Below are 115343 nucleotides of genomic sequence, written 5' to 3' on the forward strand. Positions count from 1 at the left end.
TTTATTCCCAACACCCGATCCGGGATGAATTCCAGTATCAGAAATTTGTATCGTGCTATTTACTCGTTCAATAGAACGGGCAGCTAATGCGTCAATCGCAACTACAAAGTCCGGGTTCGTCTTCTCAATAATCCCATAAATAACATCGCTCGTTTCGATCCCTGTAATCCCCATTACCCCCGGCCGAATTGCACTAACAGGCCTAAACCCTTCTTCTACACTTTCAGGCTGTAATTGAAACAAATGTCTCGTTACTAATACATTTTCTACAACTATCGGTCCAAGAGCATCTGGTGTTACATTCCAATTCCCAAGACCTACAATTAAACAGCTTGCTTCTTTTGTAACGCCAATCTCTTCTAAGAAATAAGAAAATTCTTTTGCAAAAATACGCTCCACTTTTTGTTGAAGTTCTGTATCTTGCTGACGTATACCTTGAACTTCAAGCGTTAAATAATTTCCAGGCTTTTTACCCATCGCTTCAGAGGCAGCCTCATCAATTGTTACTTTTGTAATTATAGTACCTTCTTCTTCCCTCTCTTTTACAATAACTCCCTGTATCCCTTTTTGTTCTTCTTGGCTTTCTTGCAACATTTGATGAGCTTCTACAGCTAGGTCAGTTCTAATGCTATATTTACTTAAATCTAATGGTTCTTTCATCGTATCTCCTCCGTAATTCATAGTAAATATCGTTAGATTTCCCAAAGTTATATAAGGTCATTCTTTCCTTTACGTGAAATTTCATGGATATACTATTGCAATTCTCTTCACCGTTTGATAGAATATCACTTGTTCTATGTAAGAATCGAGTCATTCGATTGCACCAGGGAGGTGAAAAGTATGGCAAACATCAAATCTGCTATCAAACGCGCTAAACTTAGCGAAGAGCGTCGTGCACATAACGCTTCTATCAAGTCTGACATGCGTTCTGCTGTTAAAACTGTAGAAGCTTTAGTTACTAATAACGATCTTGAAAATGCTAAAGAAGCTTTCAAAACTGCTTCTAAAAAACTTGACAAAGCAGCTCGCAAAGGTCTTATCCACCAAAACGCTGCAGCTCGTCAAAAATCTCGCTTAGCGAAACAAGTAAACGCGTAAGGCGTTTAAAAAACGATCCATTTGGATCGTTTTTTTATATACAAAAAAGTTCATATACTTAGTACATGAACTTTTTTGTGTCATCACATATGATTTAATCGCATTAAGAAAAACTCGAGCACAAGCTTCTTATCCATCTTTCCCGTCTTCATACTATAATCAGCTTCCGCTAATTCTATAATCACTTTTTTTAATTCTTCAAAAGAGAAAAACTTCGTTTGATTCATTGCCAACTTTACACGATACGGATGTACACCAATATGAGATGCAATTTGATTTTGGCCATAACCACGTTGCTGTAGCTCTTTCACTTGATACAACAAGCGGAATTGACTCACTAATAACGCAAGCAATTTAATCGGTTCTTCCTGCTGCGTAAATAATCCATCCAAAATTTGCATTGCACCTGCAATATCTTTTTTCACCACTTTTTCTGTCAAAGCAAATACATTTTGCTCAACTGATTTTGGCACAAGCTCTGCAACAAGTTTCGTCGTAATCTCTCCGCCCATACCAACGTATAACGTTAACTTGTCCATTTCCTTCGCCAACATTGTTACATTACTCCCCACAAGCTCTAGCAACAAACTAACAGCCGCGTTATCAATATGCACATGTACTTCATCTGCACGAGCAACAATCCACTTCTGAACATCCTGCACTTGCATCGCATTTGCTTCTACTACATCTGCTGTTTTCTTTAATAGTTTTGTAATTTTTTTTCGCTCATCAAGTTTTTCGTAAGGCGCAACAAAAACAAGAATAGAAAATGGGGAAGGTTCACCAATGTATTCTTCTAAAATTTTTATATTTTGCTCTAACTTTTCTTTTTGCGAAGTCAAAAATAGCGGTGACTTTATTAACAGTACTTTCCGTTCTCCGAAGAAAGGAAGCGTACGCGCATCCTCAACCACATCTTCTAAATACGCTTCTTCTAAATCATATGTCACAACATTAAACTCTCGATCTTCTTCTTCAAGTGCTTCTGTCGTAATAAGCTTTATCGTTTCATTTATAAAAAAAGCTTCCGTTCCATATAGTAAATATAACGGAGCAAACTGTTTCTTTTTAATTTTTTTATGTATATCACTCATACTTTTTCCTACTCCCTAACTTGGCAATATATATTTATACTAATGCCCTAGCTTTTGTTTTACAAGTACAAAGGAACAGGCTTTATAACCCGTCCCTTTATTTATATTAAACGCCACGCAATAAGCCCCGGGTTTCTTATTGGTGTGCGGTAATCACCTTCCCTTTATTATTCACAATAAAAATTTGAGTATAAGTGCCAACTGTTAACATGCTTGGAAACGAAAAACTCACATTACTTCATGATTTAAAAGTAACAAAAAAGCTCGTTTTCTCTTCATATGGAAATTGTAGATTTTTTTCTGACAATATTTTATACTAAAGTGGAATGTTGGGGAGGGATTCTAAATGAATGATTTTGAACAAAACGTTCAAAGTAAACGCAATGACGCTATTGATTCAGGGGTAGGATTTATCGTCTCATTTGGTTTTTTCGCAACACTTTTCATCATTGCAACTGTTATTAAATTTATCGGTTCTTAAAGACTGCCACTTCATGGCAGTCTTCTCTTTTTCATCTATTATGTGTTTTATCATATGTGATTTTACTTTTAAAGGTTCCATTTTTCCCTTTAAAAACATAGGAAATAGCACCTTGCTCGTCCGTGCGCCATATCGCACTCCCCATCTTCTCAAAACGCTCTATCACTTCTTTATGCGGGTGTCCATACCTATTCTGCTTACCAACAGATATAATCGCTACACGAGGCTGTATGACGTTCAAAAAAGGCTCTATAGATGACGTATTACTCCCATGATGAGCAACTTTTAAAACATCTACTCGTAAATTTGGATATGCCTCTACTAAAATCTTCTCCCCGTCTTCTTCCAAATCGCCTGTAAATAGCCACTTCAGCCCTCCAAATTTTGCCCATATTACAATTGAAGCGTTATTTTCGCTTTTTTCTTTTCCTTTTGGAGCTAAAACGAAAAATTCTGCTTCATTTACACTCCAATTCTCCCCTTCCCCCACTTCAGTTATTTTCATTTCCTTTTCTAATGCCTGTTTCTTTACTACTTTTTCTAATACTGCATCTTTTCCCTTCCGGCCAAATACCACTTCTTTTACAGGTATATATGATAATAATTCTTGCGCAGCACCTATATGATCTGCATCTCCATGCGTTACGATTAATTTATCAATTGTTTTAATACCTTCTTTTTGTAAATAGGGTATTAAAATATCATTCCCAACAGAAAATTCATGCTTTTTTTGCTGCCATTCTTCCTTATTCACACGAAGCGTTCCACCTGTATCAATAAGATAAATTCCTTTATCATACGGAAGGCGAATTAATATTGCATCACCTTGTCCAACATCAATAAATGTTACACTTCCGCTTCCTCTAAAATATGGATATACATAATGACATGTGCTAATAAAAAGAAATACACTGGCAACTATACAAACTATTTTTTTCGGCGCTCTCCTTTCCCAAACCATCAATATACTGACAATACTCGCGCAATATACAGCTACAAGATTGAAGGGCGTTTTCCCGAAAATAAGCTGGGTAAATGGTAAACTTTCACAATAACTTAGAAAATCATTAGACATACTCAAGCCTATTGATAATATATCCGCAAATTCTTTTGCGAGAAACGGGACAATTGGCATACACAGTAAAATAATAATGCTACATGGTAATACAATGATAGATAAAAACGGAACGTATAAGAGATTGAGGAGAATGCTATATGGAGAAAAATAACCAAAGTGATATAACAAAATCGGAGTACTAACGAGCTGTGAAATGATAGAAATATAAATAGAATTTCGGATTACTCCGTTGCTACTCCCTAACAATAACGGAGCAGACAAAAGTAAAGCGAAGCTACCTACAAAAGAAAACTGAAATCCAATATTAAAAACAAGATAAGGGTCATATATAAGCATACATATAGCTGTTACACTTAAAGCATCTAAACTAGATAAACGAATCGAGCACATAAAAGCAATCAACATCAAAACTCCTGTTATAGAAGCTCTTATAACAGAGGGTGACGCCCCTGCTAAAACCATATACAAAGGAATACAAACGATAAGGCAAATTGTTGCTACCTCCCTTGTCACACCGCTTCTTAGCAAAATAAAATATACTATCACCATTAACAATACAATGTGCGAACCTGAAATTGCTAACAAATGTACAAGACCAAATTGTTGATATTGCTCTTCCACTTCAAACGTCATTTGTTGTCTATCACCAAATAGTAATGCATTCATAAAAGCACCTGATTGCTCTGGAAACATTTCTGTAACTTTCGAGATTGCTTGTTGCCTCAAAAGAAGAATCCATTGCGTGAGCGATAGTGATGTTTTATAGCATTCAGAAATATATGTAGCCTCAAATGTGAAATAAATATGTTGTTTGTATAAATAATCACGGTAATTAAAACCATGAAAATTCCGAGCTGTTTCCGGTTCTTTCCTCTCACCCTCGAATACACATGATATCCCTATGTATAATTGTTGCATTTTTTTCTTTTCCAAGGCTGATTTGATTCTATAACTTAACTGCACTATATTTTTATTCTGATCTTCAAATTGAAAAGATAGGCGATCCCCATTAACAAGCGGTGTATTTTGTATAACCCCTCTTGTAACTCCATAGGACTCCCCTAGAGGCTTATTCCACGTTTGAACATAGGAAGTGTATATAGCGCTACTAAAGCACGCTACAATACAAAAAATGAAGGTTTTACGCGAAGTGCGATATAAACAGAAGAAAACATTTAAAAAGAGGCAAAAAACTATCAATAAAAGTGACGAGGAAAAGGCAATTGCAACCCCTATTATAAACGAGATTGCAACATACCCCCATTGTTCCTGCAACTTATACTCACTCCTTATAGCATCATTTTTGCTTTCGTGAATACATGCTGTAATTCTTCCATTGATAAATTATCTTTTTCTAAAGGCGCAAATAATTCTTTTAACTCCTTATAACGTTTTTGCTCCTCTAATGCAGCAATATCATATTCTAGCGGAACGTGCTTCACTGTTACATTCGCTTGTTCGAATAATTCTATGGCGTATGGATGATTTTTATAATCCTGCGCATAATAAACCGCTGTAATACCACTTTGAATAATTGCCTTACAACATTGTAAACAAGGGAAATGCGTAACGTAAATTTCTGCTTCCTCTGTTTTCGCACCAAACTTGGCACATTGTAATAAAGCATTCATTTCGGCATGAATTGTCCGAACACAATGATTATCGATTACGTAACAACCATCATCTATACAATGTACACCACCTTTAATTGAACCATTATATCCACCCGCAATAATTCGTTTATCGCGAACGATTGTTGCTCCTACCGCAAGCCTTGTACATGTACTACGTAACGATAGTAGATGGCTTTGCGTCATAAAATATTGATCCCATGAAATTCGTTCCATATTTTCACCTACTTTTTTGTCTACTTGTAGTGTAGCGAAAGAAGAAAAACTTCGTCAATCTTTTACGGAATAATAATTTGATCTTTTATCTTTTCAAGAGATTTCGCACCAATCCCATCAATCTCTAATAAATCTTCTATTTTCTGAAACGGACCATGCTCTTCTCGATATTTCAAAATACTTTCTGCCTTTCTAGAGCCAATCCCTGTAATTTTTTCTAATTGCTCTTTCGCCGCTGTATTTATTCGAATCTTGCCATCTTCCTTAGAAGAAGTAAGCATCCCTTGTTCTGACTCATTTTTACTCGGTATATAAAGAAGCATTTGATCTTGTACAATTTGTGCTAAATTCACTTTTTTCATATCTACCTCTGATAAAAAACCACCAGCCTTTTGAACCGCATCCTTTACGCGATCTCCTTCCTCCATTTCATATACCCCTTCTTTATTAACCGCTCCTTTCACATCAATTATAATTGTTCTTTTCTGTTCCTTTGTATCCGACATTTTCGGTTTACTCTTTTTTTCTATATCCTTCTCTTGTACATTCATTGTAATAGGCGTTCGTTCTACACTCTGATTCGTTTTCCAAAAAACAAGAAAAAGTAAAGTTCCAATAATAGCTACTAAACCTAACCACTTTTTCGGAAAATCCCACATCATTTTACACCTCTAATCATAAATTTATAACATCATTCATATTGTTTAGGAGAAAGCTGTTACGAAGGAGGGATGAAACTTTGAACATAGGAATTATAGGGACAGGAAACATGGGGAATATACTAATCGATGCATTTTTAGAAACCCGTGCTGTCAAACCTTCGTGCCTTACAATCATTAATCGGACGCCTGCCAAAGCATATCATATAAAAGAAAAATACCCTTCTGTTCATATAGCAAAAACTATCCCGGAAATAATCGAACAATCACAACTGATCTTTATTTGTGTTAAGCCGATAGATATATACCCTATCCTAAAAAAATACACTGAACATTTTTCTGATGACACGTGCTTAGTTTCTATTACAAGTCCAATATCTCCATCACAATTAGAGACTCTCGTACCTTGCCACGTCGCGCGTATCATTCCAAGTATCACAAATCGCGCGCTCTCTGGCGCCTCACTATTTACATTTGGAGATAATTGCTCTGAAGAATGGCAACAAAAACTACTTCGTCTATTCAAAAATATTTCGACACCTCTTGTAATAGAAGAAGATATAACGCGCGTTTCATCTGATATAGCAAGTTGCGGTCCTGCTTTCTTTAGTTATTTACTACAATGCTTCATTAACGCTGCTGTAGATAAAACAAATATTACACACGAAGAGGCTACTACTTTAGTAAGTGAAATGGTCGTGGGGATGGGGAAATTACTTGAAAAAGAAATCTTCACATTACCTACCTTACAAGAAAAGGTTTGCGTGAAAGGCGGCGTTACTGGGGAAGGCATCCGGGTTTTAGAAGAACACGTTGGAGATATGTTCCATAAGTTAATTGAGCGAACACATGAAAAATTTGATGAAGATTTAGAATGCGTTGATCAGCAATTCAATAAACACACATAATAAATACGTCATTTTCATTCCAAATCCTTTTTATAAATACTTACTTTTTTACAATACATTTTCACTTCAACTACTATTCCCACACTTTACGCATACAATCTTCAGATTATGCTAGAACTAAAAATACATCTTCTTTATAAAACAAAAGCAACCTTCTCGGTTGCTTTTGTTTTATCTGTTTTTCTTCGCCATGAAGAAAATACGCTCTGTTTGTTCTGTAACTTCAAGTCGCTCAAAATCACCTGTTACACGAAGCACTGTAAAACCTGCTTCTTCAAGCCATTTCGTTAACTCTTCCACTTGATATGCACGTTGCACGTGACATTCGTCAAACCGATGGTACACATCTTCTTCCGGATCTTGAACAAAGAATGTTAAATCATGCTCTACACTATTTGATTCTTCACCAGGGAAGCAATTCCAAATAAGAGATATTTCTTCTCCATTTACTGTATACGTTTCATTTTGAAATACATGATGTATTTTATATAAAGAATGTACATCAAATAAAAACAAACCATCTTGACGTAAATGGTGAGATACTCTTCTAAATGTTTCTTGTACTCCATCTTCTTGCAATACATAATTTAATGAATCACAAAAGATGGTTACACAATCAAACTCACCTGGAACATCAAGCTCGCGCATATCTTGTTGATAAAAAGGAATAAAGTATCCCTCTCCTCCTAGTTTTTGCTGAGCGACTGTTAACATTTCTTCTGAAAGATCGACACCTATTAAATCGTAACCCTTTTGCACAAGCGGAAGGGTTACATTACCCGTACCGCATGCTACATCAAGAATTTTTACCTCTTTCATATCTGCCTGCTGTAAACTTTCCTCTGTAAATTCCACCCATTTATCATAAGGGACATCATTCATTAGTTCGTCGTACAACAATGCAAATTGTTCGTATTTCATTGGCCTAACTCTTCTGTAATATCTTCACGTGGCACGTCGCCCCATAGACGCTCTAAATTATAGTGATTACGCTCATCTTTATGGAATACATGAGCAACTACATCTCCAAGATCAACTAATACCCAACGTGCTTCGTCAAATCCTTCCATACGTTGTACGTCGATTTGGAACTCATGTGCTTTTGATTTAATTTCACGTGCAATTGCTTGCACTTGTTTATCTGAATTACCGTGACAAATAATGAAATAATCTGCAATTGGTGAAATACCTTGCATATTTAGGACAACCATATCTTCTGCTCTCTTATCATCAGCTGCTTTTGCCGCTAATACTAATAAATCTTTATCGTTCATTTACTCATTTCCTCCTTGATAACTGCATTGTATGTTTGGAATGTTAATGGATAAATCGTCTGATCTTTTTCCATTAAAAATTGAATTGTTCTCTTTAACGCAAATAATAAAGCTTGATTTATATCCGTATATGCGAGTTTACGAGCCTCTTCCACTCCTGGAAACTTTCGCCCCGGTTCAATGTAATCAGCTACATAAATCACTTTATCTAACATCGTCATGTTCTCATGACCACTTGTATGATATGTAATAGCTTGCAAAATTTCAGAATCCGTAATGCCTACTTCTTTTTCTACTAAGTATGCCCCAACAGGTGCATGCCATAACTCTTTGTTATAGCAAAGTAAATCTTTCGGCAAATCTTCACGTTTAATAATCTCTTCCATCTCTGAAATTGCTCTACATTTCGCATAATCATGGAATATAGCTGCCATCTCTGCTTTTTTCTCGTCCACACCGTATAACTTAGCAAGCTCAATCGCTGTCTCCATTACACCAATTGTGTGTATATAACGTTTTTCATGCATTTGTTGTTTGACAATATGCAGTGCATTCTCACGATTCATACAACCCATTCCTCTCGATATATACCTGTACTTTTTCAGGAAGTAAATATTTACATGTTTTTTTCTCCTTATATCTCTCACGTAATAAGGATGAAGAAACTGCAAATTCCGGAATTTCCACTGTAGTAATCTTATATGGTGTATGCAATGTATACCCAGGTCTTGCAACTCCAACAAACGTTACAAGATTAAGTAAAGCTTCAATGTTATACCACTTCGGTAAATACTCAACCATATCCCCACCAATAATAAAGTGAAACTGCACATCCGGATACTTCTTCGTCAATTGTAACATAGTGTCATACGTATAAGATGGGCCCTTCCTACTTAGCTCTTCTAAACAAATAGAAAAGTGTTCTTCTGCATCAGTCGCGAGCTCTAACATATGTAAACGACTTTCCACACTTGTAATATTCCGCCCTTGTTTATGTGGCGGAATCTGGTTTGGCAAGAACCATACTTCTTCCAAGTTCAAAGCGTGATATACTTCATTTGCAATTAGCAAATGTCCATAGTGAGGCGGATCAAATGTACCGCCAATGATGCCAATTTTTCTCAAAAGAAACGCCCCTTCCTTTTACATACAGCAACTCTCCTCGGTTAGGAATGAAGAGAGTTGCTATTAATAAAAGTTCAATTGGTTTCGCTCTGTACATCATTACGCATCAGCAATAAAAATAGCGCATGCTAGTCTTTTTATCGAGGAAGCTTAATTTGTTTATTTTCTCTTGATTCTTTGTATAAAACGATTGTGCTTCCAATTACTTGAACGATTTCAGCACGTGCACCTTTTGCAAGTTCTTCTGCAACCTCACGGCGATCGAATTCACAGTTCTGTAGCACACTTACTTTAAATAGCTCACGAGCTTCTAAAGTATCTGCGATTTGTTTAATCATATTTTCATTTACTCCGCCTTTTCCTACTTGAAAAATTGGTGTTAAATGATGTGCTTGTGCACGTAAAAATCTTTTTTGTTTTCCTGTTAACATATATGTTAGCCTCCAAGCTTTCTTATAACTAATTGTTTCATTCGTTCGATATTTGGCGCGCGGCCTGTCCACATTTCAAACGCAAGTGCACCTTGATAAACAAACATATCAATACCATTTTGAATGATTGCACCTTGCTCTTTCGCCTCGCATAAAATTTTCGTTTCAAATGGGTTATAAATTATATCTGATACAATCGTTCCTTTTTTTAACGAAGAAATTTGTAACGGCGTATGTTCAACGCGTGGATGCATACCTATCGTTGTCGTCTGAATGATAATATCATAATTCCCTTGCTCTTCTGTTGCTTTTTCTAAAGATAAAGGAACAGAATGAACAGTAGCCGTACATGCAGCAATAAGTTCTTTCGCCTTATCTACTGTACGATTGGCTACATCAATCTCTTTCACACCTACATCGGCAAGAGAAAAATAAATCGCTCGACTAGCACCACCTGCGCCAAGCAATAAAATACGTTTCTCTTGAAGTGGTTCACTACTAACGGACTGCAATGCTCGGACAAAACCAATTCCATCTGTATTGTAGCCAATCAACTTTCCACCCTTATGAACCACTGTATTTACCGCACCAATTTGTTTTGCTAGCGGGTCAATCTCATCCAAATAATCCATAATCGCAACTTTGTGCGGAGTTGTTACATTAAATCCTGAAATACCTAATGCTTTTAAACCTCTTACTGCTTCCCCTAGCTCTTCCTCTTTAACAAGAAAGGCATGATAATGGGCATCCATATTCAAGTGTTCAAATGCATCGTTATGCATAACGGGTGATAGTGAATGTCCAATTGGATTTCCGATTACACCATATAATTGTTTCATAAATCCCTCTCCATATTAAATTAAAGATTTACGCAATGAAACACTTACTCCTTTTGGTACGTGTGCAACAATTTTTGCTCCCGGTTCGTTCACAGTAACCCATCCTAATCCAGAGAATACAACATCCGTTTTTGGTTCACGAATATTAAACTCGTATTTCACTAGCTCTGGCATATTTTCTAATTCTTCTGGTGTTGGCGGGCTTAGTAAATCTCCAGCATGATTTTTATATAATTCATCTGCTTTCTCAAGCTTTGTACGATGGATTGTTAAACGATTCGAGAAGTGACAAGTAAATGCACGACGACCGCCACTTACATAATCAAAACGTGCCAGTCCACTAAAGAACAATGTTTGTTCTTCATTTAATTGGAACACCATCGGCTTAATTTCTTTTGTTGGTGTAATAAGCTTTAAGCTTTGTTTTCCAACATAGTGAGCCATTTGATGGTGGTTAATAATACCTGGCGTATCATATAAAGAAGATTCTTCATCTAACGGGATATCAATTAAATCAAGTGTTGTTCCTGGGAAATGAGATGTTGTAATTACATTTTCAGTCTCATCACTAAATTCTTTAATCATACGATTAATAAATGTCGATTTCCCTACATTCGTACATCCAACAACATAAACATCTTTGCCGCCGCGATAATACTCAATAGCCTCTGCTAGTTCAGCAATTCCTTGTCCCTTCGCTGCACTAATTAAAAAGACATCTTCTGGTTTTAATCCTAGCTGCTTTGCACTATAGCGCATCCAATGCTTTACTTTATCATGTTTTACTGACTTTGGAATTAAATCAGCTTTATTTCCAACAAGTAATACTTTATTATTTCCTACGAAACGATGTAAGCCAGGTAACCAGCTACCATTAAAATCAAAAATATCTACAATTTTGACTACTAATGCATCTGATTTTCCAATTCCATTTAAAATGCGTAGGAAGTCATCATCTGTTAACGATACATCTTGAATTTCGTTATAATGTTTCAAGCGAAAACAGCGTTGGCAAATGACTTGTTCTTTTTCTAAAGATGAGGCAGGAGCATACCCCACTTCGTTTTTATTTTCTGTTTGAATTTCTACACCGCAACCAATACATTTAATTGTTTCAGTCAAACTTTATTCCTCCCAGTTAATTAAACCTTTTTTCTTCATATTTTTCATAATTCTTCGTTCGATTTTTCGATTAAAGCGCGTTACTAATCCGTCCGTTTGTGCCACCGGTACAACTAAAATTGTATGAAGGCCTACTCGGTTTCCACCAAGCACGTCAGTCAGTAACTGATCTCCAATTACTACAACTTCATCTGGCTGCAAACGCATCTCTTGTATCGCACGCTTAAATGCGCGAACAAATGGTTTACGTGCACTATGAATAAATGGAATACCTAATGGATCAGCAAAATCTTTCACACGTTGCTCATTATTATTTGAAACGACCGTTACTTGGATGCCTTGCTCTTTCATCTCCAAGAACCATTTTTCAAGTTGCGGCGTTGCATTAGGACGATCCCATTCAATTAAAGTGTTATCTAAGTCAGTAATAACGCCTTTAATCCCACGTTTTTTTAAATCTTCTGGTTGAACATGATATACATTTTTTACATATTCATTTGGTAAAAATAGTTTCAATTTCTTTCACCTCTTTGAGGATTTTTCATAAAATTTTTCGACAACATTTTTCGATATATAACCTGTGGATAAAATTGTACACATTTTCCACATTAATTTTTCAGTTAATTTGGAATTTACTAACAAACTATACACACTTTATCCACCTAGGTATGTGGATAACCACTCGTTTGTGGCTGTCATATTTTTTTGGTACATTAAATGCATCAACGAATCAATCCTTATATTATTAGGAGGTGACTCACCTTGAAAACAAAACATATGGAACAGTTATCCACTGAGTTACTCACTGAGTCTTATTATAAAGCAAAAGAACTAAAATTAAATCCCGACTTCATTTTACTTATAAAACAAGAAATCATTAGACGCTCATTAGAGGACAAGCTTGTCAAATCATCTTGATTACATATAGAGTGAAAGTTTAATCAGCCCGTACCAATTAAACAGTTAAAGGATACATTATTGGATGCCCTGTAAAAAGAGCCATCCTACGATGGCTCTCGAATAAACAAGTACTCCCATCTAGGGGATTTCATCATTAAGTATCTTTGCCCATAACTCTTACTTACGGTTATAAAAGCTTTTCTTTATTTATGAGCTAAGCGAGTAGCTATTTTTTCACCAAGACGAAGCTCTTGTCCACTCTTTAATTCCTGCACTACTTCTATCATATCTTTTTCAAACAATAACACAACTGTTGAACCAAATGTAAAGTATGCCATTTCTTCACCTTTTTGAACAGTGTCTCTCTCATGCAAAAGCTCAATACTATTAACAAACATGGCACCTACTTTTACAAGAGCCATATGCTCGCCATCACTGCTTACTTCTGTAACAGAACGATAATTTTTTGACAGTGGTTCTTTCCCGTATTCCATACCAGCTGCATTTACCGGATATGATTTTCTACCGAGTACAAATCTTTCAGTCACAGAACCAGAAAGCGGACTATGAATACGATGATAATGACTTGGGCTTAAATAAATAACCATATATGTACCACCTGCATATCGCTGTGCACGTTCTTCATTACCTAGCATATCCACAATCGAATAACGCTTTCCTTTAATATCAAATGTTTTTGTATCCTCAATAGGACCATGATCTGCAAAAACACCATCAACAGGACTAACGATACTCGATGCATCTGCATCAATACTACGCTTTCCTTCTTTTAGCTTACGCGTAAATAATTCATGCAATGTTCTATATTCCTTCAAACCCTTTTCCATCTCATCTTGATTAATTTGAAAAACTTTCGCATACGATGGAATAATGATAGAGCTCAAACGAGATTGTGCAAATTTACGTAATATATAAGAAGTAAAGCGACCATTTGTAAGTTCTATCATAAGTCGATATAATGTACGTCGCAAATTGCGAAACCCCCTAATCAGTCTATAACTTTAGTTTTCCCTTCTTTTCTTTCTATATCATATGTAAAATTGGTTCTTATTCCCACATATCATATAAAGCAGCCTTATTATACATACAGAAAACTAAGTATGGTATTATTCTTAAATTATTTAGCACCTTCTAATATTACAGATAGAATCCGTCATTTTCAACAGTGAACATGTATTTCTTCTTAGCATAACGCGTTTTCTTTTCTTATTTACAATAAGAAAAGCAGCCCATTTTAAAATATGGCTGCTTCTAATACACTTTACTCTTTCGCTTTTTTCTCTTTCTCTGCCCTTACAAACTCGTGGAACATTTTCATTAAAGCACGCTTTTCGATCCGTGATACGTAGCTTCTAGAAATACCAAGTGCCTTAGCGATTTCCCGCTGTGTTTTCTCCTTATCTAGCCCAAGTCCAAAACGTTTCACAATCACTTCTTTTTCTCTTTCGTCTAAAATATCGATATACTCTTTAATTTTTTCTAACTCCATACTAAGCTGAATCATATCAATTACATCTTCAGACTCTGATTTTAATATATCAATAAGCGATATTTCATTGCCCTCTTTATCTTGCCCGATTGGATCATGAAGTGAAACATCTTTTTTCGTTTTCTTTAGTACACGTAAATGCATCAAAATTTCATTTTCAATACAGCGTGCTGCATACGTCGCAAGCTTCGTTCCCTTTCCTGCAGAATAGCTCTCGATCGCTTTAATGAGCCCGATCGTACCAATTGAAATTAAATCTTCTGCATCTTCTCCTGTGTTCTCAAATTTTTTAACGATATGAGCTACAAGCCGTAAATTATGTTCAATTAAAAGATTTCTCGCTTGAGCATCACCTTGCTCCATTAACTCTAAGTACTTTCTCTCATCATCTGATGATAACGGCTGCGGGAACGCATTATTCTTTACATAAGAAACAAAGACAAACACTTCTCGAACCATGTATCCAATTGCGGCGAATAGACTCAAACCTTTCACCTCCGCCAAAATAGTGGTCTTTATTATGTGTATGTGGGCGTGAGGTTGTTTGTGTCTGTACAGTTTATTTATAAAACTCAACACTTCCAACATTTAAAATATTTTATCGTTATATTATAATTAAATAAAATTGTTATTTATATGAATATGCTATTAAAGGGGACACTATTCATGATTACATTAGATAGATTATTAAATGTAACAATTTATTTAGGGGTATTTTTACTTTTCATTTCGTTCATTACTTTTGTTATTAAAAGAGGGCCTGATTTATTATTTTTTCAATTTGGAATTTCTTTATTTTTTGGAGCTCAAATTATAACTGGAATAAATTTTTTTCATAACTATGGTTTCTCGTTTCACTCAAAACTAGAACTACTTATCTTTATTTTCTATGTAATTGGAATTATTACATGTATACTACTGTTCTTTCACTTTCAAAATCCGTATCGAATTTTTTTATTAATTTGTAGTTTTTTATTTTTAACTGGTTCCAATTATTACTTTAAAGAAACATTAAATTTTAGTAAAAAAACTCCAAATCAACATAAAACTTTTTTAAGTACACAAGAAGACTCTTTTCCAAAAGAAGTCCGTAAATTTTCAGAGGATTATAATAACATAATAAGGAATGATTTTTATGAAATACCGATGATTCCTACTGAATTACAGATTACAAGCAAAAAAGATTCTTCCCATAGTACATCTTTCTTAGTTGAACTTCATAATAGCGAGAATGAAATTACTGATGACTCTGTACAATTAACTCCATCAGACCGTTTTTATATACTGTTAAATACACAAAAAACAAAAATATCAAAAATAGTATATGAAGGGCAGAATTTTTTCACATTTACAGTCACACTAAAAGCTTTTAATTTACAGCAAGAACCAGAAATTCATAATATGTTTTTAGAAATAGATAAACGTAGAGCGATGAATCTTCTTAATTTTGAAATTAAAGCCCATACTAAAGAATGGAACGTAATATTTAAAAGTGATAATTCTTCTTCCCATCTTCCTATCACATTTACTTTTGAAAAACGAACAGGCAAAGTATAAAAATAAAAAGAGTTATTTTCTTTGAAAAATAACTCTTTTTATTTTACTTACTCCAAATCTTTCTCCCAGTTTTGGCATCAATATAACGAATTTCTCGACTACCGTCGAAGAACTCTTTATAATTCTCATCCGTTGTTTGTTTATACAGCAATTGATATACCGTTTCCTCTGCATCATGATCTACAAACCATTCTAATTTAACTCGGATAGCCTCTCTGTATATTTCTAATGCTTTTTCTTTTGTTACTTTTGGTGTTGTTTCATATGTAAGTAATTCTTTTATAAAGTTGCCACACTCTCCAGAGTAGTGCATCACAGCACCATTTTCTGCATTGATGTTGATCATAATATATTTCCGCTCTACATGAATGTCATTTACATAGATTGAAAAGGAAAACCTCTCTATCCCCTCTTCCTCCTCATAATTATCCCAAAGTTGAACATACTTTGTCGCATCTGGGATAATATGCTCTAAAAATTGAAGTGCCTTGCTTAAACATTGCTCTCTTGATAAGATTGTTTTCCTTTTTTTCTCATCCTTCCACATAAAAAAAGAAAGCAATTGATTTGTTTCTTTATCTAGAGTAATTACAACGAATTCATCATGTTTCAACATTGGAAAATGTTTTTTATAAAACTCATCCATTGAATATGAATCCTTCTCTTCTATTTCTTTTTGTAATTCTTCTTTTAATACAAATTTTATCCGGACTTCATCCTCATCTACTTTTTCATCTATTTTGACAAACTTCCCCTTGCCCCAATCAAATAAATCAAACACATCTTTTTTTTGACTACTCTTTAGCGGTTTATCAACAAGTACTGTAGAAGGTAATTTATAATGTTCTGGCCCGTATAAATCTTTGCCTGTACTTGCATCAATAAATGCATGACTAGGCTCTGGTTCATATACAAGATGGTACCCTTTTACTTCTTCCCCGTTTTCATACTCCCACGAAGAGTATGTTAAATCTACAAATACAAGTCTCATATCTTGTCTAGCTTTCAAATTTTCTAAAACGACATTCTCCTCAACAATTTCACTTGGCCATGACGGCTTTTTCTCTATCGCTTTTTGTCCATTATAATGGAAATTCACAATATTTCCTGAAGGATGAACTCGCACAACACACCCTGTATTCGGCAATGGATAGCCATTCACTTCTTGCATATAATTTACTTCTTTCCAACTGCGCCTGTCATCCTTAACAGTTACATATGTATAAAATTCAGATCCTTCTTTTGTATATTTTTTTAAGAATGTATTTGCAATCGCTCTTGCTTTATTTTCCTCTATCGCTTCCTCACCGCTCGAAAAAGCTTTTTCATCCTCTATCCTAAGGTCAACTAAACTACCAGTATGTCTATTCAACGTAATCTGTATTGTTCTCTCCTCATCCGCTTTATGCTCCCACCATAATAGATGATATGGGTCATCCACACCTTCTTGATCATCTACAACAAGCCTATAATCATCTGGAATGTTAATAATATGAGCCACCTGCTCTTTTCTTTCTTTATCTTTTTGATTCATCATACCGCTCCCTTTATTACAATTTAAGGTAATTATAACAAACACAACCAAAAAATATAAACAAAAAAAGACTAGAGATATCTCTAGTCTTCTACTTCGTCTCACGATGCAACGTTACTCGCTTTAATCGTGGACAATATTTTTTTAGTTCGATGCGCTCTGGATTGTTTCGTTTATTTTTTTTAGAAATGTAATTACGATCACCGCACTCCGTACAAGCTAGTGTAATATTTACACGCATATGTAATTCTCCTTTCTTTTTAAGATTGCAAACTAAAACGTAATGATTACGATTTATATATTATATAACTTCATTCTATTTGTCAATTACAAAACAAAAGGGTCTAAATAGAACCCTTTTGTTTAAGTAATCTATGCTTTGTATTAAAATGTTTCGTATGTAACAAACTCACTAATCGGCTTTCGATATCCTCGTGGGCGAGTTTTAGTCGTATCACTTTTTCCTATCGTAATCATTAAAACAGGTACTATATGCTCCGGCATATTTAATTCACTTTGTACTGCTTTTTCATCGAAACCAATCATTGGACATGTATCATAGCCATAATATTTAGCTGCGTACATAAAAGTCATCGCGCTTAACGAAGCATTTCTAATCGCTTCATCCTCCATGAAACGCTCTCCTTTTCCTTCATATAAACCTTTCGTTTGCCTAATTGTATCTTCATATTCACATTCATCAATCATTTTTAAAACTTTCATACCGAAGTAAATATTTTCAACATTTTGGTATGCTTTTTTATCACCACAAACGAGCACTACCGCTGATGCACTCGATACTTTATATTGACCGAAAGCTAATTCTTTTAATCTTTCTTTTCGCTCTTGATCACGAATTACAACATAATGTGTGTGCTGCAAATTATAGCAAGATGGAGAAAGCTTAGTTAACTCAAATATTTTTTTAAAGTCCTCATTAGAGATTTCTATACCTTGTATAAATTTCATTGCAGAACGTCTAGCAATTGCTAATTCTTCAAAGTTCACCATATATCCTCCTCAATAACTATAAATTTAACTATAAATTTAAATATACATTAATTTATACAAATAGATAAATAAAATAAAAACACTTTAAATTCGAATAATAATTATGATTAACAGCAAAAAAGACAAAAAGCTGAAACAATTAGTTCATACGAAATTCACACGAATCTATTACTATAGAAACTGTACATAGTGAACTTATTAACAATCACGTTTATTTATATAAAATCTTACTCGAAAGGAGTTGAAAGTATGAAAACTAAATATCGCTTTATGATCTCATCATTTGCTGCTTGCGCTTATATGATTTGGTATTTAGTATAATAACGACCTCACTTGCAAATAGGAAAAGGTGTGTATATAAATGGAATATAATCAATCAACAGTTAACTACTGGAAAGCTTTTGTATTACCATATACATTTGCTTTAGAAGAGTTAAAAACTAAATTTGAAATTATGAACCGGGAAGCTCAATTTCTAGAGGATTACAACCCGTTTGAACATATAAAAACAAGACTAAAACAACCTGAGAGTATTATTAAAAAACTAGAGCGCAAAAGCTTATTACCAACAGTTGAAAACGCTCAAACACATTTACAAGATATTATTGGTATTCGTATTACATGTTGCTTCGTAGAAGATATCTATCATTTGAAAGAAGTCATTCAAAAACGCGAAGATATGGAAGTCATAGAAGTAAAAGATTATATCGCTAACCCAAAACGAAACGGATATAAAAGTTTACACATGATTATTAAATACCCTTTATCATTAAATTCTGGTACAAAAGATGTATTTGCAGAAATTCAGTTACGTACACTGGCAATGGACTTTTGGGCAAGTTTAGAACACAAACTTTATTATAAATATGAAGGGAAAATACCGGAGTATTTAAAAGATGAACTACATGATGCAGCAATGAAAGCTGAAGATCTTGATAATAAAATGGCCACAATTCGTCAAGATATTGATGATATTGAGGCATGCTCAAATCAAATTATGCTACCACTATAAAAAAAGGTTCTCGCCAATGAGAACCTTTTTTTATACCATTTTGGGAAATATGACTCCTACACTTATTAAAGTTTCACGTTATTTTTTCTCTATTATTCGAACCTCTTCAATCTTCCATTTATCCTCTTCTTTTCCAAGGGCATACTGTACTTTCTTTTGAAGAGTAATGCTGTCGTCTACTTCCTTTTCTTTCGTTTCAACAATAACATACCCTACTTTACTAACTTTCATATCTATATGTTCCAATTCAATTTTCTTATTTCCCTTTTGAAATGCGGCTTCTTTTTGTATTTTTAAGTCTTCGGCACTAGGCATCTTCTTTGAAAATAACTCCATATGTTCTGCAAGATTTTTTTCATTCGTCGTTCGCACAAATGCATTAATAACATCTTGAATAGATCTCTCTTCTTCTTTTGGTATTTGTACCTTTTCCTCAGTTTTTTTAGTAGTAGATTTTTGTTCTACGTTATTCTCTTCTTGTTGACATCCAACTAGTAATACTACAAATACTAAAAGGAACCTTAATTTTCTAAATAATTTTTCCATATTCCCAACTCCTAAAAAGAAAAGTGAGGCATTTCGCCTCACTTTCGCTCTTAATTAGCGTCTTCCTTTATTCGGATCGCCACCGCCAACAATATCAAAGACACGTTTCGCTATATTTGTATTCTCTTGAACGCCAGAGAACAAGTATTTACCTGGACCAAATGCATACACGTTCACATCTTCCCCTGTATGTCCACCCGTTGTCCAGCCTGTAACCGAGCGCTTATTGAAAATATCTTCAATTGCATTATCAATCTTTGTTACATCTTTTGACGGAGCTATATCATTTACAGCTTGAATTTCTTCTGGAGTTAATTGTAAATCAATATACTTTTTCAATGTTTCTTCTACATTTGCACCTTTTGCAATCTCATTTGCCATAAAGTCTGGTGTGCGCTTTGCAGCTTTAATTGGTTCTACTTTAAAGTTATACTCGCCATTGGCACCTAAAGATAAGCCACCAGTAGCGTGATCTGCCGTTGCAACAACTAACGTATTTTTATCTTTTTTCGCAAACTCAATCGCTGCTTTGAAAGCTTTTTCGAAGTCTTCCATTTCACTCATTGCACCAACAATATCATTATCATGTCCAGCCCAGTCGATTTGACTTCCTTCCACCATTAAGAAGAAACCATTTTTATTTTTGTTCAAACGCTCAATTGCTGCATTAGTCATTTCTTCTAATGAAGGTGTTTTTTCATTACGGTCAATCATTTTATCTAATCCACCTGGTGCAAATAAACCAAGAATTTGATCATTTTTATCATTTAACAATTGATCTCTATCCGTTACATAGCTATAACCAGATTTCTTAAACTCTTCTGTAAGATTACGATCTTTTCTAACAAAGTTCTTTACGCCGCCGCCAAGCATAACATCTACCTTATGCTTCCCTTTAATTTTCTCATCAAAATAATCATTTGCAATTGCGTCCATATTTTTACGGCTAATGTCATGCGCACCGAAAGCAGCTGGTGTTGCATGTGTAATTTCAGAAGTTGCAACGAGTCCCGTTGATTTCCCTTTTTCTTTCGCTTGCTCAAGAACTGTTTTCACTTCCGCTTTATCATTATCAACTGCAATTGCAGCATTATATGTTTTAATCCCTGCTGACATAGCTGTTGCTGCCGATGCAGAGTCTGTAATATTTTCATGTTCATCTTCTGGGTATGTTTTTTGTGTTCCTACAAGATGCTTATCAAATTCTGTAGATTCCATTTCAAAGGTTTTCGGATTATCTTTCATATAACGGTGAGCCGTCATATATGAAGGGCCCATACCATCCCCAATTAATACGATAACATTTTTAATCTTTGCATTGCTTCCGTTCTCATCTGCATTAACCTCACTAGAACGAGTAAAATTCCATGTTGCTACCGAAGTAACTGCTAATGATGCCACAACTGCAAATGGCCATGCTTTTTTCACAAACTTTTTCACTGTCTTGTCCCCCTAATTAGGTTATTCATTTCCCACTATCAAATTTAATGGAAGACTATTAAGAGAAAATTAGCTGTATGTAAATTTTTTGTTAACTTATGTAAATATCAGTTATAATTTGTATAACTTTGTCTTTTGGTATCAATCATCCCGCCCTTTACAATTTAAATATAAACAAGTTGGATTTCATTTATTAACCTAAATCTCTTTTTTACATTTTGACTCTATTTTTATGAAAATAAATAGAAATGCGGTGAGCCTTTATGAAAATAGTAAAGCTAAATGAGTCTTTTATTTTTGAATTACTTAATCTTTGCAAATCTGTTGGATGGTTACACGATGAAATTTTTATGAAAAAACAATTCGAAATGTATCTTTCTATCGGCACACTTGTAGGTTACATTCATGAAAACAAACTCATTGCGACTGGAGGAGTATTTCCCTTTACACGTAACTTCGCTTCCATTGGTATGTTAATCGTTCACCCTAATTTTCAAAAACGAGGAATAGGGCGCATGTTGCTAAATCATTGCTTGGAACAAATTCATCCAAAACAACCCATTGCACTTATTGCGACAAAAGCTGGCGAACCTCTATACACATCATGCGGATTTCAAACAGCAACAAAGATTCATCGTTTTGAAAAGCAAACTATTAAGACGGACCCTTCTCACTTACAAGAAGTACAAGAAGAAGACCTTATATCTCTTACTTCTCTCGATCAAATTGCAACTGGTATGAATCGTTCTCTACTTTACTCTTTGCTACTACCAAGGGCCGTACACTCTTTTAAAATTGAAAGAAATAACTGTATAGAAGCTTTTTCATTATGCATACAAAAGGGCAATATATTATGTATCAATCCACTTATCGCCAAGCAAGAAAAAGATGCTATTCAATTATTAAAAAAGATATGTGAATGTTGGAATGGTATAGTACGAATTGATGTCCCACACTCACAATTTACATTTCGTAAATTTCTTCAAACAGAAAATTTCCAAGAAACGCTCCTTTCACCGCTTATGATAAAAAATGGTAGCCGACTTCCTGGAAATCGTAATATGCTATTTGCTATGATAGATACAGCGTTATGTTAGAAAGGAGACACCTAATTGAAGCGATTTAGCTATTTTATGGTAGGTTGTCTTACTCTTACACTATTAGTAGGATGTAGTGCAACAGAAAAGCCAGTAGAACAAGTAAAGCAAGTGAAAAATACAATTACAGCGAAACTAGCTACCGAGGAAAAAATGGTAGAAATAGATGGTCAAACCATTTACTTTAAAAAAATTGGTAATGAAAAACCACCTTTACTTATGATTCATGGCTTTGGAGGGTCATCAGATGGTTTTCAAAAGATTTACTCCGATTTAGCAAAAGATCATACAATTATTTCTGTAGATGCTTTAGGATTCGGGCGCTCATCTAAACCAATGGATTTTTATTATTCTTTTCCAACTCATGCAAATTTGTATTATAAATTAATGAAAAAACTAGGGTATGATTCATTCGCAATACTGGGTCATTCCATGGGGGGAGAAATTTCTCTAAATTTAACATATTTATATCCTGAAGCAGTTACTCACCTTATTTTAACTGATGCTACAGGTGGCCCTCATACATTCGTTAATAAACAAGGCTCACCAAAACCACAATTGTCGACTGATTTAAATGCCGTTTCTTCTATTGCAGATTATGATAAAAGCAAAGTGAAATTCAAACGTAATGATGAAGAGCATTATAATAAAATGAAATTATGGCCTAGGCGTCTTAAAATTAATGCAAATGAAATGAAACAGCCAACTTTAATTATATGGGGAAGAAATGATAGTAGCGTTTCATGGAAAGAAGGAGAAACGTATCATCAATTCTTAAAGAATAGTACCTTCCATATTATCGAAAAAGGTTATCATGCACCGTTTCGTCAAGAGCCACAAGAATTTGTTGGTTATGTAAAAGAATTCTTTAAAAACAATCCGATACAATCTGAAAAATAACATAAACGGGTATCTCATTTTGAGATACCCGTTTTCATATATTAAGCAGCTTGCTTTTGGCGTTTTTGAGTTTTTGATCCTAATACTTTTGGGATAACGAAGCCGTCAATTCCAAATTTACCAGCATTCATACCAGAAACCAGAACGAACATAGATAAGATAACCATTTCAGGATTCACTCCAATTGACCCACTAAACATATAGGAAAAGTTCATTACAAGGCCAAAAAAGACCGCTGTTTTTGTTAAACAGCCTACAATTAAACCAATTCCTACTAAAATTTCTCCCCATGTTACAAGTGTATTAAACAAATCTACATTTGGAATTGCAAATTCTTGTAAGAATGATGCCCACCAAGATTGAACAGCCGGTTGTGCACCTTTAGATTTTTCAATTGCACCTTGCAAATAACCTGTTGCATCGAATCCTTTCCCTTGTAGTTTACCGATTCCAGCCATTAACCATGTGTAACCAAGATATACTCGAATTACTGCTAATACAAAAGAAACTGCTTTGTTTTCTCTTAAAAATTGAATAACCATATCTTCCTCCTAAAGTTGTAATTAAATTAGTTACAGATAATATAATAACATTAGTTACTTATTTTTCAAACGTTAATTATGAATAATCCGTGACATGTGTATGAAACATTAAAAACTAACGTTTATATAGTAACTTTTATTACCTGTAAAAACTTGAACATATCATACCACAGGTGATAATCATTTTCATTGAAAAAATTGTAAAAAAAATGTGAGTTAAATGTGAAACACGTTTATTCGAATATAGAATAAACGTGTTTCACACTAATTATAGAATCGAAATGTATGTGTCTCCTCATCAATTAAACTTGCTTCTTGAAACGCTTCTTCTAACGTTTTCCCATGGTTAATAACCCCATAAAATAAGCGTATAGTAAACATAAGTGCTGCATTTCCATCTACATAATCAATCGATCCAATATACGATTTCGCACCACTATGTAAAAAAGATTTTGCTAGATTTTGCTCCCCTAACGTGCACCCGCTATTTACAATATGTGTATTATGCAATTTTGCATATTCATAAATTTCTTCTGTACCAAAATACCCTCTCGGTTCATCTTGTTCATATACTTCTTCGCCTAACTCTTCCATGACAAACTTCCCTTCTTCACCATGAAAGCAAAAAATAATATAATTAATACCATTAAATAAGTTCTTTCCAGAAAGAACTTCCACAAAATCTTTCGGTCTACCAATCCAATATGTCACAACCCTTGCACCAAAATATTCAAGAGATGCTCGGATTGATTGCGCCTCTAAATCCGAATTAAAACCAACTACTAATGCAATATTCAACATACAACCCCATCCTATAATCAGCCCTTATCAATCAGAATTTTATTGTATAAATCCATTTCATATATGCCCGTTTCCTGCAAAAAATCTGATCTAGTTAAAACGACTTTCTGTAAATATTGCCTATATGCTGTAATTGTTCCATCGTGGGATACAATGCAAATTCTTTCAACACTCAGTTCATAACACCAAAGAAGAAATTCATCTACTATTTGCTGAAAACTATTCTTTGAAATAGTGTTTATACCTTCCTTCCATAACTGATTATTTGAGCTTTTCTCTATCGAAAAATGCGGAAATAACTTTGTTATCATTCCCTGATCTACTATATAATCGCACGGTAATGTTCTCGCTTCTTCTCGATAAGGAAAAATACGCGGGGATACATATGGATGGACGATTTTTTGACAAGCTACCTTCTCACTCCATATTGTCGCCGTTTGTAAAGTTCTAAGTGTAGGACTAGCAATTAATATATCCGTTTCTTGCAATGGCACATTGCATTGAAGTAATTTAGCCTGATTCCTTCCCTCATCCGTTAATGGGGGATGCAACACTTGTAAACTTGACGGCAAGTCCTTTGTATGTTCTCCTTCACCGTGCCGAACAAAGACGAGTTTCATACCCACCCTCCTCTCTCTATGAAATCCTTCAACATAATTTCTTCCCTATCTCATCCATTATTCCTGCTATATAAAAAACCGATATGTCAAATACTTTTTACAAGAGAGAGGGGAATCACAAATATGAAATGGATAACCATCTTAATCGGAATGATCATATGGGTATATATAAACGGATTTTTTAGTAGTGATAAAACTGCTAATCCTTGGATTACAGATGATGAACGGGAAACAAAAATTAAGCAGAAAGCAATTATTGCAAGCTGGTCTGGTGTTTTTATGTTTTGTATCATTAACCTCTTAAACAAATGGTTAGGTGTAGAAACGAGCAACGCGTCACCTTACTTACCACCTTCTGTCGCAACTATTTTAAAAGAAAATGTAGAGCTACAAATTTTATTTATGCTATTTATTACGTATGGCATATTTTACGTATACTATAGAAGAAAACTAAGTGCTTAACTTTTATCTCATGATTATCCTCCTAAATGGATATAGTAATTAGGACGAAATGAAAGGAGCGATATAAAAATGAGTAACTCGAATGATTTTTTAGATACACTGCATGAAAAACAAGCAAAAGATGAACAAAATAGAAAACGTCAGGGGAACGGAAACCCCGCGAAAAAGAAGCCAAATAAAACACATAAATAACAATAAAAACCTGCCTAAAATTATCTTTTAGGCAGATTTTTTATTCTTCTTTCACCGAAATGACATTTTCCCAATTCCATTTCTCATAATACCACGCTGGTACATCTATATTTTCAATCCACTTCTTTTCTTGCTTTCCATCACTATTGGCAAGCCATACATTGGCTTTCTTACGGTCTGAACGTATCCATATTAAGTGATTGCTCTTCTTTATAAAGATTGGATGATAATCACCCTGCTCATGAGGTGGCTTTGTAATTTGATGTTGTTTATCGCTTGTACGATCAATCTCATATAAAGATGGCAGTGGCCTTTTTTCCGGCGGAGTTTCTATTCCTGCCTCTTTTGCCCTCGAAACGATAATTACTTTGTGGTTCTTCCATGCAAAATCCCAATCGACATATCCTTTCGGCGTAAATGTGTTCTGCTGAAGTACTGGCAATTCTTTTACTTTTAAATGTTTATTCTCTAACGCAACTCTCCCGCTTCCTTCAATATAGGCTAATATGTTGCTAGATGGCGCCCATTTGAACCATTGTGTGTTTAATAACATTTGGTCTATCTTTTCAAACCGGCTGCCATCTGCTCGAACTAAGCAAAGCGTATTACTATCAGCTGACCATGAAGCTGTCGGTACCGCTAAAAATGAAATCCACTTTCGATCTGGTGACCACTCAAATCCACTTGCAACTAGCGCTAGAAAATCATCATGCTCATTTGGCAATGCATACAAATGCTTCATTTTGTGAGGATTCATATGTGCATCTTTTTGCACTTCATATAGCTGGGCTCCTGTCCATCCTGTTGGAAGTAAGTGTGCTTCAGATGATATAAGAAAGTTCTTTCCATCAGGGTACCATGCATAATCACCTACACCAGCTGATACATTTTCAAAATCAGCATTCTTTTTTTCTACCTCAAATGTATGTAATGTACCTGTAAATATAAATGCAATTATATTTTCTATTGGTGACCATTGATAATTTGATACTTCTAAGTGAAACGGCGTAACTTTCTTTCCATCTTTCAGCCGATATAACTCAAGAGTACTTTGTTTCTTCCCTTTTACATATGCTAGCCACTCCCCATCATATGACCATTTCGGTCCTGTTATGTATTTTCCTTTTGTAAGTTGTTTTTCTTTTCCATCAACTTTAATCCAGAGGTCATGATGACGAATAAAAGCAATTTTCACTCCACTATTTTCTGCTTTAGTAATAGTAATTGAACTTAAAAATATGAATAATAATGCGGTGACACTTGCTATAGCCTTTTTCATAACACTCCTCCATTTCCCTCATAGCATTCCTCAATGTCCACCTACAATATGTGAAAAATACCTATTCGACATAATCAGAAAAAATTTCTCAAGAAATTTTCAATTCATAGAGGATTAGTATGAATTATGCCGAAAATATAGTTTAGCTAACATCCGATTATGTAATTTAAGAGAAATTTGTAAGATTATATTTCGGAATATTAGCACTTTTTATTAGGGGGAGTCTCAATGAAAAAAACTACATCTACACTATTAAGTATGGTACTCGTCTTTTCTAGTTTTGGAGCTTTAAGCGCCCATGCTGAATCAATGCAAAAGGAGAAGCAATTTAGTCCACAATTAAAAACAACGATTGAACAGTGGGGAGAACATAAAATTGCTCAAAATGTTGAAACGAAAACAACAAAAGAAATATCAGTAATTGTAGAATTGCAACATGCACCTCTCGCTGCTCAAAGTAATATTCAGCATGCTCCAGATTTACAAAATAGTAATGCACAGTCTTATCATGCCGAGCTAAAAAAAGCACAACAAGAGACGACTACGAAAATAAAAGAAAAAGCACCTGGTGCAAAAATTAAAGAAGTTTATAATACGTTATTTTCCGGTTTCTCTATTTCAGTTCCAGGAGATCAAATTACTGCTCTTGCTTCTTTACCTGAAGTAAAGACAATCTATCCGAACTTAACATATAAATTGCACGAAACAACGAAAAGCGCTACTAACGAAGAAGTACCTAATATCGGTGGACCGACAATTGGTGCGCCTGAAGCTTGGAATTTAAAAGACCCCTGTGGCAAACCTCTTGATGGAAAAGGTATGAAAGTAGCTATTATCGACTCTGGCGTAGACTATACACACCCTGACTTAAAGGCAAATTATATTGGTGGATATGACACTGTCGATGAAGACAACGATCCAATGGATGGTAACGTACATGGTACTCATGTAGCTGGAATTATTGCTGGTAATGGAAAAATTAAAGGCGTTGCTCCAAATGCTTCTATTTTAGCTTATCGTGTCATGAATGACGGTGGTACTGGTACAACAGATGATATTATTCAAGGTATTGAACGAGCAATTCAAGATGGTGCTGATGTGTTAAATCTATCCCTTGGACAAGATTTAAATGTACCTGATCAGCCTGTAACTTTAACGTTAGAACGTGCAGCAAAGCTTGGGGTTACTGCAGTCGTTTCCAATGGAAATGATGGTCCAAAACCTTGGTCTGTTGATGCACCTGGGAATGCAAGTAGCGTAATATCAGTTGGAGCATCTACAGTTTCTATTCCCTTTCCAACATTACAAATAGCTGGTTCCAGCAAAACCTACCAAGGATTACCGTTATCAAAATCAGATTTCCCAATAGGAAATGCTTCTCCACTTGTATATGTTGGCTATGGTAATCCAAGCGATTATGCAAAACAAGATGTGAAAGGAAAATTTGCACTTGTTTTACAAGGTACTTCTAGTACGTTAGTAAAAGCTGAACAAGCGAAGCAAGCTGGTGCAATTGGTGTACTATTCATTTCTACAGAAAAAGAAATCAATATTATGCCTGAATACTTTACACGTGAAAACCTAGCCCTTCCAGTTATGCAATTATCCAATGTAAACGGTGAAGAGTTGAAAAACTTAATTACAAAGCGCAAGAAAAATATAAAAATTAGCCAACCGGTTCCGACTGAATTAATTGGAAACTTTAGTTCCAGAGGTCCGTCACAAGGAAGCTGGCTTATAAAACCAGATATCGTTGCACCTGGCGTACAAATTACTAGTACAGTACCACGAGGCGGCTATGAATCGCATAACGGAACAAGTATGGCTGCTCCGCAAGTAGCTGGAGCGGTTGCCCTCCTGCGTCAAATGCACCCTGATTGGACGACGGAACAATTAAAAGCATCACTTGCCAATACAGCAAAAACTTTAAAAGATGTTAATGAAAATACGTATCCTGTTATGACGCAAGGATCTGGCTTAATTAACATTCCAAAAGCTGTTCAAACAAATGTATTAGTAAAGCCTAACAATATCAGCTTCGGTCTTATAAAGCCAAACAGTGGTAAAGTAAAACTGATGCAAAATATTACGTTACAAAATCTTTCTAGTAAAAAGAAAAGCTTTTCAACTCGTGTAGAATTACTAGATGCAACCACAAAAACAAAAGTAAAAGCTTCTGTTCCTTCATCGATTAGCGTACAACCAAATAGTAATACGGAAAAACCATTTACTATCACTGTCGATAGCTCACTACCACAAGGTGTGTATACTGGGAATGTATATGTAAAAGAGCAAGGAGCAAAAGAAGAAATTCGAATTCCATTTACATTTAGTATCGATCCTAAAGATTATAAACGAATTGATGGTCTCGAAATTGTGAATTCTACTTTTAGTCCAAACGGGGATAACATATTAGATGATAATCTCATCAACTACTATTTAGTTTCTCCTGTTGAAGATGTAACGTTACATGGTAACTTAGTTACAAAAGAACGTGTAACATACGAAGGAATCATTTATGAAGGTAAAAATGAAACAGCAGGTTATAAACCGTTCAAATGGGATGGTACAAAAGTAGATGGATCACCACTCGCGGATGGTTTATATCAAATTGAAGCAGTTGCTTCTAATTCTGGCGGAGAAACAAAGCAAACAGCTGCTGTATTCCTTGATCGAACTGCACCTAAGTTAACACATGAGGTTGACCAAGAAAATCTTGTAATTAGAGGAAAAGTTGATGATATTCTACTAGATTGGATGTCAGAATCTGGTTGGATAGCACCTGGCATTCCAGTGAGAATGCAATATGAAACTAACGGAAATGGTTTATGGGAACAGGCATTCCTGAACCCTTGGGAGAAAAGCTATGACATTTATTTCGATCGTACTCAATTACAAGAAGGAAAAAATACTATTCACATTGTAGCAACTGATGCAGCTGGCAATACCTCTAATTTAACTGTTAATTTAGAAGTGAAATAAAGTGAAACTTTAATCAGTGGAGATTTCATTCATCCCCACTGATTATTAGCCTTCACCAATCGGGGGTTCACGAGCAGTTAGGCTCCCATCTTACTTCTTTACTTCCACTGAATTTTGAGGTAGGAATTTTACTGCTCATTAACACGGGATAAAAAATTTTTGTTGACAATTTTTTTAATATAGTTTTATAATACAAAACATAGTTTAGTTGAACGAATTATATATCGGCTTTGAAGGAATACTAGTAGCGACTTATATCACTGTCTCAGAGAACTGATGGTTGGTGCGAATCAGTACATATACAAGCGTGAATTACAATTCTGGAGCTTCTTTCCCGTAATGCTTTTTATGCATGAAGAGAAAGACGGATCTTTCCGTTATCGTAAAGTGAGTGGTAAACAATTAGTTGTTTACAAATAGGGTGGTACCGCGATTTTTATCGTCCCTATCGGATTTTCCGATAGGGACTTTTTTGCATCCATCCTCTTACACAATTTCATATATACGCGTTGAAAGAATCGCAGTAGTATCTTATATCCCTGTTACAGAGAGCTAATGGTCGGTGGAAATTAGCACATATATAAGTATGAATTACAATTCTGGAGCTTCTTTTTCGTAGTGCTTTTATGTATGAAGGAAAAGACGGAATTTTTCCGTTATCATTAATTGAGATGTAAGTATATTTTCACTTACAAATAGGGTGGTACCGCGATTCTTTCGCCCCTATCGGATTTTCCGATAGGGGCTTTTTCTATTTCTCATAGAAACATATGTTAAATAATTCCGAATCTTATGATAAAATTTTATAAGCGCTTACAAAAATGAAAGGAGGTGATACAAGCTATACGAAATCGATATTCAATTTTATTGAAAAAAAGGAGGATGTCTAAATGACAAAGAAAACAGAAATTCCATCGCATTTAAAACCATTCGTATCCACACAACATTATGATCAATACACACCGGTGAATCACGCTGTGTGGCGTTATATTATGAGACAAAATCATAGCTTCTTAAAAGACGTTGCTCATCCAGCCTATGTGAACGGACTACAATCATCTGGTATTAATATAGATTCAATTCCAAAAGTAGAAGAAATGAATGAGTGTTTGGCACCAAGTGGCTGGGGCGCTGTAACGATTGACGGACTTATTCCCGGCGTAGCATTCTTCGATTTTCAAGGACACGGATTACTACCAATCGCAACAGATATTCGGAAAGTAGAAAATATCGAGTACACACCAGCTCCAGATATCGTACACGAAGCCGCAGGACACGCACCGATTTTACTTGATCCTACATATGCAAAATATGTGAAACGTTTTGGGCAAATTGGTGCAAAAGCTTTCTCTACAAAAGAAGAACATGATGCATTTGAAGCTGTTCGTACATTAACGATAGTAAAAGAAAGTCCTACTTCTACTCCTGATGAAGTTAAGGCTGCTGAAAATGCTGTAATTGAAAAACAAAACTTAGTTTCTGGTTTATCAGAAGCTGAACAAATTTCACGTCTTTTCTGGTGGACAGTAGAATATGGATTGATTGGAAATATAGATGATCCAAAAATATATGGTGCTGGTCTCCTTTCTTCTGTTGGCGAAAGCAAACATTGCTTAACAGACGCTGTAGAAAAAGTTCCATTTTCTATCGAAGCATGTACAGGGACAACTTATGACGTAACAAAAATGCAACCACAACTTTTTGTTTGTAAGTCCTTTGAAGAATTAACAGATGCGCTTGAAACATTTTCTAAAACAATGGCCTTTAAAACAGGTGGAAAAGAAGGTTTAGAAAAAGCAATTCGCTCTGAGAACTATGCAACAGCTGAGCTAAATAGCGGATTACAAATTACAGGTACATTTAGCGAGACAATTGAAAACGATGCAGGTGAATTAATTTACATGCGAACAAATTCGCCAACAGCATTAGCGCTTCATAATAAACAGTTAGCGAATCATTCTACTTCTGTACACAGTGACGGATTTGGAACACCAATTGGATTACTCACTGAAAATATTGCATTAGAAAATTGTACAGACGAACAACTACAATCATTAGGAGTTACAATTGGAACTATCGCTGAGTTTACTTTTGCAAGTGGTATTCATGTAAAAGGAACAGTAACAGATATTGTGAAAAACGATAAGAAAATTGCCCTTATTTCCTTTATCGATTGTACAGTTACTTATAACGCCCGCGTTTTATTTGATGCTTCATGGGGCGCATTTGATATGGCTGTTGGCTCACAAATCACTTCAGTATTCCCAGGTGCCGCAGATGCAGCAGCATTTTTCCCAATGGATGAAGAAGTTCAAGAAATTCCTGCTCCACTTGTACTGAATGAACTTGAACGTATGTATCAAACAGTTCGAGATATTCGAAGTGAGGGGATTTTACATGACGCGCATATCGATCAATTAGTAGCAATTCAAGAAGTATTAAATAAATTTTATGCGAAAGAATGGTTGCTGCGCCTTGAAGTATTAGAGTTACTTTTAGAGCATAACAAAGGGCATGAAACATCGGCAGCATTACTACATCAACTTTCTACTTTCACAACTGACGAAGCTGTAACACGCCTTATTAACAATGGTCTTGCGTTACTTCCAGTAAAGGATGTGAAAAATGATGCTAAGATTAACTGAAGAAGAAGTTCACGAGGAATTATTGAAGGTAGATAAATGGATGGTAAAAGATGAGAAATGGATTGAACGAAAATATATGTTTTCCGACTACTTAAAAGGAGTCGAATTTGTCTCTGAAGCCGCCAAACTATCAGAAGAACATAATCACCATCCATTTATCCTTATCCAGTATAAAGCAGTTATTATTACTTTGTCATCTTGGAATGCAAAAGGTTTAACGAAACTAGATTTTGAGCTTGCAAAACAATTTGATGAACTATTTTTACAAAACGAAAATGCAATTATAAGAAAATAAAAAAGAGAAGCCTTTTTAGGCTTCTCCTTTTATTTTGAAATGGATACAATGTCCAAATGGATCCTCGACTTGTAATATTCCATCTTTGTACGTAGCAATCTTGCCAATATTTTTTAAGCTTTCACATACTTGCTCTTTTTGTTTTTCATCCGCTAGTACAATTGTGAAATATTTTAAACCAACAGAACCTGGCATTTGCGGTGGCACCCCTTCACCTTGCCACGTATTTAAGCCGATATGGTGATGATAACCACCTGCTGATACGAACAACGCTCCATTACGAGCTGGGATCGTTACTTCAAAACCAAGACCATCAACATAGAAACGTTTCGCTTCCTCTAAATCAGCTACATGGAAATGAATATGCCCCATCACAGTACCAGATGGAAATCCATTCCATGTACTTCCTTGCTGTAATAATTCTTCACCAGCTAACGGGTTACTAACAAATGGGAGTTCTCCATTCTCATCACGCCAAACTTCTTTTTGTCGATCATGATAAATTTCAATCCCGTTTCCATCTGGATCAGCTAAATAAAGAGCTTCACTAAAGTAATGATCGGCTCCGCCATGTAGTGGATATACCATCTCTACAAGATGACGAAGAACATTCGCTAAATCCTGTCTACTTGGTAATAAAATTGCGTAATGATATAACCCTGTTCTTGCTCTTTGCTTCGGAAAAGCTTCTTTCTTTTCTTCAATGATAAGAAGTGGTTCATCATTTTCATTCCCAAATGTAACGACTGCTTCTTCTTCTTTTAGCACCTTCATACTTAGTACTTCCGTATAAAACTCTAGTGATTTCTTTACATTAGATACGTATAAATGAACAACATCAAGTGTTGTATCGGGATGAAGTTGAAAACTCATCTTGTTAGCCCCCATTTAAATTAGTTCTTCTTTGACATTTTTTCTTTTAAGAAATTATCTACAAAACCATCAGCTTTTGCAACAAATAAGTATGCACCCATTGCTAATAATGCAAGTTCTAATTCGAAACCAGGATTTTTTCCATCTCCCAATAAACCAGCTGACCATTTCACTTTTACGATTGCTCCAACCATAACAAGTGCAAATAATAATCCAATATATCTTACACCTAAACCTAGAATTAATAATAGGCCTCCAACTAATTCAAATGTTGCTACACCGTATGCAAGTCCTCCTGGTAAACCAATGCTTGTAAACCACCCTGCAATATTGTCAATTCCTGATTGGAATTTTGTTAAACCGTGCATGAAGAATGTTACCCCTAACACGATACGAATAATTAAGTTACCAATATGTTGATTCATTTCTTTCTCTCCTTTATAGTTTTCTTATACAAAACTTTTATTTACATTAAAAAACATACACTAATTTTTTTTATTCGTCAATTCATTTTCACTGGGAAAATATATATTTTTTTTGCTATGATACAAATAGTTGTTTACAAAAAGGAGCTTGATTTTATGAATATTGGTTCTGCAATACGTGAAATTCGTCAACGTAGAGGCATAACAATCGCACAAATTTGCGAGGGAACAGGTCTTTCTAAAGGATTTATGAGTCAGGTTGAAAATAATAAAACATCACCATCTATTTCAACTTTAGAAACGATCTCCAACTTTTTAAACGTTCCCCTTCCCTATTTATTGTTAGAGCAAAAAGATCGATTAAAAATTGTCAAAAAAGAAGAACGGAAATACAGTGTATACGGAAAAGATGAACAAAGAATTGAACATGTCGCTGAGCAAGGGGGCCTTCGCCTATCTTTAGTAGAAATACCTACTGGATTCCCGAAAGAAAACTCACCAAATGCCCATGAAGGGGAAGAATGTCACCTTGTATTACGCGGAAAACTAGAAGTTCAGCACGGTGAAGATATTGCAATTGTAGAAGAAGGTGATTCTTTCTCATGGAATGCATGCGTTCCTCATATTGTTCGTAATATAGGAGAAGAAACTGCATTACTACTCATCTCTAGTTATGCGGAAAATCGAAAACGTGTTTACTAAATAATAAAAAAGAAGCCTGCTAAACAGGCTTCTTTTTTATCCCCTTATAATTCCATAACTTGTCCCCACTAGTACAGTCTTTTCGTGTTGATTGCGATAAACTGACTCGATTGAAACTTTTTTATAGCCTTCCATTTGCTCAACATTTGTTAAAGTTAATTCACAAGTGATTGTATCTCCTGTGAAAACTGGTCTAATAAACTCACTTACTAATTCTCTTGCTATGTAATGTAATTCTTCGCCTACTTTCGTTCCAATGCTAGCAGTCAATAAACCATGGACCATTAATCTTCCATTTTCATCATATTCCACATGGTGTCTGCCTTTATCTCCGGTAATATTTGCAAATTCAAAAACCTCTTCCTCAGTAAATCTTCTTTCATATTTAAATACATCCCCAACTTTTATGCTCATTTTTATCCCCCTAACAATAAACAGAATTTTCTTTTATTTTATCATAAAATGAGCCTCAATCCATTCTCTATTATCAATAGCCTCAAAATTACCTCGCTAAACTTTTTACTTTTCATTCATTTATCGGTGACCATCTCTTCTCGCGACTTGATATCCATAATACGCACATGTTCCATTTCTCGATAGCTCTCTAACTTCAAATCCACAGCTTCTATAAAAATCAAAATTGTTCGCAGAAGTATGTGCAAACCAGTCACCATGTGGTAGCTTTTGCAAACAAAGAGCGACAAGTTTCTTACCTAATCCCTTCCCTCTATATTCACATTTCACAACTAAATTTACTATGTTCGCGACCATGATTCCATCAGAAATGACTCTAACCATCGCAACCATCTCTTCTTCATCCCAAATTGTGAATGCCCATGTTGAATTTTCAAATGCTATCGTGAATTTTTCAATTTGCCAAGAAGGGATATTATCATTGCTCCAACCGGCATCTTCGAATAAAGTCTTAATTGCATATGCAGGTACACCATTCGTTCCCTCACGAATAATAAGTCCATTATGATAAATGTACATGTAATCCCCCCTTTATTTTTATATACCATTCTTCAAAAAATGAAATTAACCTTTTTTCATCCAATGCGCCTAATGGAATAAACGAGAACATCCATCCCATGAAATGAAGTTGTTTTCTCATAACTAAGCCCCGTTTTTCTAGCAACAAAGATTGAGGCGGGGTGGTCCGGATTAATAAGAGAAATTAATTTATTCATTCGTAACGCTTGGAAGCCATAGTCTCGAAATGCTGCCGCTGCTTCTTTCGCATAGCCTTTTCCCCAATACTGAGGTAATAACCAATAACCAATTTCAATTTCCTCTTTTCCATCTATCTGCTGCTTTACTAATCCTGCATGACCAATCCGTATCCTCGTTTCCTTTTCAATTAATACAAATAAACCGAGGCCATTTTTATAGCTAGGAATTACCCACTCCTCCAAACTTTTTTTACATTGCATATATGTTTTTAACGTCCCATTTCCAATATAGCGCATTACTTTTTCGTTTCCCCATAGTGAAGCGTAGAACTGTAAATCATCCATTGTATATTTACGAATTTGTAAACGGTCTGTATGAAACATTCCTTCACTCCTTTCTACTAATTTCTTCTTAATTTCACGATCATATTTTGTATGCACAATAAATGTTACCATTTATTATAAATGAATCAACTACATAACGCAGAATATTCAATCTTATAGAAACAAAAAAAGCAGTAGACAAATATTGTCTACTGCATCCATATCATAACTAGCATAAAGAAAACTACAATTGAGGGGGGTGTAGGATGTTCAAATATACTAGATACTTATCCCGTTCTAACGGGCGGTAAACTTTCCAATTGTTTCAAGTGAAAAGTTTACCGCACATAAGAACTTCCTTCGTTCATTAAGATAGTATTGCTAAATAATCATATACACGCTTAGCTTTCTCTCCACCCATTCGTGCATGCTGAAGAAGAGAAATACCATGAGGACCAGATGCACGTAATGCTTCTGGTTGAGCTACTAAAATAGCTTGTACGACTTCTAATTCCCCAAGCATAGCTGCCGCGAAAATATCCATACGAGCACCCTTTTCTAGTAAATAAAGAGCAATATCTTTACGACCTACATGTGCCGATGCGCCTAACGCACTTTCCCAATCTGATCCACCCCAATTATAAGAGGCGTGAAGTAAGCTTGGTGATTCAACCAATAGCTCTTGTACTTTCTCTAAATCCCCGTGAGCTGCCATAACAAATTCTCTTACTAATTCAGTGGTAATACGCTCTTCTGTTTGCATCGCTCTTCTCCCCTTTTAAAAATTCGTTTCGGTGTAAAAAAAGGCTTGTCACTTCCCTGAAAAATATCTACATCTATGCCAAATACATGTTGAAACATTTCATGGCATAGTACTTCTTCTGGTATACCATCATACTGAATTTTTCCTCGCTTTAATACAAGTAAACGATCGCTATATTGAGCAGCTTGGTTAATGTCATGTAAAACCATTATAATTGTCATTCCAAACTCCTCATTTAATCGTTTCACAAGTTCCATTACTTCCAACTGGTGAACGATATCTAAAAAGGTTGTTGGTTCATCCAATAATAAGACATTTGTACGTTGCGCTAGCGTCATCGCAATCCAAGCACGTTGCCGTTCCCCTCCTGATAAAGAATGTAAAAGACGATATTCATACCCTTCAAGATTTGTAACAGACAATGCCCAATCAACAATTTCTTCATCTTCTTTATTTAAGCGGCTACTCCATGATTTATGTGGACCTCTTCCGAACTCAATTAGTTCTTTCACTGTTAAATCTAATTGATGATCATGCATTTGTGGTAACATTGCTAATTGCTTCGCTACATCAGCACTCTTCATCATATGAATATTTTTCCCATCTAAAATGATGTCCCCTTCGCTTTGTTTCAGTAGCCTTGCTATTAAACGAAGCAAAGTAGATTTTCCCGATCCATTCGGACCAATTAAACTAACGATTTCTCCAGCCTTAATATGTACATTCATATTTTGCATTTGAAATCTTTCAGAGTGTGCGTAAAACACTTTGTTAACGGAAATCACTTTGTTTTCCTCCTCTATGAATTAAATATAAGAAGAACGGACCACCTAAGAAGGACAGTAAAATACCAACAGGCAATTCGATTGGGTCAAACCAACTTCGAGCTATTGCATCCGCAAAAACAAGTAATACCCCGCCGCCAAGGCATGATAAAGGTAGCAAATATCTATAATCATTTCCAACTAATAAACGTAGCATATGTGGTACGACAAGACCGACAAATCCAATAAGACCAGACACACTTACTGCAATTCCAGCTAATAATGTACTTACTACGATTAAATAAAACCGACTTTTTTCCACATTATGTCCTAATAACTTTGCCATTTCATCTCCAAGCATTAACACTCGAATATGCTTAATACCAAAGAAAGCTAATATAATGGCGAATATTGCATAATAAATAATCATGTTTAAATGTGCCCAACTTACACCACCAATACCGCCCGCTAGCCACGGTAACACCGATTGTACTTTGTCACTATGTAATAACATTAATGCTGACGTTGCTGCACCAATTAATGCATTGATCGACACCCCTACTAAGACGATTCTTGAAGGTGGTGCCCCTTTTTGCCATGATAAAGCATAAATAACCATCGCTGTTATGAAAGCTCCTAAAAACGCCCCTAGTGGTAAAAAAGCTAGATGCTGTGGGAATAAAATCATGATGACAATTGCTACAAGGCCTGCTCCAGATGAAACTCCGATAATACCAGGATCTGCAAGAGGGTTTCTCATAACTCCTTGTAGCAGTGTACCAGATGCAGCTAAACATGTTCCTACTATAAACCCAATGAGCACTCTCGGTATGCGAAGATCCCATACAATTCGATGAACTGTCGAACCTTCATCTTGTATACCTGTTAAAATATCTCGTACAGAAAAGGATAAACTTCCTGCGAAAAGACCGTAAAAGAGACCTAGGATTGTTAATACAACTAAAGTAACTGCTATTATCCATCTTTTTTTCGCAAAAGGATGTTCCTTTTCTCTTACTACTTCACTACTTTCCATACGTATCATTTCCTTACATCTTGTATACTTTTATACATAAAGTCCATTGCTTCTGTAACTTTTGTACCAGGATTAGATCCAAATAAATCAGGTGGCAAAATAACTACGCGGTTTTGTTTTACTGCCTCTAAATTTTTCCACGCTTCATTTTTCATCATTTCGCCTTCGAATGCTTTTTTCACACTTTTTGGATCTCCGTGTGTAATTAAATAAATCACATCTGGATTCGCCTCAATAATACGTTCTACACTTAGCTGTGCATATTGCGGGTATTCTTTCGTTTCTGGAAAATCAGAAGCAATATTTTTTCCGCCTGTTTTTTCTAAAATATCACCTGATAAAGATGTTGGTAATGCCGCTAAATAAGTTCCTGGTGCGCCATACACTAGCAAGGCTTTCACATCGCTCTTTTTCTCATATTTCTTCATTTGATCATTCATTTTTTGATTAATTTCTTTTGCTTTATCTTCTTTCTTCATTACCATTCCATATAATTCAATATTTTTTTGAATATCTTGTACAGAATTCGCAGAAGAAATGATAACTTGCGTTCCTTGTCCTTCAACCGTTGGCACATTCTTTTGGAATCCATTGTTAGCAACAAGTACATCGGGCTTTAAACTAGCAATTTGCTCAAAGTTCGGTTGATGTGCATTCCCAATTACTTGTGCTTTCTTTAACTCCTCTGGAAGAGTTAATTTCGTATCTGGGCGACCTACTATGTTTCCACCTAAAGCATGAATAATATCCATGTCTCCCATACTTAATGTTGCAAAACTTTCTGGCACTTTATCGAATGTTACCTTTCTTCCTGATAGGTCGGTAATTTCGATTTTCTTTTTTCCTTTTTCTGTTTTGGTTGCAGACGCTTTTCCGTCCCCTTTGGCACTGCAACCTATTAACAAGAAAAAAATAGATAAAATCGCTGTAAATAGCGTAATAGATTTTTTCATTTCTTCACCTCTAATTGATAATGATAATCATTAACCACTATTCTACTTTAATTGATAAGGATTATCATTGTCAACACGAAACGCATACATTTTTCTACAAAAAACAAAAAGCGTGACAAAAAGATTTTTTCTTTTCGCCGCGCTCTAGTTAACAATATTATTCACATTCATTTTCCTCTAGCTGTTCACGCATCACTTTCACACGCTGAAAGAAAAAGAACGATAAACTTAAAAATATAACGATGCTCCCCATCATAACAAAAAATTGGATTGTCTCTTTTGCTCCACTCGGAATCAATAAGCCAACCATTAACAATGTACTTACAGCGAGAAGCATTTGTCCAAACCGAGTATAATCTTCTATTTTTCCTTTTAATTCTTTCATTATATTCTCACTCCTCCATTTCACTGTATCATATTCTATGAAACTGAAAGACCAGTAAATACAGCCATTCTGGGAGATGTTTTCCAATAAAAAAAGAGCCGCTTTTACTGCGGCTCTTTTTTTATCATTATTCACCTTTATATGCTTCCATATAAATTTCTTTCAGCTCTGAAATAAGCGGTAACTTTGGATTAGCAGTTGTACATTGATCTTCAAAAGCTCTTTCTGCTAATACTCCAACAACCTCTTCAAATTGCTCTTTATCGACTCCTTGTCCCGCAATACTCATATTAATATTTAAGCTTTTTCCAAGCTCAATAATTGCTTGGACGAGTGATTCCACCCCTTCTGCTACCGAACTTGCTGGAAGCCCGAGCATTCTCGCTATATGTGCATATCTTTCATCTGCCACAAAGTGCTCATATTTTGGGAACAATGCGTGTTTTCTTGGCTTAATAGCATTATAGCGGACTACGTGCGGCATTAGAATGGCATTTGCGCGTCCGTGCGGAATATGGAATTCTGGTCCAATCTTATGTGCTAAGCTGTGATTAATACCGAGGAAAGCATTTGCAAATGCCATCCCTGCAATTGCAGAAGCGTTATGCATTTTTTCTCTTGCTTCTTCATCATTTCCATCTTTATATGCTCTCGGTAAATATTTGAATACGAGATCAATAGCTTTTAATGCTAATCCATCTGTATAGTCATTTGCCATAACAGACACATACGCCTCAATTGCATGTGTTAAAACATCCATACCAGTATCTGCTGTTACATTTGGTGGTACTGTCATTACAAATTGTGGATCAACAATTGCTACATCTGGTGTTAATTCATAATCTGCGAGCGGATACTTTATATTATTTTTCTTATCTGTAATAACCGCAAATGGTGTCACTTCTGATCCCGTTCCTGATGTCGTTGGAATCGCAACAAACTGCGCCTTATTTCCTAATTCCGGATATTTACATGTACGTTTTCTTATATCTAAAAATTTCTGTTTAATGCCATAGAATGTCGTTTCTGGATGCTCATAGAATAACCACATTCCTTTTGCTGCATCCATAGCTGAACCACCACCAAGTGCGATAATTACATCTGGCTTAAAGCTTTTCATCATTTCCGCACCTTTGAAAACAGTTTCATCTGATGGATCTGTTTCGACCTCAAAGAAAACTTCAACTTTCACATCATTTGCATGCTTGTTTAAATAGTGCGCGACTGTATCGACATAGCCATGTTCAACCATTCCGGGGTCCGTTACAATAAATGCACGTGAAATGTTAGGCATATTTGCTAAATAAGCTGTAGCATGTTTTTCAAAATAAATTTTTGGTGGCAGTTTGAACCACTGCATATTCTTTTTTCTATTTGCCAGCCTTTTTATATTTAATAAATGAGTCGCTGTTACATTTTGGGAAACTGAATTCTTTCCGTATGAACCACAACCAAGTGTAAGTGATGGAATAAATCCATTATATATATCCCCTATTCCACCTTGTGATGAAGGTGCATTTACAATGAGACGGCAAGCTTTCATACGTAACCCAAATTGCTTTTGCACATCTTTATTTGTAGAATGGATAACTGCTGAATGTCCTAAACCACCGAGGTTCAACATTTCTTCGCAATATGTAAATCCTTCTTCTAATGAATTTGCCTTCACACAAGCTAATACTGGACTCAGTTTCTCACGGGATAACGGATATGCTGCTCCGATACCTTGAATTTCAGCTACAAGCATTTTTGTATGTCCAGGAACAGTGATCCCAACTAAACCGGCAATATACTGTGCTGATTTCCCTACAATATCACTATTTACTGCACATGTATTTTCATTTATAACGAGCTTTTCTAATTTTTTTCTTTCTTCTTCTGTTACAAAGTAACAACTGTTTTCAATCATTTCTGTTTTAACATCATCATAAATTTCTTTATCGACAATGATTGCTTGTTCCGATGCACAAATCATACCGTTATCAAATGTTTTTGATAAAATTAAATCATTAACAGCTCGTTTTACATGTGCTGATTTTTCTATATAACACGGTACATTACCAGGACCAACGCCTAACGCTGGTTTTCCAGTAGAGTAAGCTGATTTCACCATACCAGCGCCTCCAGTTGCTAGAACGAGTGCTACACCATCATGGTTCATCAATTGTTTCGTCGCTTCAACAGACGGTCTTTCAATCCATTGAATACAGTGTTTTGGGGCACCAGCTTTCATCGCTGCATCATATACGGTTTTCGCTGCTGCCACAGAACATTTTTGTGCGGAAGGATGAAATGCGAAAATAATTGGATTTCTTGTTTTTATCGCAATTAACGCTTTAAACATTGTTGTCGACGTTGGATTCGTTACTGGTGTTACTCCAGCTACTACACCGACAGGTTCCGCGATTTCTATTATTTCTTCATGAGGATCTTCGTGAATAATCCCTACCGTTTTATCTTGCTTTATACTATGCCAAATATATTCAGTGGCAAAAATATTTTTAATGCATTTGTCTTCATATACACCACGGCCAGTTTCTTCAACTGCCAATTTTGCTAGCGGCATATGTTGATCAACACCTGCTAATGCCATTTCATGAACAATGTTGTCAATTTCTTCTTGTGTAAAACTTTCTAATGCTTGTAAAGCTTGTTGACCATTATTTACTAGCGTATCAATCATCTTTTTTACTTCCTGCATTTCATTTACAACTTTCTCTTTGACTACCATGTGAATTTCCTCCTATTCTACTATTACGGTCCTTATATGTCCCTGTAGGTCAAAATAAGTCCCAATTAACACAAAAAAATAGAGATGCTTTCCTACATGAATTTCATTGTTTGTGAAATATTTCACAAGTTTATTTGTGAGTAACATTTCCTGAATTCAATATACACGAAATCATTTCGTTTGTGTATGTCTATTTTGTGAAATGTTTCACAAAATAACATAATACAAAATACACTGCTAATATTAGCAGTGCATTTTGTATTATGCTAGCGCTTGTGCTAAATCTTCAATTAAATCTTCACCATCTTCAATACCGACAGAAATACGAATTAATGTATCTGTAATTCCTAATTCTTTGCGGCGATCCGCTGGGATTGATGCATGTGTCATTTGAGATGGAATAGAAATTAAACTTTCTACCGCTCCTAAGCTTTCAGCAAGTGTAAAGTATTGTAGTTTCTCAAGTACTTTATTTAATGTTTCTTCACTATCTACATCAAATGAGATAATAGCACCAAATCCGTTTGCTTGTTCTGTTGCTAATTCGTGATTTTGATGTGATTCAAGACCTGGGTAATATACTTTATTTACTTTTGGATGATTATTTAAGAACTCAGCAATAGCACGTGAATTCGTTTCATGTTCTTCCATACGAATTCCTAATGTTTTTAAACCGCGAAGTAGTAAGAAGCTATCTTGTGGCCCAAGAATACCTCCTGTTGAGTTTTGTACAAAATGAAGATCTTCTGCTAGTTGTGGGCTATTTACAACTACTAAACCTGCAACTACGTCACTATGACCTCCTAAATATTTCGTTGCACTATGAAGCACAATATCTGCTCCTAAAGAAATCGGCGACTGCCAATATGGCGTCATGAATGTGTTATCAATAATTGTTAATAGGTCTTTCTCTTTAGCAAGAGTAGATATTTTCTTAATATCAGTAATTTTTAGTAGTGGGTTCGTTGGTGTTTCCACATAAATTGCTTTCGTATTTGGACGAATTGCTTCTTCAACTTCCTCTAAGTTTGTTGTATCTACAAATGTATGCTCAATACCGAAACGGTTTAATACTTTCGTAATAACGCGGTATGTTCCACCATAAACATCATCTGTTAAAATAACGTGGTCACCTTTTGAGAACAACATAATTGTCGCTGTAATAGCAGCCATTCCTGAACCAAATGCAAATCCAGCATGCCCGTTTTCTAATACAGCAATCATTTCTTCTAAAGCTGCACGTGTTGGGTTACCTGTACGTGAATATTCATATCCTTGATGCTTACCAACTGCTTCTTGTTTGTACGTACTTGTTTGATAAATCGGTACGTTTACAGATCCAGTTGAAGGTTCTCCTATGCGAATACCATGAATTAACTTTGTCTTTGCTCTCATTTTTTATTCCCATCCTTTGTATATGTCTTTACTTAAATAGCGCTCACTGCTATCAGGAAAAATGGTTACAATATTTGTACCTGGTGGTGCCTTCTCTGCCTCCAGTAAGCTCGCATGAAATGCTGCTCCTGAAGAGCTCCCAACGAGAAGTCCTTCTTTTTGCGCTAATTCTTTCACTCGTAAAAATGCATCTCGATCAGAAATCGTATGAATTTCATCAAAATAAGATGTCTTCAAAAATGGCGGGATAAATTCCAGTCCAATTCCTTCGGTCTCATGTGAACCAGCCTTACCACCATTTAAAATAGATCCTTCTGGCTCTACGATAACTGTTTTAATATCTATATTTTTTTCTTTCAAATAAGATGCAGTCCCCATAAACGTACCGCCAGTTCCTGCTCCAGCAACAAATATGTTAATCTCTCCATTCAATGCGTCCCACAATTCAGGTCCTAATGTTTTAAAATATGCACGAGGATTTGCCTCATTTGCAAATTGACTTGGAGAGTATGAATTCGGTATTTCATTTACTAACTCTTTTGCTTTTGCAATTGCACCGGTCATTCCTTGCTCAGTCGGTGTGTGCACGACCGTTGCACCTAGCGCTTTCATTAATTCTTGTTTTTCAATACTAAATTTCTCTGGTACACAAACGATAACACGTAAATCATATTCTAATGCTGCAAGTGCCAGTCCAATACCAGTATTCCCAGCAGTGGGTTCAATAATTGTTCCACCTTGGGTAACAAGCCCTTTTTCTAGCGCATCTTCGATTAATTCTCTTCCTAAACGATCCTTAACGCTTCCGCCTGGGTTATAAAATTCAAGCTTTGCAAATAAACGGACCCCTTTCGGAAGTGGAAAACGAGTAATTTCTACAATTGGTGTATGACCAATTAACTCATGAACTCCACGATATACATTCATCGTGTTCTCCCCCTTGTTTGCCAATAAAGAAAAGGCAACTGTATGTATTTTCTTTATATGAGACAGTTGCCTTTTTGTTACATTACTTTAACTCTTCTAACACTTTTACGATAAAGTTTGTAGAATGAAGAGCTGCTTGATCTAAAAACTGATCAAATGAAACATTTGATTCTTTACCAGCAATATCAGAAAGTGCGCGAATGATAACAAACGGAATTTCATATTGGTGGCATACTTGTGCAACAGCTGCTGCTTCCATTTCTACCGCATAAAGATTTTCAAATTTATCACGGATGGCTGCAACGCGGTTCGGATCACTCATAAATGAATCACCTGTTGCAATCATACCTTTTACAACTTGAATATTTTCTTCAGCCTGCATACATTTCTCAGCTAATGCAACTAACGCCTCATCAGCTTTAAATCCAGGCGGCATTCCTGGTACTTGACCATATTCATAGTTAAATGCTGTTACATCTACGTCATGGTGACGAACTTCAGTGGAAATAACTACATCACCAACGTTTAGAGAGTGATGGAATCCACCTGCTGAACCAGTATTAATTACTTTTTCAGGCTTATATTTTTCTAATAAAATTGTCGTTGACATCGCTGCATTTACTTTACCAATACCAGACTTTAACAAGATTACTTCATGCCCTGCTAATAGCCCTTTCGTAAATTCACAACCTGCAACCGTTTCTGTCTCTGCTTGTTCTAATTTGTCACGTAAAATACGTACTTCTTCTTCCATTGCTCCAATTACAGCAATTCTCAATCTAATCCCTCTTTCTATTGCTTAGTTGCCTCCATTACCCAAACGAAATGATTTAATCTCGTGAACGTTACATGGAAGCCATTGTTTTCAAAAATAGTCTGCATAACTGGAATACGTGTATAGTATTCCGTTTGCAAATCGTTTGCTAACTGATGGAAACCTCTTTGTTTTGCTGTTTCAACAGTTTTATCATATGCATCTTGATCTGCAAATATCGTATCAGCAAACACTATTTTACCACCTTTGTTTAGCAATTGACTATACTTCGCAATCGCTACATTTTTTTCATCATCTGTTAAATGATGAAATGCATAGGTGCTTACAATGGTATCAATTGAATTTGGAACTTCAAATGAAAGAAAATCACCGTCTGTAATTGAAAATTCTTTTGGCAATTTCTCTTTTGCAATCATGCGCATTTCACGCGACGGTTCTATACCGTAAACTGTGCGGCCAGCAAGTAATAATTTATTTGTTAAATTACCTGTACCGACACCAAATTCTAATACATTACCAAATGACTTGTTAACTACATCCTCTAGAATGTCCTCATAATGGGCGAAAACTTCTTTATATTGTATATCTTCGCCTTGTACAAATGAGTCGTACGTATGAGCCCACTCATCAAATAAACCATTAAATTCTGTACCCATAAAAATTCCCCTTTTTCTTATCGGTTTTATCAGTATGATATTCCCTCTTTCTAAAAATGTCAATTGAAATGTACATGGTATTTCCTTCTTTTCTTTGTTACACTATAGTTGATTACATAGGAGAGGGGCCGTCTTCATGTCATTTACCTTTGAAATGTTAGAAGATAAAGTAGAGTTTTTTGAAGCGGGAGACTTAGCTTCTTTAGAACGAAAAATTAGTGAACAAATTGATAATAATAAAGCACTTATGCTTGAAGTTCATCACATCTCACATCAAATGGTTATGGATCCTGAAAGCAAAAGACCGTATTATAGCGCGGTTGTTCATTTTAAATTAAAGAAATTGCGTTAACAAAAAAGAGAAGCTCCTAAGGAGCCTCTCTTTTTTAGTTTAGAGTTTGAACAAGTACTGGTTTCCAGCCCTCATTGTCTACCCAATCAATATTTACATAATATCTTTTCCCACTTTGCTTATCTTGAACATCACCATAAGCTTTGCTCTTTCCAGTTTTGTCTCTTCCAACAAAATGGAATACTAATTGCTCTTTCGGTACTTCAATACCCGCAGCAATTGCACTTTGCATCTCATTCCAATCTGATGACCCCTGTTTAAACGTCATCGCCGGTGATGAACCTTGTTCTGTTCCTACAGCTTTCCAAGAAGGTTTTGTGTAAGCCTCTTTTGCCTTGGATACAGTTTTTTCAGCTGATACTTTCTCGTTAGCTTTCGCTTCTTCTTCAGCTTTTTTCTGTTCTTCTTCAGCCTTTAACTTCTCTTCTTCAGCTTTTTGCTTAGCTTCTGCTTGCTCTTGTTCTTTTTCTTTTTTCTTAGCAGATTCTTTATCTTCTGATTTTCCAGCTTTCTCATTCTTTGTTGTTTGTTGAGAGACTTTCTTATCAGTAGAAGATGCTTGCTCTTTCGTACTAGGAACGAACAATTGATATGCTACAATAGCTACTAATAGTAATACAATAGCGATTGCAATATTTAAAACACCGTTTTGACGACGTTTTTGTTGTTTCTGTTGGAATCTTGATCCTCCTGCCATTCTCCAAACCTCCATGCAGTTTTTCCTAATTGCTATTGTAACATTAAATCTAGAAAGGTTGAACATTTACAATGATATTTTCATGAAATGAAGACATTTCACTATAAATTGCAAGATTACTTTTCATTCTCCAATTGATAGATTGCTCCCACCATATCTTTAAAAATAGGTGTAACTTTATTCACTTTGCTATCAGTCTCTAGATCAACAACAACTAAAGCATATCTTGGATTCTCATACGGAAAATAACCTGCAAACCAGCGATTCACCCTCGTCCCTTTCCCTGTTTGCGCTGTCCCGGATTTTCCAGCGACACTTAGTGGCAACGAACGGAATGCCGTTCCTGTTCCTTTCTCCCTTGTTACAACGCCTCTTAATAACTCTTGTAATGTTTTCACTGTTTCATACGAAAGCTGTTTTCCATTTAACGTATGGCTCTCAAATGTAAAAAAATCCGCTCCATTTTTATATACTATTTTTTCAACTGCTTTCACTTCCATCTTTTCTCCATTCCTCGCAATCGTCGCCATCATATTTGCAATTGCTAGAGGTGATATACGTACATCTTTCTGTCCAATTGCTGTTTGTTCTACCGCTTTTTTACTATTTTTATTTTCTTCATTCCCCCAAATAGTAGTACCCTTTTCTTCTGGCATTTGCTCAAAATGAGGTGTATGAAATACAGAACCTTTCCATCCAACCTTTTCATTTGCTCCTAAAGCTGCTACGTATGTTTCTAGCACCGTCTTATCCTTTTGTAATAGCTCGTTACCTAACTCGGAAAATGTCCTGTTACAACTCCTAGCAAAGCTCTCTTTAAAGTTAAGTGTACCCATCCTAACTTGCGGGTCGTTTTCACCATATAAATCTTTATTACAGTTAAATGTCCGATTAAACAAATTTACTTTTTGATCAATGACTGCAGCTGCAACTACTGTTTTAAAAACAGAGCCTGGAAAATGTGGCGTTAACATTTGATTTTCAAGTGTAGTTTTATATAAATTCTCATCCCTTACTTGTAAAGACGGCTTACTAGCCATCGCTAATATTTCATTTGTCTTTACATCTAGTAATACTAGTCCCCCCTTCTTTATTTCGTTCGCTTCAATCACTTCTTCTGCTTTTTGCTGCAACTCTTTATGTAAAGTAGTTTGAATCCTAACTGGATAAAATGGATTTCCTGGTGAAGTGTATTTCGCTTGCTTTCCGAAAATTGGTTCTCCTTGCCGATCTACTTGATATAATACTTTTGCCTCTCCATCAGTCAATAGAAATTCATCAAATGATTGCTGTAATCCTGAAATACCTATCGGCGTTTGTTTTGAGATTCTTTTCAATTCTCCATATCGCTTTTGAAACTCCCTTTCGTTCTCCCCTACATCACCAATTAAATGATTTATCTCTCCAGTTTGTTTTAATCGCACTTCAGCTGCTACAATACCTAATACATGTAATTCATTTACCTTCTCCATCTGCTCTCGTGTCACTCGAAATGGAGCAGTTTCTCCTTGTAGTGTAAATGCATTTTTATTATTTTTCATTTGTCTTCTAATCTCTTGTCTCGACACACCAATGATATGCGCGATTTTCTCTAACATGTCATTTTTTATTTGTAAAAATGGAAAAATAATTAAAACAGGATATTTTTCCTCACCTATTTTTTTATCATTACGATCTATAAACTGCCCACGTCCATCGTCTACTGTAATGGATTGTGTGCGTTGCGTAACACTTTTTTCAATTAAATTTATTTTGCGATCAGTAAATGATTCTGTATCTATAATTTGAATTTGGATTAAACGACAAAGCAATACAAACATAACGCACATAAAACAAATTAAAACAATTGTAATTCTCCGTTTTATTTTCATAAAAAACACCTCGTCTATTGTAGTTTAGACGAGGTACTATTTTATTTATACAATCTCCAAAACAAAAACAGATATTATATAAGGCTATTATTGTTTCTTTGGCTTCTCTAAAAATTTCATAAGAAGCGATCTAAATTCAGTTTCATTCACTCCAGTGTTTTTAGCAACTTCAATTACAGTGGTTGTTACATTAGCCGCTATTTTTAAATAATCCTTACTAAGATTATCCATTTCATTTCTTTTTTCTTTTGCATTCTCAACTGTTACAGAATCAATACAAGTAATCATCTTATCTACAATATGTAAATAATTATTTTGTGCATCTATTATTTTTTGAATATCATCTTTATTACTTACTTTCGATTGTTTTAAATATGTATATGCTTGATTCACTTCATCTTTTAAAATTTTATCATTATTCTTCGCCTGTTCTTGTAACATATTCTTCATATCATCTATTGTTTTTTGATCCATCGAATCTCGCAATAAATAATCTGGATTCCCAATTGCGTAATCATACTTAATCGTTACATCTTGAAATATTTTCATGACAATAGCTAATTGATACGCTACATCAAAATCATTAAATTCCTTTTTATCTTGTGGATTTTCTAAGGTTTTTGAACTCTCAGTTGCTTTAATATCCTTTTTTTCTTCTTGCTTTACTTTTTCTCCCTTTGATGATGTAGTTTCTTCATTCGTTCCGCATGCAGCAAGTCCTAATATGGATATACTACACACCAATCCTGTAAAGATTTTATGTTTCATAATTAGCCCCTTTTCCCTTTTAAAACCTATATTCTCCAATTATGATATCAAATCTTAAAGTGTTTTTTTGACATTTTTTGTCGAATCACTCTAAGGTTTACACAATTTTTTTCATTCTACAGAAAAAAAAGATTCTCCCGATAGGAGAATCTTTTTTTATTTTACAGAGACAATCTCTACTTGCATTTCTCCGCCTGGTGTTTGGATTGTTACTTTCTCACCAATTTGCTTACCTAATAAGCTTTTTGCGATTGGAGAATCGTTAGAAATTCTTCCTTCGAATGGATCAGCTTCCGCGCTACCTACGATTGTATACGCTTCTTCATCTCCGTTTGGTAATTCTTTAAATGTTACTGTTTTACCTAATGTAACAACAGTAGATACTTCGCCAGTATCTTTAATGATAACTGCGTTACGAATCATATTTTCTAATTGTGTAATACGTCCTTCTACGAACGCTTGCTCATCTTTCGCTGCATCGTACTCAGAGTTCTCAGAAAGATCCCCGAAGCTACGTGCGATTTTAATACGTTCTACTACTTCTTTACGTCTTACTGTTTTTAATTGCTCAAGTTCGTTCTCTAGTTTTTGCTTACCCTCTTGCGTCATAGGGTATGTTTTTTCTGTTGACATATTTTCCACTCCTTTTATATACCAATCCCCTGAAAAAAAGAGGAGTTCCATATGAAAACTCCTCCGCTTCCATTGTTAGCGGAGGTTTCTAGTACCCTTGCACTAGCGGAGTTGTCACATACAACCCCGTATTTCCAATTCTTCTTTATATAAAGAAGATATGTATGGAAAGTTGATATAAATATGCCCTCACCTATATATAGATGAGGTTGCATGTTTCATTGTATTCGATAAGAAGGGAAAAAATCCCTTCCTACCGTACATCTTTTACTATGCTATTACAAATTTACTTTTTGTTCAAGAATTGTTGCAATTTTTGTCACCATAATATCAATTGCAACGTGGTTTTGTCCACCTTCAGGGATAATAATATCCGCAAATTTCTTAGAAGGCTCAATAAATTGATTGTGCATTGGACGTACAACATTTACGTACTGATCAATAACTGAATCCATCGTACGACCGCGCTCTTTAATATCACGTTGCATGCGGCGCAGAATACGAAGGTCAGCATCCGTATCAACGAATAATTTAATGTCCATTAACTCGCAAAGACGTGGGTCTTCTAAAATAAGAATTCCTTCTAAAATAATTACATCTTTCGGCTCAACCGGAATAATTTCTTCTGAACGCGTATGCAATGTATAGTCATATACAGGCTTATCAATTTGCTCATATGCAAGCAACTGCTGCAAATGTTCAATTAACAGATCATTATCAAACGCAAGCGGATGATCATAATTTGTTTTTAAACGCTCTTCCATTGGTAAATGGCTTTGATCTTTGTAATAATAATCTTGCTCTAAGATTAAAATAGAATGACCTTTAAAATGGTCAAAAATCGCTTTCGTTACACTCGTTTTACCTGATCCCGAACCACCAGCAATTCCAATTACAACAGGCTTATTCGTCCCCATTCGACTATCACTCTTTCTTATTGAAGTATGCTTTTGCGCATCATATTATTCACATACACTCGTTGATCCACTTTGAATTTCACGATTTGCAACGGATGTCTCGCTGCATCTAATTCGTTTCCATCCTCATCCCAAATTTTCTCCACCGTTTGCGTAAAGTTTTCTATTTCTGGTCCAAAGAACTCCACTTCATGTCCTGGTTTAAAATGATTACGTTGCTCAATCGTTACGATGCCCGTTTCTTCATTATAATCTAACACTAAACCAGCAAAATCATACGTTGTTTTCTTACTATGATTTCCAAACATTTGCTCTTGATGTCCTGGAACCCCTTCAAAGAATGCAGGAGCTGTATCACGATTTGCACATTTATCAAGCTCATCTAACCATTCTTGTTTAAACTCAAAGTTATCTGGATCCGCACAATACGCATCAATTACTTTACGATATACAGTTGCTACAGTCGCTACGTAATGGATTGATTTCATACGTCCTTCTACCTTTAAGCTATCGATTCCGATTTCAATCATTTTTGGAATTGATAAAATTAAATTTAAATCTTTTGGACTCATCGCAAAGTGAGCATCTCCTTCTTGGAATAGAGGAAGCTCTTTTGCATCTTTATGTTGTGATACTGTTTGAACTAAATCATAATCCCAGCGGCAAGATTGGCAACAACCACCACGATTAGAATCACGCGCTGTCATATGGTTACTTAATGTACATCTTCCTGAATATGCGATACACATTGCACCATGGACGAACGCTTCAATTTCAATATCCACTTTTTCTTTAATTTCTTTCATTTCTTCATAGCTTGCTTCACGAGCTAATACAAGACGATGTAATCCTTCTTCTTTCCAATACTGTGCTGCTTTCCAGTTGGATAGTGATTGCTGTGTGCTTAAATGCACCTCAACAGAAGGCGCTACGCGTTTACAAGTCTCAATGATAAGCGGATCAGCAACGATAATTCCCGTTACGCCAGCTTTTTCAATCCCTTTTAAATATTCCTCTAGCCCGTCCATATTTTCATTATGTGCAAAGATATTTGTTGTTACGTATATTTTTGCTCCATACTTCTTTGCAAACTCAACGCCTTCTGCCATTTCTTCTAGCGTAAAGTTACCTGCATTCGAACGAAGACCAAATTCTTGTCCACCTAAATATACAGCATCTGCCCCGTAATGGATAGCTACTTTTAATTTTTCTAAGTTACCCGCAGGGATTAACAGTTCAGGTTTCTTCACAATAACACGTTTGCCATCGATCACTCGTGAAATTTCTTGTACAGTCATTTCCTACACCCTCCTCGTTTAGTAAACCGTTTCTTTAAAGAAGAATCCTGTATCTAACGGACGATTTACTGGTTGCATTTCTTCTATTTCTTTATATAGATCATCTTTCACGTCATAATATGCATCACGATCTTCTACGCATAAATCAATCGCTTGACGATATTTCTTCGTTACTTCAATAATGTATTCAGAGCTTTTTAGTACACCGTCGATTTTTAAGCTATCAACTTCAGCATCGATTAGTTCCTCTAATTCATCGATGAAACAAATGTCGTTCGGACTCATAATGTGAGTACCATTTTCATCTTCATAAATTGGATATTTATTGTTACGCTCTGGGTCATATAAGAACATATTCTCTTCATATTTTTTCTTTTCAATGTCAAGATTACGTCCTTGATACTCAAAGTAGTTTCCTACTAATGAACGCTTCGATTGGAACATACAAGTCATACCGTGAATTTGTACTTCCAGTTCCACTTCAGCATTTTCTTTTAAATCAACAATTTCATCTAAGCTAAGCTCACGAGCTAATACAGCACGCTTTGATCCTCTTTGTCCCCAGTAATTACAAGTGAACCAGTTTGTTGCTGTCGTTTCTGTATTCCAGTGCAACTGCATATTTGGTGCTACTTCACGAACAGCCATTAATACCGCTGGATCTCCGAAAACAATTGCATCTACATTTACTTCGTTTAAAAATGAAACGTAATCTGTTAATTCTTCTACTTTATCGTTGTGGAACATAGCGTTCATGGCTACGTATACTTTCACACCATTTTCATGTGCAATCTTCACAGCTTGTTTTACATCTTCACGTGAAAACTCCCCTGCTAAACGTAAACCAAACTTTTGCTCACCGATCATTACCGCATCTGCTCCTGCTTTCGCAAGTTGTTCGATATCCGCCACCGCTCTTGGCGTTACTAACAATTCAGGTTTCTTCATACCTTGGCCACCCTCTCTTTTTACTAACAGCTACTCCATCACCAATTGGGAAAATCGTTGTATCATATCCTTCATGGTTCATAAGCCACTCATTGTACGTCTTAATACGACGGATTAAACCTCGTGTACGTCTGTTTTCAATTTTCTCTTTTGTCGTTACAAGACCGTGATACATAACATTATCTGAAATAATTACGCCACCAGGATTTAATAACGGTTCATATAAGTCAAAAAAGCGACGATACTGTCCTTTTGCTGCATCAATAAAAATAACGTCAAATGTCCCGTGTTCTTTTACTTGTTCACCTGTCTCTAACGCATCACCGTAAATAACTGAAATACGATCTGTTACTGGGGAACGTTCTATATATTCAAGTGCTTTTTCATATCGCTCACGATTGCGCTCAACTGTCACAATACGTGAATTTGGAATAGCTTGCATCATACGAATACTAGAATAACCGATTGCTGTTCCAAGTTCTAAAATGCTTTTCGGTCCAATTAAACGTAAAAATTGCAGCATAAATTCCATTCCAAGTCGATCCATAATCGGCACATGATTTTCTGTTGCATATTCTTCCATTTCAAGAATTAATTTATCTTTCGGATCAATAAATGATAATAGGTACTCGTTAACTGCATCCTCCATAAATGGTCCTCCTTATTTACATGGAGAAGTGCCTCTATGACGTCTTTTCACACATAGAATGCAATAAAAATACAAGCCAGCTTTATCCTTAGCTTGTACGTCCCGTTTTGATATTAAAAACGATTCTTCTGCCAGTTTTTAACCCGATATATTTTACCACAAAAAAGAGGGATGTGCGACTTTTTTCGCTATCCCTCCCCATTTCACTATTTTTTCGTAATGTATTTTTGCTTTAATGCATTATGCTCTTCTAATGTTTTCGCATAGTACACTTCACCACTTGGTGCGGCTAAGAAATAATAATAATCTGTTTGCGCAGGTTCTAACGCAGCTTCTACTGAATGTTTACCAGAGTTTGCGATTGGCCCTACCGGCAATCCTTTTACAACATACGTATTGTACGGTGAGTTGACCTTTAAATCTTCGTATAATACACGTTGTTTATGCTTTCCAAGTGCATATAATACCGTTGGATCCGTTTGAAGCGGCATACCTTTTGCTAAACGATTATAAAAGACACTAGAGATCTTTTGACGATCTGTAAAACCAGTTGCCTCTTCTTCAATAAGTGAAGATAATGTTAAAAGCTGATGAACATCCCAATTCTTCGCTTTCATTTTCGCCTCATTTTGAACAATGATTGCATTTGTTTTCTCAAGCATTGGAATTACAATTTCTTCTAACGTTGTATCTTTCTTATAAAACGAATACGTTGCAGGATATAAATAACCTTCTAATGGGTATTTAATATTACTATCAAAGATTTTATCCGTTAATAACTTCGGATACTTTTGCTGCATTTTTTGAATAAATGCTTTATCGTTTAATTGACGCGTAACATCATCTTTATTCCACTTTAGTTCTGTCGCAATCGTTTCTGCAATTTCAGTTACTTGCGCCCCTTCTTTAATCGTCACTTTATAAAGAGCTGGACGATGCACGTTGCCAGATGACATTTGTTCAATCACATCTTCAGCATTCATTGAAGGATTTAATAAATATGTACCTGCTTGTAAACTTTTCGATTTAGCCTTTGTATAAAAACTAAAAACTGTACCGTTTTTCACAGCACCTTTTTCTTCTAAAATTTCTCCAATTTTACTAGTAGATGATCCCTTTGGAATTTCTACTTCAATCTCTTTTTTATTCCCGCTATCAACTGGTCCTAATGCGGATGAAATATACGCATAGACTGAACCACAAACTAAAAGCAGTGCAATAATCGAAAATAAAAAGATGCGTCTACGCTTCTTTTTCACTTGATTCTCTATCAAAACATTTCCTCCTTACTTAATTGTAGACCGTATGTACACCTTTCTATACAGCACGATGTAAAAACGCTAAAAATTTACTTATCTTTTTTAATTGACACTTTATTTTTCTACAATCCGTCTCATTATACTACAAAGACTTACACAGTTTCGACAAAAAATCTTTCATTTTACATATAAATACAAAAAAAGATGGACTGTATGTCGTCCATCTTTTCAGTACTTATTATTCAGCTTCTTGCTCATCAGCAATAGTGTTAAACGTTTCTTGTACCATTTCCCACTCTTCTTCTGATTCGATTGGAAGTAAAACTCCGCCCTCTTCTTCATTTTGCTCATAAGCCATTGCATCATAAATTGGGTCTCCATCTTCATCTACTTCACCGATTGGAGAGAAGATTACGTATGATTTTTTACCAAATTTGTCAGCATCAAAAGTGAAAATAATTTCACATAAATGTTCGTTACCTTTTTCGTCTACAATTGTAATTTGACGTTCTTCCATTTTGGTCACCTCTTATTTTCTATCTAAAAATCCTTGTAAGATTACGACTGCAGCCATCTTATCGATTACTTGTTTTCGCTTCTTACGACTTACATCAGCTGAAATGAGTAGACGTTCCGCTGCCATTGTTGACAAACGCTCGTCCCACATTACAACGTCTAATTGTAACAGCTCTCGTAGGTTTTCTGCAAATTGTTGGCACGCTTCGCCACGTGGGCCAATTGTACCATTCATATTTTTAGGTAAACCTACTACTATTTTGTCCACATTGTACTGCTTTACTAACTCAGAAATACGATCAAAACCAAAGTGACCTCGTTCTTCGTTAATCTTAATTGTTTCTAATCCTTGTGCTGTCCAGCCCATTTCGTCGCTAATTGCAACTCCGACTGTTTTTGTACCTACATCTAAACCTAATATCCGCATAAACTACTCCTCACGATGATGTTTCAAGTAAGACTTCACAAGCTCTTCAATTAACTCATCACGTTCAAGCTTGCGAATGATGCTACGTGCATCTTTATGGCGAGGTATGTATGCTGGGTCTCCACTTAATAAATAACCGACGATTTGGTTAATCGGATTATAGCCTTTTTCTTGAAGTGCATCATACACAGTTAAAAGTACATCATTTACATGGACACTCTGTTTTTCATCTTGAATGCTAAACTTCATTGTTTTATCAAAACCGTCCATTTCAAGCACCTCACTTATATAGTAAGTATAGGGAGAAGAACTTCTCCTCTCCCTACCATTGTACACTACTATCTCTTTATTTTGAAACAGATTTAACGTACTCTTGTACAAATGCTAAAGCTTCCTCAACTTGCGCTGGGTTTTTACCGCCCGCTTGTGCCATATCAGGACGACCACCACCGCCACCGCCACAACGAGAAGCTACTTCTTTCACAAGTTTACCAGCATGGTATCCTTGGCTAATTAAATCTTTCGTTACGCCAGCTAAGATGTTTACTTTGTCATCATTTACAGACGCTAATACGACAACTGCAGATTGTAATTTATTTTTTAGGTCATCCATCATCGTACGTAAGTTGTTCATATCTGCAACATTTACTTTTGCCGCTAATACGTTTACGCCATCAACTGTCATTACAGAATCAGTTAAGTTTCCAGCTTCGATATTGCTTAATTTCGCAGCAAGAGATTCATTTTCTTTTTGCAGTTGTTTCACTTCAGCAAATAGACCATCAACTCTTGTTAAAATATCTTTCGGATTTGTTTTCATTTTTCCTGCTGCTTCTTTTAATAAACCTACTTGATCGTTCATTAATTCGTATGCAGACTTACCAGTTACTGCTTCAATACGACGAGTTCCTGCACCAATACCAGACTCAGCAACGATTTTGAAAATACCGATAGAAGCTGTATTATCAACGTGACAACCACCACAAAGCTCTAAGCTGTAATCGCCAACTTGTACAACGCGTACAACATCTCCGTATTTTTCACCGAATAATGCCATTGCGCCCATTTCTTTCGCTTCTTCGATTGCTTTTTGAGAAATCTCAACATCAATACTTTCCCAAATTTTTTCGTTTACCATACGCTCAATTTTTTCTAATTCGTCAGCTTGTACTTGACCGAAGTGAGAGAAGTCAAAGCGTAGACGTTCAGAAGTTACAAGAGAACCTGCTTGGTTAACGTGTGTTCCAAGTACGTCTTTTAATGCTTGGTGTAGTAAGTGAGTTGCTGTATGGTTCTTCACAACGCTACTACGGTTTTTCGTATCGATAATAGCTTTTACAGCCGCATCTTTCGTTAATGTACCTTCTTCAACAACAACTTTGTGCAAGTTTTGTCCGTTTGGTGCTTTTTGTACATCTTTTACAAGAACTTTCACGCCATCAGCAAGAAGGTAACCACGGTCTGCAATTTGTCCACCGCTCTCAGCATAGAATGGTGTTACATCAAGCATTAATTGTCCTTCTTCACCTGTTTGTAAGCTGTCTGTGTATTCGCCATTTTTCACAAGTGCAACAACGTTACTTTCTGTTGCAACTGTACCGTAACCAACGAATTCACTCGCTACTTTCACTTCTCCAAGGACACCGCCTTGAACTTGCATAGAATCAACATCTTGACGAGCAGCACGTGCGCGCTCACGTTGTTTTTCCATTTCATTTTCAAAGCCTTCATGATCAACAGTCATACCAGCTTCTTCTGCATATTCTTCTGTTAATTCAATTGGGAAACCGTATGTGTCATATAGACGGAACGCATCTACTCCAGAAATAACAGTTGTTTTTTCTTCTTTAGCTTTTGCGATAACTTCAGCTAAAATTGCTTCACCATCATGAAGTGTTTCGTGGAAACGCTCTTCTTCATTTTTCACAACTTTTGCGATGAAATCTTTCTTTTCAAGTACTTCTGGATAGAAGTCTTTCATTACTTCTCCAACAACCGTTACTAATTCAAACATGAATGGACGGTTGATGTTTAATTTCTTCGAATAACGAACCGCACGGCGTAATAAACGACGTAATACATAACCACGGCCTTCGTTAGATGGAAGAGCACCGTCACCAACAGCGAATGTTACTGTACGGATATGGTCAGCAATTACTTTGAATGCCATATCTTTTTCTAAATCGCCATTACGATATTTTTCACCAGAAATTGTTTCTGTTGCACCAATCATCGGCATGAATAGGTCTGTATCAAAGTTCGTAGGTACATCTTGAACGATAGATGTCATACGCTCTAGACCCATCCCTGTATCAATGTTTTTCTTAGGAAGTGGTGTATATGAACCGTCTGGATTATGGTTAAATTGAGAGAATACAAGGTTCCATACTTCTAAGTAACGCTCGTTTTCTCCGCCTGGATATAATTCTGGGTCACTAAAGTCATTACCGTAAGCTTCTCCGCGGTCATAGAAAATCTCTGTATTCGGTCCACTTGGCCCTTCACCGATATCCCAGAAGTTTTCTTCTAAGCGGATAATACGCTCTTTTGGAACGCCCATTTTCTCATTCCAAATTGTGAATGCTTCTTCATCTTCTGGATGGATTGTAACTGATAGTAATTCTTTATCGAATCCGATCCATTTGTCGCTCGTTAAGAATTCCCAAGCCCATGTAATTGCTTCTTCTTTGAAGTAATCACCAATTGAGAAGTTTCCTAACATTTCAAAGAATGTATGGTGACGAGCTGTTTTCCCTACGTTTTCAATATCGTTTGTACGAATTGATTTTTGAGCATTTGTAATACGTGGATTTTGTGGGATTACACGTCCATCAAAATATTTTTTTAATGTAGCTACACCACTATTAATCCATAGAAGAGATGGATCTTCATGTGGAACTAGTGATGCACTAGGTTCTACTGCATGTCCTTTTTCTTGGAAAAAGTCTAAAAACATTTGACGAATTTGTGCGCCTGTTAGTTGTTTCATTGTATTTTCCTCCTTAAATATAAAAAACTCCCGTCCCTATAAAAGGGACGAGAGTTAACTCGCGATACCACCCTAATTATGAATTGATTACAATAACAATCAATTCATCACCTCATGGTGCCGTAACGTGGCAAGACGGCAGTGATTAGCTGCTCTCAGGATTAGCTTTCTGTTACCCTTCATTTAAAGCTTCTTTCAGCCATATGGAAGCTTCTCTCTATAAATGGACTGTAACGTACTTGTTCCGTCATTGATTTAATGTATTATATGACTAAATATAATAGAATTCTCTTAAGTTTGTCAATGTAGATAATCATTTATATTGTATTAATTGCTTATTAATCATAGGTATTCTACTATTCATTCTTAACAGCCTTTTCATATATTATGCGTTTATTAACAAATCGGAATCTCCTTATAAGAATGATTTATAAAAATTTCTAAATATTACTTTTTTTGCTACAATTAAATTATTGTTAATAAAATAAAGGAGCGATCACAATGACAACCTTACTTAACAAAGCTAAAAACATATTAGCGACTGACGAAACGATATTATTTTACGCAGCATGTTCATTAGACATATTTATTTATCGTTCCGTCGCAAGGCCAGGATTGCTAATTTTAACGAACAAAAGACTATTCTTTTATGGGCCAGATGTAAGTAAGAATCCAATATTTGAAGAGTACTCTTTCGCAAAAATTTCTAATCTAAAAGAACAAAAGCGTCTTTTCAACAATCAAATTATATTTATGTATGATAACGAATGGAAAAAAATAAAACATATTCAAACAAATGATGTGAGCTCCCTCATTCAAAAAATACACGAGCAACTTTCTAAATAAATATATGATTAGCCCTCTATTTCTTACATAGAGGGCTTCTATACTTACACATCTTCTTTTTTCAAGAGCGGTCTCACATGAACAATGACAGTGCGAATAACTGCTAAAATCGGAACCGATATTAGCAATCCTACAATCCCAGCTACCTCTCCCCCAACTAGTAAGGCAAGCATAATAATAACGGGATGCATACGAAGTGACTTACCAACGATGTAAGGCGATAAAATGTTACTCTCCACAAATTGCAAAATCGCAATCGTGATCCCCGCCTTAATAAGTAAACTCGTTGATACTGTTGCTGCAATCATTAACGTCGGGATCGCTCCTAAAATAGGACCGAAGTATGGGATTATATCCGTTACCCCAATAATAATGCCAAGCAATAATGGATATTTCATACCGATAAACCAAAAAGAAAGAGCTGATACTCCCCCTAATACTAAACAAACAAATAACTGTCCTCGAATATAACTTCCAAGTGACTTATCAATTTCTTTCGCAAGCATTTGCCCCGTACCTCGCCATTTACTTGGGACTAGTTTCCAAAAGATATGATAAAACTCACCATAATCTTTTAATATGTAAAATACAATGAACGGTATTAAGAAAATAATGAGCAATGAATCGAGTACACCACGAGCTGTACTCATCACTTTATTTAAAAGCGCTTGAATCTTCGTTTCCACACCTACAAAAAGTTGTTTCACCTTTTCATGAATGAACGAAGGGAAATTCGCTGTTTGTTCTGTAACGCCATCCATCCACGAATCGTACATCTTTGTAAACTGGGGAAATTGTTCATTAATCTCTTGTAACTGTTTAATAACGACTGGTGTTCCTTTATAAATCCCATAACCAATTCCGCCAAAGAAAAGGATATAAATGAGCAAAATGGCAAGTGTACGGGGCATCCCTTCCTTATGAATTTTTTCAATTAAAGGGTGCAATAAATACGCAATAAAACACGCGATAAGAAACGGCGTGATTGCTACTTTAAATACAAAAATAATCGGTGCCCATAGCGGCTTAATTTTTAAAAAGACGAGCAGACAAAGAAAAACAAGTAACAATAATCCTAAACGATATATCCAAATGATTTTAAGATTCTTCACATGAAAAACCTCCTCCACCTTTATTTTGAAAATAAATGGGGTAGGTTATGTGCGAAACTTTTAAAATCTTTTCATACGGACCATACTGTTTTTTAAAGACGTACATATAAATAACATAACAAGGACAACCACCCTGAGAATACAGCATGAATTAATATAATCAGGAGGGCTAATTATGGTTTTGTTTATGCTTGGATTATCAGCACTTTTTATGATTCTTGAATGGATTTGTATCGGGTTCGGTATTTGGAAGGGGTTCTTTATTCATTCCTCACGTAAAGAAAAAGCGAAGCAATTATGGCAGTATGGAATACTTGGCGTTGGCTGCTACGGTCTATCTTATCTTTTCTCAGAAATCGGACTTTTTTATTTACATATGAGTGCATAAAAAAACTCCCTTGTCTATAAGGGAGTTTTTCACTTTATCGAAATGATTATAAGTAAGACTTAATCATCTTACGTGCTTTTTTCATATTGCGTTTTGAAAATACATCTTGTTTACGAGCATATTGATATGCTGCAGCTCCAACACCTAATGCGATTAATGAATTGCGTAGATTCAAAGTAAATCCCCCTTTTCGTTATCCGATCGTTCTTTCATTCTCATCAAATAAATCATCAAGAGAGCTTAATGAACCGTCTTCCTCAACTTGATGTGTATGGATTTTCCCCTTTGAAACCGATAATTCGATATAACAATTCCAGCAATAAAATTGGTTGACACCTATTTTTCCAATGTCTTTCCCTTTGCAATTTGGACAAATGAACATATGGCTTTCATCTCCTTACAGTCTCCCAGATTCTATTCGCCATTATGTCCAAACTGCATTCATTTATACATTGCTGGAGCCTTTCAACGCTATGCGTTTGAAAGTTTCACTATATAATTTCACCTTGTTACATGAAATCATACGGTGAAATGTTTTCCACGTCCATTTCCTCGCCATTAACTGTGACCATCTGTACTTCTCCTTGTGATTCTTGCAAGCGACTAGCTAAGGTTGTTTGACGCATTGCATCATCAAGGCGATTTACACCAGATTGGAAAGCTGCTTCCTCTCCGCAAATAATAAGGAACTTCTTACTTCTTGTAATGCCCGTGTAAATTAAATTACGACGTAACATACGGTTGTAACTCCTCACGATTGGCATAATAACAATCGGAAATTCACTACCTTGTGATTTATGAATGGAACAACAATATGCATGCGTAATTTGATTTAAATCGGGCTTCGTATACGTTACCTCAATTCCATCAAACGAAACGATAATCATATCTTGTTGCTCAACGTTTTCTTTCGCATAAAACACCGAAACAATTTCCCCAATATCACCATTAAACACTTGGCTCTCCGGCTGATTCACGAGTTGCAGTACTTTATCGCCTCTTCGGTACACAACATCACCGTAAGCAATTTCTTTACTCTTTTCCCTCTTCGGATTAAATACTTGTTGCAGCGCTTCGTTTAATACATTAATACCAGCAGGCCCGCGGTACATCGGTGCTAATACTTGTACATCTCTTGCGCTAAAGCCTTTTGTTTTAGCATTTTCACAAACTTTTTTCACAACCTCAACAATTTGAGCTCCTGTACAGCCGATAAATGAACGATCTTTTTGATTTTGTGCTAAATCTGGTGGTAGAGTTCCATTTTTTATCGCATGGGCAAGTTGAATCACTGATGAGCCTTCCGCTTGACGATAAATTTCAGTAAGCTTCACTGTCGGAACTGCGCCTGCATTTAATAAATCTTTTAATACTTGTCCAGGTCCTACAGATGGCAACTGATCTTCATCACCTACAACGATAACTTGAATGTTCGTCGGCAACGACTTAAATAGCTGATTTGCAAGCCAAATATCAACCATTGAAAATTCATCGATAATAAGGAGCTTACCTTGGACAGGATCCGTTTCATTACGCTGGAACGATCCTTCTGGCGTCCAACCAAGTAAACGGTGAATTGTGCAAGCTGGAAGTCCTGTTGATTCACTCATTCGCTTCGCTGCTCTTCCTGTTGGAGCTGTTAATAGTATTGGAAATGGATTATCATCACTGTATTCATTCGGATTTAACGATAACCCGTGTAGTGATGCATACATTTCAACAATCCCTTTAATAACTGTTGTTTTCCCTGTTCCTGGTCCACCTGTCAATAACATCATCGGTTTATGAAGTGCCGTTTGAATTGCTTCTTGCTGAAACGGTGCATATTGTACGTTCAGTTGTTCTTCAATTTCACCTAACGTTTTTAACACTTCTGCTTCTGGAAATGAAGGTGTTTCTTCTTGATTCATAAGCCTGCGAATAGACTTTACAACACCTTTCTCAGAGTAGAATAACGTTGCTAAATACACTCGTTCTTCTTCTATGATGACTTTCCCTTCGCTTTGCATCGTTTCAATACAACCTATAATATCTTCCTCAGTCACTCTTCCTTCTTGATTGTTTAAAAGTGACATCGTTTCTCTTACAAGTTGATCTTTCCTCATATAAACGTGACCAAGTTGTAATGAGACATTCTCTAATGTGTAAAAACATCCTGCGCGTACACGGTCGTCATGATTACCCGATATCCCTAACGCACGCCCTATATCATCTGCTCTTCCAAAACCAATCCCATCCACTTCTTCGATAAGTTGATACGGATTATTACGAATCACTTCTAATGTCATCTCTTTATATTGCTGGTAAATCTTAATAGAAAGTTTCGTTCCAAAACCGTAGCCATTTAAAAAGCTCATTACTTTCTCTAGCCCTTGATGTTCAACAATTGTCTCATATATTTCCTGAGCCTTTTGTTTATTAACAACACCATTTAATGCCTCAGGGTCATCCATAATTTTCGAAATAGCATGTTCTCCGAGATGGTCCACAATTTTTTCAGCTGTACGCTTTCCTATTCCTTTAAATAAATCACTCGCTAAATATTGCACCATACCTGCTTTTGTTTGCGGCAATTCTTTTTTAAATGTTTCAACCATATATTGTTTTCCATACTTTGGATGGTCCTTAAAGTGACCTGTCAATGTAAACACTTCATCTTCATGCATGCGGGGAAAATGACCGTTTATCATTACTTTCTTTTCGTCATATGTTTCATTCGTTTCAATGACTTTCATACTGACAACGGAATAGAGGTTTTCTTCGTTGTGGAAAATGGTATGAAGAACTTGCGCTTTTATAAACTTTTTCTCTTCCTCAAACAAATCCATTGCATGTTGATTTCCCATCTTTCCTCTCCTTTCCGATATTTTCACTTTAATGAGCAGTACATCCCCCACCTTTTTAGATGAGGGATAACTACCCATTAAACTATATTTTTATCTTATTCAGCTTCTTGCTCTAATAAACGAATGCCATTCCCCGCTAAAAAGTGATCTGGCTGAATTTCAGTTGCTTTCTTAAATAAAGCGAGAGCCTTCTCATTATCTTCCTCAAATACGTACGCAACACCTAAATTGTAATACGCATCTGCATGCTCTTCATCCATTTCTAATACCTTTTCAAAATAAGGTTTCGCCTCTTGAATGTGTTCTAGTCGCGCGAAGCAAAGTCCACACTGGAATACAGCTTCTACATCGTTTTCATCTAATTCTGTTGCTCTTTGTAAGAATGGTAGTGCAAGACGATCATTTCCAAGCTGCACATGTGTGATACCTACCATAAATGTTACATCAGCTGATTGTAACCCAGCTTGCATTGCTTGTTCAAATACAGCTTTCGCCTCATTAAATTGCTCTTGGCCGTAATATACGTTTCCTAAACCATAATAGGCAGCTGCAGATTTATCATCTAACTCTAGTGCACGTTTATAAAATAAAATCGCTCGCTCACTATCACCTAATACGTCTAATAAATTTGCAAAATTAATGTATCCCAGCGCATCTTTCGGATTTTCTTCGATTGCTTCTGTAAAATTTTTAGCTGCTTCTTCCCAATTTCCTTCTTGCATATATTGAATACCTGTTTCAAGTTTGTTTGACATGTCCTTCACCTCTACAACAAATTATAACAAAGAATGTATTTTCCAAGCGAACGAAAATTCGCTTTATGTAAAAGAAACCTCTAACCGCTAATCGGCAGAGGCTTCTCGTTTATCCTAAATAATCCAATTTCTTACCACTACGGTATACTTCATCAATTGTAGCACCGCCTAAGCACTCATCTCCATCATAGAAAACGACTGCTTGTCCTGGTGTAATTGCACGAATTGGCTCATCACAAAGAATACGAACTGTATTTTCATCAACGATTTGAACCGTTACTTTATTGTCTTCTTGACGATAACGGAATTTCGCCGTGCACTTAAATTCTGTTTCTTTTTCTTTGTTACTTACCCATCCTACATTGGTGGCAATAACTTCATCACCATATAGAAGTTCGTTATGGAATCCTTGATCAACATATAAAATGTTTTCTTTTAGGTTTTTCCCAACAGCAAACCATGGATCACCATTACCACCAATTCCAAGGCCATGACGTTGTCCAATTGTATAATACATTAAACCGTCATGCTTCCCTTTCACTTCACCAGATAATGTTTGCATTACACCTGGTTGTGCCGGTAAGTAGTTACTTAAGAAATCTTTAAAGTTACGCTCACCAATGAAGCAAATACCTGTACTATCTTTTTTCGCCGCTGTCGCTAAACCAGCTTCTTTCGCCATTTCACGAATTTGCGGTTTCTTTAATTCACCTAACGGGAACATTGTTTTTGATAATTGCTCTTGGCTTAATTGATTTAAGAAATATGTTTGATCTTTATTATCATCAACACCGCGAAGCATTTTATATTCGCCGTCCATATAAGCAACGCGTGCATAATGGCCTGTTGCCACATAATCCGCACCAAGCGCAATTGCATGCTCTAAAAATGCTTTAAATTTAATTTCTTTATTACACATTACATCTGGGTTTGGTGTACGACCAGCTCGGTACTCATCTAAGAAGTACGTAAATACTTTATCCCAGTATTGTTTTTCAAAGTTTACTGCATAATACGGAATACCAATTTGGTTACACACTTCAATTACATCATTGTAATCTTCTGTTGCTGTGCAGACACCATTCTCATCTGTATCATCCCAGTTTTTCATAAAAATTCCGATTACATCATAACCTTGCTCTTTTAATAAAAGTGCTGCTACAGATGAATCGACGCCACCGGACATTCCGATGACAACGCGTGTTTCGTGAGGTAGTTTGTTCATCATGTCACCTCCCATGCTAATTTTGTGTTAATCGCTTCACGATTTTCACTGTTTCGTACGCCGCTTTTTCAATTTGCTCTTTCGTATTTCCAAGTCCAAAACTAAAGCGTACGGATGAACGTATTTGATCGGAGTCTTTCCCAAACATCGCTACTAATACATGTGATGGATCAATCGAACCAGCTGTACAAGCAGAACCACTTGATACTGAAATGCCAGCTAGGTCTAAGTTCACAAGAAACGGTTCAATGTTCATTCCTGTAAAACTTATATTAAGTACATGCGGTAAGCGATGTTCTAAGTTTCCGTTTACCTCGAAAGTAATGCCTTCATTTTTGAAGACAGATACCATTATATCTTTAAACTCTTCATATTGGGCATTTTTTTGCTCACGAGTTTTTTCAGCTATAAGAATTGCATGCTGAAGCCCAGCAATACTAGGAACATTTTCCGTACCAGCACGGCGTTTTCTTTCTTGCTCTCCGCCTATTAATAACGGTTCAAATTTCACATTTGCACCAGCGTATAAGAAACCTATACCTTTTGGCCCATTAATTTTATGAGCTGAAATTGATAATAAATCAATACCAAACTCTTTCACATTAATTTCTACTAAACCGTAAGCTTGTACCGCATCTGTATGGAAATACGCTTGATGCTCTTTTAACAGCTTTCCTATTTCCACAATCGGTTGCATCGTCCCTACTTCATTATTCCCAAACATAACAGATACAAGAATCGTCTTTTCTGTTAATGCCTTTTGTATGTCAGAAACTTGAATGCGCCCTGTTTCATCGACAGGTAAATATGTCACTTCAAACCCTTCACGCTCTAACAATTCGCACGTATGCAAAATCGCATGATGTTCAATTTGCGTCGTTATTATGTGGTTACCTTTATGACGATTCGCACGTGCTACACCTATAAGCGCTAAATTATCAGCTTCTGTACCACCGCTCGTAAATATAATTTCATTCGGATTCGCATGAATGCTGCGTGCACACACTCGTCTCGCCTCATCTACTGTGTGACGAGTTTGACGTCCATAAAAGTGAATACTAGACGGGTTCCCGAATATTTCTGTCATATATGGAATCATCTTTTCGACCACTTCTGGGTGAGTCGGAGATGTCGCAGCATGATCTAAGTAAATGCGTTCCATTAAATCTCCTTCTTTCCAAATCGTTTCACAAGGAATTAAATGTAAAACATATAGCCCCCGTGATTTTCTTCCTCATAACGTACTAAATCTTCTAACGTTGTACTATCTAACACTTCTTGCACCGCATCACGAACACGCATCCATAACTGGCGCTGTGCTGGCTCTTCTTCTTCTATCATTTCTACAACACTAATCGGTCCCTCTAATACACGTATTACATCACCAGCTGTAATGTTAGCCGGTTGATCAGATAATACATATCCGCCATATGCCCCGCGCGTACTCTTTACAAGACGAGCGTTACGAAGCGGTGAAATTAATTGCTCTAAGTAATGCTCGGATAAGTCATGCGCCTGCGCAATTGATTTTAATGAAATCGGACCTTCACCAAACTTTTTTGCAAGATCAATCATAATTGTTAAGCCATAGCGGCCTTTTGTTGAAATCTTCATCTATTTTGCACCTCGTTTCAAATTTTCACTTCTATTGGTTATATCTTATTTATAAAAAGAACACAATTTAAAATCCTATGAAATTATAGCATAATATAGTATTATAAGAAATTTCAACTTGTGTATCAAAATGATAACATAAAATCACATTGAAAAACTCGGAAATTATTACAATTGAAAGAAAAATGAAAATATTATCCTTCATTTTTCCCATAAAACAGCATCCTATTTCAAATTTCGTAGAAAAAAATGATACGATAGAACGAGATTATATATTAAGGGAGACGGTCCAAATGAAACAACCACTCGCACATCGAATGCGCCCTACAAATATTCAAGAAATTATTGGGCAACAACATTTAGTTGGTGAAGGAAAGATTTTATGGCGAATGGTCCAAGCCAATCATTTTCAATCTATGATTTTATACGGTCCTCCAGGTACAGGAAAAACATCCATTGCCAGTGCAATTGCTGGAAGTACCGGTACCCCGTTTCGTCTATTGAATGCTGTTACTCACAATAAAAAAGATATGGAAGTTGTCGTACAAGAAGCGAAGATGCATCGACACCTCGTTTTAATTTTAGATGAAGTTCACCGTCTAGATAAAGCAAAGCAAGACTTTCTATTACCTCACTTAGAAAGCGGACTTCTTACTTTAATTGGTGCTACGACAAGTAATCCATTCCATGCAATAAACTCCGCTATTCGAAGCAGGTGTCAAATTTTCGAATTACACGCACTAACAGAAGATGATATTTTAATTGGGTTAAAAAGAGCTTTAGAAGATAAAGAAAAAGGCCTTGGAGAATATGCAGTAACGGTAACAGATGACGCACTACATCACTTTGCAAACGCCTCTGGTGGTGATATGCGTTCCGCTTATAACGCACTTGAGCTTGCTGTATTATCTAGCTTTACTACAGACGATCAAGCGGCTGAAATCACACTCGAGATTGCAGAAGAATGCTTACAAAAGAAGAGCTTCGTTCACGACAAAGGCGGCGATGCTCATTATGACGTATTATCAGCATTTCAAAAATCAGTGCGCGGAAGTGATGTAAATGCAGCGCTCCATTATTTAGCACGCCTTATTGAAGCAGGTGATTTACAAAGTATTGGCAGACGCCTTCTTATTATAGCTTATGAAGATATTGGACTTGCTAGCCCACAAGCTGGACCACGTACACTAGCTGCAATTGAATCAGCTGAACGAGTTGGATTCCCAGAAGCACGCATCCCACTTGCAAATTCCGTTATCGAGCTATGCTTATCACCAAAATCAAATTCAGCTTATAAAGCACTGGATGCTGCATTACACGATTTACGCAACGGTCAAACAGGTGACATTCCAAGCCATTTAAAAGATAGTCATTACAAAGGCGCAGAATCACTTGGAAGAGGCATTGGATATTTATATCCACACGACCATCCAAACGGCTGGGTAAGGCAACAATACTTACCTGATAAAATAAAAAGCAAGCAATATTATAAACCGAAAACGACAGGGAAATTTGAGCAAGCTCTTTCTACTGTTTATGAAAGATTACAAACTTCGAATAAAACGAAAAATAAAGGGTAACATAAACGAAAACGTCACCATTATGGAGGCTTCGCTTATGAAAACACGTCAAGATGCATGGACAAAAGAAGATGATCTCCTTTTAGCAGAAACTGTTTTACGACATATTCGCAGCGGAAGTACACAAATAAAAGCATTCGATGAAGTTGGCGATGCGTTGAACCGGACTTCAGCAGCTTGCGGCTTTAGATGGAACGCTGAAGTAAGACCGAATTACGAAGATGCGGTGCAGCTTGCAAAAAAACAACGTAAAGAATTAAAACGTTCTGAAGCTAATATAGAAAAAGATCGGTTCACAAAAACGAAGCAACTCGTAATTGACGCCGATTTTTCAGAAGATATTACGCCAAGTAAACAAGATCTTACAATGCAAAATGTCATCTCATTTTTACAAAATTTAGAACATAACAATCCTTCACTTGCAAAGTTGCAAACTGAAAATGATGTATTACAAGCTCAGCTCACTTCTCTGCAAAAAACGAATCATGAACTTGAAACGAAATTAGCGGTACTCACAAAAAAACAACAAGCAATCGAAGAAGATTACGCGATGCTTGTTCGAATTATGGATCGTGCTCGAAAACTTGTTTCAGTCGAAGAGCAAGAAGAGCAAATTGCCCCGATTTTCAAAACTGATCAAAACGGGAATTTAGATATTATTTATTCTGCAGAGAATTAAAAACAGGGATGTCACTTTTTTAACTGAGTGACATCCCTGTTTGTTTTTGGTGAAGCGTACATATATATGCGCGTGTCGGTAAATGAAATTATATTAACGATTTTTCAAATATTTCTATCACAACTTGCAATATATCAACGATTCGACAAAGATTGACAATAACACTCCTCCCTGTCATACAAGGAAACTCCTAATGTTTATTGGATAATTTTCACTAAAATGTTATTGTAAACATATATCTTTAAAGGGAGATGGTTGCTATTTCATTCATAATCTTCAAAATAACTCTTGGCCTTCTCATCCTGACTTTAGCTCTTTTCACCATTAAAAGTCTACACAAGACGTCCGCCTATAAATCAGATAAATATGATTATTACTTACTAACCTTACTTACATTTGAACTAGTAGTGATGCAAATATCCATATTTCTTTAATACATATAAAAAAGCATATATCCGAAATGGATATATGCTTTCACTTTATTCTTGCCCTACACGCTTCACTTCTACGTTTTTAATACGTTCACGTACAACGTGACTTGCCATAATTAGGCCTGCCACTGATGGTACGAATGCATTTGATGAAGGCGGTAATTTCGCTTTACGAATTTTTGCATTTTCGTCTGGTACAATTTCTTTACGTACCTCTTCACGAATTACGATTGGGTTTTCGTCAGAAAAGACAACTTTTACACCTTTTTTAATACCCTCTTTACGAAGCTTCGTACGAATGACTTTCGCAATTGGATCTGTATGTGTTTTAGAGATATCTGCAATACGGAAACGAGTTGGGTCCATTTTATTTGCAGCACCCATACTTGAGATAATTTTAATTTTGCGACGTAAGCACTGTTTAATTAAATGAATTTTGAACGTAATCGTATCAGATGCATCCACTACGAAGTCTAAACCGTGCTTAAAGAACTCTTCATATGTTTCATCTGTATAAAACATTTCTAGTCCAATTACTTCACACTCTGGGTTAATGTCTGCGATACGCTCTTTCATTAATTCTACTTTTGAACGCCCTACAGTAGATACTAAAGCGTGAATTTGACGGTTTACGTTTGTAATATCTACAACGTCTTTATCAACTAATACGAGACGCCCTACGCCAGAACGTGCTAACGCTTCAGCTGCAAAAGAACCTACGCCGCCAATTCCTAAAATACCGACTGTACTATTTTTTAATATTTCAAGTCCTTCTTTACCGAAGGCTAATTCATTACGTGAAAATTGATGTAACATTCAGCTCTACACTCCTATTACAAAAATGGTCTACCATGTATTCTAGCGTTTTTCCGACTATTTGTATAGAAAAAGTTATAGAATTCCTAAAATACATATTTCGAGAATGAAAACATAGACCAGAATTTTCTTTCTTCCTAAATACACGTTTGATTCAGAGAACCGAGCAGATTCAGGCGCTGAAGCCAGGAGGAGCGCAGTGTAGAAATACTACTCGAGCACCGGACTGGCATACGTAACGATGAGATGCGATAGTTATCTGAACCGGACTTTTTTAACTTCCTTCCAAAAAAAGTCTAGATGGTATTAGTATAACCATCTAGACCCTATTCTTACTTCTCTTCTTTTAAGCTTAATTTTAAGTTTAACTCTTCAAGCTGCGCTTCTGCAACTGGGCTTGGAGCTTCTGTTAATAAGCAACTTGCGCTTGCTGTTTTCGGAAATGCAATTGTATCACGAAGGTTCGTACGGCCTGCAAGTAACATAACAAGACGATCTAAACCTAATGCGATTCCGCCGTGTGGTGGTGTACCGTATTCGAATGCTTCTAATAAGAATCCGAATTGCTCTTGCGCTTCTTCTTGTGAGAATCCAAGTGCTTTGAACATTTTTTCTTGTACGTCACGCTCGTAAATACGAAGTGATCCACCACCAAGCTCATAACCGTTTAATACAAGGTCATATGCTTGTGCACGTGCTTTTTCTGGTGCTGTTTCTAGTAACTCAACGTCTTCACGGAATGGCATTGTGAATGGGTGGTGAGCTGCGAAGTAACGATCTGCATCTTCATCGTACTCAAGAAGTGGCCAATCCGTTACCCATAGGAAGTTAAATTTACTTTCGTCAATTAGCTCAAGCTCTTTACCTAGACGTAAACGAAGTGCGCCTAAGCTATCTGCAACAACGCTCTTCTTATCTGCTACGAATAGTAATAAGTCGCCAGCAGTAGCTTCTAATGTGCTCATTAACACATTTGCATCTTCTTCACTGAAGAATTTCGCAATCGGTCCTTTTAGGCCGTCTTCTTCCACTTTAAGCCAAGCTAGACCTTTCGCACCGTATACTTTCACGAATTCAGTTAATGCATCGATGTCTTTGCGAGAGTATTTGCTCGCAGCGCCTTTTGCATTAATTGCTTTTACTTGTCCGCCGCTTTCTACAGCACTTGTAAACACTTTAAAGCCACAACCTGCTGTAAACTCAGATAAGTCTGTTAGTTCCATTTCAAAGCGTGTATCTGGCTTATCAGAACCGTAGCGAGCCATTGCATCAGCATATTTCATACGAGGGAATGGTGCACTAACTTCTACACCCTTTGCATCCTTCATAACTTTCGTCATCATACGCTCCATCATATCTAAAATTTCATCTTGTGTTAAGAATGAAGCTTCGATATCGATTTGCGTGAATTCAGGTTGACGGTCTGCACGTAAATCTTCGTCACGGAAACAGCGTGCTACTTGATAGTAGCGCTCAAATCCGCCGACCATAAGAAGCTGTTTAAATAGCTGTGGAGACTGTGGTAACGCATAGAATTCACCATCATGTACACGACTTGGTACTAAATAGTCACGAGCTCCTTCTGGCGTGCTTTTCGTTAAAATTGGTGTTTCTACTTCTAAGAACTCTTCTGTATCTAGGAAGTTACGAATTGTTTTTGTTACGTCGTGACGCATTTTGAATGTGTTGAACATTACGGGACGACGTAAGTCTAAATAACGATATTTTAAACGCACATCTTCTGATGCATCTGTATCATCAGCAATGATAATTGGCGTTGTTTTCGCTGCATTTAGTACATTTACTTTTATTGCTTGTACTTCAATACGACCAGTCGCCATATTGTCATTAATTGCGCCTTCACCACGTTCAACAACTGTACCTTCTACGTGTAATACGTATTCGCTACGAATTGTTTCTGCTACTTCTAACGCTTCTTTTGATGTTTCTGGGTTAAATACAACTTGTACGATACCTGTACGGTCACGTAAATCGATAAAGATTAATCCACCTAAGTCACGGCGTTTTTGTACCCAACCTTTTAATTGAACCGTCTGTCCAACTGCTTCTACTGTTACTTTTCCACATGAATGTGTTCTTTCAGCCACTGTAAGTTCCCCCTATATTAATTTCTCTGCTACGTATGAAGCAAATACATCTAATGCTACTTCTTCTTGTTCGCCCGTTGCCATATCTTTTAAGTTAATGATGCCTTTATCTAGCTCATCTTCCCCTAATACAGCTACAAATTTCGCTTTTAGACGATCTGCTGATTTAAATTGTGCTTTCATTTTGCGGTCTAAATAATCTTTCTCAACTGATAATCCAGCTTTTCGAAGATCAAACGCAACTTTTGCAGCATGATCTTTTGCTTTTTCACCAAGCGCTACAACGTAACAATCAATGCTATGTTCAATTGGTAATTCAATATTTTCAGCTTTTAGCGCCATAATTAAACGTTCAATACTCATCGCAAAACCGATACCTGGCATTTCTGGTCCACCGATTTCTTGTACAAGTCCGTTGTAACGTCCACCACCACTTAATGTAGTGATAGCACCGAAACCTTCTGCCTCACTCATAATTTCAAATACAGTGTGTTGGTAGTAGTCTAAACCACGTACTAAGTTCGGATCTTTTTCAAATAGAACATCCATCATCGTTAATAGTTCTTGAACTTTGTCGTAGTATACTGCTGAATCTTCGTTTAAGTATTCTGTAATAGATGGTGCTGTTCCCATTAATTCATGGTTACGGTCCTTCTTACAATCTAAAATACGAAGAGGGTTCTTTTCTAAACGAGATTGACAGTCAGAACAGAACTCACCGATACGTGGCTCAAAGTGTGCGATTAATGCATCACGGTGTGCTTGACGGCTTGCTGTGTCACCTAAACTGTTTAATACAACTTTAATATTTTTTAAGCCCATGCCGCGGTAAAATTCAACAGCAAGTGCAATTACTTCTGCATCAATTGCAGGGTCATTACTGCCGATTGCTTCGATACCGAATTGTACGAATTGACGATAGCGACCCGCTTGTGGTCTTTCATAACGGAACATTTGACCGATATAATATAATTTCGTTGGTTGTGTTGCGTCACCGAACATTTTATTTTCAACGTAAGAACGTACAACAGGTGCAGTGCCTTCTGGACGTAATGTTAAGCTGCGCTCTCCACGATCTTGGAATGAGTACATTTCTTTTTGTACGATATCTGTCGTATCACCAACACCACGTAAAAATAACTCAGTGTGTTCAAAAATCGGTGTACGAATTTCTTTATAATTGTAACGACGGCAAATTTCGCGTGCTTGCCCTTCGATATACTGCCATAACTCAACAGTGCCTGGAAGAATATCTTGCGTTCCCCGTGGGATTTGAATAGACATATTCAGTTCCTCCTCAAATTGTTTTAATCTTAATAAAAATAAAAAAACTCCCGCCTCTACTGTTTGAACAGTAGGGACGAGAGTATTATACCCGTGGTGCCACCCTAATTGAAGCACGTATGCTTCCACTTTTTTAATAACGCTTAAATGTGCGTTCATCCCTACTAAGCGTATATGCCGTTCAAGTTGAAACCTCTAGAGTGTCATTCAATCAGTCATCATGTAGAAATGTTTTCAGCCTAAGACATTTCTTCTCTTTCCATGTGTGTCTCATTTACTCTTCTCTATCAACGGTTATATTCATATGTAAATATAAAATTACTATACGTTTGTTCAGTAGGATTGTCAAGTGCTCTAAGAGCGTTCAATCTGCTTCTTTAAACGCTTTACATCTTGAAGAGAAATCCCAAACTCGGAAGCAAGCTCCATTGAAGTATTGTTTTGCTCTTTTGAAATAAAATCATGAAAATTCACGTTAAATAGCTGATTTGCACCATTTGTAACAGAATGCCCTTTTTCATTCATACGCATACGTATATCCCTCACATTCAATATGGATGTTTTACTTTTTATTGTTCCATATTGATGAGAGAGTTATACATAACCGAAACTGCTATTGATTCCAAATAAACATTAGTATTCGATTTACAACAATAACAATAGCCAGTCCACTTGCTAGCATATGATGCTTCAAATGATATAACGCTACAATACCTACTCCAAATACGATAATTTCTAGTAATACATGTAATATACCTTGTACTTCCCATTCTGCATGTGGAGCTCCAAATAGCCCCCAAATGACAGCAAAAACAATTGGAATTATAATAGCAAGTGTAATTTTTATAGCCATTGTTGTTCCTACTCGAAACCCCCAGTATCCAACAATCCCAAGAATACATAACTCTAGCATAAAACGTAAAGCTATATTAAATTCTTGAAGCATACTACACCTTCTTTTCCTTTTATTCCCCTTTAAATTAATCCTATGATAAATGAACAAAACATACAACAATGTATAAAAAAGAGAGGATTATATAACCCTCTCTTTTTTATCAACACTATTTACTTTCTACAATTAAGGTCACCGGACCATCATTGATCAAAGAAACATCCATCATTGCTCCGAACTTTCCTGTTTCCACATGTAATCCTTGTTTACGAACTTCTTCATTAAAGAAATCGTATAAACGCTCTGCATAGTCAGGTTTCGCAGCATCCATAAAGTTTGGACGTCTTCCCTTGCGGCAATCTCCGTATAATGTGAATTGCGAAATAGATAGAACTTGTCCTTCTACATCAAGTACAGAATGATTCATCTTTCCGCTCTCATCTTCAAAAATACGTAAGTTCGCAATTTTTTCTGCAATGTAAGTTGCATCTTTTTCTGTATCTTCATGCGTAATGCCAACTAGTAATGTTAAACCGAACGGAATTTGTCCTACGATCTCACCGTCTACTGTGACAGACGCTTTCTTTGATCGTTGTAAAACAACTCTCATCTTTCTACACTCCCTATTAATGCATCATGCGTCGTACTGCATAAATTTCTGGAACGCGTTTAATGCGTTCTACTACTTTTTTCAAGTGTTGTAAGTTACGAATCGAGATTGACATATTAATTGTTGCCATCTTATTACGGTCACTTCTACCAGAAACAGCTGAAATGTACGTTTTCGTCTCTGTAACAGCTTGCAGTACTTCATTTAATAAACCACGGCGATCGTAACCTGAAATTTCAATATCAACGTTATACTCAATTTCTTTTTCAGGGCTACCTTCCCACTCTACTTCTAATAATCGTTCTACAGCTTCTTCTGTATGAACGTTTACACAATCACGGCGGTGAATCGATACACCTCGACCTTTCGTAATATACCCAACGATATCATCACCTGGAACTGGGTTACAGCATTTCGATAAACGGATTAATAAATTATCAGCACCGCTTACCTTTACACCAGAATCCCATTTTCGAATTTTCATCGGTTTACGAACTTCTTTAACTTCAACAATTTCTTCTTCTTCGCGTTGTTTGCGGAACTTGTCCGTTAGTCGCGTAACAATTTGCGAAGCTGTAATTCCACTATATCCAACTGCTGCAAACATATCTTCTTCATTTGCAAAGTTAAATTTTTCAGCGACGCGTTTTAAGTTATCAGGCGCTAATACTTCTTTCATCTCATACTCTAGACCACGTACTTCCTTTTCAACAAGTTCACGGCCTTTTTCAATATTTTCGTCTCTACGTTGTTTCTTAAAGAATTGACGAATTTTATTTTTCGCATGAGATGTTTGAGCAAGTTTTACCCAATCTTGACTTGGGCCATATGAATGTTTCGACGTTAAAATTTCAATGATGTCCCCTGTTTTTAATTTATAATCCAGCGTCACCATTTTCCCGTTTACTTTTGCACCAATTGTTTTATTCCCAATTTCCGAATGGACACGATACGCGAAATCAATCGGAACCGATCCAAGTGGTAATTCCATTACATCGCCTTTCGGTGTAAAGACGAACACCATGTCAGAGAATAAATCAATTTTTAATGACTCCATAAATTCTTCTGCATTAGAAGCTTCATTTTGCCATTCTAATATTTGACGGAACCATGTGAGTTTCTTCTCTAATGTACCTGTTGTTTCTGCTGTTTTTCCTTCTTTGTACGCCCAGTGTGCCGCGATCCCGAATTCTGCAATTTCGTGCATTTCTTTCGTTCGAATTTGCACTTCAAGTGGATCACCTTTCGGTCCAATTACAGTCGTATGAAGAGATTGATATAGATTTGCTTTTGGCATTGCAATATAATCTTTAAAACGACCTGGCATCGGCTTCCAGCACGTATGAATAATTCCAAGCACCGCATAACAATCTTTAATACTATTTACAACGACACGTACAGCTAATAAATCGTAAATTTCATTGAACTGCTTATTTTGCAGTGCCATTTTACGATAAATACTGTAAATATGTTTCGGTCTTCCAGAAATCTCAGGTTGTATCGCAACTTCGTCTAATTTCTCACGAATACCAGTCATTACTTCCTCTAAATATTCTTCACGTTCTGCACGTTTACGCTTCATTAAATTTACAATACGATAATATTGTTGTGGATTTAAATAGCGAAGTGACGTATCCTCTAGCTCCCACTTAATAGTACTAATTCCGAGTCTATGTGCTAAAGGTGCAAAGATTTCTAACGTTTCATTCGCTATGCGACGCTGCTTCTCTTGAGGCAAATGTTTCAATGTACGCATGTTATGAAGACGATCAGCTAGTTTAATTAAAATAACTCGAATATCTTGAGCCATTGCAATAAACATTTTGCGATGGTTTTCTGCTTGTTGTTGTTCGTGAGATTTATATTTAATCTTCCCAAGCTTTGTAACACCATCAACAAGCATAGCAATTTCTTTGTTAAATTCCCGTTCAATATCTTCTAACGTAATCTCTGTATCTTCCACTACATCATGTAAGAAACCTGCTGATACCGTAGCTGGATCCATGTGTAAATCAACTAAAATACCTGCAACTTGAATCGGATGAATAATATACGGTTCACCCGATTTTCTATATTGTTCGCTATGCGCATCACGTGCATATTCATAGGCACGTGCCACTAGCTCAATATCTTCATCCGCTAAATATTGACTTGCTTTCTCGAGTACCTGTTCAGCTGTTAGTACCTGCTCATTTGCCATCGAATCACCTTTTATTGAAAATTGACTTTATCTTTATTTAATAGAATAAATTATATTCTATCATTATAACCCAATGATTGTGAATTGTGAAAAGGAAAAGATTTTACTGACATTTCACCATGATTTTTTGTTCAATTATACAAAAGTACCCGCTCCTCTCCAAGAGATTCACGGGTACTTTTTATCACCGTAGTTTTACCTATATAGTGATTAGTATTTTTCTAATACTAATACATCGTAACCATCTAACATTTTACGACCATCTAAGTAAGTAAGTTCTACTAAGAATGCAATCCCTGCTACAACTCCGCCAAGTTCTTCAACTAACTTAATTGTCGCTTCGATTGTTCCACCTGTAGCTAATAGATCATCTGTAATTAATACGCGTTGACCTGGCTTAATTGCATCTTTATGGATTGTTAAAACATCTTTACCATATTCTTTACCGTAGTCAACTGTAATTACTTCACGTGGTAATTTTCCTAATTTACGAACTGGTGCAAATCCTACTTCTAACGCATAAGAAACTGGGCAACCGATAATGAAACCACGAGCTTCTGGTCCTACTACAACATCGATATCTCTTTCTTTTGCGTACTCAACGATTGCATCTGTTGCTGCTTTGTATGCTTTACCGTCATTCATTAAAGGTGTAATGTCTTTAAACACAATACCTTCTTTCGGATAATCCGGTACAATTGCGATATGTTGCTTGAAATCCATATTTCTGAATCCTCCTCAGATCTAAAAGGTTTGTAAATACAAATCCTTTACCCTAACTGTTCTACTTCTTTATGATTACGAATCGTTTCAAACCATGTATATAGTTGCTGATATGTGCTATAAACCAATTCTTTTTCTAATTGTAAGTGGTTCATTTTCTCACGATATGTGTTCGATTCAATTAAATCACGCTTTTGTTTTTTGTCTGCCATAAAAATGACGCCATCTTTTATTGTAACAAATTCTAACTCAAAAAACACCTGTGTCATGAAATTTACTGTATCTTTTGACCAACCTTTATGACGACATAGTTGTTCTCCATATTGTCTTAAAGAAAATGGTGTTTTTTGGCTTAAGAAAGAATAGTACCATTTAAAGTGTTCTCTCGTCGGAACTGTACTAAATAAATGGTTATTCTCTTGATAAAATAGCGTATAAATTCGCGCTGGGAATCCTACCTTAAATAGCTCACGTAATTCATCTGTTCCTTTTGGTAAATCAAGTAACACGATATATTGATCATCTAAATGCGTTACTTCTGAAGCATGCATGAGCTTTTCTTTATAGCTCTCTAAAGAAAATTTATTCAATACCTCTTCAGAAAAATACACCATTGTTATTTTTTCTTTCGGAAGTTCTGCTAAATTTGCTTCTGCATTACGCATACTACGCCAATCAAATAATTGCCACGCCTCTACAGCAATATCTTGTACCATTAGTTGTGGCTTCTTAAAATTATTCCATTCATTAATGGACGCTTCTCCTATTACAGATACTTTTGCAACTGGAGAGATTTCTTTCGCATATGCACCAAAACCAAATCCAATTGTATCCAGTGTTGCTTGTCCATCACGAAGAGCCATTTTTAAATGAGAGCCATCTGATCCGATTGCGCGAATGCTTTCTAACTCTGCATCTTTTACTGCAATACGTGGTTTCGGATTTCCAACACCAAATGGAGCTAGTTTTTGCATATCTTCAATTGCCGCTAGCGTTACATCCTCTACTTTACAAAAAACATCAACTGCTGTAATTGGAATAAAATCTTCTTCTGTTAAAATTGCATCTGCTTGTTCATTTAAGCGGCGACGTAATTCATCTACATCATTCATATGTAGCGTCATTCCCGCTGCCATCGGATGCCCTCCGAAGTGTGGTAATAACTCTCTACAATCTGATAAATTTGCAAACAAATCAAATCCTGCAATACTACGTGCTGAGCCTTTTGCTGTTTCTTTTATAGGATCAATGCTTAATACAATCGTCGGACGATAAAAACGTTCAACTAATTTAGAAGCAACAATTCCAATTACCCCTGGGTTCCAGCCTTCTTTTGCAAGTACTAATACTTTGTTTTCTTCTGGCGGGAAGTTATTTTCAACTTCAGCGATAGCCTCTTCTGTAATTTGCTTTACAATATCTTTTCGCAGTTTGTTCAGCTCATCAATTTCTTCAGCTAGCTCCTTCGCTTCCTCTGGATCATCTGATAATAAAAGGTGTACAGCCGGCGCTGCATCTTCTAAACGCCCGACCGCATTAATACGCGGTGCAATTGAGAAGCCAATACTCTCTTCTGTAATTTCACTTTGCGAAACGTTAGCAACTTTAAACAATGCCTTCAAACCAATATTTCTCGTCATACGCATATGTTTTAAACCACGTTTCACTAGCAACCTATTTTCACCATGAAGTGATACTAAATCGGCTACTGTACCGATTACTGCAATCTCTAATAAATGTTCTGGTACACGGCCTAATAATGCATGCGCAACTTTAAACGCAACACCTACACCAGCTAAATAGTGAAACGGATATACGCCACCTTCTAATTTCGGATGTATAATCGCAAGTGCTTCTGGCAATTCTGGCGGTGGCTCATGGTGATCTGTAATAATTAGATCTATTCCAAGCTCCTTCGCTACATTCGCTTCATGTACTGCTGCGATGCCCGTGTCGACCGTAATAATCAGTGAGAACCCTGCGCTATGCGCCCAACGAAACGCTTCTTCGTTCGGTCCATACCCTTCTGTAAAACGATTTGGAATGTAAAATTCTACTTCTGCACCTAATTCTTGAAGAGCAAGATATAAAACCGTCGTACTACTTACTCCGTCCGCATCGTAATCACCAAATATTAATATTTGCTCTCCATTTTGAATCGCCTTATTTACACGTTCTACCGTTCTATCCATTCCTTCTAATAAAAATGGATCATGAAATTCTTGATTTTCTGTATTTAAAAAATCTAAAATCTTATCTTCTGTATCTAGTCCTCTACCGAGGAATAATGAAACGACAAGTGGCGATAACTGTAATTTACTTGCTAATTCACTCACTCGCTCGTCATTATATTCTTTTTCTTTCCAACGCGTCTTCGGTTGTAACACGAAATCACCCCTTAACCTGTTCATTATACAAGACAGATTAAGGGGTGACAATATAATGCAAACTACGATGCAATATCTATATACTAAAATGTTAATGATGTTTAATTTGGAGAATACGGATTTATATGTACGAATACATTTTGTACATTATCTTGTTTCATAAGTATTTCTTTCACATGTTTTCCAATACGGTGTCCTTCTTCTACGGTAATGTATGGGTCTACAGACACTTTAATATCGACAATAACATAATGACCATGCTCCCGTGCATATAAAGAACCAATTTTTTTCACACCATCTACTTGAAGAACTGCTTCCCTAAGCGGAATAACATCCTCCTCATGAAGAACATGGTCAAGCGTTGCATGAATTGCTTCCGCTCCAATGCTCCATGCCATTTTTACAACAAGAAGTGAAACAACTAATCCCGCAATCGGATCGGCATATACAAGCCAGTCTATACCAAGCTTACCACCGATTATAGCTGCACAAATACCGATTAAAGCTGCAATTGAAGAAAATACATCCGAACGGTGCTCATATGCATTTGCAATAATTGCATCACTGTTTACTCTTTTCCCTAATCGGAATTTATATTGAAACATTCCTTCTTTCACGACGATTGAAAGAACAACAGCAAAAATCGTAATTCCTTTTGGCGGTTCTAGTTCTTGCGAAAAAGCTTTTATAGACGAAATCGCTATCTCGAGTCCCACAATAAATAATAATACCGCAACAATAATCGCTGAAATCGATTCCGCTTTACCATGACCATACGGATGATCTTCATCAGGTGGCTGCTTTGCCGCTCGCAATCCAAAAAGTACAGCTAGCGAACCAATTACATCTGATGCAGAATGCACAGCATCCGCTAACAGTGCTTTACTGTTCCCAATATAACCAATTACCGCCTTTACAATCGCTAATATAATATTACCAACGATCCCGACAATAGCACCAAACTCGGCCTGTTTAAAACGTTCATCTTTTTCCATAATTAAAATCCCTTCTTTTCTTAACCTATCTTTTTATTTTAACAAATACAGTGATAACACCACCACTTTCTTCCATCTTCTTTCTGTAAAAAAGTTGCTATCTTATTGTATCCACAAACGAAAAAAGAGATGCCTCATAAAGAGACATCATCTTTTCTATACTTGCGGTTCAGATTCTACTTTCTCAACCTTCTTCTTGTTTCTTCCCTTTTTCAAACGACGGTTTTCAAGCATTAACCAAATTTGAGAGGCAACGAAAACAGAAGAGTACGTACCTACAATTAATCCAACAAGTAACGCAAACGAGAAGTTACGTAGTGACTCACTACCGAAGATAAGCAGTGCAATTACTGGGAATAACACTGTTAATACGGTGTTAATCGAACGACCAAGCGTTTGGCGAATACTTGCATTTACGATTTCTTCTAGGTCTTTTATATCGCGCACTCGTTTTTTCTGTTTGTATAATTCACGGTTTCTATCAAATGTAACAATCGAGTCATTAATAGAATAACCGATGATTGTTAATACTGCAGCGATAAACGTCAAGTCTACCTCTAGTTGGAAAATACTAAACATAACAATCATAACGAATGCGTCATGTAATAATGCAAGTACTGCAGATAACGCATACGTAAATCGGAAACGAATACTTACGTATAAAATGATAACCGCAGAAGCAATCAGTACAGCGATAAATGCATTTCGTGCAATTTCTTTACCGATTGTCGGTGAAACTGTACTTACGTTTGGATCTGTACCATATTTATCGTGGAAGAATGTTTTTGTTTTCGCAATTTCATCTTTTGATAAAACACCTAATGTACGAACTGCGAAACCTTTATTGTCATCTCCAGTCGGTACAATATTTTCTTCCTTCACATCAATGTTCAATTCTTTAAAATCTTTATGAACATCAGACACAGTAACGGCTTGTTTTGATTGCAAGTCGATACGTGTACCACTCGCAAAGTCAATACCAAGATTCAATTTGAAAATTGGTAAAATAATTGCTCCTGCAATTACAACTACAATCGAGAAAATAAGGAATTTATGACCGATATTTACGAAGTTAATACGATCAAATCTTGTCGGTGGATGTACTACACCTTTTGTTAATGGAATAATATCCTTTTGTTTCACACCAAAATATCCTGGTTTTTTATCAAAGTAACGGCTCTTTACAAGTAAACCTAATAAGAAACGAGTACCGAATACGTTCGTAATAAAACCAACTAAAATACTTACGATTAAACTTGTTGCGAATCCTTTTACAGAGCTATTACCATACACGAATAACACACCAGCTGCTGCAAGTGTTGTAACGTTTGCATCTAAAATTGTTGCTAATGAACGATGGTTACCAGCGCGGAATGCCGACATCATGGACTTACCAATTTTCAGCTCTTCTTTCAGTCTCTCGTACGTAATAATATTCGCATCAACTGCGATACCTACTCCGAGCACTAACGCTGCAATACCTGGCAACGTAAGAACTGCATGCATCCAGTTAAAGACAAGTAATGTAACGAAAATGTATAAACCTAACATAATAACCGCTACAAGTCCTGGTAAACGGTAGAATACAAGCATAAATAAGAAAATAAGAGCGATACCAATCGCACTAGCGAAAATCGTTTGCTCTAACGCTTGTTGACCAAATTTCGCTCCAACAGATGTTGAATACATTTCTTTTAAATCAACAGGAAGTGCACCTGCATTTAATAAAGATGAAAGTTGTTTCGCACTTTCAACTGTGAAGTTTCCACCTACGATAGATACTTCAGCTTGGTTAAATACTTGGTTTACTGTTGCTGCTGATAAGAACTTGGGATTCGGTTTTGCAGATTCTGCTTTATACGAATCTTTTCCTTCTTCAAAGTCAAGCCAAATTACCATTAAGTTCGTTGGTGGTGGCATTTTTGAAATTTTTTCAGTTACTTCACGGAATTTTTCAGCGCTTTTTAGTGTAAGACCTACGCTTGCACGGCCTTGCTCATCAAATGTTTGCTTCGCTCCGCCGCCTTTTAAATCCGCTCCATCCATAAGGAGATTGTCATCTACATCACGGAATGTTAATTTCGCTTGTGTCGATAACATTTCACGCGCTTTTTGCTGATCTTGTACACCAGCAAGCTGTACACGAATTCGATCTTGCCCTTCGATTTGAATGTTCGGCTCACTTACACCGAGAACATTGACACGATTTTCAAGAGCACCTACTGTACTTACAAGTACGTCTCGATCGATTTTATCACCTTTTTTGGCTGGTTTTACTTCATACAGAATTTCAAAACCACCGCGAAGGTCTAGTCCTAGACTAATTCCTTTTGCTATGTCTTTTCCTGCCGAACCAATTACTCCACCGATTAATAAGACGATGATGAAAAAGGCAGCAATTCTCGTACCACGCTTTGCCATATGTACCCTCTTTCTGCTACTAACACTTTCAATAAATCTCTTACGATTCACTGCTATACGTGTGCATACGCCTAGTTAGTAGACTTCCTTTCTATAATTTTTGCTAGTTCATCACTAGCTGTATAGGTAAGCTTTTACACTACCTACACTTCCATCATTTATTTTCCTCTTCACTACCTCCTTTATATATAATCTTAGACATAATTATTTCCTCTTTATCAATACATATCATTATACTGCAAAAGGAAGAACAAACCAATTGCAGTCGGTTATTTATTTTCGTACTCATCAAATGACCAAAGTGGCGCTTGGTAAGCTTCAACAGTTAAATATGTCATATATTCATTAGCTGTTACTGTTAATACGTCATTAACTAATTCATACAATCTAACATCGCTGTCTATCTTCTTCCACTTTTTCACTTTAAGAAACTTCCAAATATCATCATCTGTCACTCGGTCGTAACCGAACATTTGAAACTCTTCTACTTTACTTTCTAAAACGACTTGTAACTGTCCGCGGTATGATTCTACCAAAGCCTCTCTATCTAACATCTATAACATCTCCTTCTTATTTCAGCACGAAAAAGTCGCTTTAATCCCGCTCTAATGGACAGCAATAACTACTTTCAAGAGCACTATCATACTTCACTCTCTTAAATGCTTGTCATTCTTGTCTCGTACGTGCATATAAATTATTGTAAATCATTCCATTGATTTTGAGAAGGTAGGAGAAGAACATGACGAGACAAAGCTTTTTAAAAGGCGCATTTATTTTAATGATAGCCGGCTTTATTACAAAAATACTCGGCTTTATCAACCGCATAGTAATGGCACGTATTTTAGGAGAAGAAGGCGTTGGTCTTTATATGATGGCCGTTCCTACATTCATTTTAGCAATTACATTGACACAAATTGGTCTTCCTGTCGCCATCGCAAAATTTGTAGCAGAAGCGGAAGCTGTGAACGATAAACAAAGAGTTAAAAAAATATTAACCGTATCACTAGCTGTTACATCCGTTATTAGTATCATTTTAACAATCGGAATTATGTTCCTCACACCTATTTTAGCAAAAACATTATTAACCGACGAAAGAACGTACTATCCATTAATGGCCATTTTGCCCGTTGTTCCCGTTATTGCTGTTTCTTCTGTTTTGCGTGGTTACTTTCAAGGGAAACAAAACATGAAACCTAGCGCTTATGCGCAAGTTCTAGAACAAGTCGTCCGCATTACCATTATCGCTATATGCATCCAATTATTTTTACCTTACGGCATAGAATACGCTGCAGCCGGCGCTATGTTATCAGCTGTTCTCGGTGAAGTTGCATCGTTATTATTTTTACTCACGTTATTTCAGCGAGAAAAACATTTATCAATACGTTCTGAATTTTTCACTACTGTAAAAGAAAGCAAAGGGACATTTTATTCTCTGATGGATATTGCCCTTCCAACTACAGGAAGTCGTTTAATCGGTTCCGTTTCATATTTTTTTGAACCTATTGTCGTTATGCAAAGTTTAGCAATCGCTGGTGTCGCTGCTTCTGTTGCAACCCAGCAATACGGTATATTAAACGGTTATGCATTCCCACTCCTATCACTACCCGCCTTTATTACATACGCTCTCTCTACAGCGCTCGTTCCTTCTATTAGTGAGGCAATGGCAAAAAGACAACATAAATTAGTAGAGCACCGTTTACAACAAGCACTTCGAATTTCATTAATTACCGGCGGATGGTCTGTCGTTATATTATACGTATTCGCTTCTCCTGTTTTAACTCTTATGTATGGATCAGACAGCGCAACAGCATTCATTCAACTTCTTGCGCCTTGCTTTTTATTTCATTATTTCCAAAGTCCACTTACCTCTGTTTTGCAAGCTTTAAACTTAGCAAGAGCTGCAATGATGAATACATTTATTGGTGCCATCGTGAAATTAATCGTTATTTTTGTACTAGCATCAAGGCCAGAATTTCAAATGATGGGGGTTGCCCTTGCTATCGCTGCAAATATTGTAACAGTAACATTTCTTCACTACGCTACTGTTTTGAAAAAGATTACATTTACCATTTACGCAAAAGACTATATTTTCGGCGGACTTGCCATCGGTATCGCAGGCGCCTTCGGTTTTTATCTTCATAAATATATTATTTTCTCTCATTCCCTTGGCATACAAACATTATGGGAAATCACTTTAACAACAATTGTTTATATCGTACTTCTCTTCACTTTCAAACTCATTCGAAAAGAAGAGTTAAGTCGCCTCCCTATTATTCGTAAACTTTCATTTTTGAAATAAGGTGAAACTTTAATCAGTGGGGTAATCTCCACTGATTATTAGTTACACTAATCATTCTTACTCTTTCAAAGAATAAGTATCTAATTTTCTTTTAAATCAACAAAAAATTGTCCGTTTTGAAAACTACAGTATAAAATTTGTGTTATATCGTTATAACCTAAGTTTTTTAATTTCTCAATAAGCCATTCATCTGTATGCTCAATCATTTGTAAATGGCTAGATTGAATTTCTCCATCAATAATAAGAGGAAGCGTAAACTGCAATGTATCTTGTTTATTTTTTTGTTTTTGAAAGACAGATAACTTCCCAGACGGTTCCAAAATAGCATATTCTACATCCCGAATATCTCCAACTCCTTGTTCCCTTAATTGCATCATTAAATCATCAATATTATATCGCTGGTTTCTCATCTTTTTTTCATCAATCTTTTCCGCATTAATAATAATTGCTGGTTCACCTTCTATTAAATGCCGAAATCGTTGAAACTTTAATGAAATGACTGACAAAATGATTTGTATGCACATAAGAAAAGCCATCGGAACTAATTGATGCCAAAGTGATTTATCGGTATTTTCAATTGCTACTACAGCCATTTCTCCAAGCATAATAAATACGACTAAATCTAATACACTTAGCTCTCCTATCTCACGTTTACCCATAAGACGAAAAATAATTAAGATAATGATATACAAAAGCATTGTCCGTCCAATTACCGATATCCATTCCATTCCTACATCTCCTTTTTTACGTATAGACTCCCCTATAAAAAAGAAACTAGTCTAACTTGGGCAAAAGGAAAATATGCTTGTATTAAAAAGGGGGAATGCATAAATGGATGGAACGAAAAAATTATCAACTGCAATTGGCTTCGGTATTGTTACGCTACTAATTCTCGCATCTATTACTAGTATGATTATGGCTCTTTTATTAAAGTTTACGAATATAAATGAAGGGACATTAACCGTTACTATTTTTATACTTGCTCTTTTATCTATGCTTATGTCTGGATTTACTGCCGGCAAAAAGGCTCAAGGAAAAGGTTGGCTAGTAGGTTTCACAACAGGGCTCACGTTCACTATACTCGTCTTTCTAGTTAACTATTTAGGCTTTTCTCAAACCTTATCGAACTCACAATTACTTTATCAATTAGCATTAATGGGGGCGAGTACACTCGGTGGTATTTTCGGTGTAAATATGTCAAAGCAAAGTAACTAAAAAAGGCCCTGCACATTTCATGCAGGGCCTTCCACATTAGTTTTTCACAACTTCACGAATCGCATTGCGATCGAAAGTTAAGTGTGAACCACCAGATTTAATAACGATTTTCGTCTCATCTACTGATTCGATTGTACCGTGTAAACCACCGATTGTTACGATAGCATCACCTTTTGCTAACTCACTTTGCATTTGAGCAACTGCTTTTTGACGTTTTTGTTGCGGGCGAATTAATAAGAAATAGAAAATCGCAAACATCGCAACGATCATAACGATATTCATCATACCTGCATTCATCTTTTGTTCCTCCTTTTAAATTATGTATTAGAAGTTTTTAGCATTCGGTTTATTAAAGCCATACTGTTCAAAGAACTCTTCGCGGAAATCGCCAAGACGGTCTTCACGAATAGCTTGTCTCACCTGCTCCATTAAGTTTAACAGAAAATGAAGGTTGTGATAAGACGTTAAACGAATTCCGAACGTTTCATCACATTTCATTAAGTGACGAATGTACGCACGTGAGTAGTTTTTACATGTGTAGCAATCACAGTTTGGATCAAGCGGACCGAAGTCTCTTGCGAATTTCGCATTTTTTACAACGAGGCGACCTTCACTTGTCATACATGTACCATTTCGAGCGATACGAGTTGGAAGTACGCAGTCAAACATATCAATACCACGAATTGCGCCATCGATTAACGAGTCAGGAGAACCTACACCCATTAAGTAACGAGGCTTATTATCTGGAAGAAGTGGTGTTGTAAACTCAAGAACACGGTTCATAATATCTTTCGGTTCACCAACAGATAAACCACCTACAGCGTAACCAGGGAAGTCCATTGAAACAAGGTCTTTCGCACTTTGACGACGAAGCTCTTCGTACTCCCCGCCCTGTACAATACCGAATAAACCTTGATCTTGCGGACGTTCATGCGCTTTTAAGCAACGTTCTGCCCAGCGGCTCGTACGCTCTACAGATTTCTTCATATATTCAAAAGTAGCCGGGAATGGTGGACACTCATCAAATGCCATCATAATATCTGAACCTAATGCATTTTGGATTTCCATCGCTTTTTCTGGTGATAAGAATAATTTATCTCCATTTAAGTGATTACGGAAGTGAACGCCTTCCTCTTCAATACGACGGAAGTCACTTAAACTGAATACTTGGAAACCACCAGAGTCTGTTAAGATTGCACGATCCCAGTTCATAAATTTATGCAAGCCGCCTGCTTCACGAATAATTTCATGACCTGGACGTAGCCATAAATGATACGTATTACTTAAAATAATGCCAGAATCCATTGCTTTTAATTCTTCTGGTGACATTGTCTTAACTGTTGCAAGTGTACCAACTGGCATAAATGTTGGTGTATCAAATGAACCGTGCGGCGTATGCACACGACCTAAACGGGCACCCGTTTGTTTACATGTCTTAATAAATTCATAACGAATTGCTGTCATAACTTACTCCTTTTATTTGTTTCTCATTTTAGCGTGAGATGCAACGAACATTGCATCACCGAAGCTAAAGAAACGATATTTTTCTTTTACTGCTTCATTATAAGCATGAAGTACATTATCTCTATTTGCAAATGCACTTACAAGCATAATTAATGTTGATTTCGGTAAATGGAAGTTTGTAATTAAACCATCAATTGCTTTAAATTCATATCCCGGATACATGAAAATATCTGTCCATCCAGAAGCGGCGCAAAGCTTACCTTCATGATCTGTTGCAATTGTTTCTAACGTACGAGTTGATGTCGTACCTACAGTAATAATACGTCCACCATTCTCTTTCACACGATTTAATAATGCCGCTGTCTCTTCAGACATATGGTAATATTCTGCGTGCATATGGTGTTCTTCAATCGTATCAGCAGAAACTGGTCTAAATGTTCCAAGCCCTACGTGAAGTGTAATAAATGCTAACTGAACGCCTTTTTGTTTTAACTTCTCCAGTAACTCTTCTGTAAAGTGAAGTCCCGCAGTCGGCGCTGCTGCTGAACCGATTTCTTTCGCATATACTGTTTGATAGCGATCGCGATCTTCTAGCGTCTCTTTAATATATGGAGGAAGTGGCATTTCCCCAAGTTCATCTAAAATTTCATAGAAGATGCCGTCATATGAAAATTCAAGCTGGCGTCCACCTTGATCTGCAGTTCCTGTGCAAGTTGCTTTTAATTTCCCTTCGCCAAAAGAGATAACAGTTCCTTCTTTTACACGTTTCGCTGGCTTTACAAGCGTTTCCCACTTATCACCTTCTTCTTGTTTTAAAAGAAGTACTTCAATGTGCGCGCCTGTATCTTCTTTCACACCGTGCAAACGAGCAGGCATAACTTTCGTTTCATTTAAAACTAAGCAATCCCCCTCATGTAAGTAAGAAAGAATATCCGTAAAATGTTTATGCTCAATATCACCTGTTTCACGGTCTAACACCATTAATCTTGATGTTTCACGATCTTCTAACGGGACTTGTGCAATAAGTTCTTCTGGTAAATGAAAATCAAACAGATTTATATCCATAGCTATATCCACCTATTTCTTATTTAAATCGATTTATTATATACATAATAAAAGATAATACAATACTTAACACAATACATGTAATGATAGGAAAATAAAAGGTAACGTTTCCTTTTTTCACAAAAATATCGCCTGGAAGCCTTCCAATGAACTTCCAAGCTAATCCAACAACGATGAGTAAGATCCCGGCTGTAATAAGCAGCTTTGGCATCTCCGTCATACTTTTGGTATCTCCATTCCGAAATGTTCATACGCAAGCGGCGTTACAATTCGGCCCCTTGGCGTTCGTTGTAAAAAGCCAATTTGTAATAAATACGGCTCATACACATCTTCAATCGTATGAGATTCTTCTCCAATTGTTGCTGAAACCGTTTCTAATCCAACTGGACCGCCACGGAATTTCTCAATAATACCAAGCAGTAATTTATGATCAATATGATCTAGACCTAATTTATCTACTTGCAGTAGCTCTAATGCCATTTGTGTAATTTCCATCGTAACCGTTCCGTTACCACGAACTTGCGCGAAATCACGTACACGTCTTAAAAGACGATTCGCAATACGAGGTGTACCACGAGCACGTCTTGCAATTTCTAATGCAGCTAACGAATCGATTTCAACTTCAAATACTTCTGCTGTACGTTCAACAATCGCAGAAAGCTGATCTACTGTGTAGTACTCTAACCTTGAAAGTACACCGAAGCGGTCACGAAGCGGTGCCGATAATGCTCCAGCACGTGTTGTTGCTCCAACTAATGTAAATGGCGGTAAATCTAGGCGTACAGAACGTGCTGAAGGCCCTTTTCCAATTACGATATCAAGGCAAAAGTCTTCCATCGCAGGATACAATACTTCTTCAATTGATCTATGCAAACGATGAATTTCATCAATAAATAATACATCCCCTGGCTGAAGCGCTGTTAATACAGCAGCTAAATCTCCTGGTCTTTCAATTGCGGGACCTGAAGTTGTTCTAACATTAACGCCCATCTCATTGGCAATAATATTCGCAAGCGTCGTTTTACCAAGACCTGGTGGTCCATATAAAAGCACGTGATCTAACGTTTCTTCACGCATTTTCGCCGCTTCAATAAATACTTCTAAATTATGTTTTGCTTTATCTTGGCCAATATACTGACGGAGCGTCTGTGGCCGTAATGAATATTCTAAATCCGCATCTTCATATGCAGATTCCCCTGAAAGGAGACGTTCGTCCATTATACTCACCTCTTACCATTTAGTAAAAGACTAAGTGCCTTTTTAATATACTGATCCGTCGTTAATGATTCTTTTAATAACTCTGGTACAACACGAGAAACTTCGCGTTCTGCGTATCCAAGTGCGCGGAGAGCTTCCAGTGCCTCATCAAGCTCAGCTGATGAACCTTTCTTCTCATCAAAACGTTCTGTGTCTGAGAATAAATCAACAAATGCATCTGGTACGACATCTGCTAGTTTTCCTTTTAAATCTAAAATCATTTGGCGTGCTGTTTTCTTTCCGACGCCTGGGAATTTCACTAAAAACTTCTCATCTTCATGCTCAATCGCTTGAACGACCTGTCCTGTTTGACCAGAAGCTAAAATTGCAAGAGCTCCTTTTGGCCCAATGCCAGACACGCCTAACAACTTTGTAAATAATAAACGCTCTTCACGTGTTTTAAACCCGTAAAGTGCCATAATATCTTCTCTCACATAATGATATGTATAGACACGGATTTCTTGCTTACTTCTTTGAAATACATACGGATTTGGTGTGAAAATTTGATAACCAATTCCATTATGATCAATTACGACATATTCCGGCCCTACATACTCCACGTAACCTGTAACATATTCAAACAAAATACGATCTCTCCCTCTTAAATCATGTATTCCATTTTAACATATTTAATGATAGAAAAGCGAGACTGCCCCAACAAATGTTCTCCACTTGAAACTTCTGTTATTTTCCATTGACAGAAAGGTTAAAGCACCTTAATATACAGAAGTCGATAATGATTATCAATACTAATTAAAGGGGTTGCATCAGGATGAAACGTAAGCTATTTATTTTATTTACTATTATGCTCGTTGTTCTTTCTATCGTTGGCTGTTCTTCTCAAAAAGAAGAATCGAAGGCAAAAGAACAACCGAAAACAAAAGTTGTAAAACATGCTAAAGGTGAAGCTACAATTCCAGTAAATCCAAAGAGAATTGTTGACTTATCTGGATCAACAGAAGAACTATTACTTCTTGGACACAAACCTGTTGGTACAGCAAATACATATAAAGATAAAATCCAAACTCACTTAACAGACAAGTTAGATGGAGTAAAAGCAGTAGGTTGGTACTGGGCACCTAAAGTTGATTTAGAAGCTGTTACTGCTTTAAAACCAGACTTAATTATTTTAAACAACCGTCAATTAAAAATTTATGATCAACTAGAAAAGGTTGCACCTACAGTTGTTCTAGAAACAAACTTAGAAGACTGGCGTGGTAAGTTTAAAGAAGTAGGTAAGCTATTTGACGAAGAGAAGAAAGCAGACAAATGGATTGCAGACTACGATAAGAAAGCAGACTCTTTATCTAAAAAAATTAAAGAGAAAACAAAAGATGAGAACTTTATGTTCGTTGCAGTTACACCACAAAACTTCCGTGTATACGGTAGCTTCGGATACGGTGACATCATCTTTAATGACTTAAAACTTCCAGCAACAAAAGGTACGGATTTAAAACAAACGATGGCGCAAGTATCACTAGAAGGTCTAGTTGCATTCCAGCCTGACCAAATGTTTATTGTAAACTTCGGCGGCGAAGCTGATAAAGTTTACGAAGACTACAAAAACAGTGCCGTTTGGAAAGACAATAAAGCAGTTAAAAATAATCACGTATATGAAGTATCAAATGAAGTCTTCAATACGAAAGCATTCAATCCAATCGGAAAAGATATGCTAATTGATGAAATCGCAAAAGAAATTTTAGCTAAAAACAAATAAGAAAAAAAGCAGCTCACCATGAGCTGCTTTTTTTCTTACTCTGAACTGCGTATTGCTTCATTTTTTCAATCGTCTTCACAAAACCTTCTTTTGATTTAATACGAATGCCACGTTTCAATTTCGCACGTTCATAGCTCTCAAGCTTTTTCATATCAATTTGAAAGAAAGAATGGATCGCATTATCACTTTTCGGTACACCTTTGAAAATTTGTAATATCCCTTCCTCTGAAACACCAAAATACCCGCTCGTTTTCAATAACGGAGAAATATCATCAACTTTCTTTTGCAATACAATTTGTACATCATCACGATCAACGAGCTGCCATTCTTTATACTGCTGTAAAAACTTTTCTAAATCCGTCACTTTTTCTGTAAGTATTTCTTCGCTTACTTCGCCATCAACATACATACGCTCTAATAAAATTGTAACCTCAGGTTCTTTTTTCGTTACTTCTGGTACTGGCCCTTCCGCCTTCACATTCGTTCCATAAACGAAACAAAACATCATAACGAAAGCTTGCATCGCAATCAGTATCCATTTCATTTCCGTTCACCTCTTTTAGGCAAGATCATACTTTCATTAGTAGTTTTTCCGGAAATGGGGGTTTTATCCATATTACATTTCTTTCGAAAAATAAAAAATGCAGATAAGGGTTTACCTCATCTGCATGTATCATTTACTTTTATATAAAATGAAAGACGCCTGCAAAGCAGGCGTCTTGATGCGTTTACGGCGAGAGACCAGGCGACCACATTCGCGTGTTTAGCACTTAAGCATATCTCTCGTCTTACGTAAATTAGCTCATCGCTTTGCTAATATAACATTAATAAAGTATAAGTGCAACATGTTTATAAAAATATTTTATTTCCTCTTTCATCCAAATTATTTTATGTAAATTATAAATTGATAATTGCAATATATATGTTACAATTAATGTGACAGCGAAATCATAATAAGCAGGGGATGAATATTATGAAAAAAATAAAGGATGAACGCCTCATTCTTCAAATGTTAAAAAACATACGTATTGTCTTTCTTTTTCAATACATTGGCGTAGTTGGAATTTTAGGCTATATCGGATTCACTGAAGGCATTGATCAAATTACGAAATCTCCATTGTGGCTATTATTTATGTTTACAAGTATTTTACTTGCTTATTTACAGTTAAGTGTTTCAATCGATGTAGAAGAAGGCGAAAAGGAAATACAGTTAACTCCTTATTACAAACTTGTCTTCCACTCCCTTATTGTAGGAATCGTTACGGCTATTATTTATATTATTTTCAGTCCAGAAAGACCTCTATTTGAAGCTATTTCAACAGGTAGTATTCTTTTCATATGCTTTTTAGTTTCTTATTCCGTTAGTTATTTTATTAAAAAACGTCGCTTACAAGACAACGATGAATAAAGAGGAAGGGCTATCCCTTCCTCTTTTGTTTTGTTATCGCACTGTACCAGTTAAACCGTAACGAATGTCTCGGAACATATTCACTATGTCACGATTAAAATCGTTTGTAACTGTACCGTTACGTAGACGCGTACTCATTGCATCGACACGAGTAAACATATCATTTCTTACAGAAACATATACGTTTCTGTTTCCAACTTCATTTGCAACAGCTTGACGAATTTCGTTAGCCATCGCCGTTTCATTTGTCACTGTGTTACGTGGTTTTACCGCAATCGCTACATCGTTTCCATATACAACTGTAGACACACGGTCTACGTTATTCATACGTTTCACACGATTTGTTATTCTTTCAGCTGTTTTACCATCATTGTTAATGTATGAATTGTTCATTGTAATATTACGAGTTGGATGCGGATTAGCAATTTGTCCATTGTAATTTACATCTCGATAATAATTGTATCCTGTATCGTTACGACCATTTCTATATGTTACATAATCTGTATAACGATCATTACGTGTCACATTATCACGATACTGGTGTGTATCATTATAAGATGTACGCTCGTAATTGTAGTTACGTCCATCCATTGCATTGTTATCTTTCGGTGTACCACATGCAGCTAATGCACTGGTAACTAACAAAGAAGCAGCAATCACTTTTACTTTCGTATTCAATACAAAAACCCCCTCTGTTAGAATGAGCTTCTCTACTGAAAAGCTCCCTCTTATGATGAGTAACCGAGAAGGTTTTTACACTGTTAATATTTCACTGGGAATTTTCTAGCACTTCATAAAAAAACTTCATTTTCTTAATTAACAGGAATGTAAAAAAGGCGGGAATACTCCCGCCTTTTTAAACTTCTTCTTCGTCCTCTTCTTCTGAAACGGGCTCTCCAAATACATTCGGTGGATCTGGTTGATAATACATCGTTCCTGGCTGTGGTGCATATGCAGACTGAGTTGGTTGGTAATATAAAGGATTCGCATATTGCGGACCGCCTGGTTGTGGACTATATAGTCTACTTTCTCCTCCGCATCCACAATCTTCCTCACCCTGCACAAGCGGCGGCATATTATTATCCATTGGCATCATATTCGGGTTTGGCATAGACGTATATTGCGGTCCAAACGGCGCTCCTTGCTGATATGGCATTTGATATGGATTTGGTTGTTGATAATACGGATTCGGCGGCATCATGGGCTGTTGATACGGCATTTGATAGGGCATCATATTTGGTGGTTGATTGTTATCCATAATCGGCATTATATTCGGCATTTGATTGTTATCCATAATCGGCATCATATTCGGCATTTGATTGTTATCCATAATCGGCATCATATTCGGCATTTGATTGTTATCCATAATCGGCATTACATTCGGCGGCTGGTTGTTATCCATAATTGGCATTATATTCGGTGGCTGGTTGTTATCCATAATTGGCATTATATTCGGTGGCTGGCTGTTATCCATGATTGGCATTATATTCGGTGGCTGGTTGTTATCCATGATTGGCATTATATTCGGTGGTTGGTTGTTATCCATGATTGGCATTTGAATATTTGGCGGTATGACTTGTGGAATAACTACATTTTCTTTCGATACATTTGGCGATACTATATTCCCTACGTTTTCTTTTTTCACTTGCGGTGACACTATATTCCCTACATTTTCTTTTTTCACTTGCGGCGATACTATATTTCCTACATTTTCTTTCTTCACTTGTGGCGATACTATATTTCCTACATTTTCTTTCTTCACTTGCGGCGATACTATATTTCCTACATTTTCTTTCTTCACTTGCGGCGATACTATATTGTTTTTTTTCGTTTGCGGAGAAATGATATTGTTAGGTTTCATTTTACTAATTTGAGGAGCAATTAACTCGCTTCCTTTTTTTATTACATCTGAAATTTTATATTCTTTTTTCGGTTTTATTGGTGGTTGTGGCGGCTGCGGTAATACATTTACCGAAAACTTCGTGTTTTCTTTTTCCGCCGGTTTTTGTTTTTCTATCACAGGTGGTTTTTGAATAACAGACGGTTTTTCAACTGGTTTTTCTTTTTGAATTGGCTGTTCTTTTTGCACTTCTTTTTGCGGTTTCACCTGTACTTCTTTTTGCGGCTTTACCTGCATCTCCTTCTGCGATTTTACTTGCACTTCTTTTTGTGTTTGTTGCATAGCTGGCTGCTGTGTAATTGGTGCTGATTGATACGTAACTTCTTCCTCATCTTCTATTCCAAGCGGAGTTGGTGTTGCTGCAAATTCTTTTTGCTGCACTTCTTTTACGTATTGCTTTGGAGGCGCTGAACCTGCTCCAGCCTGTTGTTTCATGTGAACACTCTTTGATGGCACTTTAATTTTCATACCTGGCATGATTAAATCTGGATTACTAAGTTGTGTATTTGTTTTTTTCAACGTGTCAAAATCCACTCCGTACTTTTTCGCAATTTTCCAAAGGGTATCCCCTTTTTGCACGATATGAATTTTCAAATTTTCCCCCTCCTGTATAACTTATCTATAAGTAACAAATCTCATGAAGTAACTCTTTTTCTAAATAACATTAACTTCTTTTCACTTTTATCACTTCTTCGATTTTCAATATCATTAGAAGCGGAATAAGCATAAAGAACCACAATGATTTCTTCAAAACAATGTATGCCCATTTTGTTCTCGTTATGATTATATGTACGAAAAAAAGCAACGGGAATCCGCTGCTTTACACACGCTCTAACATACGATTTAATGCAAGAACTGCCTCTTCAGTCACTTGTTTATCTACGCTAATAACGTTAATTACTTCTCCTCTTTCTATCATTTCAAGTGCCCATAATAAGTGCGGCAAATCAATTCGGTTCATCGTTAAACACGGACACATAAATGGATTAAGTGAAACAATTTCTTTATCTGGATGTTGCTTAATAATTCGATTCACTAAATTCATTTCTGTACCAATCGCCCATTTACTTCCAGATGGAGCCGCTTCAATCATATCAATAATATATTTCGTTGAACCTGCATAATCCGAAGCAGCTACAACTTCGTAGCAACATTCTGGATGTACAATAATGTTCATGTCCGGATGATTTTTCCGTACGTTCTCAATGTTTTTCACTGTAAAGTTTTGATGAACAGAACAATGTCCTTTCCATAAAATCACTTGAATTTCTTCTACATCTCCATCGTACTCTAATGAATCTGTGTGTGGGTCCCATACTGCCATTTTATCTAACGGGATACCTAAATCGTACGCTGTATTTCTCCCTAAATGTTGGTCTGGTAAAAAGACGAGACGTTCTTTTTGAGTAAACGCCCAAGATACCATTTGCTTTGCATTAGAAGAAGTTACTGTTGCTCCGCCATTACGACCGCAAAACGCTTTAATTGCAGCTGTAGAGTTAACATACGTTAACGGAATCATCGTATCTCCAAATAATTTTGTGAGCTCTTTCCACGCTCTTTCTGTTTGTTCAATATCTGCCATATCCGCCATCGAACAACCTGCACGCATATCTGGTAAGATGACAACTTGATCATCTGTCGTTAACATATCTGCTGTTTCCGCCATAAAGTGCACCCCGCAAAACACAATATATTTTGCGTCTTTATTGCTCGCTGCAACTTGCGCAAGCTGAAGTGAATCCCCTGCTGCATCTGAAAATTGTACCACTTCATCTTTTTGATAATGATGCCCTGGAATGAATAACATTTTCCCCATTTTCTCTTTAATTTCACGAACCCGATTTTCCATATCTTCCGTTGACATCGTGTAATAACGCTCTGGTAACATCGTTTCAATTGGCTGTACTTGTTCTAAAATACTCATATACGTTTCTCCCCCTCTAAGCCACTTTCCTTACCCTTCAATATTGAAACTAATATCAAGTGCTTTCACTGAATGTGTTAACGCTCCAAGTGAAATATAATCTACCCCTGTTTTTCCGTATTTCGATAAATCTTCAATTGTGATGCCACCTGAAGCTTCTGTAACGATAGCGCTTGGTACAATTTTTGAAAACTCCCGAATTTCATCTGGCGTACGATTATCGAACATAATAATATCCGCACCAGCAGCAACAGCCTCTCTCACCTGTTCCTCAGTTTCTGTTTCTACTTCTACTTTCACCATATGTCCTAACTTTTCTTTCACTGATGTAACAGCTTTTGTAATAGAACTAGCAAACGCAATATGATTGTCTTTAATCATGACCCCATCATATAAACCGAAGCGATGATTAAATCCACCGCCGCACACGACTGCATGCTTATCAAACATACGTAGTCCTGGCATCGTTTTTCGCGTATCACAAATGCGAGTATGACTACTATCTAAAGCAAGAACCGCTTTATGCGTCATCGTCGCTATTCCGCTCATACGCTGAATAACGTTTAATATAACGCGCTCTGCTGTTAATAACGATGCAATTGGACCTTGCACAGTTGCAATGATTTCGCCTTTTTCTACAAGGTCCCCATCTTTTTTATGAAGCTCTACTTCAATTCTCTCATCAATTAATTTAAATCCTGATTCAATTACTAAACGTCCTGCAAAGACCCCTGTATCCTTCGCAAGAAACGTTCCTTTCGAAAGCAAATTATCTGGAAAAATAACCTGAGATGTTACATCTCTTTCCCCTATATCTTCTAAAAAAAATCGATTTAATGCTTCTTTAACTTTTATCGTGTTCATAAAGCCCCTCTTCCCCTCATCACACAAGTTGTCGTTTTCTCTTTACTCGAACAATCTCTTTCTTTCCTATATTTCTATCTGGATAATCACTCCGGTAATGCCCGCCAATACTTTCTTCTCTTTGCAAGGCTGACACAACTATAAGCTCACAAACCGTTAACATATTAATAAGCGTTATCTCTTCATTCGTAAGAACATCATGTTGTAATATCATATTTCGAACACCATACTTACTAAGCCATCTCTTCGCATAAGATAAACTTTGCTGTGTTCGCACAATCCCAACATATTTCATCATGCATTTTTGTATTTCTTCTTTCGTCGGTAAATGATTCAGAACGATAAACGTTGCTTCCTTTTCGGCTAGCATATTCACCTTTTCTTTTGTCTCTCTAGATAAAATGTGTCGTCCGATTCTTTTTCCAAACACAAGACCTTCTAATAATGAATTACTCGCTAATCTATTTGCACCATGAACCCCGTTACAAGCTACTTCACCGACTGCGTATAAGTTCGAAATAGACGTCTCTCCATCACAGTTCGTTTTCACGCCGCCCATGTGAAAATGAGTACCAGGCACGACTGGAATAAGTTTTTTATTTATATCGACTCCATTTGTTTTACATATCGATGACACGGTCGGAAAGCGTTGTTCAAAGTTTTGAATCATTTCGATGTTTAAGTACACTTTTTCACCCGCAAGTAGCTGTTCATGAATAGCCCTTGCGACTACATCACGAGGCGCTAAATCCTGTTCGGAATGTATATCCATCATAAAACGCTGCCCTTTTCCATTTATAAGGACAGCTCCTTCTCCGCGAACAGCTTCGGACACAAGACCAGAACAACGCCCACCCGCGTATAACATCGTCGGATGAAATTGTATAAACTCTAAATCTACAAGCTCTCCACCTGCACGGTACACCATTGCAAGTCCATCGCCTGTAATCGTCTCATCATTAGAAGTAAAGGCGTATAAACCGCCAATACCGCCTGAAGCTAACACCGTATAATCTGCATTGTAACGTTTCAATTCTCCTTTATTGTTGCGAGTTAAAGCCCCAACACATTTATCTTTTTCTATAATAAAATCGAGCACCATTTCCTGTTCCACTACCGTAACATATGGAGCTACTTCTTGAATAAGATGCTCTAATAAATTCTTTCCTGTTGCATCGCCACCTGCATGTACAATACGACGTTTTCGATGCGCTCCTTCTTTTCCAAGATGAGGACCTGTTTCATCTCCATCAAATTTCATCCCATTTTCAATAAGGTTATTAATTTCTTTCGGTCCTTCCTCAACTAAATAACGGACCACTTCTTCATTGTTATAATGACACCCTGCTACTAACGTATCTTCAAAATGATCATTAGGATTGTCGTATGTAGCTACTGCTGCGGCAATTCCACCTTGAGCTAAATGTGTATTATTATTACGTTTCGTCTCCTTTGTGATAATAATCACATTCTTTTCGTGACAAATCTCTTTTGCAACACGAAGTGCCGCAACACCACTTCCAATAATTAAGACATCTGCACTTGGCATAATTGTTGCCTCCTACTTTACACTTTTCAACTGTCTTGACACCTATATTTACATAGTTTTAAAATAATGACAAGAGTTTTTTTATAATTCTTATTTTCACTACCATTTAAAAAGTAAAAGAACTGTAACTCTTACTAGAGAGAGGAACTTACATGATGATATATCTTGACTATGCAGCTACTACACCTATGAGCGAGGAAGCGTTACAAACATATATGAAAGCAGCGTCGCAATACTTCGGAAATGAACAAAGTTTACATGATATTGGAGGAACAGCTGCTTCTTTATTACAAGTTTGCCGAAAAACATTTGCGGAAATGATTGGAGGAAAAGAACAAGGAGTATTTTTCACAAGTGGCGGATCGGAATCAAACTATCTTGCGATTCAATCACTTCTAAATGCCCAAACTAAGAAGCATATTATTACGACACCTATGGAACATGCATCCATTCGAAGTTATTTTCAATCTCTAAAATCAAAAGGCTATACGATCACTGAAATTCCTGTTGATAAAAGCGGACTCCTTTGTTTAGTAGATTTAGAGGCAGCTATTACAGAAGATACTGTGCTAGCAAGTATACAGCATGGAAACTCTGAAATCGGAACCGTTCAAAACATTACAGAAATCGGGGCACTTTTAAAAAAATATAATGTTTTATTTCATACAGATTGTGTGCAAACGTTTGGTAAACTGCCTATCCATGTTTTTGAGATGGGCATTGATAGTCTTTCTGTTTCAGCACATAAAATATACGGACCAAAAGGTGTCGGCGCTTGCTACATAAATCCGCAATCTCGCTGGGAGCAAGTATTTCCGGGAACTTCTCACGAAAAGGGATTTCGCCCAGGTACAGTGAACGTTCCCGGCATCGCATCTTTTTTAACAGCTGCTGAAAATATATTAAAAACTCAATGGGAAGAAAGTTTACGTTTTAAAGAGTTACGCTCCTACTTTTTAGGGCAAATACAAACCCTTCCGCTAGAAATTGAAGTAGAAGGTCATTCTACTTCTTGTTTACCACATATTGTTGGGGTTACAATAAAAGGAATAGAAGGTCAATATACTATGCTAGAATGTAATCGCCATGGTATCGCCATTTCCACCGGAAGTGCTTGCCAAGTCGGTAAACAAGAACCTTCGAAAACCATGCTTGCAATTGGAAAAACGTATGAAGAGGCCAAACAATATGTCCGCTTCTCTTTCGGACAACAAACAACGAAAGATCAAATTGATACTACTATTCATGCACTACACACAATTGGAAATCAATTTTATAGAGGTGTTAAATCATAATGAAACAAAATGACCAAAAAAAGATTTTAGGTGAAGAAAGACGACAGCTTATCCTTCAGTGGCTTCTCGCTGCAAATGAGCCGTTATCTGGGAATGAACTATCGAAGAAGACAAACGTAAGTAGGCAAGTTATCGTGCAAGATATTTCCTTGCTTAAAGCACGAAACGAACCAATTATTGCGACTGCCCAAGGCTATTTATATTTAAAACCACAAGAGAAACAACAAGCTTTTGAACGCGTAATCGTATGCCAGCACAAACCAGCAGAAGTACGTCAAGAACTTACAATGCTTGTTGACCACGGCGTTACGATTAAAGATGTAAAAGTTGAGCATCCTGTATACGGTGACTTAACAGCATCCATCATGGTAAGCAATCGCTTTGATGTAGAGCAATATTTACAAAAAATCGAAAACACAAATGCTTCCTATCTTTCACAACTAACAGATGGTATTCACTTACATACAATTGAGGCAGATTCTAAAGAAAAGTTAGATGCTGCTTGTGAGGCGTTAGATAAAGCAGGATTTCTCGTTTATTAATGTAAAGCACAGAGTTTTTATCATTCTCTGTGCTTTTTTAATGCTATAATATTGTAATCAATCGTAAAGGAGATCAAATATGGGAATTGAACTCGTTCACTTTAGCATTGGCAAGCCGAAACAAATGAAATATAGCGAAGATAAAGAAATGATAACAGGTATATGTAAAGACCCTACAGAAGAGGCCTTTCTCTCAAAAGACGGATTTCGTGGTGATGACGTAGCGGATTTAAAACATCACGGCGGTCCTGATCGCGCTGTTTGTGTATACCCACACGAGCATTACGCACTATGGGAAGAGGAGTTTCAAACTACGCTTCCAGCTTCCACATTTGGCGAAAACATTACCGTAACAAATATGTTAGAGCGTGATGTTTGCATCGGAGATACATATCAACTAGGTGCAGCAATCATTCAAGTAACACAAGCAAGAGTACCTTGTAGCACTATTTCAAAACGCCTCGGTATTCCTGGCATTTTGCCGCGCATTGTAGCAACTGGATTTACTGGCTACCTATGCCGCGTTCTTCAAGAAGGTACTGTACGTAAAGATTCTAAAATTACATTACTAGAACGTCAACCGAGCAATGTTTCTGTTTTGTTCTCTAACGAAATTTATTTTCATAATAGAAAAGATAAAGATGGCATTGAAAAAATTCTTGCCGTTCCAGAACTAGCTGATATTTGGCGTGGTCAGTTAGAAGATCGTCTTGCGAAGTTAAAATAAAGAATCACACCAGGTAAAACAGTATTGAGTCCATCATACCAGATGGACTGTTTTTATTTTCTCTTCCTTCACGTCCAAACATATAAAAATATATTTCATATTATATATGGACAACCTTTAATTCTTATATGTGAAGGGAGTGATTAATTATGGCGGATTACTTCTTAAAAAATGGAAAAAAATATTATAAGAAAAATGATCGCCCATGTAATTCTTCAAATTCAGATTCAAATAACTGTTTTATACAGAACTATACTATTTTCGGTACGGGAAATACCCCTCAAGATCTTGATATAACAACTGGAATTCCTCGAACTGTATTTGAAAACTTCACTAAAAATCATAATAAGACACTTATTAAATTTAGTTTCAGTCCTGCATTTGCAACAACGATTAGATTAACAATTGCAAGATTAAACCATCGCTCTCCACTTACATTTACCTTAACACCAGGAGATATTAAAACATTTTTAGTAGAAGATGTTGAGAGTATTACTTTCTCAGATACTGTAGCTCCATCTACACTCAATCTATTCATACAACAAACGAATTGTATTTGCTGCAGTAATTCGAACAATGATGAATCCTATTATTATAATAGTTGTAATGATGCGTACTAAAAACCCGACAAAAGAGTTATCTATTCCTAACAGAAGCCGTCCTAAATATCTTTTAGGACGGCTTCTTTATTTTGCTAGCTTAATTAATCACTTACTTCAATAGAATCGATAGCTTACTCTGCCTCAAACCGAGAAACAGCTTTTCATTTCAAACAACTTTAACAACAGCTCCCCTCTACAACCAATAAGAAGAATAACTCCCCAACACAGTAACAGAAAAACCGAGTGCTTCAAGTTCCATCGTTACGCCTGGCAATAATACGTCATCATATGCTTTATCGACATCGATTAAGAAAAAGTAATTTCCAAGACCTGTTTTCATCGGACGCGATTCGATTTTTGATAAGTTTAATTTTCTCCATGCGAAAGCTGATAACACTTGATATAGGGCACCTGCATAATCTGCAGGTAACGTTATCATAAGCGTCGTTTTCTCTCCGCGGTTCTCTCCGTTATTCGGGAGTACTGCTTTCTTTTTCTTATGGAGTACTAGGAAACGTGTGTGATTATTTTTATGCGTATGAATACTACGTCTCACAATTGTTAATCCGTATTTTTCTGCAGCCGCTTCATTTGCAATAGCGGCAATTTTCTCTTCAGGATGTTCTTTCACATATTGCGCAGCAGCACTTGTAGATGTCATATCTCGAACAGTTACTCCTTTTAATTCTTCATTTAAAAATTTATGGCACTGTGCAATGGCATGCGGATGAGAATGCACTGCATATACTTCATCCCACACTTCTGCATACTCCGGATGTACAAGTAAATGCTGCTGAATTGGTACTGTAATTTCTCCTACAATGGAAAGCGGCTGCTCATGTACAAGGTAATCAACCGTTATATTCACTGAACCTTCTATTGCATTTTCTAACGGTACAACTGCGAAGTCTACATTTTCATTTGCAGCTGCATCTATACAATCTGGAATCGTTCGATACGGTACATGCTCTGCTTCCGGAAAAAAACGACTCACCGCCATATTTGTAAATGTTGCTTCTGGTCCTAAATATCCTACTCGAATCATCGTCTTTTCCCCTCTTTTTCGTTTTCTTACTGTTATACCATACTTTTTTATATTCTTCTATGTGAATTTCGAATATTAAAAAAAGACTAGCATTCGCTAGTCTAAATGTTTCTTATATTCTCTTTGAGCGAAGAAGAAATAAATGATACATGCTATGATATAAAACAGAATGAACAAACCTACTTTTCTTAATGATCCATCCATAAAAAGCGTATTATGAAACGTATATAACGCAACTGCACTATGCATACTCCCTACTATAATTGGCGCAAAAAATAGCATACATAATTGCCAACGAGAAATTTTCCATACTTCTTCCTTCGTCATTCCAAGTTTAGAGAGTGCACCATACTGCTTTCGGTCCGATGCAATATTATGGAACCATTTAAAATACACGATACTACATGAAGTAAGAAAGAATAATATACTAATAAATGAGCCTACAAATAGAGTAATATCGCCGCCTTCTTTCATATTTACATACAACTCCATGTTGCTTCGAAATGCATTATTATCTTGTTTCATATGTTTCCGTAAATCTTCATTTAATTTCTTCGTCTTTTCGATATTTGGTAATGTGTAGCCTCTATATATCATTTTTTCAGAATCAGGAACCTGATTTGCTATACTATCAAAATCTTCATCATTCATAACGAAGAACAGACCATTAATGTACGAAGGATGATAGTTAAATTGAATCCCTTCTTTCTGACCGTTAAATACGAATTGATATGGTTGATTCATTACTTGCAATTGAATCTCTTTTTGATTATATACATTCGAATTATTGTATTTATTATAATAAACGAGTGTCACTGTACCTTTTTTAGGCCGATACGTTTTCTGTTTTTGTTTCCTCGCTTCTTGGTTATATTCACTTTCTTTTATAAGCGGTACTATTGTTGTTTCTCCCTTATTAGACTGAAAGGATGCATACACTCCAACAAAACTCATATATTGAAAATCGTCATACTCATATTGATGCAGTAATTTTTCAACCGCACCTTCCTCAAAGACCTCATGAGTAGAAATACCTTTTTCTATGTACGAAAACGAGTGTACCCCTCCAGTTCGCCACATATCTTGCATGCTAGAAAAATATAAAAACACCGTACCTGTTGCTGTAACTACAAACGTCGTTGCCATAGACATCAGAAAGAAAAAGCGACCATTTTCCTTCATTCGATGTGACAATTGATTCACTATAAATAAATATGGATATGTATACATAATCTTTTTATTTCGCTTTATCATTTCTAACACTTGGGTAGCTCCATGCGCGAAAGAAAAGTACGTTCCAAAAAAGACAAGTATAGACACAGGGAAAAAGTATATCACTATCGTAGCCATCGTCACTTGTAGCGCCAACGCATACCCGCCCACTAAACAAGCAAAACCGAATAAACAAAGCCACTTTGATGTTTTTTTCTCTTTTTTATCTGTTCGAAATTCTTTCAATAACCGAATGATTTTTATATTCCATATACGTAAAGCACTTATAAAAGATAACAAAATAAAAACGACCATATATGTAATAAATGTTACACCAATCGCCCTTACGTCAAATATAACAGGTAGTTCTTTCGGAAGCCCCAGTAACATACTAAATACCATAAAAAAGAGTTTTAAAAATATCATACCAAGCCCAATACCGAAAATATTCGCGAAGACCCCGATTAAAATTTGCTCGGTCATAATCACTCCTATTACGTTAGACTTCGTTGCTCCCATTAACATATATAACCCTAATTCTTTCTTACGTGCTTCTATGAAAATAGAAGTAGAGTACAAAATAAATATGACGAAAAAAGAAATGATTATAACATTACATATGATAAGTCCCCAGCGTACGTTTTGATACCACATCGTCTCTTGCATATATGGATGCACAATGACAGACATATATGCGTAAGAAGCAAATATTGCAAAACAACTACTTAAGAAAAACACTTTATAATTACGCCAATTTCCTTTTATATTTTGCAGCGCTAGTTGCCGAATGTTCATCTATCGTCCTCCTGTAACTTACTACATAGGCAAAAAGCTAGAGATTCCCCTAGCTTTTTACGTGTTTTAAATATCCTCTTTGCGCGATCATAAAGTAAATGGCAGAAGCTAAAATGTATGCTCCAATTACAAGCGCACCTGATTTCCACAAATCAATATAAAGCATTTTCCCTAACGTATGAAGAGCAACTCCACTATGAATGGAACCGATTAAAATTGGGATAAAGAAGATAACTCCCATTTGTCGAATCGCAATTTTGCGAATTTCTTTATCTGTCATACCGATTCTCTTTAACGATTTAAATTGAATACGATCTTGTTCTTTATCGTTAAACCATTTAAAGTATGTCATACTACAAGCGAAGAAGAAGAACAGTACCGCTACGAAGAAACCGATGAACATTGTAATTGCTCCACCTTCTCTTATATCCTTATACGCAAACACTGAATTTCTCAATTCCCCTTGCTTTTCTGGTGCAATTTCATTTTTCAAATCTAATACAAGATCTTCTGTACTTTTCCAATCCTCAATATAATAACCATAATATTTCGTCTTTTCTTCATCTGGTACGAGTTTTGCATATTTCTCAAAATCTTGATCATTTACAACGAGATATTCACTATCATTAAAAACAGAAAATGAAGTTGGGCTATTTAGCTGAACAGACTGCTTTTGTCCGTTCATTGTAAATTCATACGGTTTCGTACGATCTATCTTCATCAGTTCATTTGCCATATCGACCATAACCATCGTTGCACTACCTGGTACATTATGAACTTCTGTAACTTGCTCTCTCTTTTGTTTGCGCACTTCTGCATTATATTCTTTTTCTGAAATAATCGTGATCGGCACTTCATGTTCACCGTTAAAAAACGTTACTTTCTGTGTTGCCGGTAGTTTTATGTATGTTACTTTTCGCGCATCTTCAAACCCGTGTCTCTTCACAAGCTCCTGTACCTTTTCTTCATTAATAAGGCTATGCGTATTTAACCCCTTTTCCTCATATGAAATAGCATGTGGAGTTTTGACTACCGTTTTATAACTCATATCCTCAAAATATACGTAAAGCGTGCCAACGGCCGAGGATACAATCGCCGTAATAATAGAAATTACAAATAGAAAACGAGCATTATCTTTCATTTTATAAATAAGGTTGCTAAGAACAAACATATTTGGATATGTATAGAAAGATTGCTTTCTTTTTTGTAATGCTTTTAATACAACTGTACTACCTTGTGTAAATAGTAAATACGTTCCGCCAATTGTCAGTCCTACCACCGGTAAAAAGAGGATGAGGAAATTCAGAAACGTTACTTGGAAGCTAAGTACATATGCAGCAATAATACATCCTATACCAACTATACTTAACCATGTAAATGCAAACGGCTCTACTTTTTGCTTTCTTGCCTCTCTTAATAAATCAATAATTTGCAAGCGTCCTACTGTCCAAACACTAAACAATGACAGGATTAAAAATAGAATAAAGTATACACCAGCTGTAATAAGAACTGCTTTACTATTCCAAACGAGTGGAAGTGTCTTATCTATTTTTAATAATACGCTTAACGCTTGGAAAAATAATTTTGAACAAAGCATTCCAACCCCAATACCAACTACAATTGCAATACTACCTAACATCAGTTGCTCTAATATAATCATTCGGCCGAGCTGCGATTTCGTTCCGCCTATTAATGTTAGTAGGCCAAACTCTTTTTTTCTTGCTCGTAAAAACGTTGAATTTGCATATAAAATAAAGAGTGCCGAGAAGATGACCACAATATAATTCATCGATTCTAATCCTTTTGTGATCATCTTTCTCATACTAATATTACCGCTTACGACATCTGGATGATAAATAAAAGAAGCATACATGAAAAATACGACAATCGATAAACAACTACTTATAAGAAACGCTTTATAGTTACGCCAATTTCCTTTTACGTTATTAAGCGCGAGCTGGCGAAAGTTCATGATATTCTCCTCCTAGCATCGCAAGTACGTCCAGAATTTCTTGGAAAAAGGCTTGTTTCGTTCTTCCTTTATGTATTTCTGAGAAAATTTCTCCGTCGTGAATGAATAGAATACGTTCGCAATAACTCGCTGCTACTGGATCATGCGTTACCATTGCAATTGTCACTTTCTTTTGTTCATGTAAGTCTTGCAACGCGCTCATTAATGATTTTGCTGACTTCGAGTCTAAGTTTCCAGTTGGCTCATCTGCTAAAATTAACGTCGGTTCATGAATGATCGCTCTCGCTGCTGCTGCACGTTGTTGTTGTCCGCCTGATACTTCGTATACTTTTTTATTTAAAATTTCTTCGATGTTTAAAAACTTCGCAATTTCCAGTACTTTCGCATCGATTTCATTTACAGATTTATTCGCCATTACAAGTGGTAAAATAATGTTTTCTTTAATGGATAACGTATCAAGTAAATTAAAATCTTGGAAGATGAACCCTAAATGTGTACGGCGAAACTCCGCTAATTTTGCAGCACGCATTTGATTAATTTCTTCCCCATTTACAAGCACATGACCTGAAGTTTGCTTATCAATTGTCGCCAATAAATTTAAAAGCGTCGTTTTCCCGCTTCCTGAAGGGCCCATAATCCCTACAAATTCGCCTTCTTCTATTTTAAAATTTATATCGTTTAAAGCAGTCGTCGCTACTGAACCTTTTGATTGGTACACCTTCGTTAATCCTTTTACTTCAAGAACACTCATTTCTAATCCCCCTATGTGTTTTCTTCTTACATTTACTATAAGAAAAATAAGAAAAAGAAACGAGTGATTTCCCTTACAAAACGTTTTGTTATCTTACAGTTTTGTCATTTTTCTCATCAATGTATGATATTCTTCATCTTTTGCAAATTGGAACGTAAATGTCGTCCCTTCTCCTTCAACCGATTGCACATAAATACCGTGATGTAAATTATCGCAAATTTCCTTCGTAATATATAAACCCATCCCAGTCGCTTCTCTCGTTTTACGGCCATTTATCCCCGTAAAGAATGGATCAAATATACGCTTTACATCTTGCTCTGGAATACCGATTCCATTGTCCTTAATATGTAATAACACTTTTTGATCTTTCTCTTCAATTTGAAATTGAATTTCCTTTTTCTCTGCTTCTGAAATTTTCGTATACTTAATTGCATTTACAACGATTTGACCTATAGCAATACTGAGCCATTTTCTATCAGATGCAACCATACAAGTATCTTCTTGAAACATCACTTTCGGAAATACAGACGATTGAATGAAGGATTTTCGATTTTCATTAATAATACCTCGCACTACATCTATAACATTTACTACTTCTACCTTATAATCTTTCGCAAACTGTTCTAGTCTTGCCATATGTAACGCTAAATCTAAACCATTTAGTATGCGGTTATTTTCTTCACGGATACTTTCAACTGTTACTCTTGCCTCACGATGCTCTTTGCCAAACTTCTGCAACAATAATTCAATAACAGATACTGGTGTTTTCATTTGGTGAATCCATTGGTTCATAAATATCATTTGCTGTTGCTCTTTCGCATGCTGTTTATGAACTTCATTCATATATTGCTGTCTTAATAACGTAAAAGATTCAACGACCATTTCTTGCTCTGATGTATAAGATTCATCAATAAGTAAAGAGTCATGTAATGTATTTCCGCCAGTAACGTACTTTTCGATCCTCTTTAAAAACACACTCCGTTTTCGGTAATCGTAAATGAGGTATACAGTAAATACAACAGTTCCTAATAAAAGTCCATATAACCACGTACTCCAATCAATGGATTCCTTTTCTAAAAGACTTTGCAACTGCAGTACAAGCCCAAATAAACAAAGGCTAACAATATAAGAAAGAATTAAAGAAAAGCGGTCCATGAAGTAATTTTTAACCTTCATGCCCTTCGCCCCACTCCGTAAGAAGCGCATAACCATATCCACGTTTCGTTACAATTGCATTTTTAATGCCTAACTCCTCTAGTTTCTTCCTTACACGTTTTACATTTACGGTTAATGTATTATCATCCACAAATGCTACTTCATCCCATAGAGCTTCTAACAGTTCTTCGCGCGTTACATATTGATTCACTTGTTTCATTAAACACTCTAATAAGTAGAACTCATTTTTTGTCAGTTCAGTTTGTTGTCCCTGCCACTCAACAATATGCTGAGACGGGAATAACAACAGTCCATTTACACCTAAACAATCATTCTCAGCAGCAGAAGCATACTCTCCATAACCACGGCGAAGTGCACTCTTCACCTTTGCCATTACGATATCTAAATGGAATGGCTTTGTAATATAATCATCGCCGCCATTTTCAATCGCCATTACTTGATCCATTTCTCCTGTTCTTGCAGAAACAAAAATAATTGGCGCATTCGATACAGTACGAATTTGACGACACCAATAAAAACCGTCAAAGTACGGTAAATTAATATCAAGTAACACGAGATGAGGATTCACTTTTACAAACTCATCTTTTATTTGACGTAAATCACTTGCTCTAAATGATTGATAGCCATACCTTTCTAAATGCTCTTCTAATATTCCCGCGATTTTCTCATCATCTTCTACAATTAATATTTTATACATGTTCGTTTTCTCCCCATAAAAAAATTCTTCTAAAACCACTCCCCTTTTTATTATAAATTGAAAATTTAATTAGTGGGGATTTTTTCCTGTACAAATCCGATTTTTGCGATATAAAAAAGACTGCCGTATTTCGGCAGTCTTAATCGATAAATTCAAATTCATATTCAAGAATTTTTACAATATCTCCGTCTTTCGCGCCACGTGCACGAAGCGCTTCATCAATACCCATTCCGCGCATTTGACGAGCGAAACGACGTACAGATTCATCACGTGAGAAGTCTGTCATCTTGAATGTTTTCTCGATATCGTAACCAGAGATAACAAACGTGCCATCACTTTCACGTGTAATTTCAAATTTAACACCTTCAGTATCAAATTTGTACATTACACTTGTATCAGACTCATCCGCAACTTCATGTATTGGGAATTCTGGTGTTGTTTCTATTAAGTTCGCTACTTCAAACAGTAAGTCACGAACACCTTGTCTTGTTACAGCTGAGATTGGGAAGATTTTTACTTCGTCTCCCACTTTCTCTTTAAATGCTTGTAAGTTTTCTTCTGCATCTGGCATATCCATTTTGTTTGCAACAACAACTTGTGGACGCTCAGTTAAGCGAAGATTGTATTCTTTTAATTCATTATTAATCGTTACGTAATCTTCATATGGATCACGGCCTTCTAAACCAGACATATCAATAACATGCACGATTACACGTGTACGCTCAATATGACGTAAGAATTGGTGTCCAAGTCCGACGCCAGCATGTGCGCCTTCAATTAGTCCTGGAAGGTCAGCCATAACGAAGCTGCGGTTATCACCAGTTTCAACAACACCAAGATTTGGAACGATTGTTGTGAAGTGATACTCTGCAATTTTCGGACGCGCTGATGATACAACAGATAATAATGTAGATTTACCTACACTTGGGAATCCAACGAGTCCAACGTCTGCTAGTACTTTAAGTTCTAGAATAACATCACGCTCTTGACCTGGTTCCCCGTTCTCAGCGATTTCTGGCGCTGGGTTCGTAGCTGTTGCGAAACGTGAGTTACCACGGCCACCGCGGCCACCTTTTGCAATTACAGCAGTTTGTCCATGCGTTACTAAATCGGCAAGAATTTGACCAGTTTTTTCATCTTTTACTACTGTTCCTGGCGGAACCTTTACAAGTAAATCTTCAGATTTACGTCCGTGCTGACCTTTACTCATTCCGTGCTGACCGCGATCAGCTTTGAAATGACGTTGGTAGCGGAAGTCCATTAATGTACGTAAGCCTTCCTCAACTACGAAAACAACATCTGCACCTTTACCGCCGTCGCCACCTGCTGGGCCACCTTTTGGTACATACTTCTCACGACGATACGCAACCATACCGTTACCACCGTCGCCGCCTTTTACATATATTTTGACCTGATCTACAAACATTATTTCACCTCACTTTTTTCAATTGGTTGTAATATAACTG

The 115343-nt window shown here is 36.3% G+C and carries 119 protein-coding genes, 1 pseudogene and 4 other annotated features (2 of these 124 running past the window's edge); of the genes and pseudogenes, 27 read left to right on the plus strand and 93 right to left on the minus strand.

Translation table 11 applies throughout. The features are described 5' to 3' along the window. On the minus strand, window positions 1-660 hold the 5' portion of the coding sequence (gene gpr / locus BAQ53_RS20405; protein ID WP_074593433.1) for a GPR endopeptidase. The gene continues 444 nt to the left of window position 1, outside the view; 660 of the gene's 1104 nt are visible here — the first part of the coding sequence; its start codon is at window positions 658-660; its stop codon lies off the left edge, out of view. Between the two features lie 180 nt (window positions 661-840). Here gpr and rpsT point away from each other — a divergent pair, with 180 nt between their 5' ends. Next, window positions 841-1098: a 30S ribosomal protein S20 gene (gene rpsT, locus BAQ53_RS20410; RefSeq protein WP_001274011.1), complete on the plus strand. Its 258-nt coding sequence runs from the start codon at window positions 841-843 to the stop codon at window positions 1096-1098. An 83-nt stretch (window positions 1099-1181) separates the two neighbouring features. Here the strand turns inward: rpsT and holA are convergent, their stop codons facing one another. After that, the gene (holA, locus tag BAQ53_RS20415; protein ID WP_001279923.1) at window positions 1182-2192 is read right to left on the minus strand and encodes a DNA polymerase III subunit delta; all 1011 of its coding nucleotides are present in this window, start codon (window positions 2190-2192) and stop codon (window positions 1182-1184) included. A 346-nt stretch (window positions 2193-2538) separates the two neighbouring features. Here holA and BAQ53_RS20420 point away from each other — a divergent pair, with 346 nt between their 5' ends. Next, window positions 2539-2673 (plus strand): YqzM family protein, encoded by a 135-nt coding sequence (locus BAQ53_RS20420; protein WP_000997609.1) that lies wholly within the window; start codon window positions 2539-2541, stop codon window positions 2671-2673. A gap of 31 nt (window positions 2674-2704) precedes the next feature. On the opposite strand, the gene BAQ53_RS20425 is transcribed toward BAQ53_RS20420, so the two are convergent. The 3 genes from BAQ53_RS20425 to BAQ53_RS20435 all read right to left on the minus strand — a co-directional run bounded on the left by BAQ53_RS20425 (window position 2705) and on the right by BAQ53_RS20435 (window position 6260). Further along, on the minus strand, window positions 2705-5026 hold the full coding sequence (locus BAQ53_RS20425) for a DNA internalization-related competence protein ComEC/Rec2 (RefSeq protein ID WP_061884583.1): 2322 nt from the start codon (window positions 5024-5026) through the stop codon (window positions 2705-2707). 14 nt (window positions 5027-5040) lie between these two features. Beyond that, window positions 5041-5598 carry a ComE operon protein 2 gene (locus tag BAQ53_RS20430; RefSeq protein ID WP_000439771.1) on the minus strand — a complete coding sequence of 186 codons (558 nt, stop codon included), beginning with the start codon at window positions 5596-5598 and terminating at the stop codon, window positions 5041-5043. 62 nt (window positions 5599-5660) lie between these two features. Beyond that, complete coding sequence (locus BAQ53_RS20435) at window positions 5661-6260, minus strand: helix-hairpin-helix domain-containing protein (protein ID WP_000989933.1); 600 nt, start codon at window positions 6258-6260, stop codon at window positions 5661-5663. A 77-nt stretch (window positions 6261-6337) separates the two neighbouring features. On the opposite strand from BAQ53_RS20435, the gene comER reads away from it, so the two are divergent. Then, on the plus strand, window positions 6338-7165 hold the full coding sequence (gene comER, locus BAQ53_RS20440; RefSeq protein WP_001020553.1) for a late competence protein ComER: 828 nt from the start codon (window positions 6338-6340) through the stop codon (window positions 7163-7165). Window positions 7166-7336: 171 nt separating this feature from the next. On the opposite strand, the gene BAQ53_RS20445 is transcribed toward comER, so the two are convergent. The 8 genes from BAQ53_RS20445 to BAQ53_RS20480 form a co-directional block, all read right to left on the minus strand. Further along, window positions 7337-8086, minus strand: coding sequence for a class I SAM-dependent methyltransferase (locus tag BAQ53_RS20445; RefSeq protein WP_208906200.1), 750 nt, complete (start codon window positions 8084-8086; stop codon window positions 7337-7339). Continuing rightward, entirely contained in the window at window positions 8083-8439 is a 357-nt protein-coding gene (gene rsfS / locus BAQ53_RS20450) for a ribosome silencing factor (protein WP_000998173.1), read from the minus strand. The genes BAQ53_RS20445 and rsfS overlap by 4 nt, the downstream gene beginning before the upstream one ends. After that, window positions 8436-9005, minus strand: a complete 570-nt coding sequence (yqeK, locus tag BAQ53_RS20455; protein WP_001078477.1) for a bis(5'-nucleosyl)-tetraphosphatase (symmetrical) YqeK — start codon at window positions 9003-9005, stop codon at window positions 8436-8438. Before yqeK ends, rsfS begins: the two co-directional genes overlap by 4 nt. Then, window positions 8995-9564 carry a nicotinate-nucleotide adenylyltransferase gene (nadD, locus tag BAQ53_RS20460; RefSeq protein ID WP_001226043.1) on the minus strand — a complete coding sequence of 190 codons (570 nt, stop codon included), beginning with the start codon at window positions 9562-9564 and terminating at the stop codon, window positions 8995-8997. The genes yqeK and nadD overlap by 11 nt, the downstream gene beginning before the upstream one ends. A gap of 137 nt (window positions 9565-9701) precedes the next feature. Next, on the minus strand, window positions 9702-9995 hold the full coding sequence (gene yhbY, locus BAQ53_RS20465; protein WP_000955224.1) for a ribosome assembly RNA-binding protein YhbY: 294 nt from the start codon (window positions 9993-9995) through the stop codon (window positions 9702-9704). Window positions 9996-10000: 5 nt separating this feature from the next. Next, on the minus strand, window positions 10001-10834 hold the full coding sequence (aroE, locus tag BAQ53_RS20470; RefSeq protein WP_000812084.1) for a shikimate dehydrogenase: 834 nt from the start codon (window positions 10832-10834) through the stop codon (window positions 10001-10003). Window positions 10835-10849: 15 nt separating this feature from the next. Continuing rightward, window positions 10850-11956: a ribosome biogenesis GTPase YqeH gene (gene yqeH, locus BAQ53_RS20475; RefSeq protein WP_000140801.1), complete on the minus strand. Its 1107-nt coding sequence runs from the start codon at window positions 11954-11956 to the stop codon at window positions 10850-10852. Between the two features lie 3 nt (window positions 11957-11959). Next, window positions 11960-12472: a YqeG family HAD IIIA-type phosphatase gene (locus BAQ53_RS20480; RefSeq protein WP_000765314.1), complete on the minus strand. Its 513-nt coding sequence runs from the start codon at window positions 12470-12472 to the stop codon at window positions 11960-11962. 246 nt (window positions 12473-12718) lie between these two features. On the opposite strand from BAQ53_RS20480, the gene sda reads away from it, so the two are divergent. Continuing rightward, the gene (gene sda / locus BAQ53_RS20485; protein WP_000850094.1) at window positions 12719-12874 is read left to right on the plus strand and encodes a sporulation histidine kinase inhibitor Sda; all 156 of its coding nucleotides are present in this window, start codon (window positions 12719-12721) and stop codon (window positions 12872-12874) included. Between the two features lie 185 nt (window positions 12875-13059). Here sda and BAQ53_RS20490 read toward each other — a convergent pair whose 3' ends face one another. Both BAQ53_RS20490 and sigK read right to left on the minus strand, forming a co-directional pair. Further along, window positions 13060-13848, minus strand: coding sequence for a phosphatidylserine decarboxylase (locus BAQ53_RS20490; RefSeq protein ID WP_001254988.1), 789 nt, complete (start codon window positions 13846-13848; stop codon window positions 13060-13062). A 290-nt stretch (window positions 13849-14138) separates the two neighbouring features. Next, the gene (gene sigK / locus BAQ53_RS20495; protein ID WP_000051382.1) at window positions 14139-14852 is read right to left on the minus strand and encodes an RNA polymerase sporulation sigma factor SigK; all 714 of its coding nucleotides are present in this window, start codon (window positions 14850-14852) and stop codon (window positions 14139-14141) included. Between the two features lie 150 nt (window positions 14853-15002). Here sigK and BAQ53_RS20500 point away from each other — a divergent pair, with 150 nt between their 5' ends. Beyond that, on the plus strand, window positions 15003-15923 hold the full coding sequence (locus BAQ53_RS20500) for a hypothetical protein (RefSeq protein ID WP_003302736.1): 921 nt from the start codon (window positions 15003-15005) through the stop codon (window positions 15921-15923). A 43-nt stretch (window positions 15924-15966) separates the two neighbouring features. Here the strand turns inward: BAQ53_RS20500 and BAQ53_RS20505 are convergent, their stop codons facing one another. From BAQ53_RS20505 to BAQ53_RS20515, 3 genes are all read right to left on the minus strand, one after another. Next, complete coding sequence (locus BAQ53_RS20505; RefSeq protein ID WP_050552457.1) at window positions 15967-17460, minus strand: YcdB/YcdC domain-containing protein; 1494 nt, start codon at window positions 17458-17460, stop codon at window positions 15967-15969. Window positions 17461-17548: 88 nt separating this feature from the next. Beyond that, window positions 17549-17698, minus strand: a complete 150-nt coding sequence (gene rpmG / locus BAQ53_RS20510; RefSeq protein WP_001265617.1) for a 50S ribosomal protein L33 — start codon at window positions 17696-17698, stop codon at window positions 17549-17551. A gap of 143 nt (window positions 17699-17841) precedes the next feature. After that, window positions 17842-18468 (minus strand): nitroreductase family protein, encoded by a 627-nt coding sequence (locus tag BAQ53_RS20515; protein WP_000245986.1) that lies wholly within the window; start codon window positions 18466-18468, stop codon window positions 17842-17844. A gap of 361 nt (window positions 18469-18829) precedes the next feature. Between BAQ53_RS20515 and BAQ53_RS20520 the strand changes: the two genes are divergently transcribed. Beyond that, window positions 18830-19480 carry a GTP pyrophosphokinase gene (locus BAQ53_RS20520; protein ID WP_000456230.1) on the plus strand — a complete coding sequence of 217 codons (651 nt, stop codon included), beginning with the start codon at window positions 18830-18832 and terminating at the stop codon, window positions 19478-19480. Between the two features lie 78 nt (window positions 19481-19558). On the opposite strand, the gene BAQ53_RS20525 is transcribed toward BAQ53_RS20520, so the two are convergent. Together BAQ53_RS20525 and BAQ53_RS20530 are read right to left on the minus strand one after the other, a co-directional pair. After that, window positions 19559-20026, minus strand: a complete 468-nt coding sequence (locus BAQ53_RS20525; protein ID WP_000413043.1) for a hypothetical protein — start codon at window positions 20024-20026, stop codon at window positions 19559-19561. 54 nt (window positions 20027-20080) lie between these two features. Then, a complete protein-coding gene (locus tag BAQ53_RS20530; protein WP_000714913.1) occupies window positions 20081-21466 on the minus strand; it encodes an alkaline phosphatase in 1386 nt (461 codons plus the stop codon). Between the two features lie 263 nt (window positions 21467-21729). Here BAQ53_RS20530 and BAQ53_RS20535 point away from each other — a divergent pair, with 263 nt between their 5' ends. Continuing rightward, window positions 21730-22563, plus strand: coding sequence for a GNAT family N-acetyltransferase (locus tag BAQ53_RS20535; protein WP_208906201.1), 834 nt, complete (start codon window positions 21730-21732; stop codon window positions 22561-22563). A 15-nt stretch (window positions 22564-22578) separates the two neighbouring features. Next, entirely contained in the window at window positions 22579-23463 is an 885-nt protein-coding gene (locus BAQ53_RS20540; RefSeq protein WP_000819833.1) for an alpha/beta fold hydrolase, read from the plus strand. Between the two features lie 41 nt (window positions 23464-23504). Here the strand turns inward: BAQ53_RS20540 and BAQ53_RS20545 are convergent, their stop codons facing one another. From BAQ53_RS20545 to BAQ53_RS20555, 3 genes are all read right to left on the minus strand, one after another. After that, window positions 23505-24005 (minus strand): DoxX family protein, encoded by a 501-nt coding sequence (locus BAQ53_RS20545; RefSeq protein ID WP_000236609.1) that lies wholly within the window; start codon window positions 24003-24005, stop codon window positions 23505-23507. Between the two features lie 264 nt (window positions 24006-24269). Beyond that, a complete protein-coding gene (locus BAQ53_RS20550; RefSeq protein ID WP_000931926.1) occupies window positions 24270-24806 on the minus strand; it encodes a hypothetical protein in 537 nt (178 codons plus the stop codon). Between the two features lie 17 nt (window positions 24807-24823). After that, window positions 24824-25426: a histidine phosphatase family protein gene (locus tag BAQ53_RS20555; protein ID WP_000779735.1), complete on the minus strand. Its 603-nt coding sequence runs from the start codon at window positions 25424-25426 to the stop codon at window positions 24824-24826. A 123-nt stretch (window positions 25427-25549) separates the two neighbouring features. On the opposite strand from BAQ53_RS20555, the gene BAQ53_RS20560 reads away from it, so the two are divergent. Continuing rightward, window positions 25550-25888, plus strand: coding sequence for a hypothetical protein (locus BAQ53_RS20560; RefSeq protein ID WP_000871283.1), 339 nt, complete (start codon window positions 25550-25552; stop codon window positions 25886-25888). A gap of 69 nt (window positions 25889-25957) precedes the next feature. Beyond that, the gene (locus BAQ53_RS20565; protein WP_000071861.1) at window positions 25958-26080 is read left to right on the plus strand and encodes a DUF4023 domain-containing protein; all 123 of its coding nucleotides are present in this window, start codon (window positions 25958-25960) and stop codon (window positions 26078-26080) included. 40 nt (window positions 26081-26120) lie between these two features. Here BAQ53_RS20565 and BAQ53_RS20570 read toward each other — a convergent pair whose 3' ends face one another. Further along, window positions 26121-27359: an eIF2A-related protein gene (locus tag BAQ53_RS20570; protein WP_208906202.1), complete on the minus strand. Its 1239-nt coding sequence runs from the start codon at window positions 27357-27359 to the stop codon at window positions 26121-26123. Window positions 27360-27587: 228 nt separating this feature from the next. Between BAQ53_RS20570 and BAQ53_RS20575 the strand changes: the two genes are divergently transcribed. The 3 genes from BAQ53_RS20575 (at window position 27588) to BAQ53_RS20585 (ending at window position 33281) form a co-directional block, all read left to right on the plus strand. Further along, window positions 27588-30341 (plus strand): S8 family peptidase, encoded by a 2754-nt coding sequence (locus tag BAQ53_RS20575; RefSeq protein ID WP_208906203.1) that lies wholly within the window; start codon window positions 27588-27590, stop codon window positions 30339-30341. Between the two features lie 221 nt (window positions 30342-30562). Beyond that, window positions 30563-30791: a binding site (T-box leader), on the plus strand. A gap of 50 nt (window positions 30792-30841) precedes the next feature. Beyond that, window positions 30842-31069: a binding site (T-box leader), on the plus strand. 162 nt (window positions 31070-31231) lie between these two features. Beyond that, window positions 31232-32986, plus strand: coding sequence for an aromatic amino acid hydroxylase (locus BAQ53_RS20580; protein WP_000163215.1), 1755 nt, complete (start codon window positions 31232-31234; stop codon window positions 32984-32986). After that, a complete protein-coding gene (locus BAQ53_RS20585; RefSeq protein ID WP_000979538.1) occupies window positions 32967-33281 on the plus strand; it encodes a 4a-hydroxytetrahydrobiopterin dehydratase in 315 nt (104 codons plus the stop codon). Before BAQ53_RS20580 ends, BAQ53_RS20585 begins: the two co-directional genes overlap by 20 nt. Window positions 33282-33296: 15 nt before the next feature. Here the strand turns inward: BAQ53_RS20585 and BAQ53_RS20590 are convergent, their stop codons facing one another. Next, window positions 33297-34154 (minus strand): VOC family protein, encoded by an 858-nt coding sequence (locus tag BAQ53_RS20590; RefSeq protein WP_000009836.1) that lies wholly within the window; start codon window positions 34152-34154, stop codon window positions 33297-33299. A 20-nt stretch (window positions 34155-34174) separates the two neighbouring features. After that, window positions 34175-34579, minus strand: a complete 405-nt coding sequence (locus tag BAQ53_RS20595; protein WP_001071553.1) for a DoxX family protein — start codon at window positions 34577-34579, stop codon at window positions 34175-34177. A 156-nt stretch (window positions 34580-34735) separates the two neighbouring features. On the opposite strand from BAQ53_RS20595, the gene BAQ53_RS20600 reads away from it, so the two are divergent. Further along, on the plus strand, window positions 34736-35281 hold the full coding sequence (locus BAQ53_RS20600; RefSeq protein WP_001020693.1) for a helix-turn-helix domain-containing protein: 546 nt from the start codon (window positions 34736-34738) through the stop codon (window positions 35279-35281). A gap of 36 nt (window positions 35282-35317) precedes the next feature. On the opposite strand, the gene BAQ53_RS20605 is transcribed toward BAQ53_RS20600, so the two are convergent. The 13 genes from BAQ53_RS20605 to BAQ53_RS20665 form a co-directional block, all read right to left on the minus strand. Then, window positions 35318-35695 (minus strand): hotdog family protein, encoded by a 378-nt coding sequence (locus BAQ53_RS20605; protein ID WP_000025015.1) that lies wholly within the window; start codon window positions 35693-35695, stop codon window positions 35318-35320. A gap of 120 nt (window positions 35696-35815) precedes the next feature. Next, on the minus strand, window positions 35816-36274 hold the full coding sequence (locus BAQ53_RS20610; RefSeq protein WP_000276119.1) for a GNAT family N-acetyltransferase: 459 nt from the start codon (window positions 36272-36274) through the stop codon (window positions 35816-35818). A 56-nt stretch (window positions 36275-36330) separates the two neighbouring features. Beyond that, window positions 36331-36909: a GNAT family N-acetyltransferase gene (locus BAQ53_RS20615; RefSeq protein WP_000256013.1), complete on the minus strand. Its 579-nt coding sequence runs from the start codon at window positions 36907-36909 to the stop codon at window positions 36331-36333. Window positions 36910-37144: 235 nt separating this feature from the next. Next, window positions 37145-37540, minus strand: a complete 396-nt coding sequence (locus tag BAQ53_RS20620; protein WP_001192765.1) for an ankyrin repeat domain-containing protein — start codon at window positions 37538-37540, stop codon at window positions 37145-37147. Beyond that, window positions 37507-38325 carry an ABC transporter ATP-binding protein gene (locus tag BAQ53_RS20625; RefSeq protein WP_000626529.1) on the minus strand — a complete coding sequence of 273 codons (819 nt, stop codon included), beginning with the start codon at window positions 38323-38325 and terminating at the stop codon, window positions 37507-37509. The genes BAQ53_RS20620 and BAQ53_RS20625 overlap by 34 nt, the downstream gene beginning before the upstream one ends. Beyond that, window positions 38312-39340 (minus strand): FecCD family ABC transporter permease, encoded by a 1029-nt coding sequence (locus tag BAQ53_RS20630; RefSeq protein ID WP_002000971.1) that lies wholly within the window; start codon window positions 39338-39340, stop codon window positions 38312-38314. Before BAQ53_RS20630 ends, BAQ53_RS20625 begins: the two co-directional genes overlap by 14 nt. Window positions 39341-39345: 5 nt before the next feature. After that, the gene (locus BAQ53_RS20635; protein ID WP_000748477.1) at window positions 39346-40293 is read right to left on the minus strand and encodes an ABC transporter substrate-binding protein; all 948 of its coding nucleotides are present in this window, start codon (window positions 40291-40293) and stop codon (window positions 39346-39348) included. 157 nt (window positions 40294-40450) lie between these two features. Beyond that, complete coding sequence (locus BAQ53_RS20640; protein WP_000661266.1) at window positions 40451-40678, minus strand: YrhC family protein; 228 nt, start codon at window positions 40676-40678, stop codon at window positions 40451-40453. Window positions 40679-40805: 127 nt separating this feature from the next. Next, window positions 40806-43409, minus strand: coding sequence for a bifunctional acetaldehyde-CoA/alcohol dehydrogenase (gene adhE / locus BAQ53_RS20645; RefSeq protein ID WP_000260504.1), 2604 nt, complete (start codon window positions 43407-43409; stop codon window positions 40806-40808). Between the two features lie 261 nt (window positions 43410-43670). Then, the gene (locus tag BAQ53_RS20650; protein ID WP_001201908.1) at window positions 43671-44804 is read right to left on the minus strand and encodes a bifunctional cystathionine gamma-lyase/homocysteine desulfhydrase; all 1134 of its coding nucleotides are present in this window, start codon (window positions 44802-44804) and stop codon (window positions 43671-43673) included. A gap of 3 nt (window positions 44805-44807) precedes the next feature. Continuing rightward, entirely contained in the window at window positions 44808-45731 is a 924-nt protein-coding gene (locus BAQ53_RS20655) for an O-acetylserine dependent cystathionine beta-synthase (RefSeq protein ID WP_001103851.1), read from the minus strand. Between the two features lie 82 nt (window positions 45732-45813). Continuing rightward, entirely contained in the window at window positions 45814-46509 is a 696-nt protein-coding gene (mtnN, locus tag BAQ53_RS20660; protein WP_001217024.1) for a 5'-methylthioadenosine/S-adenosylhomocysteine nucleosidase, read from the minus strand. A gap of 14 nt (window positions 46510-46523) precedes the next feature. After that, window positions 46524-47162 carry a class I SAM-dependent methyltransferase gene (locus BAQ53_RS20665; protein WP_000536315.1) on the minus strand — a complete coding sequence of 213 codons (639 nt, stop codon included), beginning with the start codon at window positions 47160-47162 and terminating at the stop codon, window positions 46524-46526. Between the two features lie 136 nt (window positions 47163-47298). Between BAQ53_RS20665 and BAQ53_RS20670 the strand changes: the two genes are divergently transcribed. Then, window positions 47299-47514 carry a YrzA family protein gene (locus BAQ53_RS20670; protein ID WP_000010984.1) on the plus strand — a complete coding sequence of 72 codons (216 nt, stop codon included), beginning with the start codon at window positions 47299-47301 and terminating at the stop codon, window positions 47512-47514. A 34-nt stretch (window positions 47515-47548) separates the two neighbouring features. Here BAQ53_RS20670 and BAQ53_RS20675 read toward each other — a convergent pair whose 3' ends face one another. From BAQ53_RS20675 to alaS, 13 genes are all read right to left on the minus strand, one after another. After that, window positions 47549-48211 carry a YrrS family protein gene (locus tag BAQ53_RS20675; RefSeq protein WP_000897101.1) on the minus strand — a complete coding sequence of 221 codons (663 nt, stop codon included), beginning with the start codon at window positions 48209-48211 and terminating at the stop codon, window positions 47549-47551. A gap of 116 nt (window positions 48212-48327) precedes the next feature. Next, window positions 48328-50082, minus strand: a complete 1755-nt coding sequence (locus tag BAQ53_RS20680) for a peptidoglycan D,D-transpeptidase FtsI family protein (protein WP_208906204.1) — start codon at window positions 50080-50082, stop codon at window positions 48328-48330. Window positions 50083-50169: 87 nt separating this feature from the next. Beyond that, window positions 50170-50850: a hypothetical protein gene (locus tag BAQ53_RS20685; protein ID WP_000680879.1), complete on the minus strand. Its 681-nt coding sequence runs from the start codon at window positions 50848-50850 to the stop codon at window positions 50170-50172. A gap of 156 nt (window positions 50851-51006) precedes the next feature. Continuing rightward, the gene (gene greA / locus BAQ53_RS20690) at window positions 51007-51483 is read right to left on the minus strand and encodes a transcription elongation factor GreA (protein WP_000102591.1); all 477 of its coding nucleotides are present in this window, start codon (window positions 51481-51483) and stop codon (window positions 51007-51009) included. Between the two features lie 278 nt (window positions 51484-51761). Beyond that, the gene (gene udk, locus BAQ53_RS20695) at window positions 51762-52400 is read right to left on the minus strand and encodes a uridine kinase (protein WP_000537078.1); all 639 of its coding nucleotides are present in this window, start codon (window positions 52398-52400) and stop codon (window positions 51762-51764) included. A gap of 17 nt (window positions 52401-52417) precedes the next feature. Continuing rightward, the gene (locus BAQ53_RS20700) at window positions 52418-53698 is read right to left on the minus strand and encodes a peptidase U32 family protein (RefSeq protein ID WP_000217974.1); all 1281 of its coding nucleotides are present in this window, start codon (window positions 53696-53698) and stop codon (window positions 52418-52420) included. 18 nt (window positions 53699-53716) lie between these two features. Then, on the minus strand, window positions 53717-54646 hold the full coding sequence (locus BAQ53_RS20705; RefSeq protein ID WP_000742807.1) for a peptidase U32 family protein: 930 nt from the start codon (window positions 54644-54646) through the stop codon (window positions 53717-53719). Next, entirely contained in the window at window positions 54633-55295 is a 663-nt protein-coding gene (locus BAQ53_RS20710) for an O-methyltransferase (protein WP_208906205.1), read from the minus strand. The genes BAQ53_RS20705 and BAQ53_RS20710 overlap by 14 nt, the downstream gene beginning before the upstream one ends. Window positions 55296-55501: 206 nt before the next feature. Next, a complete protein-coding gene (mltG, locus tag BAQ53_RS20715) occupies window positions 55502-56569 on the minus strand; it encodes an endolytic transglycosylase MltG (RefSeq protein WP_000572137.1) in 1068 nt (355 codons plus the stop codon). Window positions 56570-56792: 223 nt separating this feature from the next. After that, window positions 56793-57071, minus strand: a complete 279-nt coding sequence (locus tag BAQ53_RS20720; RefSeq protein WP_000392730.1) for a DUF1292 domain-containing protein — start codon at window positions 57069-57071, stop codon at window positions 56793-56795. Window positions 57072-57083: 12 nt separating this feature from the next. Continuing rightward, complete coding sequence (ruvX, locus tag BAQ53_RS20725) at window positions 57084-57497, minus strand: Holliday junction resolvase RuvX (protein WP_001221192.1); 414 nt, start codon at window positions 57495-57497, stop codon at window positions 57084-57086. Between the two features lie 3 nt (window positions 57498-57500). Then, entirely contained in the window at window positions 57501-57767 is a 267-nt protein-coding gene (locus tag BAQ53_RS20730; protein WP_000348590.1) for an IreB family regulatory phosphoprotein, read from the minus strand. Window positions 57768-57843: 76 nt separating this feature from the next. Further along, on the minus strand, window positions 57844-60486 hold the full coding sequence (gene alaS / locus BAQ53_RS20735) for an alanine--tRNA ligase (protein ID WP_131251098.1): 2643 nt from the start codon (window positions 60484-60486) through the stop codon (window positions 57844-57846). 40 nt (window positions 60487-60526) lie between these two features. After that, window positions 60527-60746 (minus strand) — a binding site (T-box leader). Window positions 60747-60987: 241 nt separating this feature from the next. Between alaS and BAQ53_RS20740 the strand changes: the two genes are divergently transcribed. Next, window positions 60988-61332, plus strand: coding sequence for a PH domain-containing protein (locus tag BAQ53_RS20740; RefSeq protein WP_000209463.1), 345 nt, complete (start codon window positions 60988-60990; stop codon window positions 61330-61332). A 44-nt stretch (window positions 61333-61376) separates the two neighbouring features. Here the strand turns inward: BAQ53_RS20740 and BAQ53_RS20745 are convergent, their stop codons facing one another. Next, window positions 61377-62444, minus strand: a complete 1068-nt coding sequence (locus BAQ53_RS20745; protein ID WP_000793128.1) for an AI-2E family transporter — start codon at window positions 62442-62444, stop codon at window positions 61377-61379. Window positions 62445-62619: 175 nt separating this feature from the next. On the opposite strand from BAQ53_RS20745, the gene BAQ53_RS20750 reads away from it, so the two are divergent. Then, the gene (locus BAQ53_RS20750) at window positions 62620-62832 is read left to right on the plus strand and encodes a hypothetical protein (RefSeq protein WP_000242536.1); all 213 of its coding nucleotides are present in this window, start codon (window positions 62620-62622) and stop codon (window positions 62830-62832) included. A gap of 46 nt (window positions 62833-62878) precedes the next feature. Here the strand turns inward: BAQ53_RS20750 and BAQ53_RS20755 are convergent, their stop codons facing one another. From BAQ53_RS20755 to cymR, 7 genes are all read right to left on the minus strand, one after another. Then, complete coding sequence (locus tag BAQ53_RS20755) at window positions 62879-63007, minus strand: YrzQ family protein (RefSeq protein ID WP_001053553.1); 129 nt, start codon at window positions 63005-63007, stop codon at window positions 62879-62881. An 18-nt stretch (window positions 63008-63025) separates the two neighbouring features. Next, entirely contained in the window at window positions 63026-63214 is a 189-nt protein-coding gene (locus BAQ53_RS20760; RefSeq protein WP_000469281.1) for a YrzR-like zinc ribbon domain, read from the minus strand. 127 nt (window positions 63215-63341) lie between these two features. Then, a complete protein-coding gene (gene recD2, locus BAQ53_RS20765) occupies window positions 63342-65678 on the minus strand; it encodes an SF1B family DNA helicase RecD2 (RefSeq protein ID WP_000528087.1) in 2337 nt (778 codons plus the stop codon). 95 nt (window positions 65679-65773) lie between these two features. Continuing rightward, window positions 65774-66433, minus strand: coding sequence for a tetratricopeptide repeat protein (locus BAQ53_RS20770; protein ID WP_000066404.1), 660 nt, complete (start codon window positions 66431-66433; stop codon window positions 65774-65776). Window positions 66434-66542: 109 nt separating this feature from the next. Next, on the minus strand, window positions 66543-67658 hold the full coding sequence (gene mnmA, locus BAQ53_RS20775; protein WP_001038010.1) for a tRNA 2-thiouridine(34) synthase MnmA: 1116 nt from the start codon (window positions 67656-67658) through the stop codon (window positions 66543-66545). 16 nt (window positions 67659-67674) lie between these two features. Further along, complete coding sequence (locus tag BAQ53_RS20780) at window positions 67675-68820, minus strand: cysteine desulfurase family protein (protein WP_000439895.1); 1146 nt, start codon at window positions 68818-68820, stop codon at window positions 67675-67677. Between the two features lie 35 nt (window positions 68821-68855). Next, window positions 68856-69272 (minus strand): cysteine metabolism transcriptional regulator CymR, encoded by a 417-nt coding sequence (cymR, locus tag BAQ53_RS20785; RefSeq protein ID WP_000704116.1) that lies wholly within the window; start codon window positions 69270-69272, stop codon window positions 68856-68858. Window positions 69273-69565: 293 nt separating this feature from the next. On the opposite strand from cymR, the gene BAQ53_RS20790 reads away from it, so the two are divergent. Both BAQ53_RS20790 and BAQ53_RS20795 read left to right on the plus strand, forming a co-directional pair. Continuing rightward, entirely contained in the window at window positions 69566-70852 is a 1287-nt protein-coding gene (locus tag BAQ53_RS20790) for a replication-associated recombination protein A (RefSeq protein ID WP_208906206.1), read from the plus strand. Window positions 70853-70889: 37 nt separating this feature from the next. Next, on the plus strand, window positions 70890-71531 hold the full coding sequence (locus tag BAQ53_RS20795) for an RsfA family transcriptional regulator (RefSeq protein WP_000857709.1): 642 nt from the start codon (window positions 70890-70892) through the stop codon (window positions 71529-71531). 479 nt (window positions 71532-72010) lie between these two features. Here the strand turns inward: BAQ53_RS20795 and BAQ53_RS20800 are convergent, their stop codons facing one another. From BAQ53_RS20800 to BAQ53_RS20855, 12 genes are all read right to left on the minus strand, one after another. Further along, window positions 72011-72778 carry a tRNA threonylcarbamoyladenosine dehydratase gene (locus BAQ53_RS20800; protein WP_000903177.1) on the minus strand — a complete coding sequence of 256 codons (768 nt, stop codon included), beginning with the start codon at window positions 72776-72778 and terminating at the stop codon, window positions 72011-72013. Window positions 72779-73110: 332 nt separating this feature from the next. After that, the gene (aspS, locus tag BAQ53_RS20805; protein ID WP_208906207.1) at window positions 73111-74886 is read right to left on the minus strand and encodes an aspartate--tRNA ligase; all 1776 of its coding nucleotides are present in this window, start codon (window positions 74884-74886) and stop codon (window positions 73111-73113) included. Window positions 74887-74898: 12 nt separating this feature from the next. Beyond that, window positions 74899-76170: a histidine--tRNA ligase gene (hisS, locus tag BAQ53_RS20810; protein WP_208906208.1), complete on the minus strand. Its 1272-nt coding sequence runs from the start codon at window positions 76168-76170 to the stop codon at window positions 74899-74901. Window positions 76171-76239: 69 nt separating this feature from the next. Beyond that, window positions 76240-76470, minus strand: a binding site (T-box leader). 54 nt (window positions 76471-76524) lie between these two features. After that, window positions 76525-76701 carry a hypothetical protein gene (locus BAQ53_RS20815; RefSeq protein ID WP_001242605.1) on the minus strand — a complete coding sequence of 59 codons (177 nt, stop codon included), beginning with the start codon at window positions 76699-76701 and terminating at the stop codon, window positions 76525-76527. An 82-nt stretch (window positions 76702-76783) separates the two neighbouring features. Then, complete coding sequence (locus BAQ53_RS20820; protein ID WP_000938749.1) at window positions 76784-77116, minus strand: YrdB family protein; 333 nt, start codon at window positions 77114-77116, stop codon at window positions 76784-76786. A 115-nt stretch (window positions 77117-77231) separates the two neighbouring features. Next, on the minus strand, window positions 77232-77672 hold the full coding sequence (locus tag BAQ53_RS20825; protein ID WP_001266965.1) for a D-tyrosyl-tRNA(Tyr) deacylase: 441 nt from the start codon (window positions 77670-77672) through the stop codon (window positions 77232-77234). Window positions 77673-77688: 16 nt separating this feature from the next. Then, on the minus strand, window positions 77689-79872 hold the full coding sequence (gene relA / locus BAQ53_RS20830) for a GTP diphosphokinase (RefSeq protein ID WP_001262803.1): 2184 nt from the start codon (window positions 79870-79872) through the stop codon (window positions 77689-77691). A gap of 210 nt (window positions 79873-80082) precedes the next feature. Further along, a complete protein-coding gene (locus BAQ53_RS20835; RefSeq protein WP_000346215.1) occupies window positions 80083-80595 on the minus strand; it encodes an adenine phosphoribosyltransferase in 513 nt (170 codons plus the stop codon). Between the two features lie 47 nt (window positions 80596-80642). Beyond that, complete coding sequence (gene recJ, locus BAQ53_RS20840; protein WP_000941239.1) at window positions 80643-82982, minus strand: single-stranded-DNA-specific exonuclease RecJ; 2340 nt, start codon at window positions 82980-82982, stop codon at window positions 80643-80645. Between the two features lie 101 nt (window positions 82983-83083). Further along, window positions 83084-83977: a cation diffusion facilitator family transporter gene (locus BAQ53_RS20845; RefSeq protein WP_000409743.1), complete on the minus strand. Its 894-nt coding sequence runs from the start codon at window positions 83975-83977 to the stop codon at window positions 83084-83086. A gap of 156 nt (window positions 83978-84133) precedes the next feature. Beyond that, window positions 84134-86398 (minus strand): protein translocase subunit SecDF, encoded by a 2265-nt coding sequence (gene secDF, locus BAQ53_RS20850; RefSeq protein WP_001119051.1) that lies wholly within the window; start codon window positions 86396-86398, stop codon window positions 84134-84136. A 269-nt stretch (window positions 86399-86667) separates the two neighbouring features. After that, complete coding sequence (locus BAQ53_RS20855) at window positions 86668-86952, minus strand: post-transcriptional regulator (RefSeq protein WP_000886980.1); 285 nt, start codon at window positions 86950-86952, stop codon at window positions 86668-86670. A gap of 185 nt (window positions 86953-87137) precedes the next feature. Here BAQ53_RS20855 and spoVB point away from each other — a divergent pair, with 185 nt between their 5' ends. Next, window positions 87138-88697 (plus strand): stage V sporulation protein B, encoded by a 1560-nt coding sequence (gene spoVB, locus BAQ53_RS20860; protein ID WP_000198295.1) that lies wholly within the window; start codon window positions 87138-87140, stop codon window positions 88695-88697. An 80-nt stretch (window positions 88698-88777) separates the two neighbouring features. Here spoVB and BAQ53_RS20865 read toward each other — a convergent pair whose 3' ends face one another. Then, a complete protein-coding gene (locus BAQ53_RS20865) occupies window positions 88778-89425 on the minus strand; it encodes a DUF421 domain-containing protein (protein WP_208906209.1) in 648 nt (215 codons plus the stop codon). Between the two features lie 103 nt (window positions 89426-89528). Between BAQ53_RS20865 and BAQ53_RS20870 the strand changes: the two genes are divergently transcribed. Continuing rightward, a complete protein-coding gene (locus BAQ53_RS20870) occupies window positions 89529-89912 on the plus strand; it encodes a TIGR04086 family membrane protein (RefSeq protein WP_000349148.1) in 384 nt (127 codons plus the stop codon). 36 nt (window positions 89913-89948) lie between these two features. Here the strand turns inward: BAQ53_RS20870 and yajC are convergent, their stop codons facing one another. Genes yajC through ruvA form a run of 6 tightly spaced genes read right to left on the minus strand, consistent with a single transcriptional unit; the run spans window position 89949 to window position 94282 of the window. Continuing rightward, the gene (yajC, locus tag BAQ53_RS20875; protein WP_000991115.1) at window positions 89949-90209 is read right to left on the minus strand and encodes a preprotein translocase subunit YajC; all 261 of its coding nucleotides are present in this window, start codon (window positions 90207-90209) and stop codon (window positions 89949-89951) included. Window positions 90210-90236: 27 nt separating this feature from the next. Next, window positions 90237-91376, minus strand: a complete 1140-nt coding sequence (gene tgt, locus BAQ53_RS20880; RefSeq protein ID WP_000125365.1) for a tRNA guanosine(34) transglycosylase Tgt — start codon at window positions 91374-91376, stop codon at window positions 90237-90239. A 12-nt stretch (window positions 91377-91388) separates the two neighbouring features. Continuing rightward, entirely contained in the window at window positions 91389-92441 is a 1053-nt protein-coding gene (gene queA, locus BAQ53_RS20885; protein ID WP_000354015.1) for a tRNA preQ1(34) S-adenosylmethionine ribosyltransferase-isomerase QueA, read from the minus strand. A 19-nt stretch (window positions 92442-92460) separates the two neighbouring features. Beyond that, window positions 92461-92661 (minus strand): DUF2905 domain-containing protein, encoded by a 201-nt coding sequence (locus BAQ53_RS20890; RefSeq protein ID WP_000138162.1) that lies wholly within the window; start codon window positions 92659-92661, stop codon window positions 92461-92463. Then, the gene (gene ruvB / locus BAQ53_RS20895) at window positions 92658-93659 is read right to left on the minus strand and encodes a Holliday junction branch migration DNA helicase RuvB (protein WP_000344449.1); all 1002 of its coding nucleotides are present in this window, start codon (window positions 93657-93659) and stop codon (window positions 92658-92660) included. The genes BAQ53_RS20890 and ruvB overlap by 4 nt, the downstream gene beginning before the upstream one ends. A gap of 5 nt (window positions 93660-93664) precedes the next feature. Continuing rightward, window positions 93665-94282 (minus strand): Holliday junction DNA helicase RuvA, encoded by a 618-nt coding sequence (gene ruvA / locus BAQ53_RS20900; protein ID WP_000464511.1) that lies wholly within the window; start codon window positions 94280-94282, stop codon window positions 93665-93667. 188 nt (window positions 94283-94470) lie between these two features. Between ruvA and BAQ53_RS20905 the strand changes: the two genes are divergently transcribed. Next, a complete protein-coding gene (locus BAQ53_RS20905) occupies window positions 94471-95415 on the plus strand; it encodes an iron-hydroxamate ABC transporter substrate-binding protein (RefSeq protein ID WP_000823612.1) in 945 nt (314 codons plus the stop codon). Between the two features lie 13 nt (window positions 95416-95428). Here the strand turns inward: BAQ53_RS20905 and BAQ53_RS20910 are convergent, their stop codons facing one another. Next, window positions 95429-95959, minus strand: coding sequence for a BofC C-terminal domain-containing protein (locus BAQ53_RS20910; RefSeq protein WP_000871192.1), 531 nt, complete (start codon window positions 95957-95959; stop codon window positions 95429-95431). 429 nt (window positions 95960-96388) lie between these two features. Here BAQ53_RS20910 and BAQ53_RS20915 point away from each other — a divergent pair, with 429 nt between their 5' ends. Beyond that, the gene (locus BAQ53_RS20915; RefSeq protein ID WP_000721223.1) at window positions 96389-96823 is read left to right on the plus strand and encodes a hypothetical protein; all 435 of its coding nucleotides are present in this window, start codon (window positions 96389-96391) and stop codon (window positions 96821-96823) included. 33 nt (window positions 96824-96856) lie between these two features. On the opposite strand, the gene BAQ53_RS20920 is transcribed toward BAQ53_RS20915, so the two are convergent. From BAQ53_RS20920 to nadB, 5 genes and pseudogenes are all read right to left on the minus strand, one after another. After that, on the minus strand, window positions 96857-97501 hold the full coding sequence (locus BAQ53_RS20920) for a YhcN/YlaJ family sporulation lipoprotein (protein WP_001093536.1): 645 nt from the start codon (window positions 97499-97501) through the stop codon (window positions 96857-96859). 1659 nt (window positions 97502-99160) lie between these two features. After that, window positions 99161-99317: pseudogene (gene safA, locus BAQ53_RS26670) on the minus strand (SafA/ExsA family spore coat assembly protein); the annotation flags it as partial. A gap of 226 nt (window positions 99318-99543) precedes the next feature. Continuing rightward, window positions 99544-100650: a quinolinate synthase NadA gene (nadA, locus tag BAQ53_RS20930; protein WP_089148264.1), complete on the minus strand. Its 1107-nt coding sequence runs from the start codon at window positions 100648-100650 to the stop codon at window positions 99544-99546. Between the two features lie 30 nt (window positions 100651-100680). Continuing rightward, a complete protein-coding gene (gene nadC, locus BAQ53_RS20935) occupies window positions 100681-101514 on the minus strand; it encodes a carboxylating nicotinate-nucleotide diphosphorylase (RefSeq protein WP_001092248.1) in 834 nt (277 codons plus the stop codon). Window positions 101515-101533: 19 nt separating this feature from the next. After that, window positions 101534-103063, minus strand: coding sequence for an L-aspartate oxidase (gene nadB / locus BAQ53_RS20940; protein WP_089148263.1), 1530 nt, complete (start codon window positions 103061-103063; stop codon window positions 101534-101536). A gap of 152 nt (window positions 103064-103215) precedes the next feature. Here nadB and BAQ53_RS20945 point away from each other — a divergent pair, with 152 nt between their 5' ends. The 4 genes from BAQ53_RS20945 (at window position 103216) to BAQ53_RS20960 (ending at window position 106247) form a co-directional block, all read left to right on the plus strand. Then, complete coding sequence (locus BAQ53_RS20945) at window positions 103216-104358, plus strand: IscS subfamily cysteine desulfurase (RefSeq protein WP_000973756.1); 1143 nt, start codon at window positions 103216-103218, stop codon at window positions 104356-104358. Further along, on the plus strand, window positions 104358-104900 hold the full coding sequence (locus BAQ53_RS20950; protein ID WP_000812240.1) for a transcription repressor NadR: 543 nt from the start codon (window positions 104358-104360) through the stop codon (window positions 104898-104900). The genes BAQ53_RS20945 and BAQ53_RS20950 overlap by 1 nt, the downstream gene beginning before the upstream one ends. 79 nt (window positions 104901-104979) lie before the next feature. Further along, window positions 104980-105627, plus strand: a complete 648-nt coding sequence (locus tag BAQ53_RS20955; RefSeq protein ID WP_000510679.1) for an MOSC domain-containing protein — start codon at window positions 104980-104982, stop codon at window positions 105625-105627. Between the two features lie 149 nt (window positions 105628-105776). Further along, window positions 105777-106247, plus strand: a complete 471-nt coding sequence (locus tag BAQ53_RS20960; protein ID WP_000796369.1) for a hypothetical protein — start codon at window positions 105777-105779, stop codon at window positions 106245-106247. A gap of 175 nt (window positions 106248-106422) precedes the next feature. Here BAQ53_RS20960 and pheA read toward each other — a convergent pair whose 3' ends face one another. From pheA to BAQ53_RS21000, 8 genes are all read right to left on the minus strand, one after another. Beyond that, the gene (pheA, locus tag BAQ53_RS20965; protein ID WP_000621698.1) at window positions 106423-107274 is read right to left on the minus strand and encodes a prephenate dehydratase; all 852 of its coding nucleotides are present in this window, start codon (window positions 107272-107274) and stop codon (window positions 106423-106425) included. Between the two features lie 96 nt (window positions 107275-107370). Beyond that, entirely contained in the window at window positions 107371-109281 is a 1911-nt protein-coding gene (locus BAQ53_RS20970; RefSeq protein WP_151521760.1) for an ABC transporter permease, read from the minus strand. A 49-nt stretch (window positions 109282-109330) separates the two neighbouring features. Beyond that, a complete protein-coding gene (locus BAQ53_RS20975; RefSeq protein WP_001011427.1) occupies window positions 109331-111253 on the minus strand; it encodes an ABC transporter permease in 1923 nt (640 codons plus the stop codon). Then, a complete protein-coding gene (locus tag BAQ53_RS20980; RefSeq protein ID WP_199696678.1) occupies window positions 111228-112004 on the minus strand; it encodes an ABC transporter ATP-binding protein in 777 nt (258 codons plus the stop codon). The genes BAQ53_RS20975 and BAQ53_RS20980 overlap by 26 nt, the downstream gene beginning before the upstream one ends. Window positions 112005-112097: 93 nt before the next feature. After that, window positions 112098-113180: a HAMP domain-containing histidine kinase gene (locus BAQ53_RS20985; RefSeq protein WP_000865388.1), complete on the minus strand. Its 1083-nt coding sequence runs from the start codon at window positions 113178-113180 to the stop codon at window positions 112098-112100. Further along, a complete protein-coding gene (locus tag BAQ53_RS20990) occupies window positions 113170-113877 on the minus strand; it encodes a response regulator transcription factor (protein WP_002164191.1) in 708 nt (235 codons plus the stop codon). Before BAQ53_RS20990 ends, BAQ53_RS20985 begins: the two co-directional genes overlap by 11 nt. Before the next feature lie 139 nt (window positions 113878-114016). Next, a complete protein-coding gene (obgE, locus tag BAQ53_RS20995; RefSeq protein WP_000497128.1) occupies window positions 114017-115303 on the minus strand; it encodes a GTPase ObgE in 1287 nt (428 codons plus the stop codon). Then, a protein-coding gene (locus BAQ53_RS21000) for a sporulation initiation phosphotransferase B (RefSeq protein WP_208906211.1) crosses the window boundary here: on the minus strand, window positions 115303-115343 show its end. It continues 508 nt past the right edge of the window; the window shows 41 of its 549 coding nt (coding positions 509-549); the start codon falls outside the window, past its right edge — the gene reads right to left on this strand; it ends in the stop codon at window positions 115303-115305. Before BAQ53_RS21000 ends, obgE begins: the two co-directional genes overlap by 1 nt.

This window comes from Bacillus sp. B25(2016b) (genome assembly GCF_001679765.1).
Classification (GTDB): Bacteria; Bacillota; Bacilli; order Bacillales; family Bacillaceae_G; genus Bacillus_A; species Bacillus_A thuringiensis_K.

Coding starts and splice junctions, on each gene's coding strand:
- nadC (WP_001092248.1), bottom strand. CDS start 101,514: ATGAACACGATAAAAGTTAAAGAAGCATTAAATCGATTTTTTTTAGAA.
- BAQ53_RS20760 (WP_000469281.1), bottom strand. CDS start 63,214: ATGTTCATTTGTCCAAATTGCAAAGGGAAAGACATTGGAAAAATAGGT.
- ruvX (WP_001221192.1), bottom strand. CDS start 57,497: ATGCGGATATTAGGTTTAGATGTAGGTACAAAAACAGTCGGAGTTGCA.
- BAQ53_RS20445 (WP_208906200.1), bottom strand. CDS start 8,086: ATGAAATACGAACAATTTGCATTGTTGTACGACGAACTAATGAATGAT.
- BAQ53_RS20905 (WP_000823612.1), top strand. CDS start 94,471: ATGAAACGTAAGCTATTTATTTTATTTACTATTATGCTCGTTGTTCTT.
- BAQ53_RS20770 (WP_000066404.1), bottom strand. CDS start 66,433: ATGTCAAACAAACTTGAAACAGGTATTCAATATATGCAAGAAGGAAAT.
- BAQ53_RS20780 (WP_000439895.1), bottom strand. CDS start 68,820: ATGGAACGCATTTACTTAGATCATGCTGCGACATCTCCGACTCACCCA.
- BAQ53_RS20525 (WP_000413043.1), bottom strand. CDS start 20,026: ATGGAAAAATTATTTAGAAAATTAAGGTTCCTTTTAGTATTTGTAGTA.
- BAQ53_RS20945 (WP_000973756.1), top strand. CDS start 103,216: ATGATGATATATCTTGACTATGCAGCTACTACACCTATGAGCGAGGAA.
- BAQ53_RS20870 (WP_000349148.1), top strand. CDS start 89,529: ATGGATGGAACGAAAAAATTATCAACTGCAATTGGCTTCGGTATTGTT.
- BAQ53_RS20655 (WP_001103851.1), bottom strand. CDS start 45,731: ATGAATGTATATCGTGGAGTTCATGAGTTAATTGGTCATACACCAATT.
- BAQ53_RS20610 (WP_000276119.1), bottom strand. CDS start 36,274: ATGTACATTTATCATAATGGACTTATTATTCGTGAGGGAACGAATGGT.
- BAQ53_RS20750 (WP_000242536.1), top strand. CDS start 62,620: ATGGTTTTGTTTATGCTTGGATTATCAGCACTTTTTATGATTCTTGAA.
- BAQ53_RS20680 (WP_208906204.1), bottom strand. CDS start 50,082: ATGAAAATAAAACGGAGAATTACAATTGTTTTAATTTGTTTTATGTGC.
- BAQ53_RS20580 (WP_000163215.1), top strand. CDS start 31,232: ATGACAAAGAAAACAGAAATTCCATCGCATTTAAAACCATTCGTATCC.
- rpmG (WP_001265617.1), bottom strand. CDS start 17,698: ATGCGTGTAAATATTACACTAGCTTGTACGGAGTGCGGTGATCGTAAT.
- BAQ53_RS20635 (WP_000748477.1), bottom strand. CDS start 40,293: ATGAAAAAATCTATTACGCTATTTACAGCGATTTTATCTATTTTTTTC.
- BAQ53_RS20595 (WP_001071553.1), bottom strand. CDS start 34,579: ATGAATCAACATATTGGTAACTTAATTATTCGTATCGTGTTAGGGGTA.
- BAQ53_RS20615 (WP_000256013.1), bottom strand. CDS start 36,909: ATGGTAACATTTATTGTGCATACAAAATATGATCGTGAAATTAAGAAG.
- BAQ53_RS20515 (WP_000245986.1), bottom strand. CDS start 18,468: ATGGTGAACTTTGAAGAATTAGCAATTGCTAGACGTTCTGCAATGAAA.
- BAQ53_RS20980 (WP_199696678.1), bottom strand. CDS start 112,004: ATGAGTGTTCTTGAAGTAAAAGGATTAACGAAGGTGTACCAATCAAAA.
- aroE (WP_000812084.1), bottom strand. CDS start 10,834: ATGAAACAATTATATGGTGTAATCGGAAATCCAATTGGACATTCACTA.
- BAQ53_RS20865 (WP_208906209.1), bottom strand. CDS start 89,425: ATGGAATGGATATCGGTAATTGGACGGACAATGCTTTTGTATATCATT.
- BAQ53_RS20705 (WP_000742807.1), bottom strand. CDS start 54,646: ATGAAGAAACCTGAATTGTTAGTAACGCCAAGAGCGGTGGCGGATATC.
- BAQ53_RS20710 (WP_208906205.1), bottom strand. CDS start 55,295: ATGGAGGATGCAGTTAACGAGTACCTATTATCATTTATTGATCCGAAA.
- rpsT (WP_001274011.1), top strand. CDS start 841: ATGGCAAACATCAAATCTGCTATCAAACGCGCTAAACTTAGCGAAGAG.
- BAQ53_RS20825 (WP_001266965.1), bottom strand. CDS start 77,672: ATGAGAGTTGTTTTACAACGATCAAAGAAAGCGTCTGTCACAGTAGAC.
- BAQ53_RS20630 (WP_002000971.1), bottom strand. CDS start 39,340: ATGGAAAGTAGTGAAGTAGTAAGAGAAAAGGAACATCCTTTTGCGAAA.
- nadB (WP_089148263.1), bottom strand. CDS start 103,063: ATGCCAAGTGCAGATGTCTTAATTATTGGAAGTGGTGTTGCGGCACTT.
- BAQ53_RS20600 (WP_001020693.1), top strand. CDS start 34,736: ATGAATATTGGTTCTGCAATACGTGAAATTCGTCAACGTAGAGGCATA.
- BAQ53_RS20665 (WP_000536315.1), bottom strand. CDS start 47,162: ATGGGTACAGAATTTAATGGTTTATTTGATGAGTGGGCTCATACGTAC.
- greA (WP_000102591.1), bottom strand. CDS start 51,483: ATGTCAACAGAAAAAACATACCCTATGACGCAAGAGGGTAAGCAAAAA.
- hisS (WP_208906208.1), bottom strand. CDS start 76,170: ATGTCTATTCAAATCCCACGGGGAACGCAAGATATTCTTCCAGGCACT.
- BAQ53_RS20500 (WP_003302736.1), top strand. CDS start 15,003: ATGAATATGCTATTAAAGGGGACACTATTCATGATTACATTAGATAGA.
- BAQ53_RS20910 (WP_000871192.1), bottom strand. CDS start 95,959: ATGAAATGGATACTGATTGCGATGCAAGCTTTCGTTATGATGTTTTGT.
- BAQ53_RS20955 (WP_000510679.1), top strand. CDS start 104,980: ATGGGAATTGAACTCGTTCACTTTAGCATTGGCAAGCCGAAACAAATG.
- adhE (WP_000260504.1), bottom strand. CDS start 43,409: ATGGTAGTCAAAGAGAAAGTTGTAAATGAAATGCAGGAAGTAAAAAAG.
- BAQ53_RS20890 (WP_000138162.1), bottom strand. CDS start 92,661: ATGACGGAGATGCCAAAGCTGCTTATTACAGCCGGGATCTTACTCATC.
- BAQ53_RS20420 (WP_000997609.1), top strand. CDS start 2,539: ATGAATGATTTTGAACAAAACGTTCAAAGTAAACGCAATGACGCTATT.
- BAQ53_RS20550 (WP_000931926.1), bottom strand. CDS start 24,806: ATGTTGAATATTGCATTAGTAGTTGGTTTTAATTCGGATTTAGAGGCG.
- obgE (WP_000497128.1), bottom strand. CDS start 115,303: ATGTTTGTAGATCAGGTCAAAATATATGTAAAAGGCGGCGACGGTGGT.
- BAQ53_RS20570 (WP_208906202.1), bottom strand. CDS start 27,359: ATGAAAAAGGCTATAGCAAGTGTCACCGCATTATTATTCATATTTTTA.
- BAQ53_RS20685 (WP_000680879.1), bottom strand. CDS start 50,850: ATGAAACATAAAATCTTTACAGGATTGGTGTGTAGTATATCCATATTA.
- holA (WP_001279923.1), bottom strand. CDS start 2,192: ATGAGTGATATACATAAAAAAATTAAAAAGAAACAGTTTGCTCCGTTA.
- BAQ53_RS20790 (WP_208906206.1), top strand. CDS start 69,566: ATGAAACAACCACTCGCACATCGAATGCGCCCTACAAATATTCAAGAA.
- nadA (WP_089148264.1), bottom strand. CDS start 100,650: ATGAGTATTTTAGAACAAGTACAGCCAATTGAAACGATGTTACCAGAG.
- yqeK (WP_001078477.1), bottom strand. CDS start 9,005: ATGAATCGTGAGAATGCACTGCATATTGTCAAACAACAAATGCATGAA.
- queA (WP_000354015.1), bottom strand. CDS start 92,441: ATGGATATAAATCTGTTTGATTTTCATTTACCAGAAGAACTTATTGCA.
- BAQ53_RS20815 (WP_001242605.1), bottom strand. CDS start 76,701: ATGCGTATGAATGAAAAAGGGCATTCTGTTACAAATGGTGCAAATCAG.
- BAQ53_RS20975 (WP_001011427.1), bottom strand. CDS start 111,253: ATGAACTTTCGCCAGCTCGCGCTTAATAACGTAAAAGGAAATTGGCGT.
- BAQ53_RS20675 (WP_000897101.1), bottom strand. CDS start 48,211: ATGGCAGGAGGATCAAGATTCCAACAGAAACAACAAAAACGTCGTCAA.
- BAQ53_RS20960 (WP_000796369.1), top strand. CDS start 105,777: ATGGCGGATTACTTCTTAAAAAATGGAAAAAAATATTATAAGAAAAAT.
- BAQ53_RS20555 (WP_000779735.1), bottom strand. CDS start 25,426: ATGAAACTCGTCTTTGTTCGGCACGGTGAAGGAGAACATACAAAGGAC.
- alaS (WP_131251098.1), bottom strand. CDS start 60,486: ATGAAACAACTAACAGGCGCACAAATTCGTCAAATGTTTTTAGACTTT.
- BAQ53_RS20855 (WP_000886980.1), bottom strand. CDS start 86,952: ATGTTAGATAGAGAGGCTTTGGTAGAATCATACCGCGGACAGTTACAA.
- BAQ53_RS20545 (WP_000236609.1), bottom strand. CDS start 24,005: ATGGTTATTCAATTTTTAAGAGAAAACAAAGCAGTTTCTTTTGTATTA.
- recD2 (WP_000528087.1), bottom strand. CDS start 65,678: ATGGGAAATCAACATGCAATGGATTTGTTTGAGGAAGAGAAAAAGTTT.
- udk (WP_000537078.1), bottom strand. CDS start 52,400: ATGGGGACGAATAAGCCTGTTGTAATTGGAATTGCTGGTGGTTCGGGA.
- BAQ53_RS20435 (WP_000989933.1), bottom strand. CDS start 6,260: ATGATGTGGGATTTTCCGAAAAAGTGGTTAGGTTTAGTAGCTATTATT.
- BAQ53_RS20795 (WP_000857709.1), top strand. CDS start 70,890: ATGAAAACACGTCAAGATGCATGGACAAAAGAAGATGATCTCCTTTTA.
- BAQ53_RS20950 (WP_000812240.1), top strand. CDS start 104,358: ATGAAACAAAATGACCAAAAAAAGATTTTAGGTGAAGAAAGACGACAG.
- BAQ53_RS20575 (WP_208906203.1), top strand. CDS start 27,588: ATGAAAAAAACTACATCTACACTATTAAGTATGGTACTCGTCTTTTCT.
- BAQ53_RS20520 (WP_000456230.1), top strand. CDS start 18,830: ATGGAATATAATCAATCAACAGTTAACTACTGGAAAGCTTTTGTATTA.
- BAQ53_RS20640 (WP_000661266.1), bottom strand. CDS start 40,678: ATGAAAGAATTAAAAGGAAAAATAGAAGATTATACTCGGTTTGGACAA.
- BAQ53_RS20430 (WP_000439771.1), bottom strand. CDS start 5,598: ATGGAACGAATTTCATGGGATCAATATTTTATGACGCAAAGCCATCTA.
- BAQ53_RS20505 (WP_050552457.1), bottom strand. CDS start 17,460: ATGATGAATCAAAAAGATAAAGAAAGAAAAGAGCAGGTGGCTCATATT.
- BAQ53_RS20915 (WP_000721223.1), top strand. CDS start 96,389: ATGAAAAAAATAAAGGATGAACGCCTCATTCTTCAAATGTTAAAAAAC.
- BAQ53_RS20970 (WP_151521760.1), bottom strand. CDS start 109,281: ATGAACATTCGGCAACTAGCGCTGCAAAATATAAAAGGAAATTGGCGT.
- tgt (WP_000125365.1), bottom strand. CDS start 91,376: ATGACAGCAATTCGTTATGAATTTATTAAGACATGTAAACAAACGGGT.
- yajC (WP_000991115.1), bottom strand. CDS start 90,209: ATGAATGCAGGTATGATGAATATCGTTATGATCGTTGCGATGTTTGCG.
- BAQ53_RS20985 (WP_000865388.1), bottom strand. CDS start 113,180: ATGAAGGTTAAAAATTACTTCATGGACCGCTTTTCTTTAATTCTTTCT.
- BAQ53_RS20730 (WP_000348590.1), bottom strand. CDS start 57,767: ATGGACGGTTTTGATAAAACAATGAAGTTTAGCATTCAAGATGAAAAA.
- yhbY (WP_000955224.1), bottom strand. CDS start 9,995: ATGTTAACAGGAAAACAAAAAAGATTTTTACGTGCACAAGCACATCAT.
- BAQ53_RS20740 (WP_000209463.1), top strand. CDS start 60,988: ATGACAACCTTACTTAACAAAGCTAAAAACATATTAGCGACTGACGAA.
- cymR (WP_000704116.1), bottom strand. CDS start 69,272: ATGAAGATTTCAACAAAAGGCCGCTATGGCTTAACAATTATGATTGAT.
- BAQ53_RS20535 (WP_208906201.1), top strand. CDS start 21,730: ATGAAAATAGTAAAGCTAAATGAGTCTTTTATTTTTGAATTACTTAAT.
- BAQ53_RS20845 (WP_000409743.1), bottom strand. CDS start 83,977: ATGGAAAAAGATGAACGTTTTAAACAGGCCGAGTTTGGTGCTATTGTC.
- BAQ53_RS20605 (WP_000025015.1), bottom strand. CDS start 35,695: ATGAGCATAAAAGTTGGGGATGTATTTAAATATGAAAGAAGATTTACT.
- BAQ53_RS20835 (WP_000346215.1), bottom strand. CDS start 80,595: ATGGATTTCAAGCAACATATCGCAATTGTACCGGATTATCCGAAAGAA.
- BAQ53_RS20585 (WP_000979538.1), top strand. CDS start 32,967: ATGATGCTAAGATTAACTGAAGAAGAAGTTCACGAGGAATTATTGAAG.
- BAQ53_RS20590 (WP_000009836.1), bottom strand. CDS start 34,154: ATGAGTTTTCAACTTCATCCCGATACAACACTTGATGTTGTTCATTTA.
- BAQ53_RS20620 (WP_001192765.1), bottom strand. CDS start 37,540: ATGCAAACAGAAGAGCGTATTACCACTGAATTAGTAAGAGAATTTGTT.
- BAQ53_RS20700 (WP_000217974.1), bottom strand. CDS start 53,698: ATGACTGTACAAGAAATTTCACGAGTGATCGATGGCAAACGTGTTATT.
- mnmA (WP_001038010.1), bottom strand. CDS start 67,658: ATGAACAAACTACCTCACGAAACACGCGTTGTCATCGGAATGTCCGGT.
- pheA (WP_000621698.1), bottom strand. CDS start 107,274: ATGATTCGAGTAGGATATTTAGGACCAGAAGCAACATTTACAAATATG.
- secDF (WP_001119051.1), bottom strand. CDS start 86,398: ATGGCAAAGCGTGGTACGAGAATTGCTGCCTTTTTCATCATCGTCTTA.
- ruvB (WP_000344449.1), bottom strand. CDS start 93,659: ATGGACGAACGTCTCCTTTCAGGGGAATCTGCATATGAAGATGCGGAT.
- BAQ53_RS20565 (WP_000071861.1), top strand. CDS start 25,958: ATGAGTAACTCGAATGATTTTTTAGATACACTGCATGAAAAACAAGCA.
- spoVB (WP_000198295.1), top strand. CDS start 87,138: ATGACGAGACAAAGCTTTTTAAAAGGCGCATTTATTTTAATGATAGCC.
- BAQ53_RS20820 (WP_000938749.1), bottom strand. CDS start 77,116: ATGCTTCAAGAATTTAATATAGCTTTACGTTTTATGCTAGAGTTATGT.
- BAQ53_RS20720 (WP_000392730.1), bottom strand. CDS start 57,071: ATGGAAGAACGTCAAATTACAATTGTAGACGAAAAAGGTAACGAACAT.
- rsfS (WP_000998173.1), bottom strand. CDS start 8,439: ATGAACGATAAAGATTTATTAGTATTAGCGGCAAAAGCAGCTGATGAT.
- BAQ53_RS20670 (WP_000010984.1), top strand. CDS start 47,299: ATGTCATTTACCTTTGAAATGTTAGAAGATAAAGTAGAGTTTTTTGAA.
- relA (WP_001262803.1), bottom strand. CDS start 79,872: ATGGCAAATGAGCAGGTACTAACAGCTGAACAGGTACTCGAGAAAGCA.
- BAQ53_RS20650 (WP_001201908.1), bottom strand. CDS start 44,804: ATGAGAGCAAAGACAAAGTTAATTCATGGTATTCGCATAGGAGAACCT.
- BAQ53_RS20560 (WP_000871283.1), top strand. CDS start 25,550: ATGAAATGGATAACCATCTTAATCGGAATGATCATATGGGTATATATA.
- BAQ53_RS20990 (WP_002164191.1), bottom strand. CDS start 113,877: ATGTATAAAATATTAATTGTAGAAGATGATGAGAAAATCGCGGGAATA.
- BAQ53_RS20800 (WP_000903177.1), bottom strand. CDS start 72,778: ATGTTACATCAATTTTCACGTAATGAATTAGCCTTCGGTAAAGAAGGA.